The organism is Pseudooceanicola aquaeponti (assembly GCF_050897975.1).
GTDB lineage: Bacteria > Pseudomonadota > Alphaproteobacteria > Rhodobacterales > Rhodobacteraceae > Pseudooceanicola.
In genome coordinates this window covers 280730-392783 of record NZ_JBPAXY010000002.1, presented here as the reverse complement: position 1 = coordinate 392783, position 112054 = coordinate 280730, and the positions used below count along the sequence as shown (strand labels likewise).

Annotated in this window: 107 protein-coding genes (2 of these 107 cut by a window edge); 57 read left to right on the top strand and 50 right to left on the bottom strand. The window is 68.0% G+C overall.

The features are described from left to right. The 5 genes from ACRARE_RS05470 to ACRARE_RS05450 form a co-directional block, all read left to right on the top strand. A protein-coding gene (locus ACRARE_RS05470) for an ABC transporter substrate-binding protein (RefSeq protein ID WP_432655398.1) crosses the window boundary here: on the top strand, window positions 1-272 show its final stretch. The gene continues 712 nt to the left of window position 1, outside the view; 272 of the gene's 984 nt are visible here — the last part of the coding sequence; its start codon lies off the left edge, out of view; it ends in the stop codon at window positions 270-272. Window positions 273-337: 65 nt separating this feature from the next. Next, the gene (locus tag ACRARE_RS05465; RefSeq protein WP_432655397.1) at window positions 338-1159 is read left to right on the top strand and encodes an ABC transporter ATP-binding protein; all 822 of its coding nucleotides are present in this window, start codon (window positions 338-340) and stop codon (window positions 1157-1159) included. Beyond that, complete coding sequence (locus ACRARE_RS05460) at window positions 1156-1935, top strand: ABC transporter permease (protein ID WP_432655396.1); 780 nt, start codon at window positions 1156-1158, stop codon at window positions 1933-1935. The genes ACRARE_RS05465 and ACRARE_RS05460 overlap by 4 nt, the downstream gene beginning before the upstream one ends. A gap of 5 nt (window positions 1936-1940) precedes the next feature. Continuing rightward, window positions 1941-2999 (top strand): cyanuric acid amidohydrolase, encoded by a 1059-nt coding sequence (gene atzD, locus ACRARE_RS05455; protein WP_432655395.1) that lies wholly within the window; start codon window positions 1941-1943, stop codon window positions 2997-2999. 2 nt (window positions 3000-3001) lie between these two features. Continuing rightward, a complete protein-coding gene (locus ACRARE_RS05450) occupies window positions 3002-4342 on the top strand; it encodes an amidase (RefSeq protein ID WP_432655394.1) in 1341 nt (446 codons plus the stop codon). Between the two features lie 31 nt (window positions 4343-4373). On the opposite strand, the gene ACRARE_RS05445 is transcribed toward ACRARE_RS05450, so the two are convergent. From ACRARE_RS05445 to ACRARE_RS05430, 4 genes are all read right to left on the bottom strand, one after another. After that, window positions 4374-5438, bottom strand: a complete 1065-nt coding sequence (locus ACRARE_RS05445) for a bifunctional transcriptional activator/DNA repair enzyme AdaA (RefSeq protein WP_432655658.1) — start codon at window positions 5436-5438, stop codon at window positions 4374-4376. 53 nt (window positions 5439-5491) lie between these two features. Next, a complete protein-coding gene (locus ACRARE_RS05440; protein WP_432655393.1) occupies window positions 5492-5833 on the bottom strand; it encodes a MazG nucleotide pyrophosphohydrolase domain-containing protein in 342 nt (113 codons plus the stop codon). Between the two features lie 66 nt (window positions 5834-5899). Then, on the bottom strand, window positions 5900-6895 hold the full coding sequence (locus tag ACRARE_RS05435; protein WP_432655392.1) for a pirin family protein: 996 nt from the start codon (window positions 6893-6895) through the stop codon (window positions 5900-5902). A gap of 89 nt (window positions 6896-6984) precedes the next feature. Then, the gene (locus tag ACRARE_RS05430; protein WP_432655391.1) at window positions 6985-7917 is read right to left on the bottom strand and encodes a class I SAM-dependent methyltransferase; all 933 of its coding nucleotides are present in this window, start codon (window positions 7915-7917) and stop codon (window positions 6985-6987) included. Between the two features lie 193 nt (window positions 7918-8110). Here ACRARE_RS05430 and ACRARE_RS05425 point away from each other — a divergent pair, with 193 nt between their 5' ends. The 9 genes from ACRARE_RS05425 to ACRARE_RS05385 all read left to right on the top strand — a co-directional run bounded on the left by ACRARE_RS05425 (window position 8111) and on the right by ACRARE_RS05385 (window position 20939). Continuing rightward, window positions 8111-8695, top strand: coding sequence for an ANTAR domain-containing response regulator (locus ACRARE_RS05425; RefSeq protein WP_432655390.1), 585 nt, complete (start codon window positions 8111-8113; stop codon window positions 8693-8695). Further along, window positions 8692-9876, top strand: coding sequence for a CmpA/NrtA family ABC transporter substrate-binding protein (locus ACRARE_RS05420; RefSeq protein ID WP_432655389.1), 1185 nt, complete (start codon window positions 8692-8694; stop codon window positions 9874-9876). The genes ACRARE_RS05425 and ACRARE_RS05420 overlap by 4 nt, the downstream gene beginning before the upstream one ends. 288 nt (window positions 9877-10164) lie before the next feature. Continuing rightward, the gene (locus ACRARE_RS05415) at window positions 10165-11532 is read left to right on the top strand and encodes a CmpA/NrtA family ABC transporter substrate-binding protein (RefSeq protein WP_432655388.1); all 1368 of its coding nucleotides are present in this window, start codon (window positions 10165-10167) and stop codon (window positions 11530-11532) included. Between the two features lie 162 nt (window positions 11533-11694). Then, window positions 11695-12777, top strand: coding sequence for an ABC transporter permease (locus tag ACRARE_RS05410; protein WP_432655387.1), 1083 nt, complete (start codon window positions 11695-11697; stop codon window positions 12775-12777). A gap of 5 nt (window positions 12778-12782) precedes the next feature. Further along, entirely contained in the window at window positions 12783-14474 is a 1692-nt protein-coding gene (locus ACRARE_RS05405) for an ABC transporter ATP-binding protein (protein ID WP_432655657.1), read from the top strand. A 90-nt stretch (window positions 14475-14564) separates the two neighbouring features. Further along, a complete protein-coding gene (gene nirB, locus ACRARE_RS05400) occupies window positions 14565-17003 on the top strand; it encodes a nitrite reductase large subunit NirB (RefSeq protein ID WP_432655386.1) in 2439 nt (812 codons plus the stop codon). Then, on the top strand, window positions 17000-17332 hold the full coding sequence (gene nirD / locus ACRARE_RS05395; protein WP_432655385.1) for a nitrite reductase small subunit NirD: 333 nt from the start codon (window positions 17000-17002) through the stop codon (window positions 17330-17332). Before nirB ends, nirD begins: the two co-directional genes overlap by 4 nt. Further along, a complete protein-coding gene (locus ACRARE_RS05390) occupies window positions 17332-19965 on the top strand; it encodes a molybdopterin-dependent oxidoreductase (RefSeq protein ID WP_432655384.1) in 2634 nt (877 codons plus the stop codon). Before nirD ends, ACRARE_RS05390 begins: the two co-directional genes overlap by 1 nt. Continuing rightward, a complete protein-coding gene (locus tag ACRARE_RS05385; protein ID WP_432655383.1) occupies window positions 19962-20939 on the top strand; it encodes a glycosyl transferase family protein in 978 nt (325 codons plus the stop codon). Before ACRARE_RS05390 ends, ACRARE_RS05385 begins: the two co-directional genes overlap by 4 nt. 3 nt (window positions 20940-20942) lie before the next feature. On the opposite strand, the gene glmM is transcribed toward ACRARE_RS05385, so the two are convergent. Further along, window positions 20943-22283, bottom strand: coding sequence for a phosphoglucosamine mutase (gene glmM / locus ACRARE_RS05380; protein WP_432655382.1), 1341 nt, complete (start codon window positions 22281-22283; stop codon window positions 20943-20945). A gap of 298 nt (window positions 22284-22581) precedes the next feature. On the opposite strand from glmM, the gene ACRARE_RS05375 reads away from it, so the two are divergent. After that, on the top strand, window positions 22582-24078 hold the full coding sequence (locus tag ACRARE_RS05375) for a phosphomannomutase/phosphoglucomutase (protein WP_432655381.1): 1497 nt from the start codon (window positions 22582-22584) through the stop codon (window positions 24076-24078). Between the two features lie 226 nt (window positions 24079-24304). On the opposite strand, the gene ACRARE_RS05370 is transcribed toward ACRARE_RS05375, so the two are convergent. From ACRARE_RS05370 to ACRARE_RS05350, 5 genes are all read right to left on the bottom strand, one after another. Then, complete coding sequence (locus ACRARE_RS05370) at window positions 24305-25411, bottom strand: flagellar basal body P-ring protein FlgI (RefSeq protein WP_432655380.1); 1107 nt, start codon at window positions 25409-25411, stop codon at window positions 24305-24307. Beyond that, window positions 25408-26418 (bottom strand): flagellin, encoded by a 1011-nt coding sequence (locus tag ACRARE_RS05365; RefSeq protein ID WP_432655379.1) that lies wholly within the window; start codon window positions 26416-26418, stop codon window positions 25408-25410. The genes ACRARE_RS05370 and ACRARE_RS05365 overlap by 4 nt, the downstream gene beginning before the upstream one ends. Window positions 26419-26421: 3 nt before the next feature. Then, window positions 26422-27879 (bottom strand): flagellar hook-associated protein FlgK, encoded by a 1458-nt coding sequence (flgK, locus tag ACRARE_RS05360; RefSeq protein WP_432655378.1) that lies wholly within the window; start codon window positions 27877-27879, stop codon window positions 26422-26424. A gap of 63 nt (window positions 27880-27942) precedes the next feature. Beyond that, the gene (locus ACRARE_RS05355) at window positions 27943-29244 is read right to left on the bottom strand and encodes a flagellar hook protein FlgE (protein WP_432655377.1); all 1302 of its coding nucleotides are present in this window, start codon (window positions 29242-29244) and stop codon (window positions 27943-27945) included. Window positions 29245-29359: 115 nt separating this feature from the next. Next, window positions 29360-30319, bottom strand: coding sequence for a GlxA family transcriptional regulator (locus ACRARE_RS05350; RefSeq protein ID WP_432655376.1), 960 nt, complete (start codon window positions 30317-30319; stop codon window positions 29360-29362). A gap of 94 nt (window positions 30320-30413) precedes the next feature. Between ACRARE_RS05350 and ACRARE_RS05345 the strand changes: the two genes are divergently transcribed. From ACRARE_RS05345 to ACRARE_RS05325, 5 genes are all read left to right on the top strand, one after another. Continuing rightward, window positions 30414-31664: a sarcosine oxidase subunit beta family protein gene (locus ACRARE_RS05345; protein WP_432655375.1), complete on the top strand. Its 1251-nt coding sequence runs from the start codon at window positions 30414-30416 to the stop codon at window positions 31662-31664. A gap of 7 nt (window positions 31665-31671) precedes the next feature. Then, window positions 31672-31947, top strand: coding sequence for a sarcosine oxidase subunit delta (locus ACRARE_RS05340; protein ID WP_432655374.1), 276 nt, complete (start codon window positions 31672-31674; stop codon window positions 31945-31947). Beyond that, the gene (locus ACRARE_RS05335; protein ID WP_432655373.1) at window positions 31944-34907 is read left to right on the top strand and encodes a sarcosine oxidase subunit alpha family protein; all 2964 of its coding nucleotides are present in this window, start codon (window positions 31944-31946) and stop codon (window positions 34905-34907) included. The genes ACRARE_RS05340 and ACRARE_RS05335 overlap by 4 nt, the downstream gene beginning before the upstream one ends. Continuing rightward, a complete protein-coding gene (locus ACRARE_RS05330; protein WP_432655372.1) occupies window positions 34900-35472 on the top strand; it encodes a sarcosine oxidase subunit gamma in 573 nt (190 codons plus the stop codon). The genes ACRARE_RS05335 and ACRARE_RS05330 overlap by 8 nt, the downstream gene beginning before the upstream one ends. A gap of 72 nt (window positions 35473-35544) precedes the next feature. Further along, window positions 35545-36606, top strand: coding sequence for a dipeptidase (locus tag ACRARE_RS05325; RefSeq protein ID WP_432655371.1), 1062 nt, complete (start codon window positions 35545-35547; stop codon window positions 36604-36606). A 126-nt stretch (window positions 36607-36732) separates the two neighbouring features. Here the strand turns inward: ACRARE_RS05325 and ACRARE_RS05320 are convergent, their stop codons facing one another. Both ACRARE_RS05320 and ACRARE_RS05315 read right to left on the bottom strand, forming a co-directional pair. After that, entirely contained in the window at window positions 36733-39294 is a 2562-nt protein-coding gene (locus ACRARE_RS05320) for a polysaccharide biosynthesis protein (RefSeq protein WP_432655370.1), read from the bottom strand. A 26-nt stretch (window positions 39295-39320) separates the two neighbouring features. Beyond that, the gene (locus ACRARE_RS05315) at window positions 39321-40301 is read right to left on the bottom strand and encodes an NAD-dependent epimerase/dehydratase family protein (protein ID WP_432655369.1); all 981 of its coding nucleotides are present in this window, start codon (window positions 40299-40301) and stop codon (window positions 39321-39323) included. Window positions 40302-40452: 151 nt separating this feature from the next. Here ACRARE_RS05315 and ACRARE_RS05310 point away from each other — a divergent pair, with 151 nt between their 5' ends. Then, the gene (locus tag ACRARE_RS05310) at window positions 40453-41289 is read left to right on the top strand and encodes a flagellar motor protein MotB (RefSeq protein ID WP_432655368.1); all 837 of its coding nucleotides are present in this window, start codon (window positions 40453-40455) and stop codon (window positions 41287-41289) included. 179 nt (window positions 41290-41468) lie between these two features. Here the strand turns inward: ACRARE_RS05310 and glnT are convergent, their stop codons facing one another. The 8 genes from glnT to ACRARE_RS05270 all read right to left on the bottom strand — a co-directional run bounded on the left by glnT (window position 41469) and on the right by ACRARE_RS05270 (window position 50663). Next, window positions 41469-42785 carry a type III glutamate--ammonia ligase gene (glnT, locus tag ACRARE_RS05305; protein ID WP_432655367.1) on the bottom strand — a complete coding sequence of 439 codons (1317 nt, stop codon included), beginning with the start codon at window positions 42783-42785 and terminating at the stop codon, window positions 41469-41471. 190 nt (window positions 42786-42975) lie between these two features. Beyond that, on the bottom strand, window positions 42976-44301 hold the full coding sequence (locus tag ACRARE_RS05300) for an FMN-binding glutamate synthase family protein (protein ID WP_432655366.1): 1326 nt from the start codon (window positions 44299-44301) through the stop codon (window positions 42976-42978). 10 nt (window positions 44302-44311) lie between these two features. Further along, entirely contained in the window at window positions 44312-44995 is a 684-nt protein-coding gene (locus tag ACRARE_RS05295; RefSeq protein WP_432655365.1) for a GltB/FmdC/FwdC-like GXGXG domain-containing protein, read from the bottom strand. A gap of 3 nt (window positions 44996-44998) precedes the next feature. After that, a complete protein-coding gene (locus ACRARE_RS05290) occupies window positions 44999-45883 on the bottom strand; it encodes a class II glutamine amidotransferase (RefSeq protein WP_432655364.1) in 885 nt (294 codons plus the stop codon). A gap of 170 nt (window positions 45884-46053) precedes the next feature. Then, the gene (locus ACRARE_RS05285; RefSeq protein WP_432655363.1) at window positions 46054-46701 is read right to left on the bottom strand and encodes a helix-turn-helix domain-containing protein; all 648 of its coding nucleotides are present in this window, start codon (window positions 46699-46701) and stop codon (window positions 46054-46056) included. A gap of 502 nt (window positions 46702-47203) precedes the next feature. Further along, window positions 47204-48088 carry a formyltetrahydrofolate deformylase gene (gene purU / locus ACRARE_RS05280; protein ID WP_432655362.1) on the bottom strand — a complete coding sequence of 295 codons (885 nt, stop codon included), beginning with the start codon at window positions 48086-48088 and terminating at the stop codon, window positions 47204-47206. A 24-nt stretch (window positions 48089-48112) separates the two neighbouring features. Next, window positions 48113-49015, bottom strand: a complete 903-nt coding sequence (gene folD / locus ACRARE_RS05275) for a bifunctional methylenetetrahydrofolate dehydrogenase/methenyltetrahydrofolate cyclohydrolase FolD (protein ID WP_432655361.1) — start codon at window positions 49013-49015, stop codon at window positions 48113-48115. Window positions 49016-49517: 502 nt separating this feature from the next. Then, window positions 49518-50663, bottom strand: a complete 1146-nt coding sequence (locus tag ACRARE_RS05270) for a CaiB/BaiF CoA transferase family protein (protein WP_432655656.1) — start codon at window positions 50661-50663, stop codon at window positions 49518-49520. Between the two features lie 192 nt (window positions 50664-50855). Here ACRARE_RS05270 and lhgD point away from each other — a divergent pair, with 192 nt between their 5' ends. Further along, a complete protein-coding gene (gene lhgD, locus ACRARE_RS05265; RefSeq protein ID WP_432655360.1) occupies window positions 50856-52055 on the top strand; it encodes an L-2-hydroxyglutarate dehydrogenase in 1200 nt (399 codons plus the stop codon). A 382-nt stretch (window positions 52056-52437) separates the two neighbouring features. Further along, window positions 52438-53439, top strand: coding sequence for an Ldh family oxidoreductase (locus ACRARE_RS05260; RefSeq protein ID WP_432655359.1), 1002 nt, complete (start codon window positions 52438-52440; stop codon window positions 53437-53439). On the opposite strand, the gene ACRARE_RS05255 is transcribed toward ACRARE_RS05260, so the two are convergent. After that, window positions 53436-54197 carry a sulfite exporter TauE/SafE family protein gene (locus ACRARE_RS05255; protein ID WP_432655358.1) on the bottom strand — a complete coding sequence of 254 codons (762 nt, stop codon included), beginning with the start codon at window positions 54195-54197 and terminating at the stop codon, window positions 53436-53438. The two genes, ACRARE_RS05260 and ACRARE_RS05255, sit on opposite strands and share 4 nt — an antisense overlap. 31 nt (window positions 54198-54228) lie before the next feature. On the opposite strand from ACRARE_RS05255, the gene rraA reads away from it, so the two are divergent. Then, window positions 54229-54717, top strand: a complete 489-nt coding sequence (rraA, locus tag ACRARE_RS05250; RefSeq protein WP_432655357.1) for a ribonuclease E activity regulator RraA — start codon at window positions 54229-54231, stop codon at window positions 54715-54717. Here rraA and ACRARE_RS05245 read toward each other — a convergent pair. The 4 genes from ACRARE_RS05245 to ACRARE_RS05230 all read right to left on the bottom strand — a co-directional run bounded on the left by ACRARE_RS05245 (window position 54714) and on the right by ACRARE_RS05230 (window position 58270). Continuing rightward, the gene (locus ACRARE_RS05245) at window positions 54714-55784 is read right to left on the bottom strand and encodes a 4-oxalomesaconate tautomerase (protein WP_432655356.1); all 1071 of its coding nucleotides are present in this window, start codon (window positions 55782-55784) and stop codon (window positions 54714-54716) included. The two genes, rraA and ACRARE_RS05245, sit on opposite strands and share 4 nt — an antisense overlap. 83 nt (window positions 55785-55867) lie before the next feature. Continuing rightward, on the bottom strand, window positions 55868-56539 hold the full coding sequence (locus ACRARE_RS05240) for a 4-carboxy-4-hydroxy-2-oxoadipate aldolase/oxaloacetate decarboxylase (RefSeq protein ID WP_432655355.1): 672 nt from the start codon (window positions 56537-56539) through the stop codon (window positions 55868-55870). 3 nt (window positions 56540-56542) lie between these two features. Continuing rightward, window positions 56543-57517: a VOC family protein gene (locus ACRARE_RS05235; protein ID WP_432655354.1), complete on the bottom strand. Its 975-nt coding sequence runs from the start codon at window positions 57515-57517 to the stop codon at window positions 56543-56545. Window positions 57518-57538: 21 nt separating this feature from the next. Further along, window positions 57539-58270, bottom strand: coding sequence for a PIG-L deacetylase family protein (locus ACRARE_RS05230; protein WP_432655353.1), 732 nt, complete (start codon window positions 58268-58270; stop codon window positions 57539-57541). Between the two features lie 226 nt (window positions 58271-58496). Between ACRARE_RS05230 and ACRARE_RS05225 the strand changes: the two genes are divergently transcribed. Further along, the gene (locus ACRARE_RS05225; RefSeq protein ID WP_432655352.1) at window positions 58497-59666 is read left to right on the top strand and encodes a LysR substrate-binding domain-containing protein; all 1170 of its coding nucleotides are present in this window, start codon (window positions 58497-58499) and stop codon (window positions 59664-59666) included. A 141-nt stretch (window positions 59667-59807) separates the two neighbouring features. After that, on the top strand, window positions 59808-60290 hold the full coding sequence (locus tag ACRARE_RS05220) for a MarR family winged helix-turn-helix transcriptional regulator (RefSeq protein WP_432655351.1): 483 nt from the start codon (window positions 59808-59810) through the stop codon (window positions 60288-60290). Window positions 60291-60350: 60 nt separating this feature from the next. Here ACRARE_RS05220 and ACRARE_RS05215 read toward each other — a convergent pair whose 3' ends face one another. The 6 genes from ACRARE_RS05215 to ACRARE_RS05190 form a co-directional block, all read right to left on the bottom strand. After that, window positions 60351-61784, bottom strand: coding sequence for an NAD-dependent succinate-semialdehyde dehydrogenase (locus ACRARE_RS05215; protein ID WP_432655350.1), 1434 nt, complete (start codon window positions 61782-61784; stop codon window positions 60351-60353). 257 nt (window positions 61785-62041) lie between these two features. Further along, on the bottom strand, window positions 62042-62407 hold the full coding sequence (locus tag ACRARE_RS05210) for a dihydroneopterin aldolase (RefSeq protein ID WP_432655349.1): 366 nt from the start codon (window positions 62405-62407) through the stop codon (window positions 62042-62044). A gap of 7 nt (window positions 62408-62414) precedes the next feature. After that, on the bottom strand, window positions 62415-62747 hold the full coding sequence (locus tag ACRARE_RS05205) for a YciI family protein (RefSeq protein ID WP_432655348.1): 333 nt from the start codon (window positions 62745-62747) through the stop codon (window positions 62415-62417). After that, window positions 62747-63586 (bottom strand): class III extradiol dioxygenase family protein, encoded by an 840-nt coding sequence (locus tag ACRARE_RS05200; RefSeq protein ID WP_432655347.1) that lies wholly within the window; start codon window positions 63584-63586, stop codon window positions 62747-62749. Before ACRARE_RS05200 ends, ACRARE_RS05205 begins: the two co-directional genes overlap by 1 nt. Beyond that, window positions 63586-63924, bottom strand: coding sequence for an extradiol ring-cleavage dioxygenase (locus ACRARE_RS05195; protein WP_432655346.1), 339 nt, complete (start codon window positions 63922-63924; stop codon window positions 63586-63588). The genes ACRARE_RS05200 and ACRARE_RS05195 overlap by 1 nt, the downstream gene beginning before the upstream one ends. Beyond that, window positions 63924-64622: an alpha/beta fold hydrolase gene (locus tag ACRARE_RS05190; RefSeq protein ID WP_432655345.1), complete on the bottom strand. Its 699-nt coding sequence runs from the start codon at window positions 64620-64622 to the stop codon at window positions 63924-63926. Before ACRARE_RS05190 ends, ACRARE_RS05195 begins: the two co-directional genes overlap by 1 nt. A gap of 228 nt (window positions 64623-64850) precedes the next feature. On the opposite strand from ACRARE_RS05190, the gene ACRARE_RS05185 reads away from it, so the two are divergent. The 6 genes from ACRARE_RS05185 (at window position 64851) to ACRARE_RS05160 (ending at window position 71183) form a co-directional block, all read left to right on the top strand. Next, complete coding sequence (locus ACRARE_RS05185) at window positions 64851-65564, top strand: GntR family transcriptional regulator (protein WP_432655344.1); 714 nt, start codon at window positions 64851-64853, stop codon at window positions 65562-65564. Window positions 65565-65708: 144 nt separating this feature from the next. Then, window positions 65709-67115, top strand: coding sequence for a vanillate/3-O-methylgallate O-demethylase (ligM, locus tag ACRARE_RS05180; RefSeq protein WP_432655343.1), 1407 nt, complete (start codon window positions 65709-65711; stop codon window positions 67113-67115). Window positions 67116-67294: 179 nt separating this feature from the next. Beyond that, window positions 67295-68278, top strand: a complete 984-nt coding sequence (locus ACRARE_RS05175) for a TRAP transporter substrate-binding protein (RefSeq protein ID WP_432655342.1) — start codon at window positions 67295-67297, stop codon at window positions 68276-68278. A gap of 9 nt (window positions 68279-68287) precedes the next feature. After that, window positions 68288-68800 (top strand): TRAP transporter small permease, encoded by a 513-nt coding sequence (locus tag ACRARE_RS05170; protein WP_432655341.1) that lies wholly within the window; start codon window positions 68288-68290, stop codon window positions 68798-68800. Next, window positions 68797-70101: a TRAP transporter large permease gene (locus tag ACRARE_RS05165; protein WP_432655340.1), complete on the top strand. Its 1305-nt coding sequence runs from the start codon at window positions 68797-68799 to the stop codon at window positions 70099-70101. Before ACRARE_RS05170 ends, ACRARE_RS05165 begins: the two co-directional genes overlap by 4 nt. Window positions 70102-70268: 167 nt before the next feature. After that, a complete protein-coding gene (locus tag ACRARE_RS05160) occupies window positions 70269-71183 on the top strand; it encodes a methylenetetrahydrofolate reductase (protein WP_432655339.1) in 915 nt (304 codons plus the stop codon). A gap of 38 nt (window positions 71184-71221) precedes the next feature. On the opposite strand, the gene ACRARE_RS05155 is transcribed toward ACRARE_RS05160, so the two are convergent. From ACRARE_RS05155 to ACRARE_RS05140, 4 genes are read right to left on the bottom strand one after another with little or no spacing between them, the layout of a single operon-like run. Next, complete coding sequence (locus ACRARE_RS05155; protein ID WP_432655338.1) at window positions 71222-71713, bottom strand: hypothetical protein; 492 nt, start codon at window positions 71711-71713, stop codon at window positions 71222-71224. Continuing rightward, the gene (locus ACRARE_RS05150; protein WP_432655337.1) at window positions 71710-72291 is read right to left on the bottom strand and encodes a hypothetical protein; all 582 of its coding nucleotides are present in this window, start codon (window positions 72289-72291) and stop codon (window positions 71710-71712) included. The genes ACRARE_RS05155 and ACRARE_RS05150 overlap by 4 nt, the downstream gene beginning before the upstream one ends. Before the next feature lie 9 nt (window positions 72292-72300). Further along, window positions 72301-73119 (bottom strand): sugar phosphate isomerase/epimerase family protein, encoded by an 819-nt coding sequence (locus ACRARE_RS05145; protein ID WP_432655336.1) that lies wholly within the window; start codon window positions 73117-73119, stop codon window positions 72301-72303. After that, window positions 73116-74315, bottom strand: coding sequence for an alpha-D-ribose 1-methylphosphonate 5-triphosphate diphosphatase (locus ACRARE_RS05140; protein ID WP_432655335.1), 1200 nt, complete (start codon window positions 74313-74315; stop codon window positions 73116-73118). Before ACRARE_RS05140 ends, ACRARE_RS05145 begins: the two co-directional genes overlap by 4 nt. Before the next feature lie 415 nt (window positions 74316-74730). Between ACRARE_RS05140 and ACRARE_RS05135 the strand changes: the two genes are divergently transcribed. The 7 genes from ACRARE_RS05135 (at window position 74731) to ACRARE_RS05105 (ending at window position 81028) form a co-directional block, all read left to right on the top strand. Then, a complete protein-coding gene (locus ACRARE_RS05135; RefSeq protein ID WP_432655334.1) occupies window positions 74731-75366 on the top strand; it encodes a TetR/AcrR family transcriptional regulator in 636 nt (211 codons plus the stop codon). Window positions 75367-75462: 96 nt separating this feature from the next. Continuing rightward, entirely contained in the window at window positions 75463-76641 is a 1179-nt protein-coding gene (locus tag ACRARE_RS05130) for an ABC transporter substrate-binding protein (RefSeq protein WP_432655333.1), read from the top strand. Between the two features lie 75 nt (window positions 76642-76716). Further along, window positions 76717-77586 (top strand): branched-chain amino acid ABC transporter permease, encoded by an 870-nt coding sequence (locus tag ACRARE_RS05125; RefSeq protein WP_432655332.1) that lies wholly within the window; start codon window positions 76717-76719, stop codon window positions 77584-77586. 4 nt (window positions 77587-77590) lie between these two features. Continuing rightward, complete coding sequence (locus ACRARE_RS05120; RefSeq protein WP_432655331.1) at window positions 77591-78577, top strand: branched-chain amino acid ABC transporter permease; 987 nt, start codon at window positions 77591-77593, stop codon at window positions 78575-78577. Beyond that, window positions 78574-79335 (top strand): ABC transporter ATP-binding protein, encoded by a 762-nt coding sequence (locus ACRARE_RS05115; RefSeq protein WP_432655330.1) that lies wholly within the window; start codon window positions 78574-78576, stop codon window positions 79333-79335. Before ACRARE_RS05120 ends, ACRARE_RS05115 begins: the two co-directional genes overlap by 4 nt. Beyond that, complete coding sequence (locus ACRARE_RS05110; RefSeq protein ID WP_432655329.1) at window positions 79328-80044, top strand: ABC transporter ATP-binding protein; 717 nt, start codon at window positions 79328-79330, stop codon at window positions 80042-80044. The genes ACRARE_RS05115 and ACRARE_RS05110 overlap by 8 nt, the downstream gene beginning before the upstream one ends. A gap of 15 nt (window positions 80045-80059) precedes the next feature. Further along, window positions 80060-81028 (top strand): dipeptidase, encoded by a 969-nt coding sequence (locus ACRARE_RS05105; RefSeq protein WP_432655328.1) that lies wholly within the window; start codon window positions 80060-80062, stop codon window positions 81026-81028. A 107-nt stretch (window positions 81029-81135) separates the two neighbouring features. Here ACRARE_RS05105 and gyrB read toward each other — a convergent pair whose 3' ends face one another. The 6 genes from gyrB to dnaN form a co-directional block, all read right to left on the bottom strand. Next, window positions 81136-83553, bottom strand: a complete 2418-nt coding sequence (gyrB, locus tag ACRARE_RS05100) for a DNA topoisomerase (ATP-hydrolyzing) subunit B (RefSeq protein WP_432655327.1) — start codon at window positions 83551-83553, stop codon at window positions 81136-81138. 191 nt (window positions 83554-83744) lie between these two features. Continuing rightward, complete coding sequence (locus ACRARE_RS05095) at window positions 83745-84350, bottom strand: glutathione S-transferase family protein (RefSeq protein ID WP_432655326.1); 606 nt, start codon at window positions 84348-84350, stop codon at window positions 83745-83747. A 47-nt stretch (window positions 84351-84397) separates the two neighbouring features. Continuing rightward, window positions 84398-85018, bottom strand: a complete 621-nt coding sequence (locus ACRARE_RS05090) for a LysE family translocator (RefSeq protein WP_432655325.1) — start codon at window positions 85016-85018, stop codon at window positions 84398-84400. Beyond that, complete coding sequence (locus ACRARE_RS05085; RefSeq protein ID WP_432655324.1) at window positions 85015-85449, bottom strand: VOC family protein; 435 nt, start codon at window positions 85447-85449, stop codon at window positions 85015-85017. The genes ACRARE_RS05090 and ACRARE_RS05085 overlap by 4 nt, the downstream gene beginning before the upstream one ends. Continuing rightward, window positions 85446-86558 (bottom strand): DNA replication/repair protein RecF, encoded by a 1113-nt coding sequence (recF, locus tag ACRARE_RS05080; RefSeq protein ID WP_432655323.1) that lies wholly within the window; start codon window positions 86556-86558, stop codon window positions 85446-85448. Before recF ends, ACRARE_RS05085 begins: the two co-directional genes overlap by 4 nt. A 78-nt stretch (window positions 86559-86636) precedes the next feature. Continuing rightward, window positions 86637-87755 carry a DNA polymerase III subunit beta gene (gene dnaN / locus ACRARE_RS05075; RefSeq protein ID WP_432655322.1) on the bottom strand — a complete coding sequence of 373 codons (1119 nt, stop codon included), beginning with the start codon at window positions 87753-87755 and terminating at the stop codon, window positions 86637-86639. A 455-nt stretch (window positions 87756-88210) separates the two neighbouring features. On the opposite strand from dnaN, the gene ACRARE_RS05070 reads away from it, so the two are divergent. Continuing rightward, entirely contained in the window at window positions 88211-88918 is a 708-nt protein-coding gene (locus ACRARE_RS05070; protein WP_432655321.1) for a hypothetical protein, read from the top strand. 66 nt (window positions 88919-88984) lie between these two features. Here ACRARE_RS05070 and ACRARE_RS05065 read toward each other — a convergent pair whose 3' ends face one another. The 3 genes from ACRARE_RS05065 to rpsT form a co-directional block, all read right to left on the bottom strand. Then, the gene (locus ACRARE_RS05065) at window positions 88985-90085 is read right to left on the bottom strand and encodes an NAD(P)-dependent alcohol dehydrogenase (protein ID WP_432655320.1); all 1101 of its coding nucleotides are present in this window, start codon (window positions 90083-90085) and stop codon (window positions 88985-88987) included. 235 nt (window positions 90086-90320) lie between these two features. After that, a complete protein-coding gene (dnaA, locus tag ACRARE_RS05060) occupies window positions 90321-91751 on the bottom strand; it encodes a chromosomal replication initiator protein DnaA (RefSeq protein ID WP_432655319.1) in 1431 nt (476 codons plus the stop codon). A gap of 542 nt (window positions 91752-92293) precedes the next feature. Next, window positions 92294-92557, bottom strand: coding sequence for a 30S ribosomal protein S20 (gene rpsT, locus ACRARE_RS05055; protein WP_432655318.1), 264 nt, complete (start codon window positions 92555-92557; stop codon window positions 92294-92296). Window positions 92558-92993: 436 nt separating this feature from the next. On the opposite strand from rpsT, the gene ACRARE_RS05050 reads away from it, so the two are divergent. Continuing rightward, window positions 92994-94115 (top strand): NAD(P)/FAD-dependent oxidoreductase, encoded by a 1122-nt coding sequence (locus ACRARE_RS05050; RefSeq protein WP_432655317.1) that lies wholly within the window; start codon window positions 92994-92996, stop codon window positions 94113-94115. Between the two features lie 52 nt (window positions 94116-94167). Here the strand turns inward: ACRARE_RS05050 and ACRARE_RS05045 are convergent, their stop codons facing one another. After that, window positions 94168-94944 carry an enoyl-CoA hydratase gene (locus tag ACRARE_RS05045; RefSeq protein WP_432655316.1) on the bottom strand — a complete coding sequence of 259 codons (777 nt, stop codon included), beginning with the start codon at window positions 94942-94944 and terminating at the stop codon, window positions 94168-94170. A 66-nt stretch (window positions 94945-95010) separates the two neighbouring features. Continuing rightward, entirely contained in the window at window positions 95011-95862 is an 852-nt protein-coding gene (gene mutM / locus ACRARE_RS05040) for a bifunctional DNA-formamidopyrimidine glycosylase/DNA-(apurinic or apyrimidinic site) lyase (protein WP_432655315.1), read from the bottom strand. 170 nt (window positions 95863-96032) lie between these two features. Here mutM and ubiE point away from each other — a divergent pair, with 170 nt between their 5' ends. After that, a complete protein-coding gene (ubiE, locus tag ACRARE_RS05035; protein WP_432655314.1) occupies window positions 96033-96773 on the top strand; it encodes a bifunctional demethylmenaquinone methyltransferase/2-methoxy-6-polyprenyl-1,4-benzoquinol methylase UbiE in 741 nt (246 codons plus the stop codon). 3 nt (window positions 96774-96776) lie between these two features. Further along, a complete protein-coding gene (gene ubiB / locus ACRARE_RS05030; RefSeq protein ID WP_432655313.1) occupies window positions 96777-98309 on the top strand; it encodes a 2-polyprenylphenol 6-hydroxylase in 1533 nt (510 codons plus the stop codon). Between the two features lie 19 nt (window positions 98310-98328). Here ubiB and ACRARE_RS05025 read toward each other — a convergent pair whose 3' ends face one another. From ACRARE_RS05025 to ACRARE_RS05015, 3 genes are all read right to left on the bottom strand, one after another. After that, a complete protein-coding gene (locus tag ACRARE_RS05025; RefSeq protein WP_432655312.1) occupies window positions 98329-99261 on the bottom strand; it encodes a phosphotransferase family protein in 933 nt (310 codons plus the stop codon). Between the two features lie 94 nt (window positions 99262-99355). After that, a complete protein-coding gene (locus tag ACRARE_RS05020; RefSeq protein ID WP_432655311.1) occupies window positions 99356-100027 on the bottom strand; it encodes a flagellar hook capping FlgD N-terminal domain-containing protein in 672 nt (223 codons plus the stop codon). A 33-nt stretch (window positions 100028-100060) separates the two neighbouring features. Next, window positions 100061-100684, bottom strand: coding sequence for a flagellar hook-length control protein FliK (locus ACRARE_RS05015; RefSeq protein ID WP_432655310.1), 624 nt, complete (start codon window positions 100682-100684; stop codon window positions 100061-100063). A 2283-nt stretch (window positions 100685-102967) separates the two neighbouring features. Between ACRARE_RS05015 and ACRARE_RS05010 the strand changes: the two genes are divergently transcribed. The 6 genes from ACRARE_RS05010 (at window position 102968) to ACRARE_RS04985 (ending at window position 106852) form a co-directional block, all read left to right on the top strand. Further along, entirely contained in the window at window positions 102968-103165 is a 198-nt protein-coding gene (locus ACRARE_RS05010) for a rod-binding protein (protein ID WP_432655309.1), read from the top strand. Next, the gene (locus tag ACRARE_RS05005; RefSeq protein WP_432655308.1) at window positions 103162-103521 is read left to right on the top strand and encodes a flagellar biosynthesis protein FlgN; all 360 of its coding nucleotides are present in this window, start codon (window positions 103162-103164) and stop codon (window positions 103519-103521) included. Before ACRARE_RS05010 ends, ACRARE_RS05005 begins: the two co-directional genes overlap by 4 nt. 368 nt (window positions 103522-103889) lie before the next feature. Next, window positions 103890-105173 (top strand): flagellin N-terminal helical domain-containing protein, encoded by a 1284-nt coding sequence (locus ACRARE_RS05000; protein ID WP_432655307.1) that lies wholly within the window; start codon window positions 103890-103892, stop codon window positions 105171-105173. 82 nt (window positions 105174-105255) lie between these two features. After that, on the top strand, window positions 105256-105636 hold the full coding sequence (flaF, locus tag ACRARE_RS04995) for a flagellar biosynthesis regulator FlaF (protein WP_432655306.1): 381 nt from the start codon (window positions 105256-105258) through the stop codon (window positions 105634-105636). Next, window positions 105633-106037 carry a flagellar biosynthesis repressor FlbT gene (gene flbT, locus ACRARE_RS04990; protein WP_432655305.1) on the top strand — a complete coding sequence of 135 codons (405 nt, stop codon included), beginning with the start codon at window positions 105633-105635 and terminating at the stop codon, window positions 106035-106037. Before flaF ends, flbT begins: the two co-directional genes overlap by 4 nt. After that, entirely contained in the window at window positions 106037-106852 is an 816-nt protein-coding gene (locus ACRARE_RS04985) for a DUF1217 domain-containing protein (RefSeq protein ID WP_432655304.1), read from the top strand. Before flbT ends, ACRARE_RS04985 begins: the two co-directional genes overlap by 1 nt. A 78-nt stretch (window positions 106853-106930) precedes the next feature. On the opposite strand, the gene ACRARE_RS04980 is transcribed toward ACRARE_RS04985, so the two are convergent. Next, complete coding sequence (locus ACRARE_RS04980; RefSeq protein ID WP_432655303.1) at window positions 106931-108334, bottom strand: FliI/YscN family ATPase; 1404 nt, start codon at window positions 108332-108334, stop codon at window positions 106931-106933. Between the two features lie 85 nt (window positions 108335-108419). On the opposite strand from ACRARE_RS04980, the gene ACRARE_RS04975 reads away from it, so the two are divergent. The 8 genes in view from ACRARE_RS04975 to flgH are tightly spaced (at most 31 nt apart) and all read left to right on the top strand, a layout consistent with a single transcriptional unit that may run on beyond the window. Beyond that, window positions 108420-108809, top strand: a complete 390-nt coding sequence (locus ACRARE_RS04975) for a FlgB family protein (RefSeq protein ID WP_432655302.1) — start codon at window positions 108420-108422, stop codon at window positions 108807-108809. 2 nt (window positions 108810-108811) lie between these two features. Then, a complete protein-coding gene (flgC, locus tag ACRARE_RS04970; RefSeq protein WP_432655301.1) occupies window positions 108812-109201 on the top strand; it encodes a flagellar basal body rod protein FlgC in 390 nt (129 codons plus the stop codon). 23 nt (window positions 109202-109224) lie between these two features. Beyond that, window positions 109225-109530 carry a flagellar hook-basal body complex protein FliE gene (fliE, locus tag ACRARE_RS04965; protein ID WP_432655300.1) on the top strand — a complete coding sequence of 102 codons (306 nt, stop codon included), beginning with the start codon at window positions 109225-109227 and terminating at the stop codon, window positions 109528-109530. A gap of 18 nt (window positions 109531-109548) precedes the next feature. Then, on the top strand, window positions 109549-109815 hold the full coding sequence (locus tag ACRARE_RS04960; protein WP_432655299.1) for a flagellar biosynthetic protein FliQ: 267 nt from the start codon (window positions 109549-109551) through the stop codon (window positions 109813-109815). A gap of 2 nt (window positions 109816-109817) precedes the next feature. Next, a complete protein-coding gene (locus tag ACRARE_RS04955) occupies window positions 109818-110528 on the top strand; it encodes a flagellar hook-basal body complex protein (RefSeq protein ID WP_432655298.1) in 711 nt (236 codons plus the stop codon). A 31-nt stretch (window positions 110529-110559) separates the two neighbouring features. Then, window positions 110560-111345, top strand: a complete 786-nt coding sequence (flgG, locus tag ACRARE_RS04950; RefSeq protein ID WP_432655297.1) for a flagellar basal-body rod protein FlgG — start codon at window positions 110560-110562, stop codon at window positions 111343-111345. Continuing rightward, window positions 111345-111773, top strand: a complete 429-nt coding sequence (gene flgA, locus ACRARE_RS04945) for a flagellar basal body P-ring formation chaperone FlgA (RefSeq protein ID WP_432655296.1) — start codon at window positions 111345-111347, stop codon at window positions 111771-111773. Before flgG ends, flgA begins: the two co-directional genes overlap by 1 nt. Next, on the top strand, window positions 111773-112054 hold the start of the coding sequence (gene flgH, locus ACRARE_RS04940; protein WP_432655295.1) for a flagellar basal body L-ring protein FlgH. Its footprint extends 450 nt past the window's final position; only the first 282 of its 732 coding nucleotides appear in the window; its start codon is at window positions 111773-111775; its stop codon lies off the right edge, out of view. The genes flgA and flgH overlap by 1 nt, the downstream gene beginning before the upstream one ends.

The following is a 112054-nucleotide window of genomic DNA, read 5'->3' as shown; positions in this document are numbered from 1 at the left end:
TGGAAGAGCGCCCCGAGGTGGCCGCCCGTTTCGCCGCGGCCTGGGCCAAGGCGGTGGCGGATGCCAACGACGATCCCACGGCGCGCGACCTGCTGACCGACATGAAGGTGCCCGAGGCCCTGACCGCCACCGTGCCGCTGGCGCATTTCACCATGGTCTCTGACATGACCGAGGCGGAAATGGGCGAATTCCAGACCTTCCTCGACATCGGTGTCGACCTGGGCGTGGTGGCCAAGCCGGTGGTGGCCGGTGACATTGCGGGGGCGATGTGAATTTGACCCTGCCTGTTCCCCCCAAGGATGAGGGTGCAGACCTCTCCCCCCCCGCGGCGGCGACCGTGGGGGGGGGCGGCCCGGCCCAGGGCGGCGATCTGTCCGACCGCCTGCGCTGGTTCGCACCGGGCACCCACATCACCATTCGCGGCCTGACCAAGACCTTTCCGGACGGCACCGTCCTGTACAAGGATTTCGACCTGGACCTGCCGCGCGGCAAGGTGGTGTCGATCTTCGGGCCCAATGGCTGCGGCAAGTCCACCCTGATCAACATGATCTCGGGCATCCTGGACTATGACGCGGGCCAGATCCTGTTCGACGGCAAGACGGCGCGTGAAACCAAGATCGGCTATGTCTTCCAGAACTACCGCGAGGCCGGTTTCCCCTGGCTGCGCGCCATCGACAATATCCGCTATCCGCTGAAGTTCCTGAAGCTGTCGAAGGCGGAGAAGGACGCGCGGGTCGAGAAGCTGTTGGCCAGTTTCAACGTTTCGATCGACCTGAACCGCTATCCCTACGAGCTGTCGGGGGGGCAACAGCAGCTGGTGTCGATCATGCGCGCCCTGGTCACCGACCCCGAGGTGCTGTTCCTGGACGAGCCGTTTTCGGCGCTGGACTACGAGATGACCCTGTTCCTGCGCGACAAGCTGCAATCGGTGCTGACCGAGATGCAGATCACCTCGCTGCTGGTCTCGCACGACCTGGACGAGGCGGTCGAGCTGGCCGACGAGGTGCTTTTGCTGACCCGCAAGCCCACCACCGTGGCCGCCCGCATCCCCTTCACCGCCCCGCGTCCGCGGACCGTGGAAACCACGGTGACGCCCGAATTTATCGACGTGAAGGCCCGCTCGCTGGAGATCTTCCAAAGGGAAGTGCGCAAGACATGACCGCGAAACTGACCAAAATCCTGACCCGCATGGGATGGGTGCAGCCGGTGCTGGGCGCGCTGGCGCTGATTGGCCTCTGGGCCTTTGCCCATGCGGCGGAACTGGTGGATCCGGTGCTGCTGCCCTCGCCCGCGCAATCCTGGGCCGCCTTCGTCGAGGGCATGGCCGAGGGCAGCCTGGGCCATGATTTCTGGCGCACCATCGTGCGCACCATGCTGTCCTTCGCCATTGCCACGGTGATGGCCGTGCCCCTGGGCGTGGCGCTTGGCTCTTCCGACAAGCTCTATCGCTCGGTCGAGTTCCTGATCGACTTCTTCCGCTCGACCCCGGCCTCGGCCATGTTCCCGCTGTTCCTGGTCTTCTTCGGCATCGGTGAAGAGGCCAAGATCGCCGTGGCGGCCTTTGGCGCGGCGCTGATCATCCTGTTCAACACCGCCTATGGGGTGATGAACGCCCGCCAGCTGCGGCAGCTGGCGGCCCGGGTCATGGGGGCGTCGAAGATGCGCATCCTGTGGGACGTGACGATCTGGGAAAGCCTGCCGCAAACCTTCATCGGCCTGCGTTCGGGGGTCAGCATGGCGCTGGTCATCGTGATCGTGGCCGAGATGTTTATCGGTTCCTCCGATGGGCTGGGCAAGCGGATCATCGACGCGCAGATGATCTTCAACATGCCCGAGATGTACGCCTCGATCTTCGCGGCGGGGGCATTGGGCTATGTGATGAACATGCTCTTTACCCTGATCGAGGCGCGGTTTGTCCACTGGGGCGGAAAGTGATGAGCATGAAAGTCGGAGTGCACAAGATCGGCATGGCCTCGCCTGCCGACACGGGCGAATTGCGGGCGCTGATCGACAGCGGCGCCATCGACCCGGCCGCCGTGGCGGCGGTGATCGGCAAGACCGAGGGCAACGGCGGGGCGAATGACTTCACCCGCGCCCTGGCCACGATGTGTTTCGCCCAGACCCTGGCAGAGGCGCGCGGCCAGACGCCCGAGGCGGTGCAGGACCAGGTGGCCTTCGTCTGGTCCGGCGGCACCGAGGGGGTGCTGTCGCCCCATGCGACGGTCTTTACCCGCGCGCCGGGCGCGGGCGCCTCGCCCGAGGGGCGCCTGGCGCTTGGCCTGGCCATGTCCCCCGATCTGGCCCCCGAAGAGGTGGGCCGCATGGCCCATGTGGCGGCGGTGCGCGACGCCACCCTGCGCGCCCTGGAGGATGCGGGCATCAGCGATCCGGCGGATGTGCATTACGTGCAGGTAAAGGGCCCGCTGCTGACGCCCGCGCGCATATCGGAGGCCGCCGCGCGTGGGGTGGGGGTGGTGACCGAGGATCCCAACGGCTCGAAACCCTATGCCCGGGGCGCCATGGCTCTGGGCGTCGCGCTGGCGCTCGGAGAGGTCGACGCCGCGGAAGTGACCGAAGAGGCCATTGCCACGCGGCTGGATCTCTTCTCTGCCGTCGCCTCGACCTCGGCCGGGGGCGAGTTGACGAAATGCGAGGTGCTGCTGTTCGGCAATGCGCCGGGGGCGGCGGGGGATTTCCGCATCGGCCATGCCATCCTGCGCGATGCCATCGACGCCGAGGCGGTGCGCGCCGCCATTACCGAGGCGGGCGGCGCCCCCACGGCGGTCTTTGCCAAGGCCGAGGCCCAGGCGACCCTGCGCGGGCGCCGGACCACCATGCTGTCGGATGCCGACATCAACTATGAACGCCACGCCCGCGCGGCGGTCGGGGGCGTCATCGCCTCGGTCACCGGCGATCCGGCGATCTTCCTGTCTGGCGGGACAGAGCACCAATGCGCCCCCGGCGCCGCCCCGATCGCCGTCATCGCGAAGGTAGAGTGAGAATGGCCGAGCTTTGGACCCTCTCTGCCCATGAACTGGTCGCGGGCTATGGGGCAGGGGCCTTCACCCCCGCCCAGGCGCTGGACAGCGTGTTGGCGCGTTGCGACGCGATCAACCCGCAGATCAACGCGGTGATCGCCCGCGACGATGCCGCCTCGCGCGCCATGGCCGCCGCCAGCACCGCCCGCTGGGCGGCGGGCGCGCCGCTGTCGCCGCTGGATGGGGTGCCGATCAGCGTCAAGGACAACCTGTTGCAGGCCGGTCTGCCCGCCACTTGGGGCAATCCCGGGCTGGCCGAGCATATCCCCGATCAGGACGAGCTGCCGGTGGCGCGGCTGCGGGCGGGGGGCGCGGTGCTGTTTGCCAAGACCAACGTGCCCGAGCTGACGGTGCAGGGCTATACCGACAACCGGATCTTCGGCGCCACCGGCCTCCCCTTTGCCCCCGAGCTGACCCCCGGCGGGTCCAGCGGCGGGGCCGTGGCGGCACTGGCGGCGGGGATCGGGCCGCTGGCGCTTTGTACCGACGGCGGCGGCTCGATCCGGCGGCCTGCGGCCCATGGGGGGCTGTTCGGGCTGAAGCCCGGCACGGGAAGGATCCGGCGCGGCGCGGGCTTTCCGGCGATCCTGGGCGCCTTCGAGGTGGTGGGGCCCATCGGGCGCGACGCCCGGGACGTGGCCGCCATGTTCCACTGGCTGGCCGAGGCAGAGGCCCCCGTGCCCGAGGGCCCGCGCGCCCCGGCGCCGCAGCGCATCCTTTACGCCCGCCATTTCACCGATCAGCCCGTCGCGGCCGAGATCCTGCGCCGCAGCGACGGGGCGGCGGATCAGCTGCGCGCCCAGGGGCACGAGGTGGTCACCCTCGACAGTTTCGACGCCGTGGCCCGCACCGATGCCATCTGGCCGGTGATCAGCACCGCCGGGGTCGCCTGGCTCTGCGCGGCGGACCCGAGGATCGGCGCCACCGCAGGCCCGGCGGTGTCCGCCATGGCCGAGACGGGCCGGGGCCTGGACGCGCGCGCCTATGCCGGCGCCCTGGTCGCCATCGAAGAGATGCGGCTGAGCTATGAAACGGCCGTGGCGGGCTTCGACCTGCTGATGACCCCCGCTATTGCCGCCCTGTCCTGGCCCAAGGGCGACAGCCACCCCCAGACGATCGACGGCGCCCCGGTCGGCCCGCGCGGCCATGCGGTGTTCACCGCCTTCGCCAATGCCCTGGGCTTGCCCGCGATCACCCTGCCGCTCGCCGCGCCGCCGGGCGGCCTGCCCTGCGGGGTGCAGCTGGTGGGCGCCACGGGCGGCGAAGAGCGGCTGTTGCAGATCGCCGAAGCCTGGACCGCCTGACCGCCGGGTCAGGCCGGGCGGCGGGCCGGGGTCAGGCCGGGGCAGGGCGCCAGCGCGCCTCGATCTCCAGCAGGCGTTGCTTGCGCCACAGGCCCCCGCCATAGCCGGTCAGCGCCCCGTCGGCGCCGATCACCCGGTGGCAGGGGATCACCAGGGCAATCTGGTTGGCCCCATTGGCGCGGGCCACGGCCCGTTGCGATCCGGGGCGGCCCAGGCTGCGGGCCAGGGCGCCATAGCTGCGGGTTTCGCCCGGCGGGATCTGGCGCAGCGCCTGCCAGACCTCGCGGGTAAAGGCGCTCCCATGCAGGGCCAGGGGGGTGGTGAAATCGGCGGAGGTGCCGGCGAAATAGGCCGCCAGCTCGGCGCGGATCTGCTCGGTGGGGGGCATCGGCCCGATGCCCAGACCCCCGGGGGTATTCCGCGCCAGGCGCTGTACCTCCGCCGCCAGGGCGCGGCGGTCGGCAAACTCCAGCAGGTGCAGACGGTGGGTGCAGGAGACCGCGATCATGTCGCCAAGGGGCGTGGCGATCCAGTCGGCGCGCAGCGGTGCGTCGGCGCGCAGATGCCCCGGCGCCAGCCCCAGAAGCCGGGCGAAGGCGGCGCGAAAGGCAGACGGGCTTTCGAACCCCGCCTCCAGCTGTGCCGCGATCACCGTTTCGCCGCGCCCCAGGGCCAGAAAGCCGTCGCGCAGCCGCCGTTGCCGCGCCATGTCCAGAAAGGTCATGCCGAAGGCCCGTTTGAACACCCGCCGCACGGTCGAGGGATCCAGGCCCAGGGCGGTGACATCGGCCTCGGTCCAGCGGTGTTCGGGCCGGGCCTCCAGCGCCGCCAGAAGGGGCGGCACCACCGGGTCGTAGGCCCCCGCCGCCACGCCCAGGGGGTGGCAGCGCTTGCAGGGGCGGAACCCGGCGGCCAGGCAGGCGCCGGGGCTGTCGTGAAAGACGCAGTTCTCGCGCCGGGGTTTGCGCGCCGGGCAGGTCAGGCGGCAGAAGATCCCGGTCGAGGTGACACCGACCCAGGCGCGCCCGTCATAGGCGGGATCGCGGGCCAGCAGGGCGGCGTAAAGCGTATCGTCAGAGGGCAGGTCGAACATCATCATGGGCCAAGCCTAGCCCAGGCAGGGCGCGGCTGGCGCCGGAAAACGGGCAGCTATTCCGGCTTTTTCCCCTGCGCCGACGGGGCGGCGGGGGCTTCGGGGTCGAAATGCCACTTGCGGGCGATGGCGGCGTTCAGATCCACATCCTTCTGCCGCGCCACCAGCAGGACCATGCCCAGCAGATCGGCCAGTTCATCCGCCAGATCCTGGTCCAGGGCCTCGGGCGTGGCGTCGCGGCGGCGGCCCCGATGGGTCAGCTTGTTCCAGGCCTTGGCCACCTCGCCCGATTCCTCAAGCATCTTCAGAACGTACCAATCCGCGTCGCGGTCGATGCCGTAGTGGCGGGCGTAGCTGTCCGAGGCAGCCTGGAAGCGGGAGGCGAGGGCGCGCAGCATGGGATCTCCTGTCAGGTCTGCCCCGGTCCTAGCGCCCCGCTGCGGCGCCCGGCAAGGGGCGCGGCCCTAGCCCGCGCCGCCGCCGCCCGGACGGCGCGCACCTGCTCGCATCGGCAGCAGGCGGCCCGGCCCGTCCTCGGGGGCGGCGATGAACTCGTCGTGGTCGCCCCGGGGCAGATCGAACAGGCCCGCCCCCCATTGGCCGCGCCGCCAGTCCAGCTTGGCCGCCTCGATCCGGTCGGGGTCGGAGGCGACGAAGTTCCACCAGATATAGCGCGGCCCGGACAGCGTGGCGCCGCCCAGGGCGAGGAAGCGTGCCCCCTCGGGCCCGGCGCGCAGGGTGATCGCATCGCCGGGGCGAAAGACCATCATCCGGCCCGGATCGAAGGTCTGGCCCGCCACGGTGACCTGGCCATGGGTCACATGCACGCCGCGATCCTCGTGATCGTCGGGCAGGGGGAAGGGCGCGCCGGGGGCCAGGGTGACGTCCAGATAAAAGCTTTCCGAGAAAAGCCGCGCGGGGGCGGCCGCGCCAAAGGCGGTGCCCAGGATCAGCCGGGCGCGGATGCCGCCGGCCTCCAGCAGGGGCAGGGCGGTCTGGGGGAAATGCTCGAAGAGCGGCGCGCGCTCTTCCTCGGCCTCGGGCAGGGCGATCCAGGTCTGTACCCCGTAAAGGGGCCCGCCCGCCTCGGCCGAGGGCGAGCGTTCGGAATGGCTGATGCCGCGCCCGGCCACCATCCAGTTGACGTCGCCGGGGGTGATCAGCTGATCCGAGCCCAGGGAATCGCGGTGCCGGAAACTGCCGTCGAACAGATAGGTGACGGTGCCCAGGCCGATATGGGGGTGGGGGCGCACGTCGATCCGGTCGCCCGCCAGCAGTTCGACCGGGCCCATCTGGTCGAAAAAGATGAAGGGGCCGACCATCTGCCGACGGGGCGCGGGCAGGGCGCGGCGCACCTCGAAGCCGCCGATGTCGCGGGCGCGGGGGATGATCTGCGTCTCCAGCGCCGAGGCGGCGATGGCGTCGGGGTCGGTCAGCAGGGCGTCGGGGTTCCAGCTCATCTCGGTCTCCTTTGAGGCCAAGATAGACCGAAACGCCCGGCGCGCAGCCCCGCAAGCGCGCACAGGGGCTGCTCAGGGGGCGCCAGGGCTCAGGCGGCGTCTTCCTGGATGGCACGGCAGCGGCGCAGCCAGAAGAAATGTTCCTTCTCGTCGCCGGGGCCGAACTGTTCCAGCGCCTCATCGACCAGCGCCAGTGCCCCCGCCGCATCCCCCGCGTGCAGCAGCAGCCGGGCGCGGACCAGTTCGATATAGCGGGTGTCGTGGCGCCCGCCCCGGAACAGCGCGCGCAGCTTGTCGACCCGTGCCAGCGCCTCTTCCAGGCTCAGTTCTTCCCAGCGGCCGGCCTCGCGCAGGGTGGCGGCGGGGATCGTCTTGCGCAGGCGCAGCAGGATGGAATCGTCGGCGCGCGGTTCGACCAGGTCGAAATAGCCGATCAGATGACCCAGCGAGCAATGGATCCACGGGTTGTCGGCATTGTGGAAATCCTGGTTCACCAGCAGCCCCGGCCCGGGGCGCAGGGCGGGCAGGAACCGTTCCAGCACGACGCGGTTCAGCTCGGGCGTCTTGGCGATGTCGACGAAGATCAGATCGACCGGCCCGTCGTCCCAGCGGGCCTGGGTGAAATCGCCCTTGTGGATCTGAAGGGCGCGGGCCACCTCGGCGGTCTGGGCCTCGAACAGGTGCTGGAAATCCGCGCCGTCCCGGAAGGCGGGGTCGATGCGGGTGCGGATGAACTCGGCCATGTCGCCGAACCTGGCCTCGAAGATGTCAAAGCAGTGCAGCCGCGCGGCGCCGTCCCAGGCGGGATTGGCCATCAGCCCGGCCCCGGTCAGCGAGGCGCTGCCCCCCAGGAAAGAGCCCAGTTCCAGCAGCGGATGCCGCCCCGAGACCCAGTCGCGGGCGAGATAGTACAGCATCGCCCCCTCGGCGGGGCCAAGTTGCGCATGGCCGAGTTTCTTCATCGGCCAGGCGATGCGCTGATCCTCGCGCCAGGTCATCGGCGGGTGATCGAGAATTTCCATGGGAACCTCCTGTCACAGGTCTGCGCGACCTCGGGGCCGCGCCGCCATTTCGCCGCAGCTTCCCTAATCATTGATTAAGATCGCCGGACCCGCCGCGCCGTGCCGCCGGTTTTTTGGGCCAAGCGCCGGGGCCGGGGGCGGCGCGCGCAAAGCAGAGTTTACAAAGCCCGGCCCTTGGCCCCATGACGGGGGTATGTCGCACAGGCTTTCCATCATCATTGTCGAACCGGACCGCGACCGGGCCCTGTTGATCGTCGACAGCCTGGCCGAGGCGGGGGATTACGACATCCATGTCATTTCCGAGGTCACCGGCCTGGCGCGCAAGGTGACGGCGCTGAACCCCGATGTGGTGCTGGTCGATTTGGCCAACCCGTCGCGCGACATGCTGGAGGAACTGACCCTGGCCTCTGGCCCGCTGGACCGGCCCGTGGCCATGTTCGTGGATCAGTCCGACGATGGCCTGACCCGCGCCGCGATCGAGGCGGGGGTGTCGGCCTATGTCGTCGCCGGGCTGAAGCCCGAGCGGGTGAAGCCCGTGATGGATGCCGCCGTGGCTCGGTTTCACATGTTCCAGCGGATGCGCACCGAGCTGGAGACGACCAAGCGTGCCCTGGAAGAGCGGAAGGTCATCGACCGCGCCAAGGGTCTGCTGATGAAGGCCCGCGGGTTGGGCGAGGATGAGGCCTATGCCCTGCTGCGCAAGGCGGCGATGGATCAGGGCAAGCGGGTTGCGGATGTGGCCCAGGCGTTGGTCACCACGGCGGGGCTGCTGGGATGACGCCGCAGGTCCTGAACGTGGGGTTCATCCCGCTGGTGGATGCCGCGCCGCTGGTGGTGGCGCAGGAAATGGGCTTTGCCGCCGAGGAAGGGCTGGCGCTGGATCTGGTGCGCGCGCCCAGCTGGTCCTCCTTGCGCGACATGCTGGTCTTTGGCCGGGTCGATGCGGCCCATATGCTGGCGCCGGTGCCCGTGGCCTCGGCCCTGGGGCTGGGGGGCACGGGGGCGGCGCTGTCGGCGGTTTCGGTCCTGTCGGTGAACGGCAACGTGATCGGGGTCAGCAATGCCCTGGCCGAGCGGCTGCGCGCCGTGGGCCATGATTTCGCATTCGACGTTGCCCGCGCGGCGGGCGAGGCGCTGATCCGCGCGAAACCCGCCGACCGGCCCCTGCGCCTGGGCGTGCCCTTCCCCTTCTCGATGCACGCGGAACTTCTCTATTACTGGCTGTCGGCCCTGGGCCTGCCCGCGCCGCAGGGGGTGTCGATCCACACCGTGCCGCCCCCCCTGATGGCCGATGCCATGGCCGCCGGAGAGCTGGACGCCTTCTGCGTCGGCGAACCCTGGGGCAGTATCACGGTGGAAAACGGCGCGGGCGAGCTGTTGTTGCCGGGGCGCGCCATCTGGCAGATGGCGCCTGAAAAGGTGCTGGCCCTGCGCACCGACTGGGCCGAGCGTGAGGCGGCGCTGGTGGGCCGCCTGGTGCGCGCCTGCTGGCGGGCCGGGCGCTGGCTGGCGGAACCCGGCGCGCGGGGGCTGGCGGCCGAACTGCTGTCGCGGCCCGAATACCTGGACCTGCCGGTCGAGGTGCTGGAACGCTCGCTGTCGGGGCGGATGGTGATCAACGGGCGTGGCGATACGCGCGCGGTGCCGGGCTTTGTCGGCTTCCACCGCGGCTGTGCCAGTTTCCCCTGGCGCAGTCAGGCGGAATGGATCGCCCATCAACTGGCCGCGCGCACCGGGCTGGACCGCGACGCCGCCGCCCGCGCGGGCGTCCGCGCCTTCCGCAGCGATCTGCACCGCGCCGCCCTGTCGGGTACCGAGGCCGATCTGCCCGGCGCCTCGTCCAAGATCGAGGGGGCGGTGCGCCGCGAAACCGCCATCGCCTCGGCGGCGGGCCACCTGTCGCTGATCCCCGATTTCTTCTTCGATGGCCGCGTTTTTGAGCCTTTGTCGCCCGATTAAGCCCGAAAACGGCGCTTTTTGCGGCAAATCATGCTGCGCTGCAAAAAACTCGACGCAAATGCACATCCGGTTTTGCCTTTGTGCGACGAATCCCGCATCAAGGATCACAGGTAGGCAATGGCGCCCACCTAACGCATTTCTCCCACCGACTGGGTTTGACTGAGCAGAGCCGCTCGACACTTCGGATGCACCCGCATCCGGGATTGTCAGAGTGGCTTTTCGTGTTTGGCCCGGGTGAAGAAAACCATCCCCGGGTTTCTGAAAAAGAACAGATGACGGGGTATGAAGATGAAGAAACTGCTTCTTTCGCTGGCGGCCTCCACCGCCCTGGTCGCACCGGCAAGCGCCGAGATGCTGGACCTGGAAAAAGACGTGCTGACCTTCGGGTTCATCAAGCTGACCGACATGGCGCCGCTGGCGGTGGCCTATGAACAGGGCTTCTTCGACGACGAGGGCCTGTTCGTGACGCTGGAGGCCCAGGCCAACTGGAAGGTGCTGCTGGACGGCGTGATCTCGGGCACCCTGGACGGCGCCCACATGCTGGCCGGTCAGCCCCTGGCGGCCACCATTGGCTATGGCACCGAGGCGCATATCATCACCCCCTTCTCGATGGACCTGAACGGCAACGGCATTACCGTGTCGAACGAGGTCTGGGAGATGATGAAGCCCAACCTGGCCACCGATGCGGACGGCAAGATCGCCCACCCGATCGGCGCCGAGAACCTGAAGCCGGTGATCGAAAGCTTCAACGCCGAGGGCAAGCCCTTCAACATGGGCATGGTCTTCCCCGTCTCGACCCACAACTACGAGCTGCGCTACTGGCTGGCCGCCGGTGGGATCGAACCGGGCTACTACTCCCCCGAGAACGTCACCGGCCAGATCGGCGCCGAGGCCTTCCTGTCGGTCACCCCGCCGCCGCAGATGCCCGCCACCCTGGAGGCCGGCACGATCAGCGGCTACTGCGTGGGCGAGCCCTGGAACCAGCAGGCGGTGTTCAAGGGCATCGGCGTGCCGGTGATCACCGATTACGAGCTGTGGAAGAACAACCCCGAGAAGGTCTTCGGCCTGTCGGCGGAATTCCAGGAGGCCAATCCGAACACCACCCTGGCGATCACCAAGGCGCTGATCCGTGCGGCCATGTGGCTGGACGAGAACGACAACGCCAACCGTCCCGAGGCGGTCGAGATCCTGTCGCGCCCCGAATATGTCGGCGCGGACTACGAGGTGATCGCCAACTCGATGACCGGCACCTTCGAGTATGAGAAGGGCGACACCCGCGAGGTGCCCGATTTCAACGTCTTCTTCCGCTACAACGCCACCTATCCCTTCTACTCTGACGCGGTCTGGTATCTGACCCAGATGCGCCGCTGGGGTCAGATCGCCGAGGCCAAGCCCGACAGCTGGTACGACGAGGTGGCGAAATCGGTCTACAAGCCCGAGATCTACCTGGAGGCGGCGCGGATGCTGGTGGACGAGGGCCTGGCCAACGAGGCCGACTTCCCCTGGGACAGCGACGGCTACAAGGCGCCGACCCCCTCCGAGGATGTGATCGACGGCATCGCCTATGACGGCCGCACCCCGAACGCCTATCTCGACAGCCTGCCGATCGGCCTGAAGGGCGATCAGAAGGTCGTCGGGAACGAGGTTCAGGGCTGAGCGCCCCTTCGGGCCGCACAGGACCGAGGTCCCGGGGGAGGGCGATAGACCAGCCCCCGGGTCACCCCTGACGACAAAGATCCCAATCGGACTGGCGGGCCATCCCGCCAACCGGACCCCAAACCGAACGCGGGCCATCCCGCCGGATCCAGGAGAAGACCGATGACCACTGTCGATCCCGAATTTGCGCGCGCAGAGGCCCGCGAGGCCCGCCGTGCAAAGCTGTTCACCCGTATCAATTCCGCCGACAAATGGTTCCAGGTGCTGGGGCTGGCGTGGATCACCCCGATGCTGAAGGCCGCCGCCGGCGACAACCCCAAGACACAGGCGAAAGAGGTCTGGCGCCTGCTGGGTGTGCCGCTGCTGGCCATTGCCGTCTTCCTGGCGCTCTGGGGCGCTCTGGCGCCGAAGGTGCAAACCTCGCTGGGCGCCGTGCCGGGGCCCGCCCAGGTCTGGACCGAGGCCGTGGGCCTGCATGAGGCCGCGGTGCAGACCGCCGCCGACAAGGCCGAGTTCGAGGCCCGGGTCGATGCCCGCAACCAGCGTTTCATCGAAAACGGCCAGCCCGAGCGGGTGAAAGAGATCCCCTATACCGGCGCGCCCAGTTACTACGCGCAGATCTGGACCTCGATCAAAACGGTGTTCTTCGGTTTCCTGATCGCCAGCGCCGTGGCCATTCCGCTGGGCATCCTGGCGGGGCTGTCGCTGACCGCCAATGCGGCGCTGAACCCGATCATCCAGATCTTCAAACCCGTCTCGCCCCTGGCCTGGCTGCCCATCGTCACCATGGTCGTCTCGGCGGTCTACACCACCAATGACGGGCTTTTCGCCAAGTCCTTCCTGGTGTCGGCCATCACCGTGACGCTGTGCTCGCTCTGGCCCACGCTGATCAACACCGCCCTTGGCGTGGCTTCGATCGACAAGGATCTGATCAGCGTCTCCAAGGTGCTGAAGATGGGCACCTGGTCGAAGATCACCAAGCTGGTGTTGCCCTCGGCTCTGCCGCTGATCTTCACCGGGCTGCGCCTGTCGCTTGGCGTGGGTTGGATGGTGCTGATCGCCGCCGAAATGCTGGCGCAGAACCCGGGCCTGGGCAAATTCGTCTGGGACGAGTTCCAGAACGGCAGCTCCTCCTCGCTCGCGCGGATCATGGTCGCCGTCTTCACCATCGGGATCATCGGCTTCCTGCTGGATCGGGTGATGTACGCGCTGCAATCCCTCTTCACCTTCTCGAACCAGCGGTGAGCGATATGGGCGTGATCAACTTCACCAACGTTTCCAAAAGTTACGGCGAGGGTACCCGCGCGACCCATGTCCTGAAGGACATCGACCTGAGCGTCGAAGAGGGCGAGTTCCTGGTTCTGCTGGGGTTCTCGGGCACCGGCAAGACCACCCTGATCAACCTGATGGCGGGGCTGGAGATGCCCAGCCGGGGCGCGGTCACCTTCAAGGGCCAGCCGGTCACCGGGCCGGGGCCGGAACGCGGGGTGATCTTTCAGAACTACTCGCTGATGCCCTGGCTGACGGTGCAGGGGAACGTGATGCTGGCGGTCGATACGATCTTCCCGGGTCTGTCGAAGAAAGAGAAGGAAGCCAAGGCCGCCAAGTATATCCAGATGGTCGGCCTGAGCCATGCCACCACGCGGCGCCCGGCGGAACTGTCGGGGGGGATGCGCCAGCGGGTCAACGTGGCGCGCGCCCTGGCGATGAACCCCGAAGTGCTGCTGCTGGACGAGCCGCTGTCGGCGCTGGACGCCCTGACCCGTGCCAACCTGGGCGACGAGATCGAGGCGATCTGGAACGAAGAGAAACAGACCTGCGTGCTGATCACCAATGACGTGGACGAGGCCATCCTTCTGGCCGACCGCATCATCGCCCTGACGCCCGAGGGCACCCTGGGCGAGGAGTTCCGCGTCGACATGCCCCGCCCGCGCGACCGTGGCGCGATGAACAGCGACGAGGCCTTCAAGGCGCTGCGCGCCCGGGTCACCGGCTATCTGATGGATCTGGGGATCGAGGCCAAGGCCGAGGGCACCCGCACCTTGCCCAATGTCGAGGCGATCCATAATGTGCCCAAGGCCGTCAGCGACGCCCAGAAGGGGCTGATCGACAACCGTTTCCTTAGCTTCGAGGGGCTGCACAAGGTCTATCCCACCCCCAAGGGCCCGCTGACCGTGGTCGAGGATTTCAACCTGAAGATGGACCGGGGCGAGTTCATTTCGCTGATCGGCCACTCGGGCTGCGGCAAGTCCACCGTGCTGACCATGACGGCGGGGCTGAACGCGATCTCCAAGGGGGTGATCAAGCTGGACGGCTTCGACGTGCAGGGTGCCGACCCGGAACGCGCCGTGGTTTTCCAGTCGCCCAACCTCTTCCCCTGGCTCTCGGCCAAAGAGAACGTGGCCATCGGGGTCGACAAGGTCTATCCCCGCGCCAGCCAGGCCGAGAAACAGGACGTGATCGAATACTACCTGGAACGGGTCGGCCTGGGCGATGCGATGGACCGCCCGGCGCATTCCATGTCCAACGGCATGAAACAGCGCGTCGGCATCGCCCGCGCCTTCGCCCTGTCGCCCAAGCTGCTGCTGCTGGATGAACCCTTCGGGATGCTGGACAGCCTGACCCGCTGGGAACTTCAGGAAGTTCTGATGGAAGTGTGGTCGCGCACCAAGGTCACCGCGATCTGCGTCACCCATGACGTGGACGAGGCCATCCTTCTGGCCGACCGCGTGGTGATGATGACCAACGGCCCCCAGGCCACCATCGGCAAGATCACCAAGGTCGACCTGCCGCGCCCGCGTACCCGCAAGGCGCTGCTGGAACACCCCGATTACTACCGCTACCGGCAAGACGTGCTTGATTTCCTTGAGGAATACGAGCACGGCGCCCGGCCCAAGCCAAAGCCGCAGGCGTTACAGGCGGCCCCGATCGCGGCCGAATAGGCGCCGCGACCCTCTTTCGAACTGCTTCGCAAACGGGGCGCCCATGTGGGCGCCACGCGACCCCCAACACCCTTCTGACGGAGGAACGACATGGCACAGAAACTGATCGTGATCGGTGCCGGCATGGCCTCGGGCCGGATGCTGGAGCATCTGTTCGACCGCGGCGGCGACTGGGACGTGACCCTGTTCAACGCCGAACCGCGCGGCAACTACAACCGGCTGATGCTGTCGCCGGTGCTGTCCGGTGAAAAGACCTATGAAGAGATCGTGACCCATGACGCCGACTGGTACGAGGGCCACGGCGTCACCTGCCGCTTCGGCGAAAAGGTGGCCGAGATCGACCGCGCGGCCAAGACCGTGACCTCGGAAACCGGCGAGGTTCTGGCCTATGACAAGCTGGTCGTGGCCACCGGCTCGAACCCCTTCATCATCCCCCTGCCGGGCCATGACCTGGAAGGGGTGATCGCCTACCGCGATCTGGAAGACACCAACCGCATGATTGCGCTGGGAGAGCAAGAGGGTGCCCGTGCGGTGGTGATCGGTGGCGGCCTGCTGGGGCTGGAGGCCGCCGCCGGGCTTCATGCGCGGGGCGTGGACGTGACCGTGGTGCATCTGATGGGCCACCTGATGGAACGTCAGCTGGACGAGGCGGCGGGCTATCTGCTGCGCAAGGAGTTGGTGGGGCGCGGGATCAAGGTGCTGTGTTCCACCAACTCGAAAGAGATCCTGGGCGAGAACGGCCATGTCACCGGCCTGGCGCTGGACAATGGAACCGTGCTGCCCTGCGATCTGCTGGTCATGGCCGTGGGCATCCGCCCCAACGTGGCCCTGGCGCAGCAGGCGGGGCTGGCCGTGGGCCGTGGGGTGCATGTGGACGACCAGATGATCACCTCCGACGCCGACATCCTGGCGCTGGGCGAATGCGTGGAACACAATGGCGCCCTCTTCGGCCTTGTCGCCCCGCTGTACGATCAGGCCAAGGTGCTGGCGGCGACCTTGTCGGGCGAAGAGGCGGCTTTCGTGCCGCGCAACGTCTCGACCAAGCTGAAGGTGACGGGCTGCGACCTGTTCAGCGCGGGCGACTTCGCGGAAGGAGAAGACCGCGAGGACATCGTCTTCCGCGACCCGGCGCGCGGCGTCTACAAGCGGCTGGTCTTGCAGGACAACCGCATTATCGGCGCGGTGATGTATGGCGACACCGCCGATGGCAACTGGTTCTTCGGCCTGATGAAGGACGGCGACTGCATCGAAGAGATGCGCGACACCCTGATCTTTGGCCCGGCCTTCCAGGGGGGCGCCTCGGCGGACCCTTTGGCAGCCGTTGCAGCCTTGGCGGATGACGCCGAGATTTGCGGCTGCAACGGCATTTGCAAGGGCACCATCGTCAAGGCGGTGCAGGACGGCGCCCATACCCTGGGCGAGGTGAAGGCGATCACAAAGGCCTCCAACTCCTGCGGGACCTGCACCGGGTTGGTGGAACAGGTGATGGCCGTCACACTGGGCGATGATTTCGTCCTGCCCGGGGCGCAGGGCATCTGCGGCTGTACCGATCTGACCCACGAGGACGTGCGGCGGCTGATCAAGTCGCAAGAGCTGAAAAGCCAACCGGCGGTCTGGCAGGAACTGGGCTGGTCCACGCCGAACGGCTGCCACGTCTGCCGCCCGGCGGTGAACTATTACCTGCTGGCCGACTGGCCGCTGGACTATGCCGACGATCTTCAGTCGCGTTTCGTCAACGAACGGAACCACGCCAACATCCAGAAGGACGGGACCTATTCGGTGATGCCGCGCATGTGGGGCGGGATCACCACCCCGGACGAGCTGCGCGCCATTGCGGACGCCGCCGACAAGTACAAGGTGCCCACGGTCAAGGTGACCGGCGGCCAACGTATCGACCTTCTGGGTGTGCGGAAGGAAGACCTGCCCGCGATCTGGTACGATCTGAATCAGGCGGGCATGGTCTCTGGCCACGCCTATTCCAAGGGGCTGCGCACGGTGAAGACCTGCGTCGGCACCGACCATTGCCGCTTCGGCACCCAGGACAGCACCGGCCTTGGCATCAAGCTTGAGAAGAAGCTGTGGGGGTCCTGGACCCCGCACAAGGTGAAGCTGGGCGTGTCGGGCTGCCCCCGCAACTGCGCCGAGGCGACCTGCAAGGACGTGGGCATCATCTGCGTCGACAGCGGGTATCAGGTGTCGGTGGCGGGTGCCGCGGGGATGGAGGTGAAGGAAACCGAACGCCTGGTCGACGTGCCGACCGAGGCCCTGGCCATCGAATGGACCACCGCCTTTGTGCAGCTTTACCGCGAACAGGCGCGCTATCTGGATCGGCCCTACAAATGGGTCGCCAAGGTGGGCCTGGACTGGGTGAAAGAGGTGCTGGCCGATGCGGCCGAACGCGCCGCCCTGAACGAACGTTTCGAAATCTCGCAATCCGTCTATCGCAAGGATCCCTGGGCCGATCACGCCGAACACCGCGCCGATCTGTACCAGCCCCTGGCAGACATCACCCTGGAGGCCGCGGAATGAGCTGGATCGACATCGGACATATCGACGACGTGCCCCTGCGCGGCGCGCGCCTGGTGAAAACCCCCGTGGGCTGCATCGCCGTCTTCCGCACCGCCGAAGCGGAGGTCTTTGCCGCCTCCAACAGCTGCCCGCACAAGGGCGGCCCCCTGTCCGAGGGCATCGTGCATGGGCGCCATGTCACCTGCCCGCTGCACAACTGGGTGTTCTCGCTGGAAACCGGCGCGGCCCAGGGGGCGGATGAGGGGCAGATCGCCACCTATCCCATCCGCCTGGAAGAGGGGCGGTTGCTGCTGGACGCGGTCGCCGTCGGCAAGCGGAGCGCGGCCTGATGGGCGCCCCGGTCACCCGCTCGACCTGCGCCTATTGCGGCGTGGGCTGCGGCGTGTTGCTGTCGCCCGACGGGCAGGGCGGGCTGTCGGTGAAGGGCGACCCGGACCATCCTGCGAACCTCGGGCGGCTCTGTTCCAAGGGGACGCAACTGGGCGAGACCGTGGGGATGGAAGACCGCCTGTTGCACCCGATGCTGCACGGCGCGCCTGTCGGTTGGGATGCGGCGATGGGCCTGATGGCGGAGAAATTCCGCGCCGCCATCCGCGATCATGGGCCCGACAGCGTCGCCCTTTACGTCTCCGGCCAGCTGCTGACCGAAGACTACTACGTTGCCAACAAGCTGATGAAGGGCTTCATCGGATCGGCGAATATCGACACAAATTCAAGGCTTTGCATGGCCAGTTCGGTGGCGGGGCACAAACGCGCCTTCGGCACCGACACCGTGCCCGGCACCTATGAGGATCTGGAACAGGCCGATCTGGTGGTGCTGACCGGGTCGAACCTGGCCTGGTGCCATCCGGTGCTGTACCAGCGGCTGATCGCGGCGAAAAAGGCCCGGCCCCAGATGCGCGTGGTGGTCATCGACCCGCGCCGCACCGCCACCTGCGACATCGCCGATCTGCACCTGGCGGTGAAACCCGGCGGCGACGTGGCGCTGTTCAACGGTCTGCTGGCGCAGATCCACGACCAGGGCGCGGCGGATGCCGCCTATCTGACCCGGATCGAAGGTTATGACGCCGCCGTCTGCGCCGCCTCGACCACGGATCTGTCCGCCACCGGGCTGGACGCCGCCGATCTGCGCGCCTTCTACGACCTCTGGGTGCGGACCGAGAAGGTCGTCACCGTCTATTCCCAGGGCGTGAACCAATCCAGCAGTGGCAGCGACAAGGTGAACGCGATCCTCAACTGCCACCTGGCCACGGGGCGCATCGGGCGGCCAGGCATGGGGCCCTTTTCCGTCACCGGACAGCCCAATGCCATGGGCGGGCGCGAAGTGGGCGGGCTGGCCAATATGCTGGCCTGCCACATGGATCTGGAAAACGCCGATCACCGCAACGCCGTCCGCAGCTTCTGGGACGCGCCCACCATGGCCGACCGTGCCGGGCTGAAGGCCGTCGATCTGTTCCGCGCCGTGGGCGAGGGGCGGATCAAGGCGCTGTGGATCCTGCACACCAACCCGGCGGTCTCGATGCCCGATGCCGACGCGGTGCGCGACGCCATCGCGGGGTGCGATTTCGTCGCCGTCTCGGACATCACCGGGGCCACGGATACCGCGCGGCTGGCCGACCTGCTGTTGCCCGCCACCGGCTGGGCCGAGAAATCCGGCACCGTCACCAATTCCGACCGCACCATCAGCCGCCAGCGCGCCCTGTTGCCCGCCCCGGGCGAGGCGCGCCCCGACTGGTGGCAGCTCTGCGAGCTGGGCCGCCGCCTGGGTTGGCCCCGCGCCTTCGATTTCGACGGCCCCGCCGAGATCTTCCGCGAATATGCGGCCCTGTCGGGGATCGCCGGGGGCTTTGGCCTCGACTTCGACATCTCGGGCCTGGCGGGGCTGACCGACGCCGCCTATGACGCGCTGGAGCCGACCCGCTGGCCGGTGGCCGGCGACCGCCAGGGCGGGCGCTTTTTCGGTGACGGGCGGTTCTTCACCCCCTCGGGCAAGGGCCGGATGCTGGCGCTGCACCAGCGCGGCCCGGCGGTTGAGGTCAGCGAGGCCTTCCCCTTCCGCCTGAACACCGGGCGCATCCGCGACCAGTGGCACACGATGACCCGCACCGCGCGCTCGGCCCGGCTGTCGGCGCATCTGCCCGAACCCTTTCTGGAGATCCACCCCGAGGACGCCGCCGCCCGCGGCATCGCGCCTGCCGATCTGGTCGAGGTCACCAGCCCCACGGGCCGCGCCATCCTGCGCGCCCTGCTGACCGACCGCGTGCAGCGGGGCGAGGTCTTCGCCCCCATGCACTGGACCGGCGAAACCGCCCCCTCGGCGCGGATCGACACGCTGGTGGCCGCCGTGGTCGACCCGGTCTCGGGCCAGCCCGAAAGCAAGGCGGCGGTGGCCCAGGTGGCGCGCTGGCAGGGGGGCTTCTACGCCTTTGCCGTGGCCGCTGACCGCTTTACCCCCTCTGCCGCCTACTGGGCCCAGGCGAAGACCGGCCAGGGCTGGCGGGCCGAGATTGCGGATGCCCATTGCCCCGAGGACTGGGGGCGTTACCTTTGCGCCATGTTCGATTGTACCGAGGACGAAATGCAGGTGGTCACCGATCCCGCGCGCGGCAGCTACCGCGCCGCCGTGATCCGCGACGGGCGGTTGCAGGCGGCCTTTTTCGCCGCGCCAAAGCCGGTGGCGGTGATGCGCGACTATCTGGCGACCCTGCCGGGAACCGAGGCGCCCATGGCCCTGTCGGGCCGCGCGGGTGCCGACCGGCCCGACCCGGGGCCGGTGCTGTGTTCGTGCTTTGGCATTGGGGTCAACACCATCCTGACGGCGATAGAGACCGACGGGCTGATCTCGGTCGAGGCGATCGGCGCGGCCCTGGGGGCGGGCAGCAACTGCGGTTCCTGCCGACCGGAACTGGCCGATCTGCTGGCCCGCGTGGCGCCCCCCGCCCGGGCCGAGGCGGCAGAGTGAGCGCGCAAAGCCTGGCCCCCTATTGCCGCATCCTGGCCCGGGGCCCGGGCCGGTCGCGGTCCTTCACCCAGGGTGAGGCGGCAGAGGTCATGCGCCTGATGCTGTCGGGCCAGGCCGAGCCCGAGGCCCTGGGCGCCATCCTGATGCTGCTGCGGATGAAGGGCGAGACGGCCGAGGAAATCGCCGGGTTCGCCGAGGCCGCCCGCGAGGCCCTGCCGCAGATCCCCCGGCCCGCGCTTGACTGGCCCAGCTATGCCGCCGGGCGCACCCGAGGGCTGCCCTTCTTCCTGCTGGCCGCCCGGCTGGTGGCCCAGGGGGGCCATCCGGTGTTGCTGCACGGCTGGAATTCCGAACACCACATGGCCGAGGGCGCCTCGGTCCGCGCGGCGCTGCCCCATGCGGGGATCCCGGTGGCGGGGTCCGTGCCCGAGGCGGGGGCGCTGCTGGCCGGGTCCGGCATCGCCTATCTGCCGCTAGAGCGGTTTCAACCCGGCCTGCTGGATCTTCTGCGCCTGCGCGACCGGCTGGGGGTGCGTAGCTGCATCAACACGGTGCTGCGGGTGCTGAACCCGGCCCGCGCCGCGGCCTCGGTTCAGGGGGTGTTTCACCCGCCTTATCGCGAGTTGCAGGCCGACGCGGGCCGCCTGCTGGGCCAGCAGGCCCTGACGGTGATCAAGGGCGGCGGCGGTGAGTTCGAGCGGAACCCCTTGAAGGAAATATCCCTTTTCGGTCTGCGCGAGGGCGCCCCCCTGGACCGGCTGGCGCCTGCCCGCATGGCCGAGACGGGCCGGTTGAACCGGGGCTGGAGCGATCCGGCGCTGCTGGCGCGGCTGTGGTCGGGCGACTGGGCCGATGATTTCTCGCTCCAGATCGTTCTGGGCACCGCCGAACTGGCGCTGGACACCCTGGGTTTGGCCGATCCGGGCGCCGAGGCGCGGCGCCTGTGGGGCGCCCGCGCCGGGGTCGCGGCCTGAGGCCTAGCTGGCCGCGCGCACCTGGTCGACGATGCTTTTCAGCACCTGGTCCAGCAGGGCCATATCCTCGGCCTCGCCCATGACCCGGATCAGCGGCTCGGTCCCCGATTTGCGGATCAGCAGCCGCCCGCCCTTGCCCAGGGTCTTTTCGCCCGCCGCGATGGCCTCTTGCACCGGCTCGGCGTCCAGCGGCGCCTTGCCCTCGGCGTAGCGCACATTGATCAGCTTTTGCGGCACCGGCTCGAACACGCTGGCCAGCTGGCTGGCGGGCTGGCCGGTCTCGACCATGGCCGAAAGGAATTGCAGCGCCGCCAGCAACCCGTCGCCGGTGGTGGAATGGTCGGTCATCACGATATGGCCCGACTGTTCGCCGCCCAGGTTGAAGCCGCCGGCCTGCATCCGTTCCACCACGTAGCGGTCGCCGACATTGGTCCGCTCCAGCCCGATCCCGCGCCCTTCGAGGAAACGTTCCAGGCCAAGGTTCGACATCACCGTCGCCACCAGGCTGCCGCCCGCCAGCTTGCCCTCTTCGGCCCAGCGGGCGGCGATCAGCCCCATGATCTGGTCGCCATCGGCCACCCGGCCGGTCTCGTCGATCAGGATCACCCGGTCGGCGTCGCCATCCAGGCAGATCCCCAGGTCGGCGCGGGTTTCACGTACCCGGCGCGCGGCCTGTTCGGGGTGGGTCGAGCCGCAGTCCTCGTTGATGTTGAACCCGTTGGGTTCGACACCCAGGGGGATCACCTCGGCGCCCAGCTCCCACAGCACGGCGGGGGCGGTGCGATAGGCGGCGCCATTGGCGCAATCCAGCACCACGCGGAGCCCGTCCAGCCGGGTGCGGCGCGGCAGGGTCGCCTTGGCATATTCCACATAGCGCCCGCGCGCGTCCTCATAGCGCTTGGCGCGGCCGATGTTCTGCGGCTGCGCCGGGGGCACGCCCGCCTCCATCAGAGCCTCGATCGCCTCTTCCGCCTCATCCGACAGTTTGAACCCGTCGGGGCCGAAGAACTTGATCCCGTTGTCCTGGGCCGGGTTGTGGCTGGCCGAGATCATGACGCCCACATCGGCGCGCAGGCTACGGGTCAGATAGCCGATGGCCGGGGTGGGCACCGGACCCAGCAGGAAGACGTTCATGCCGGTCGAGGTGAAGCCCGCGGTCAGCGCGTTTTCCAGCATGTAACCCGACAGCCGCGTGTCCTTGCCGATCACCACCCGGTGGTCCTGCTTGTCGGTGCGGAAATAGCGCCCCGCCGCCGCCGCCAGTTTCAGCGCCACATCGGCCGTCATCGGCCATTTGTTTGCCTGCCCGCGCACCCCGTCGGTGCCGAAGAGTTTGCCTGCCATCTGCTGCCGTCCCGTTCCGCCGTCTCGTGCCTGTGTCCCCGGGGGGGGCAGGGCGCGCGATTGCGCCCGGGCCCGCCCGATCTTGCGCAGCAGCTATAGGGGGCGGTGGCGCGCCTGCGCAACCGGCGCGGCGCGGAAAGCCGCCCGGGCTGCCGCCTTTCCCGGCGGTCCTCCGCCGTAGATTTTACGATTTGGTAACAAACCCCTGGCGCCATGGGATCTGCGTTGATCCCCCGGTCTGCCCCGGTTACCACTTTCAGGCGACCTCTTTCGTTCCTTTTCAAACGGATGTCTTGGCATGACCAAACCGCTTTCCACCGTCACCCCGAATACCTGGGAATTCCTGCGCGATCCGATGATCAAGCCGACGGGGTTCCGGGAATACGATGCCCGCTGGAAATACCCCGAAGAGATCAACCTGCCCGGCATGACCGCCCTGGGCCTGGGGCTGGGCACCCAGATGCTGCAACGCGGCCTGCCGCCGGTCATCGCCGTGGGCAACGATTACCGCGACTATTCGCTGACCATCAAGAACGCGCTGATCCTGGGCCTGGTGCAGGCCGGGATCACCGTCAAGGACATCGGCCCCTGCATCACCCCCATGGCCTATTTCAGCAGTTTCCACCTGGGCGGTTGCGCCGTGGCCATGGTCACCGCCTCGCACAATCCCAACGGCTGGACCGGGGTCAAGATGGGCTTCGACATGCCCCTGACCCACGGCCCCGACGAGATGGCAGAGCTGAAGGACATCGTGCTGAACGGCAAGGGCCAGGCCCGCGACGGCGGCAAGGTGGAATTCGTGGATGGCGTCTGGGACGCCTACATGGATGACCTGCTGGGCGGGTTCAAAATGACCCGCAAGCTGAAGGTGGTCTGCGCCACCGGCAACGGCACCGCCTGCGCCTATGCGCCGGAACTGTTCCGCCGCATGGGGGTCGAGGTGGTCGAAAGCCACAACACCCTAGATTACACCTTTCCCAACTACAACCCGAACCCCGAAGCCATGGAAATGCTGCATGACATGGCCGACAGCGTGAAGGCCTCGGGCGCCGATTTCGCCCTGGGCTTCGACGGTGACGGCGACCGTTGCGGTGTGGTGGATGACGAGGGCGAAGAGATCTTTGCCGACAAGGTGGGGGTGATCATGGCGCGCGACCTGATCAAGCTCTACCCCGGGTCCACCTTCGTGGCCGACGTGAAATCCACCGGCCTCTTTGCCAGCGATCCCGAGCTGATCGCCGGCGGCGCCAAGGCGGATTACTGGAAGACCGGGCACAGCCACATGAAGCGCCGGGTGCATGAGCTGGGCGCGCTGGCGGGCTTCGAGAAATCGGGCCATTACTTCATGGCCGAGCCTGTGGGCCGGGGCTATGACGACGGGATGCGCGTGGCGGTCGAGATCTGCAAGCTGATGGATCGTAACCCGGACATGAAGATGTCGGACCTGCGCAAGGCCCTTCCGGTGACCTATTCCACCCCGACCATGTCGCCCTATGCGGCGGATGAAGAGAAATACGACATCCTTGAGCGCATCGTGCAAAAGCTGGTGGCCAAGGCCGAGGCGGGCGACAGTTTCGCCGGGCGGGCGATCAAGGAGGTGGTGACGGTGAACGGCGCCCGGGTGATCCTGGACAATGGCTCTTGGGGTCTGGTGCGCGCCTCGTCGAACACGCCCAACCTGGTGGTGGTCTGCGAAAGTTCCGACAGCGAGGAAGAGCTGCGCGCGATCTTCAAGGAGGTCGACGATGTGATCCGCACCGAACCGGCCGTGGGAGACTACGACCAGACCTTCTGATCGGGTTTGTCTGATCCTGTCGCGCGGACCTTGCTGGTCCTGTTGCGCGGATCCTGTTGGGGTGCGCGGCGCGCCTCGCGCCCTGACGGTTGCGCATCGCGGGGCCGGGCTCTTTTCTTTGGGAAGGGGCCGGCCCCTTTTTTTGCTGCGTTTCGGCGATGGGTGGCAAAGGGCGCAGGCGTCGTAGGGTGGATGCCAATCCACCCTGCGCCCGCCCGCGCAGCAGTCAGCGGACGATGAATTCCGCGTGCAGCGCCCCCGCCGCCTTGATGCTTTTCAGGATGTCGATCATGTCGCGCGGCGCTACCCCCAGGGCGTTCAGCCCGGCGACCACTTCCGACAGCGAGGTGCCCTCGTCGATTTCCGCCAGGCCGATCCCGGGTTCCTCGATGATGTCGGCATTGGTGCGCGGTACCACCACCGTGTCCCCTTCGGCGAAGGGGTTGGGCTGGGCCACCAGCGGCGCCTCTTCGATGCGCAGGGTCAGGTTGCCCTGGCTGACCGCGACCCGGCTGATGCGCACATCGTCGCCCATGACGATGGTGCCAGAGCGCTGGTCGACCACCACCCGCGCCTTGCGTTCCGGTTCCACCAGGATGTTTTCCACCTGCCCCAGGGCATGGGCCGGAGAGGGCTGGCCGGTGGCGGTGATGTCCAGCCGCACGGTGCCGGAATCCAGCATCCGTGCCGCGCCGGTGCCGAAGGCGGCGTTGATGGCGGTTTCGATCCGGGCGGCGGTGGTGAAATCGGGCTCGCGCAGGGCCAGGCGCAGCGATGACAGGGCGGAAAGCTCGAACTCGACCTCGCGTTCCACCCGCGCCCCGGCGGGGATCACCCCGGCGGTCGGCACCCCCTGCACCACCTGGGCCGCCTCGCCCTGGGCGGCGGCGCCCCCGGCGATGATCGTGCCCTGGGCCACCGCATAGATCTGCCCGTCGGCGGCGTTCAGCGGCGTCATGATCAGCGTGCCGCCCAGCAGGGAAGAGGCATCGCCGATGGCCGATACCGTCACGTCGATCTGCGATCCGGCGCGCGAAAAGGGGGGCAGTTCGGCGGTGGCGAAGACGGCGGCGACATTCTTTGGCCGGAACTGTTCGCCGGTGACGTTGACCCCCAGCCGTTCCAGGATGTTCGACATGATCTCTTCGGTGAAGGGAGCGTTGCGGATCCCGTCGCCGGTGCCGTTCAGCCCTACCACCAGACCATAGCCCACCAGGTCGTCGCCGCGCACCCCGTCGAATTCGACCAGATCCTTGATGCGGATCGGCCCGGCGGCCAGCGGCGCAGCCAGCAGCGTGAGGCCCAGCAGAAGGGCAGAAAAGAGGCGGATCATCGCAGGTAATCCGTCAGCGACAGGCGCGACAGTTTCACCGTCAGCGCGTAAAGGGCTTCGAGCTGGAATTGCACATCCTCCAGCTGGGTGGCGGTTTCATAGGGGTCGACCGCCAGCAGTTCGGATTGCGCGATCAGATATCCCGCGCGTTCCGACACCACCCGGGCCGAGGCCTCTTCGGCGCGGGTCTGGGCATAGCCCAGGTCGGCGCGCAGCTGCACGATGCCTTCCTGCTGGAAGGACAGCCCCTCGCCCGCGGCCTTCATCATCTCGATCTGCACGCTGGCATCGAAGCCCAGGGTCGGGTCCGAGGCCAGGGCGGCCAGGGCGGTGTGTTTCATCAGTTCGCGCAGGCCCGGGTCGTCGGCGCGCAGGTCCAGGTCGACGGTTTCCCCCTCGCCCAGCAGGAAGGGGCGCAGCGAGGTGGCGCTGCCCTGATAGGCCACCGTCTCGAAGTCCCCCCCGGCGCCGAACCATGTGTCCAGCACCCCCTGCACCCCGGCCAGGTCGGTCTGGCCGGCCAGGGCGGTGCGCAATTCGGTCAGGATCTGCTCGGAGGAGATTAGGGGCGAGGTATCGCTGTCGACACCGGAAAAGATGGCGCGCCCCGCCACGGTGGTGTTCAGCGCGTTGACCATGCTTTCCAGGTCTTCCGCCGCCCGGGTCGAGGCGCCGATCACCGCCTCGTCCAGGAAAGAGCCCGCGGCGGTCAGCGCGGCCGAACCCAGGTCGGTGGCCAGGCTTTGGTAGCGTTCCAGCACGTCCTGCATGGTGCCGGTGAACAGGATCGCCTCGCTGGCGGCGGAATCGTACCCCTCCAGCAGGGTGAGGTTGCGTTCCACATCGGCCAGGTAGGAATAGCTGCCAGACAGGTGGCGGGCCACATCGGCGGTGCGCCCCGAGGCCAGTTCCTGGCTCAGCAGGTTGATCCGGCTTTTCAGGTCGGTGTTCTGCTGGCGCAGCATGAAGCTCTGCGCGAGGTCGCCTATGGTGATCGGGCTTGGCATGGCTCAGATACTCATCAGTCGGTCGAGGAGATCCTCGATGGTTTGCACCAGGCGGGCATTGGCGCCGTAGGTCTGTTCGATCAGCAACAGGCGCTGCATCTCTTCGTCGGTATCGACCCCGTCGGACAGCAGCCGCGCCTTCAGTTCGGCCTCGCGGGTGGTGGCGAAGGTCAGGCTTTGTTCCGACAGGTGCCGTTCGGTGCCCGCCATCGAGATCAGCGACGAGGCCAGATCGGGGGCCGACATGGCCGAGGTGGCGAAGGGGCCCGAGGCGGGGGTGCGTTTCACCGTCAGCGCCGACAGCATGTCCTGCAACAGCGCCGCATCAGAGACCGGGCCCGTGGTCACGGCGTTGATCCCGTCGCGCAGGCGCCAGGTCTCGCCGCCCTGGGCGGGGTCGACCGCCGCGTTGATCCGCAGCCGCCCGGCCAGGCCTGTCTCGTCGGCGGGCAGGAAGGCGCCGCCGCCATCGGTGAAAAGCCCCGCATCGCCGGGCAGCAGGGTCGGATCCGGGGCCGGATCCTGGAACCGTTCCACCAGGTCGCGGGCCACGGAATCGACCCGGGCCTGGGCCTCTTCCGCCAGGCTGTCGCGGGCCCGGAACAAGGCGGCCAGGCGCCCGCCCTGGATCGGGCTGCGGGCCGCCTCGGGATCCACCGCCACGCCGTTGATCGTCAGCCCCGACAGCAGGCCCGCGCCCAGGGTCTGGTTGGCGGTGATCAGGTTGGTCCGGGTAAAGCCGAATTCGACCGCGGACGAGCCATCCAGCAGGATTGCCCCCCCGGCGGAATAAAGCGCCACGGTGTCATTGGCCCGGGCCACCTCGATCACGGGGACATAGTCGGACAGCTCGTCGATCAGGGCCTGGCGGTGGTCGATCAGCGAGTTGGGATCGCCGCCGGTCATCCGCGCCTTGTTGATGCCGGTGTTCAGCTCGGCCACCTGGTCGAGCAGGGTGTTGATCCTTGTGACGCCGTCATTGATCTCGGCGTCGGCCTCCATCCGGATGTCCTGGATGCCGTCGGTGATGCGCCCGAAGACCTCGACCACCTCTTGCGCGGCGTAAAGGGTGGTGGTCAGCCGTTCCGACAGGTCGGGGCGCGAGGCGGCGGCGATCAGCGCGCTTTCGAAGCCGGTCAGCCGCCCCGACAGCGAGGCGCCATCCTCGGGCGTGCCCAGCAGATCCTCGACCCGGCTGTAAAAGCGGCTGATCGTGTCGCTGTCTTGCAGCGCGGAATTGGCCTCTCGCCGGTCGGCGACCAGCCCGTGATCCACGTGACGCACCACCCCGTCCACCTGCACCCCGCCGTAGGATCCGGTGGACCGGGCAGAGATTTCCAGCGTGCGGCGGGCGTAGCCCTCGGTCATCGCGTTCGAGATGTTCGAGGCCACGACCGAGGAATTGCGCGCCGTGGCGGTCAGGCCCGACAGGGCGTTGGACAGGGCACCGGAAAGGGACATGGCTCAGACCTCGGGGGTTGCGAAACGGGCGCGCCGCCGGGGCGGCACACCCGGGGTCAGGGGTTAGCGTTTGATATTCGTGGTTTCCTGAAGCATCTCGTCGACGGTCTGGAAGACCTTGGCGTTGGAGGAATAGGCCCGCTGGGTGCGGATCATGTCGGTCAGTTCGCCCGCCACATCGGTGCCGGATTCCTCGCGCGCGTAGGACACGATGTCGCCGGTCGGCCCGTCGCCCGCATCCCACAGGTAGAATCCGCCGCTGTCGGGGGTCGGTTTGTAGGTCTGATAGTCCAGCGATTTCATGCCGTTGACATTGGTCACATCGGCCAGGGGCACCTGGTACAGCACCAGGGCCTCGCCGCTTTCGAAGAAGGCGCGCACATAGCCGTTCGCGTCGACCTCGACCCCGGTCATGTTGGACACGGCCGAGCCGTCCTTGTTGATGCCCGTGGGCGCGAAATCATCGCCCAGCTGGCTGAGGCCGCCGCCCGCGCCGTAAAGGCCGAGGTCGATCTCGATCGGGCCGCTGTCGACGGTGATGACGATGGTGCCGGTGGCCGGGTCATAGGCGGTGCCGACGCCGGTCAGCGTGGCATCGGCCAGGGTGCCCCCGTCGGTGCGGCTGTCGTTGAAGGTCAGGTCATATTCGCCCACCACCGCGGCCGAGGCGCTGTCGGTGATCTCCATCGACCAGATGTTACTGGCCCCGGGCCCGGCGACGTTGGGGGTAAAGACCACCGTCAGCGTCTCGGCCTTGCCCAGGTTGTCGAAATACTCGATCGTCACCTCCAGCGGGTCGCCGCTGGCGGTATCCTCGGTCTCAGTCGCGGGCAGGTTGATGCCCAGGTTGATCGCCGTGGTCGGGTTGCCGGCATAGGTCGAGGGGTCGATCTGCACCGGCATCAGCGCGCTGGAGGTTTCGCGCGGCACATTGGGGAAAGAGCCGTCGCCATTGGCCGGCCAGCCCAGCAGGATCAGCCCCGTCTGGGTCTTCAGGTAGCCATCGGCATCCATGCGGAACGAGCCGGTCGAGGTCAGCAGCATCTCGTCGTAGGTGCCCGTCGCGGCGATTTCCGAGGCCAGGGCGACGGGCAGCATCCCGCGTTCGCGCACGGCCAGGTCGGTGGGGTTGTCGGTGGGCACGATGGACCGCCGCTGATCCACCAGCCGCATGGTCGAAGCGCGCACGCCGCCTGCGGTGTAGCGGCCGCCGGTATCGCCCAGCACCAGCGAGCTGAAGTCGGTCTGAACCCGCTTGTACCCGTAGGTGGAAGAGTTGGCGATATTGTCGGCAATGGCCGCCAGGCGGGTGGCATTCGTCTGAAGACCCGCGACGCCCGCATTGAGGGACGAGGAAATAGTCATGAATACGCCTTTCTGCTGCATCGACCTTTTGTCGTGCCTCCGGGCTAAGGGCGCGGCCTTAACACCGGGCTAACAGAGGGGCGTTCGGTTAAAATGCGCCGCACTTCCCTGGCCGCTATCCGCCTGCGTCCTGCGCCGCCCGGCGGGTGTCGCGCGGCGCTTCGCCATAGCGGGCGCGATAGCTGTCCGAGAAGAGGGCGGGGGTGGAAAACCCCGTCATTGCCGCCACCTCGCCCAGGGGCAGGCGCGAGGCGGTCAGCAGATCGCGCGCCGTGGCCAGGCGCATGTCGCGGTAGGCGCGGATCACCGAGCGCCCCATGGCGGCGGCGAACTGGCGCTGCAACTGGCGCGGCGACAGGCCGACCAGGGCGGCGATCTGGCCCAGGTCCAGGGGGTCGGCCTGGTGGGTCTCCATCAGCTCCAGCGCCTCCAGCACGGGGCGGGGCAGGGCGCCGTAGCGGGCGCTGATTCCGGCCTGTTGCGGCGCCTCGGCCGGGCGGATCTGGGTCTGGATGAACCAGTCGGCGATGCGCCGGGCAAAGGCGGTGCCGTGATCGCGCGCCAGGATCGCCTGCATCATGTCCAGCGGCGCGGTGCCCCCGGCACAGCTGTAGCGGTCGCGGTCGATCACGAAGAGGCGCCGTTCCAGCAGGAAATCCGGCGACAGGGCGCGCAGCTGGTCCAGGTGGTGCCAGTGGACGGTAAAGCGGCGCGCCTCCATCAGCCCGGCCTGGGCCAGGATCGCCGCCCCGCCCGAGATGCCGCCCAGGGGCACCCCCGCCGCATCCAGCCGCCGCAGCCAGCCTGCCAGGGTCGGATCGCGCAGCGCCAGCGGGTCCCCCCCGGCCACCACGAAGACCAGGTCAAAGGGCCCTTCGGCCCGGGCCAGCGCCGTGGTGTCGATGGTGAAGGGCAGCGACGAGGCCACCGGCCCGCCCCGCCGCGACAGGGGCACGATATCGTACAGGGGCACGTCCGAGAACAGGTTCGCCGCCCGCAGCGGTTCCATCGCGGCGGCGGTGCTCATCATCGCGTAGCCGTCGATCAGGACAAAGCCGATCCGCTTTGGTGCCATGTCTGTCCCTTTTTCGAAAATGGATGACCCTTTGGCGAAATACCCTGCGCCGCCCGCGCGGCTAGATCAAGGGCGCAGCAGCAAGGAGCGGCAGATGGGATTCTCCGGGTTTCGCGTCATCAAGGAGGCCCTGACCGGGCATCGGGGCTGGGCCCCGCTGTGGCGCGATCCGGCGCCGCGGGCGCAATATGACATCGTCATCGTGGGTGGCGGCGGCCATGGGCTGGCCACGGCCTATTTCCTGGCGAAACTCTATGGCCAGCATCGCGTGGCGGTGCTGGAAAAGGGCTGGCTGGGGGGCGGCAACATCGGCCGCAACACCACCATCATCCGCTCGAACTACCTGCTGCCCGGCAACCAGCCTTTCTATGAGCTGTCGATGCAGCACTGGGAACGGCAAGAGCAGGATCTGAACTTCAATTCGATGGTCAGCCAGCGCGGCATCATCAACCTGATCCACAGCGACGCGCAGCGCGACAGCTACCGTCGGCGGGGCAACTCGATGATGCTGACCGGGGCGGGCGCCCGCCTGCTGGACCGCGACGAGCTGCGCCAGATGGTGCCCTTCCTGAACTACGACAACGCGCGCTTTCCCATCAAGGGCGGGCTGATGCAGACCCGCGCGGGCACGGCGCGGCACGACGGCGTCGCCTGGGGCTATGCCCGGGCCGCCGACCAGATGGGCGTCGACATCATCCAGAACTGCGAGGTGACCGGGTTCCGCATCGAGGGCGGCAAGGTGCGGGGTGTCGAGACCACGCGCGGCTATATCGGTGCGGGCAAGGTGGGCGTGGCGGTGGCCGGGTCGTCGGGGCGCGTCATGGCCATGGCCGGGATGCGCCTGCCGATCGAAAGCCACGTCTTGCAGGCCTTCGTCAGCGAGGGGCTGAAGCCGGTGATCCCCGGGGTCATCACCTTTGGCGCCGGGCATTTCTACATCAGCCAGTCGGACAAGGGCGGGCTGGTCTTCGGCGGCGACATCGACGGCTACAACAGCTATGCGCAGCGCGGCAACCTGCCGGTGATCGAGGATGTGGCCGAGGGTGGCATGGCCCTGATGCCGATGATCGGCCGCGCCCGGTTGCTGCGCAACTGGGGCGGGGTCATGGACATGTCCATGGACGGCTCGCCGATCATCGACCGCACGCCGGTCGAGGGGCTCTATTTCAACGGCGGCTGGTGTTACGGCGGCTTCAAGGCCACGCCCGCCTCGGGCCATGTCTTTGCCCATCTGCTGGCCACCGACATCCCCCATGACACCGCCACCGCCTTCCGCCTGGACCGCTTCGCCCGCGGCCACCTGATCGACGAACGCGGCGCTGGCGCGCAGCCCAACCTGCACTGAGGTCCCGATGCTGATCCCCCATCCCCTTCTGGGCCTGCGAGACGCGCAGGAGTTTACCTATCTCGGCGATGCCGCCCTTCTGAACCGCCCCGACCCGGCGGCGGGCGAGGCGGCCTTCGCCGATTACGTCTACCTGCGCGACAACCCGGCCGGTGTGCACCGCGAGCTGTGGTTCCACGAACAGGGCGACCGGTCCTGGCTGGTGGTCACCCGCAACACCCTGACCCATGAGATCCTGGGCGCCGAACTGGCCCGCGACGTGAAGCTGGGGGATACCGCATGAGCCGCCTGGACCTCTCGCACAGCCGCGACGCGCTGATCGACCGCAACCGCCCGCTGTCCTTCACCTTCGATGGCCGCCGCTACACTGGCTTTGCCGGTGACACGCTCGCCTCCGCCCTGATGGCCAATGGGGTGCAGCTGGTCGGGCGCAGCTTCAAGTACCATCGCCCGCGCGGCATCTTTTCCGCCGGGTCGGAGGAGCCGAACGCCTTGGTCACCCTGCGCAGTGGCGCCCGGGCCGAGCCCAACACCCGCGCCACGATGGTAGAGCTGTTCGACGGGCTGGAGGCCAGCAGCCAGAGCCATGTCGGCGGGTTGAAACACGACCTGATGGCGGTCAACGACCTGGCGGCGCCCTTCCTGTCGGCGGGGTTCTATTACAAGACCTTCATGTGGCCGCGCGCCTTCTGGGAAAAGCTGTACGAGCCTGCGATCCGCCGCGCCGCCGGGCTGGGCAAACTGTCGATGCAGGCCGATCCCGATGCCTACGACCGGGGGTTCCTGCACCCGGACCTCTTGGTGATCGGCGCGGGGGCGGCGGGGCTGATGGCCGCGCTGACCGCCGCACGGGCCGGGGCCGAGGTGGTTCTGGCCGACGAGGATGCGCGCATGGGCGGGCGCCTGCTGGCCGAAGGCGGGCTGTTGGACGGGGCGCCCGCGCCCCAATGGGTCGCCCAGGTGCTGGCCGAGCTGGCCTCGTTGCCCAATGTCCGGCTGATGCCGCGCACCACGGTCTTCGGCGTCTATGATCACGGGATCTATGGCGCGGTGGAACGGGTCTCGGACCATCTGGCCACCCCCGGCGATCAGGTGCGCCAGACCCTGTGGCGCATCACCGCCAAGCGCGCGATCCTGGCCACAGGGGCGACCGAGCGGCATATCCCCTTCGCCGACAATGACCGCCCCGGCGTTCTGCTGTCCGGCGCCCTGCGCGCCTATGCCAACCGCTGGGGGGTGACGCCGCAGGCGCGGGCCGCCGATCCGGTGCTGATCTTCACCAACAACGATGACGGCCACCGCACCGCTCAGGCCCTGCTGGCGCGGGGCGTGGCGCTGGCCGGTGTGATCGACAGCCGCAGCGGCGCGCGCAGCCTGGGCGGCTATGTGACCCACGCAGGCGCGGTGGTGACCGGCACCAGGGGCCGTCACGGGCTGCGCCGGGCGCAGATCCGCACCGCCGATGGCCGCGAAAGCTGGATCCCCTGTGGGGTGCTGGGCGTCGCGGGGGGCTGGAACCCCAATGTGCAGCTGGCCTCGCACCACCGGGGCCGCCCGGTCTGGGACGGTGAGCGGCTGACCTTCCTGCCCGGCGCCGATGGCCCCGCCGGGCTGCTCCCCGCAGGGGCCGCGCGCGGCGAGGGCAGCACCGCCGCCGCCCTGGCCGATGGTCTGCGCGCCGCCCGCGAGGCGCTGGCGCAGCTGGACCTGGTGGCCCCCAGCCCCGCCCTGCCGCAGGCCGAGGAGGAGCCCGGCGCCATTGCCGCGCTCTGGCATGTGCCGGGCAAGCGCCGCGCCTGGGTCGATCTGCAAAACGACGTGACGGTCAAGGACATCAAGCTGTCGCACCAGGAGAACATGCGCTCGGTCGAGCACATGAAACGCTGGACGACCCTGGGCATGGCCACCGATCAGGGCAAGACCTCGAACGTCACGGCCCTGGCGGTGATGGCCGAGCTGACGGGCAATGGCATTGCCCGCACCGGGACCACCGTCTTCCGCCCGCCCTATACCCCCGTCGCCCTGTCGGTGCTGGGCGGTGGCGACACTGGCGCCAACTTCCGCCCGCGGCGCCTGACGCCCACGCACCACTGGGCCGAAGCCAACGGCGCGACCTTCGTCGAGGTGGGCCCATGGATGCGCGCCCAATGGTACGCGCAGCCCGGCGAGACCCACTGGCGCCAAAGCGTGGATCGTGAGGCGCTGGCGGTGCGCGCCGCCGTGGGTCTGTGCGACGTCACCACCCTGGGCAAGATCGACGTGCAGGGCCCCGATGCGGCCACCTTCCTGGACCGGATCTATGCCAACACCATGTCGACCCTGAAACCGGGCCGCGTGCGCTATGGGCTGATGCTGCGCGAGGATGGGTTCCTCTATGACGACGGCACCTGTGCCTGCCTGGCCGAGGGGCATTACGTGGTCACCACCACCACCGGCAACGCGGGCCTGGTCTTCCAGCGGATGGAATTTGCCCGCCAGTGTCTCTGGCCCGAGCTGGACGTCACCCTGATTTCCACGACCGACGCCTGGGCTCAGATCGCCGTGGCCGGGCCGAGGTCGCGCGCCCTGCTGGAGCGGGTGGTGGACGATTTCGACCTGTCGAACGCCGCCTTCCCCTTCATGGCCTGCGCCGAGCTGACGGTCTGCGGCGGATTGCCCGCGCGACTCTTCCGTATCTCCTTCTCGGGCGAACTGGCCTATGAGCTGGCGGTGCCCGCCCGCTATGGCCACGCCCTGATGGAGCGGCTGATGGAACGCGGCGCCGATCTGGGCGTGACCCCCTACGGGACCGAGGCGCTGGCGGTGCTGCGGATCGAGAAGGGCCATGCCGCAGGGGCCGAGCTGAACGGCCAGACCACCGCCGCCATGCTGGGGCTGGGGCGGATGGTATCCGCCAAGAAGGACGCGATCGGCGCGGTGATGTCGCGGCGCGAGGGGCTGGCGGACGACGCCCGCCGCCTGGTCGGGCTGCAACCGCTGGACCCGGCCGAGAAGCTGCCCGCGGGCGCCCATCTTTTCGCGGCGGAGGCGGTGCAAAGCCTGGCCAGTGATCAGGGCTGGATCACCTCGGCCTGCTATTCGCCGCATCTGCAAAGCTACATCGCGCTTGGCCTCCTGGAAAAGGGCGATCAGCGCCTGGGCGAGGTGATCCGCTGTGCCAACCCGCTGGAAGGGCAGGACATTTTGGCCCGCGTCGTTCCGGCCCATTTCGTCGATCCCGAAGGAGGGCGACTGCGTGACTGACCTGATCCCCATGGGCGCCCTGGGCACCCCCGAGCCCGCCCGCGCGCAATTCGGCGCCCTGAGCCTAGGCGAGAATGCCGCACTGATGCTGATCGCCGTGGCCACCCGCCCCGGCACCCCCGCGCCGCATCCCCTGGGCCTGCGCCTGCCGGGGCCGGGGCTGTGGTCGCAGGGGCAGGGGGCGGCGGCCTTCTGGACCGGGCCGGGGCAATGGATGATCGAGACCGATGTGCCCGACCATGCCGAACGCCTGCGCGACGCGATCCGTAGCGCGCCGGGCGCCCGGCTGACCGACCAGTCCGATGGCTGGGTCTGTGTCGAGGTCACCTCGGACGCGGGCGCCGCGCCGATCCGGGCGCTGCTGGAGCGGCTGGTGAACCTGGCCCCCGATCAGATCGCCCCGGGCCATGCCACCCGCACCCTGCTGCATCACCTGGGCTGCGTGCTGATCCGTCGCGCCGAGGACCGGCTGGCGGTTCTGGCGCCGCGGTCGAGCGCCGCCAGCCTGTGGCACGCGCTTTGCGAGACCGCAGAGCGCCAGGCCGGGGCCTGCGACGCCGCGTGAGGGTGTGATGGGCTCTGGACAGGGGCGCGCGCAGCAGGTTCACTCCGGCCCGGAACGGCAAGGGGAATTGCGATGCACGCCAGCGACCGCCAGCCCGGCATCTTCGACGGCCATAACGACCTGATTCTGCGGCTGATCACCGGCAAGGTGACCGCCGCCCAGGTGCGCGACGGGCTGGGCAGCGGCCATATCGACCTGCCGCGCGCCCGGGCGGGCGGGCTGGCCGGGGGCTTTTTCGCCATCTTCGTGCCCAGCCCGCCGGAACACGGCATGTCGATGGCCGATCTGGCCAAGCCGCAATATGACATTCCCCTGCCGCCGCCCCTGCACCAGGCCTATGCGCGCGAGATGACCGAACAGGGCTTCGCCGCCGCCCGCGCCCTGGAAGAGGTGGGGGTGATCCGCATCTGCACCGATGCGGACACGCTAGAGGCGGCCCTGGCCGGGCCGGAGATGGCCGCCGTGCTGCATATCGAAGGGGCCGAGGCGATCGGGCCGGGGATCGAGGAACTGGAGGGGTTCCATGCCCGGGGCCTGCGCTCGCTCGGGCCGGTGTGGTCGCGGCCCACGATCTTTGCCGAGGGGGTGCCCTTCCGCTATCCCGCGGATCCCGACATCGGCGGCGGTCTGACCCAGGCGGGGCGGCGTCTGGTGGCGGAATGCAACCGGCTGGGGATCCTGATCGACCTGTCGCATCTGAACGCCGCCGGGGTGGCGGATGTGGCGGCGCTGAGCGATGCGCCCCTGGTGGCCACCCATTCCAACGCCTGGGCCATCTGCCCCCATGCGCGCAACCTGACCGACGATCAGCTGCGCAGGATCGCCGAAAGCGACGGCATGGTGGGGATCAACCTGGCGACCGGGTTCCTGCGGCCCGACGGGCAGATGACGGCGGATACCCCGCTGGAGATGCTGTTGCGCCACCTGGATCATCTGATCGGGATCCTGGGCGAGGATCGTGTCGGCTTCGGCTCGGACTTCGACGGGGCGATCATTCCCCAGGCCCTCGGCGATTGCGCCGGTCTGCCCGTGCTGCGGGCGGCGATGCGCGCCCATGGGATCGACGATGCGCTGATGGACAAGCTGTGCCATGGCAATTGGCTGGCGGTGCTGCGCCGGACCTGGAAGGGCTGATCTTGCTTCGGCGGGGGGATCGGCCTGCGGCCGATGCCTGCCTCCGGCGGGGATATTTTTGGCAATGAGAAAGGGTGGGGTCCGGCGCGTGGCCCCGGGCGCGGCGCGCGGGCGTCCTTTGGTGGCTCAGCCGCTGTCCTCGCTCAGTTCGGCGGGGCGCGGGGCCTGGCCCCGGGCGACCCAGCGGTGCAGGGCGGCCACGGCGCCGGGGGGGTCGCGGGCGTCGAGGCAGCGGCGCAGCTCTGCCAGGGCGGCGGCGACCTCGATCTGCGACAGGTGATCCTCGCGGGCGCGCAGGATCCTGGGGTGGGGCGTGCCGTCCAGCGCCGGGGCGATCAGCAGGTCTTCGGTCAGTTTCTCGCCCGGGCGCAGGCCGGTGAAGCGGATCTCGATTTCGTCTTCCGGGGCCGGGCTGGGTGCCTCTGGTGGGGGCGCCTCTGGCCCGTCGGGGGGCAGGCGCGGCACCTTGCCCGCGCCGCGGATCATCCGGCAGGCCAGATCCAGGATCCGCTGCGGCGCGCCCATATCCAGCACGAAGACCTCGCCCCCCCGGGCGCGGGCGCCCGCCAGCAGGGTCAGCCGCACCGCCTCGGCGCAGGTCATGAAATAGCGGGTCATCTGGGGATGGGTCACCGTCACCGGCCCGCCCGCCGCGATCTGGGCGGCAAAGCGCGGGATGACCGAGCCCGAGGAGCCAAGCACATTGCCGAAGCGCACCATGGCAAAGCGGGTGTCGGGGCTGCGGGTGGCCAGGTCCTGCACCACCTCTTCGGCCAGGCGTTTGGCCGCCCCCATGACCGAGCCGGGGCGCACCGCCTTGTCGGTCGAGATCAGGAGGAAGCGGGCCACCCCGGCACGGCGCGCCGCCTCGGCCAGGGTCTGGGTGCCCAGGACGTTGGTGCGGATCCCCTCCAGCGGGTGGGCCTCGACCAGGGGGACGTGTTTCAGGGCGGCGGCGTGAAAGATCGTGTCGATGCCTTCCGTCGCCAACAGCTCGTCCAGCAGGGGGGCGTCGGTGACCGAGCCCAGGACCGGGCGCAGGCGGGTGGCGGCGTGGGGCGTGGTGGCCTCCAGTTCCGTGGTGATCGTGTAGAGGGCCAGTTCGCCCTGGTCGAGCAGCACCAGCCGGGCCGGGCCGAGGCGCAGCAGCTGGCGACAAAGCTCGGACCCGATCGAGCCACCGGCGCCGGTGACCAGGATGCGCCGCCCGGCGTAGCTGTCGCGCACCTCGGGCAGCTGGCGTTCCAGATCGGCGCGGCCCAGCAGGCGGGGCAGGTCGGGGGGCGCGCCCTCTTCGCCGCCCCAGAGGCGGGCGGCAAAGCCCGGCAGGCTGAGCACCTCGCAGGGCAGGTCGGCGAGGGTGGCGCGGGCGTGGGGCCAGGCGGCGCGGGGCAGGGCCAGGACGATCTGATCGGGGGGCTGGCGGGCCACCAGCGCCCTGGCCCGGGTGGGGGAATGCACCGGCAGGCCGCCCAGGCGCTGGCCCTGCTTGCGCGGGTCTTCATCCAGGAAGCCAAGGCAGCGGTGGTGGCGGTCGCCCGCCAGGGCGGCGGCCAGTTGCAGCCCGCGCTGGCCCGCGCCCCAGATCAGGATCCGCGTCGGCGCCCGGGCCGCCGCATGGGCGCGCAGGGCCAGGGCCAGCAGGGCCTGGCGCCCGGCGATGGCCGCCAGCGCCCAAAGCGGCGGCAGCAGCAGGGCCGGGGCCAGGGTGGGCGCGCCGCGCAGGCCCTGCCAAAGCGCCAGCGCTGCCGCCAGTGCCGCTGCCAGACCCAGGCAGCGGGGCAGGCCGCGCAGGGCGAAGGCGCGCAGCCGCAGCCGGTCGAGGCCCAGAAGCGGGCCACCCGCCGCCACGAGGCCCAGCCCCGGCAGCAGCAGGTCGGGCGAGGCCAGACCGGGCAGGCCCAGGGCCAGCAGGCCCCAGGCCAGGAGCACGGCGCCCAGATCCAGGCCGCGCAGGATCCGCGCCTTGGCGCGCGGGCCGAGGCGGGTCAGGGTCCGGGCCAGCCGAGGCCCGGGGGGGAGGGCGTTGCGGTGCGCTTGATCAGGGCGGCGGCGCCGGGCGGGCCAGATAGTGCGGGCCAGGATCCACAGGTCCAGGCCCAGGCTACGGCGGCGGGCGTACCACAGATCCAGCCGCGCTTTGGCGGGCAGGCAGCGGGCCAGGTAGATCCTTTCGGTTTCCACGGCATCGCGGCAGGGGGCCAGCAGCGCCGCCTCGCGGGCGTGGAAACGCAGGGTGGCCAGGCCGGTCAGCCCGGGGCGGCTGCGCAGCACCTGGGCGAAAAGCGCCGGGCGGGCGGCCACATGGGCGCGCAGGGGCGGGCGCGGGCCTATCAGGGTGATCTCGCCGCGCAGGAGGTTCCACAGCTGCGGCAGCTCGTCCAGGCGCCAGCGGCGCAGGTGGCGGCCCAGGGGGGTGATCCGCCGCGCCTTGTCGCCGCCGGTGACGCCCCGGTCGCGCGGGTCGGGGGCCATGGTGCGAAACTTCCACAGGATGAAGGGGCGGTCGGGGCAAAGCATCCGTTCCGCCGGGTAGAGGACCGGGGCTCCGTCGCAAAGCCAGACCAGCGCCGCCAGCAGCAGAAGCAGGGGCCAGAGGCAGGCCAGCAGGGTCAGGGTGACCGCCAGGTCCAGCGCCCGCCGTCCGGGGGGCAGCGGCGCGGGGCGCGGGGTGTCCTGTGGGGACACGGGGGGGCGGGTCCGGTCGGAGGCGGTCATCGGCCCCCCTCGGCGCGGTGCCACTGGGCCAGCAGGGCGGCGGCATCGGCGCTGTCGGGCAGCGGGCCGGTCAGGCGGTCCAGCCGGGTGGTGTCCAGTGACAGAAGCGGCAGAGCCCGGGTCGGGGCCGGGCGCCAGAGCACCTCGCGCCCGGCGGCGCGGGCGATCTCGGCCATGGCCACCGGGGTGGGCCCGGCGAGGTTCAGCACCGGCGGCAGGGCGGCGGCGGGCAGGCGCAGGAGGGCGGCGAGGCAGCGGGCCAGATCCTCGATCCCCAGGTAGGACCGGCGGGGGCCCTCGCCCTCGGCCCCGCCCGGGTCCTCGCCGAAACGGTCGAGGGTGACTGGCCCGGGCTGGGCCAGGGCGCGGGCCAGGCTGTCGGCCCCCGCCACATTGCCCAGGCGCAGGATCAGGCTGCGCGGCTCGGACGGGGGGGCGGTATCCGCTCTGGCGGGCCCCTCCTCGGGGCCGGGGGCGCAAGTGCCCTGACGGGCGTGCCAGTCGCGTATCGCCTGTTCCATCTCGACCTTGGCGGCTCCATAGGGGCCAAGGGGGGCCAGGGGGGCGTCTTCGCGCGCCGGGGCGCCGGTCAGCCCGGCCTGCACCGCGCCGCTGGAGAGGTGGATGACCCGCTCTGCCCCGACCCGCCGCGCCAGATGCAGCGCCGCGCGGGCCAGCGCGGCATTCTGCGCCAGCGCCACCTGCGGCCCCGAGGTGACCCCCCAAAGCGCCAGCACCGCCCGCGCCCGCAACCCCTCTGGCAGGGGGCGCCCGGGGTGCCATTTCAGGCTGTCCGGTCCGTCCGCCCCGCGGCGGCATTGCCACAGCAGGCGCGGCGCGCGCGGCCCTGCGTCCGGCGGCAGCAGCCCGGCGCTCAATGCCTCGGACCCGGCCAGGGCACCGCGCAGCAGACGCCCGACCCGGCCCGTGCTTCCCAGGACCAGCACATCGACCGTCTCCATCGCTTTCCATGTCATGGGCGCAGCATGGGCAGGGCGGGGTTAAGGATCCGTTCCCGCGCGCGCGAGGCGGCGGCGGCGCCCGGGCGAATGGCGACAATTGGAGGTGTTAGGGCGCCGGTAAGGGGCAGGGGGTAGCCTGGGGATGGGTGAGTACAGAGGTGGTAGGATGAGTGGGCCAAGCAATGCCCAGCCGATCATCATCAAGAAGGTGAAGAAGGGCGGCGGTGATGGACACCACGGCGGCGCCTGGAAAGTGGCCTATGCCGATTTCGTCACGGCCATGATGGCCTTCTTCCTGTTGATGTGGCTGTTGAACGCGACGACGGAAAAGCAACGCAAGGGGATCGCGGATTACTTCAGTCCGACGATCCCGCTGAACCGGGTCTCTGGCGGGGGTGATGGCGCCTTTGGCGGCGAAAGCACCTTTTCCGAGATGGCCCTGCCGCAGGTCGGCACCGGGGCCACCTCTCTGAACCCCACCCCCGAGGACAAGGCCTCGGGGCGCGAGGCGCAGGAAGAGGCCGAGGCCGAGCAGCAGCGCCAGCTGGACGAGATCGAGAAGATCCTGCGCGGCCAGACCGGGGAAAGCGATGTGCACCCCGAAATGCTGCGCCATATCGTGACCCGCGTCACCGACGAGGGGCTGGTGATCGAGCTGTTCGAGACCGAGGATGTGCCGCTGTTCGAAGACGAGACGGCGGAACCCACGGCCCTGCTGGAAGAGATGGCGGCGATGCTGGTGCGGGTGACCTCGCTGGTGACCAACGAAATGGCGATCGAGGGCCATGTCCACGCCCGCCCCGTGGTCCTGAGCGAGAACCCGGTGTGGGAGCTGTCGACCCTGCGCGCCCAGGAGATGCGCAAGCTGATGTTGCAACAGGGCCTGTCGGGCCGCCGCGTGGCCCGGGTGACCGGCCATGCGGACCGCGAGCTGGCCGACCGTAACCCGATGGCGGCGCGCAACGACCGGCTGGAAATCATCCTGCTGCGCGACGGCAAGTGAGGCCCTGCGCCTGGCGGCGGCCCGGAGGGCGGCCCGGCGGGCCACCGCATCGGGGCGCGACCGCCCGCCGGGCCAAGGGCGCGCCACGAAAAAAGGCCCGGGCGATCACCCGGGCCAGGCGCTGGCCGGATCTTGCGACCGATGGCCAACGGGGAGAGGTTCCTTGGATATCCGGTCCCTTAGATATCCAGCGTGTTGTCCTTCTCCCAGCGGGAGAAGTGGGACACAAAGCTGTTCCATTCCTGGTGCTTCATCTTGGCATAGGATTTCGAGAACCCTTCGCCCAGCATGGCCTGCAATTCCTCGTCCGCCTCGAAGGCGCGGATGGCATCCAGCAGGTTCAGCGGCAGCTTCGGCGCCCCGGTGATCGTGTGGCCCTCGGCGTACATGTCGATGTCATAGCGTGGCCCCGGATCCGCCTTGGAGCGGATGCCCGACAGGCCTGCGGCAATGATTACCGATTGCAGCAGATAGGGGTTGGCGGCGCCATCGGGCAGGCGCAGTTCGAACCGGCCGGGGCCGGGGACGCGCACCATGTGGGTGCGGTTGTTGCCGGTCCAGGTGACGGTATTGGGCGCCCAGGTGGCGCCCGACATGGTGCGCGGCGCATTGATCCGCTTGTAGCTGTTCACCGTGGGATTGGTCAGCGCCGCCAGCGCCTCGGCGTGTTTCATGATGCCGCCGAGGAAGTGGCCGCCGCGTTCGGACAGCCCCACTTCGCCGATCTGGCCGCCCGCATCCCCGGCGAAGGCATTGACCTTGCCCTCCAGATCCCAGACCGAGATATGGGCGTGGCAGCCATTGCCGGTCAGCCCTTCGATGGGTTTCGGCATGAAGGTGGCGCGGAAGCCGTGCTTTTCGGCCACGGATTTCACCATGAACTTGAAGAAGCTGTGGCGGTCGGCGGTGACCAGGGCGTCGTCAAATTCCCAGTTCATCTCGAACTGGCCATTGGCGTCTTCGTGGTCGTTCTGGTAGGGGCCCCAGCCCAGATCCAGCATGTAATCGCAGATCTCGCTGATCACGTCATAGCGGCGCATCACGGCCTGCTGGTCGTAACAGGGCTTCTCGGCGGTATCGAAGGGGTCGGAGATCACATCGCCCTCGGGGGTCAGCAGAAAGAACTCGGCCTCGATGCCGGTCTTGACGCGCAGACCCTCCTTGGCGGCCTCGGCCACCAGGCCCCGCAGCACGTTGCGCGGCGCCTGGGCCACGTCCTGGCCTTCCATCACGCAGTTGGCGGCGACCCAGGCGACCTCGGGCTTCCAGGGCAGCTGGATCACCGTGGTGGGATCGGGCACCGCCAGCATGTCGGGGTGGGCCGGGGTCATGTCCAGCCAGGTGGCGAAACCAGCGAAGCCCGCGCCATCCTCGACCATGTCGGCAATGGCGGCGGCGGGGACCAGTTTGGCCCGCTGCCCGCCGAACAGGTCGGTGTAAGAGATCATGAAATACTTGACGCCCTTCTCTTTCGCGAAGGCGGTGAGGTCGGTCATAGCGTGTCCTTTCCCTGTCGTGTCGCGGGGGTCTGGCGCCCCGTCTGTCGATCCATTCGTCTTGGTCGTCTGCCGCTGGCGGAAGGTGGATTTCATCCACCCTACGGGTGCGTCCGGCGTAGGGTGGATGAAATCCACCGTCCCGGCCTGGCCCGAGGGCGAACGGCGGGGATCTCTCCCCGCCGCCCGTTCAGAACCCGGGCTTGCCCGGCCACCAGTTTGTCCCGGCCAGGGGCACCTGCGCCATGGCCGCGGCCTCCATCGTCAGGGCGCAGAGGTCTTCCGGCTCAAGATTGTGCAGATGGCTCTTGCCGCAGGCGCGGGCCAAGGTCTGGGCCTCCAGCGTCATGACGTTCAGGTAGTTGCGCAGCCGCCGCCCGGCGGCCTCGGGGTCCAGCCGGGCCATCAGCTCGGGATCCTGGGTGGTGATCCCCGCCGGGTCGCGGCCCTCGTGCCAGTCGTCATAGGCCCCGGCGGTGGTGCCCAGCTTCTGATACTCGGCCTCCCACTTGGGATCGTTGTCGCCAAGCGCAATCAGCGCCGCCGTGCCGATCGAGACCGCGTCGGCGCCAAGCGCCAGCGCCTTGGCCACATCGGCCCCGGTGCGGATGCCGCCCGAAACCACCAGCTGTACCTCGCGGTGAAGCCCGAGATCCTGCAACGCCTGCACGGCGGGGCGGATACAGGCCAGCGTCGGCTGGCCCACGTGTTCGATGAAGACATCCTGCGTGGCCGCCGTGCCGCCCTGCATCCCGTCCAGCACGATCACGTCGGCGCCTGCCTTCACCGCCAGGGCGGTGTCGTAATAGGGGCGCGCGCCACCGACCTTGATGTAGATCGGCTTTTCCCAGTTGGTGATCTCGCGCAGCTCCAGGATCTTGATCTCCAGGTCATCCGGCCCGGTCCAGTCGGGGTGGCGACAGGCGGACCGCTGGTCGATCCCCACGGGCAGGTCGCGCATCCCCGCGACCCGTTCGGTGATCTTCTGACCCAGCAACATGCCGCCGCCGCCGGGCTTGGCGCCCTGGCCCACCACCACCTCGATGGCATCGGCACGGCGCAGGTCGTCGGGGTTCATCCCGTAGCGCGAGGGCAGATACTGATAGACGAGCTTTTCGCTATGGCCGCGCTCTTCCTCGGTCATGCCGCCGTCGCCGGTGGTGGTCGATGTGCCCGCCATGCTGGCGCCCCGGCCCAGGGCCTCTTTCGCCGGGCCGGAGAGCGAACCGAAGGACATGCCGGCGATGGTCACCGGGATCTTCAGCTCGATGGGTTTCTTGGCAAAGCGCGTGCCCAACACAACGTCGGTGCCGCATTTCTCGCGGTAGCCTTCCAGCGGATAGCGGGAAATTGAGGCACCGAGGAACAGCAGGTCGTCGAAATGCGGCACCCGCCGCTTCGCGCCACCGCCGCGGATGTCGTAGATGCCGGTGGCTGCTGCGCGGCGGATCTCGGAATTGGTCTCTTTCGAGAAGGTCCAGGATTGGCGCGGTTCGGTCTGTGGGGTCTTGTCCATGTCGCGCTCCTCAATACTCGTCGGCGTGGTCGATGTTGAAATTGTAGAGCTTGCGGGCCGAGCCATAGCGCTTGAACTCTTCCGGCTTGGCGTCGGCACCGGCCTTGGCCAGCAGGTCGGCCAGGATCTCCAGGTGCTCGGGGCGCATCTCTTTCTCGATGCAGTCGGCGCCCAGGGATTTGACCGCGCCGCGCACGAAAAGGCGCGCCTCGTACAGGCTGTCGCCCAGGGCCTCGCCCGCGTCGCCCAGCACCACCAGGTTGCCCTTCTGCGCCATGAAGGCGGACATATGGCCGATGTTGCCATGCACCACGATGTCGATCCCCTTCATGGAAATCCCGCAGCGCGAAGAGGCATTGCCCTTGATCACCAGAAGCCCGCCATGGCCGGTGGCGCCCGCGTATTGGCTGGCGTCGCCCTCGATGATGACGGTGCCCGACATCATGTTCTCGGCCACGCCCGGCCCGGCCGAGCCTTCCACATGCACGGTGGCTTCCTTGTTCATGCCCGCGCAGTAGTACCCGGTCGAGCCTTTCACCGTGACCTCCAGCGGGCCATCAAGGCCACAGGCCACCGCATGGCTGCCGCGCGGATTGGTGATCTCGTAGGGTTCGTTGGCCTGGGCCTTGGCGGCGCCTTGCAGGGTCTGGTTGACCTCGCGCAGCTCGACTTGCGACATATCGAGGGTGGGCATGGCTCAGCGCTCCCAGAAATAGACGGTGGCGGGTTCGGGTTCCCAGACGCGGGCGGTGTCGATGCCCGGCAGGTCGGCGAAGGCGCGGTATTCGCTGGCGAAGGCGACGTAATCGTCGGTTTCGGCCATGACGGCCGGCTTGCAGGCGATGGGATCACGCACCACGCCGAAACCGTTCTTGGTGCCGGTGACGAAGGTGAAGAATCCGTCGAGGTCTTTCAGGGTGCCTTCCAGGGCCTCGCCCAGGGTCGCGCCCTCGGCAATGCGCGAGGAGATATAGGCCGCGCCCACCTCGGTATCGTTCTCGGTCTTGGTGAAGACGCCCTTCTTGGCCAGACGGCGGCGCATGTCGTTATGGTTCGACAGGGATCCGTTGTGGACCAGGCACTGATCCTCGGCGGTCGAGAAGGGGTGCGCGCCGAGCGTCGTCACGGCCGACTCGGTCGCCATGCGGGTGTGGCCGATGCCATGGCTGCCGCCCATCTCGCGCAGACCGAAGCGGGCCGCCACATCCTTGGGCAGGCCGACCTCCTTGAAGATCTCCATGCTTTCGCCGATGCCCATGATGCGCAGGCCCCGGGCCTCGATCACCGCGATGGCCTCGGCCTCTTTCTCTGCGGGCACCAGCAGCACCGCATGGGTGTCTTTCAGCGTCATTTGCACCGGCACGCCCAGGGCGTCGTCCAGCGCTCCGTCGAGGCCCGCGAAGGCGGCGGGGTCATCGGATTGCACGGTGAATTTCAGACCGTCCACTGCATCCCCATAGATCGCGATCCCGGCGCTGTCGGGGCCGCGGTCGGTCATGGTGATCAGCATATCGGTCAGCATGTCGCCCAGGCGCGGGCGCAGCTCATCCTTCTTCAGGAAGAGGCCAACGATGCCACACATCTTCTTTCTCCATCACTGGGGGCCCGTCGCAGGCGGGGCCCCGTCATGACTTTCCTAGGAAGAGAGATGGTTTCCTGTAAAGAAAATAAATCGCCTGAGGGGAAAATGCGGCGGCAGGTCGCGGGGCGCCCGGGGGCTGGGCCCTGCGGCTGCCTGAAAATCGGGCAGATCTACTCGCGCTGCTGCGGATAGGTGATGATCGACAGATAGCGGATGGGGAATTGCAGCATCCCTTCCGGCCCATGGGGCGCATCCGAGTCGAAAAGCAGCGTATCGCCGGGCTCCAGCCGGTAGAGGCGGTCGCCGTGGCGATAGTCCAGCAGCCCGTCGAGCATGTAGAGCATCTCGATCCCCTCGTGCTGGAAGACGGGGAAACGGTCGCTCTCGCTGCTGAGCGTGATCAGGTAGGGTTCGACCACCACCCCGGACTTGTTCGAGCCGATATGGCCCAGCAGGTTGTACTGATGGCCCGCGCGGGTGCCCTCACGGTCGACCTCGGCGCCTTCGCCCGCCTTGGTATGGACGCAGCCGCGCGCCTCTTCATAGCCGGTGAACAGCTGCACCAGGGGCACGCGCAGGGCATGGGCCAGGGTCTGGATCGTGGCCAGCGAGGGCGAGATCACCCCGTTCTCGATCTTCGACAGCATCCCCACCGACAGGCCCGCCGCCTGGGCCAGATCGCCGCCGGTCATCCGCTGCCGCTTGCGCAGCTCGCGCACCTGGCGGCCGATGGCGGCCTCCAGCGTCTTCTCGCTGCGCTCGCGCAGGGCGTGCGGGTTCTGCCGCAGCTGCGCCGGGGTCTCGGGGGTGTCGGTCACGTGGGTCTCTCCGTTGGTGAAGGGTAAAAGAGCATGACGCGGGGCCGGTGAAAAGGTGGGCTGCGATGCGGCGCCCTTGGCACGGGCTGAAAGCCCGGGCCGCGCCCGACCCTCCCCCCCGGGAGGGCGCATTGGCGATGTCATGGAAAGCCGCGCTGACGAGGGGGCTTTGAGGTGCGCCCTTAGTGGCGGGGAACCGAGGCGCCCACCCAGGGTCGGGCGCGTCCCTCTTCGCCAAGGCGCCCCCATGGCACCGTCCGAGCAAGCTTCAAAGATTCCTCCCGAAGACTTTCCGGGGGGAGGGGTAAGGCGCGGTCCATGCGAAGCATGGCAAACCGTCCGGGGGACGGTTTGAGCGCCGAACGCGCGAAGCGCAGGCGGGCGCGGCCCGGGCCAGGGTTGCTTTTGTGCGCGGGTGGCACGTTTCGATAGAAAAAGGGCGGGGAATTTCCCCGCCCTCTGCTTTCGGAGCCAAAGGCGCCCGCCTGATCGCCGCAGGCGATCAGCCCATGCGCTCAGACGCGTAGCTGCCCGGCGACGCCGGGAAGACCACCGTCTTGTTGCCGTTCAGGAACACCCGGTGGTGGATATGGGCGTGGATGGCGCGGGCCAGAACCTGGCTTTCCACGTCACGGCCCAGAGACACGTAATCCGAGGGCGACTGTGCATGGGTGATGCGCACGATGTCCTGTTCGATGATCGGACCTTCGTCCAGGTCGGCGGTGACGTAGTGAGAGGTTGCCCCGATCAGCTTTACCCCACGCTCATAGGCCTGCTTGTAGGGGTTGGCGCCCTTGAAGCTGGGCAGGAACGAGTGGTGGATGTTGATGATCCGCCCCGACATCTTCTGGCACATTTCGTCCGACAGGATCTGCATGTAGCGCGCCAGGACGATCAGCTCGGCCCCGGTTTCGCGCACCACGTCCATGATGGCGGCCTCGGCCTGGGGCTTGTTCTCTTTCGTCACCTTGATGCAGTGGAAGGGGATGTCCTGGTTCACCACCACCTTCTGGTAATCCATGTGGTTGGAGATCACCGCCACGATGTCGATCGGCAGGGCGCCGATGCGCACCCGGTACAGCAGGTCGTTCAGGCAGTGCCCGAAACGCGAGACCATGATGATGACCTTCATGCGCTCGGCCGGATCGTGGAATTTCCACACCATGTCGAAGGCCTCGCCGATGGCGCCGAAGCCCTCGCGCAGCTCTTCGATGCCCACGCCCTCTTCGCTGACGAAGGTGACGCGGCTGAAGAACTTGCCGGTCAGCGTGTCGTCGAACTGCGCCAGGTCGGTGATGTTGCAGCCCTTCTCGGCCAGGTAGCCCGAGATCTTGGCGACGATGCCGCGCTGCGTCGTGCAGGTCACGGTGAGGGTATATTCGCTCATGGTATGGTCCTTGGGGTCAGAAGGTCAGGCGGTCAGGCCCTCGGGTTCGGGCAGGCCCGCTGCACGGCAGCAGGCGGTCAGGGTATTGGCCAGAAGGCAGGCGATGGTCATCGGGCCGACGCCGCCGGGCACGGGGGTAATGGCACCGGCCACCTGGGCCGCGCTGTCGAAGGCGACGTCGCCCACCAGGCGGGTCTTGCCCTCGCCCTTTTCCGGGGCGGGAATGCGGTTGATGCCCACGTCAATCACCGTGGCGCCGGGTTTCACCCAGTCGCCGGGGATCATCTCGGGGCGGCCCACGGCGGCGACCAGGATGTCGGCGCGGCGGCAGACATCGGCCAGATCCTTGGTGCGGCTATGGGCGATGGTCACCGTGCAGCTGTCGCGCAGCAGCAGCTGCGCCATCGGCTTGCCCACGATGTTCGAACGGCCCACGACCACGGCGTTCAGCCCCGACAGGCTGCCGTGGTGGTCGCGCAGCATCATCAGGCAGCCCAGCGGGGTGCAGGGCACCAGCGCCTTCTGGCCCGTGGCCAGCAGGCCCACGTTGGAAATGTGGAAGCCGTCCACATCCTTGGCCGGGTCGATGGTGGCCAGCACCTTGGCCTCGTCGATGTGATCGGGCAGCGGCAGCTGCACCAGGATCCCATGCACCGCCGGATCGGCGTTCAGTTTCTCGACCAGGGCCAGCAGATCGGCCTCGGGCGTGGTCTCGTCCAGCTTGTGCTCGTAAGAGTTCATCCCGGCCTCGACGGTCTGCTTGCCCTTGTTGCGGACATAGACCTGGGAGGCGGGATCCTCGCCCACCAGAACCACGGCCAGGCCGGGGGTGATACCGTGATCGGCCTTCAGCGTGGCGACTTGTTCGGCCACGCGGGCGCGCACATCGGCGGCGAAGGCCTTGCCATCAATCAGTTTCGCAGACATCCGTTCGGGCTCCTTGGGTTCCGCGGCGCGTCGGGCGGGCGGTTTGGGTCGGTCCTCGCCGTACCGGAACTTCTGCCGGGAAAACAGCCGCGCGCAGGGCCGGTCGCGACACTTCCGTGCAAAAAGGCGGCGAAATGCGGCCTGCGGTTTCCTTTCCGACCCGCGCCGTTCCGAAAGCGGACGGCGCCGCGCCGGGGGCGCTGCGGGGCGTCAGGTCGCAAGACACCGCGCCGCGAACGCCAGGCGTCGCGGTTTGCCGTCGCTGGATCGACATTTGGTCCTCCATCCCGCCGCGCCGGGGCGCAGCGGTCATCTCCTCTGATGCGGTGTATACATGGCATCGAGGGCAGAGGTCACGCCTTTTGTTGCGCCCCGCCCGGGGAGGGGTGAGGTTTCAGGCGCTTATAGGGAATTTTCTCCACCATAGGCTTCTTTCGGCCTGGGGCGGCACCCGGTCAGGCGGCGGGCCGGGCGGCGTGATCGCGAAGAATTGTATACACCGTTAGCGGTCAGAGAATCGCCACGCGCCGTCGCCCAGGGCCGGGGCGGCCTTGTCGACCGCCAGGTCAGAGCGCGAGAACCGCACCGGCGAGCGCAGCCCGGACAGGCCCTCGGGGGCGATCTGCATTCCGCGCGCGACGATCTGGGGATCGGCCAGGGCCTCTTCGACGGTGTTGATCGGCCCGCCGGGCACGCCGCCCGCCTCCATCGCCGCGATCAGCTCGGCCTTGGGCCGGGCGCCGGTCTTGTCGGAAATCAGCGCCGCCAGCCGGTCGCGGTTGCCGACCCGGGCGGCATTGGTGGCAAAGTCGGGATCATCCGCCAGATCGAGGCCGAGGATCCCGCACAGCGCGCGGAACTGCCGGTCGTTGCCACAGGCGACGATGAAATGGCCGTCGGCGGCGGGAAAGACCTGATAGGGCACGATCGAGGGGTGGGCATTGCCCAGCCGGTGCGGCACCTGGCCGCCCAGAAGGAAGTTCATCGCCTGATTGGCCAGCACTCCCACGCCCGCGTCCAGCAGGCTGAGGTCCACATGCTGGCCCTTGCCGGATCGCGCCCGCTCGGCCAGGGCCGCCTGCACGCCGATCACCCCGTAAAGCCCGGTGAAGATGTCGATCCAGGCCACGCCGATCTTCTGCGGCTCCCCCGTCGGATCGCCGGTCAGGTCCATGATGCCGCACATCCCCTGGATCAGGAAGTCATAGCCCGGCTGCTTGGCGCGCGGCCCGTCCTGGCCAAAGCCGGTGACAGAGGCATAGACCAGCCCCGGGTTGGCCTCCTTCAGGCTGTCGTAATCCAGCCCGAACTTGGCCAGCCCGCCGACCTTGAAGTTCTCCAGCACCACATCGGCCTGGGCGATCAGCGCCTTCAGCTTTTCCAGCTGCGCCGCGTCGCCGAAATCGCAGGTGATCGAGGTCTTGCCCCGGTTGGCGGCGTGGAAATAGGCGGCCACGGTTTCCTCGCCGCCCTTGCCGTCGGGGCGGGTGATGAAGGGCGGGCCCCAGCGTCGGGTGTCGTCGCCCTCGGGCGCCTCGACCTTGATCACCTCGGCGCCGAGATCGGCCAGGGTCTGGCCGATCCAGGGCCCGGCGAGGATCCGCGCCAGTTCGACAACTTTCAATCCCTTCAGCGGCGCCTCTGCCATGTCATTCCCTCTCGTCATGCCTGCCCCCTACCTAGCGGGCGAAGCCCCAGAGATGAAACGAGTTCTGGTCATGGCCTGATGCGCCGGGCGCATAGGCGGCCCCTCTGGCGCTTTGCCGGAGCAGCTGGCATCCTCGCCCGGCACCGTCCGGAGGAGGGACGGCCCCCGCCACGCACAGGGACAGGCCGAACCATGATCTACGACTATTGCATTATCGGCGGCGGCATCGTCGGGCTGGCCACCGCCCGTGCGCTGTTGGCGCGGACCCCCGGCGCCTCGCTGTTGCTGCTGGAAAAAGAGGCCGATCTGGGCCGCCACCAGACCGGGCGCAACTCAGGCGTGATCCATTCCGGAATCTATTATGCGCCGGGATCCTTCAAGGCGCGGCTGTGCCGCGAGGGGGCGGCGCGCACCAAGGCCTTCTGTCAGGCACATGGGATTCCCTACGAAGAGCGCGGCAAGCTGATCGTTGCCACCCGCCCCGAAGAACTGCCGCGCCTGGACGCGCTTTTCACCCGGGCGGGCGAGAACGGCATCCGGGCCGAGCGGATCGACGGGCCCGAGATCGCGGCGCGCGAACCCAATGTCACCGGCCTGGGGGCGATCCATGTCCCCGAGGCGGCGATTGTCGATTACACCAGGGTCATGCAGGCGATCCTGGCCGAGATCACCGCCCAGGGCGCCGAGATCCGGTTCCAGACTGCGCCGCGCGCCATCACCGAGACCGGCGACCGGGTGAGCATCGACACCGGGTGCGACAGGATCGCGGCGCGCCGCCTGGTGGCCTGCGCCGGGCTGCAATCGGACCGGGTGGCGCGAATGGCGGGGATCGACCCGGGGCTGCAAATCGTGCCCTTCCGCGGCGAATACTACCGCCTGGCGCCGCGCCGCAACGATGTGGTCCATGCGATGATCTACCCGGTGCCGGAACCGGGCCTGCCCTTCCTGGGCACCCATCTGACCCCGATGATCGACGGCTATGTCACCATCGGCCCGAACGCCATGCTGGGCTTCGCGCGCGAGGGCTATCCGAAAGGATCGGTGAACCTTCGCGACGCCGCCCAGATGCTGAGTTTCCCGGGCTTCTGGAAGTCCATCCTGCAATATGTCGGCCCGGGCCTGACCGAGATCGGCAATTCCCTGTTCCGCCGCCGCTATCTGGAGACCTGCCGCCGCTACTGCCCGGCGCTGGAGCTGTCGGATCTGACGCCGGAACCCTGCGGCATCCGCGCCCAGGCGATCCTGAAGGACGGCAGGATGAGCCAGGATTTCGTCTTTCTCGACACCGACCGGATGCTGCATGTCTGCAACGCCCCAAGCCCGGCGGCGACCTCGGCCCTGCCGATCGGCGACCTGATCGCGGAGAAGCTGCTTGGGTCCCGCGAGGCTTAGAGGAAGGAAGGGGGCTCTGCCCCCCTTGAGCCCTCGCGGGCTCCTTCGCGGCTGAAATCGTCCCCCGGACGATTTCCGAGACGCCGCTCAGCCCCCGGGATATTTCCGGCAATGAGAAGAGAGGGGCGGGGCACGGCAAAGCAGCGGCGGCGCCCCGGCTGCAAAGTCCGCCAACATCTGCGCGCCGCGTCCTGTTGGCCTACATTCCAGCCGGGGGCGCTCGGGGCTTTGAGGCGCCACCCCCTTGCTCTTCTCATTGCCAAAAATATCCCCGCTAGGGAGGCATCGCCCGGCAGGGCGATAAAATGGCGCGGGACATCGGCTTGACTGTCCGGTGTCCAGGCGGTCCATTGGCGCCACGTTGCCAGATCGGACCTCTCCCATGACCAGCCGCACCATGACCCCCGCCGAGGCCCATGCCCTCGTCGTCGATACCCTTGTCCGCTGTGGCACCGATCCCGCCAATGCCACCCCGGTGGCCGAGGCCCTGGTGGGGGCCGAGCTGACCGGGCAATACGGCCACGGGCTGCGCCGTCTGCCGATCTATGCCCGCCATGTGCTGTCGGGCAAGGTGAAGGGCCGCGTCCAGCCGACCAGCCAACGGATGCGGCCCGGCGCCCTGCTGGTCGATGCCCATGACGGTTTCGCCTACCCGGCCCTCGACATGGCGCTGGAGCAACTGCCCGAGATGGCACGCGACAATGGGATCGCCCTGGCCGGGTTGCACAATTCACACCACTGCGGTGTCGCGGGCCTGCCGGTCGAGCGGCTGGCCCGGCAGGGCTTTCTGGCCATCTTCATGGCCAATGCCCCCGCTGCCATGGCCCCCTGGGGCGGGCGCAAGGCGCTCTTCGGCACCGATCCCATCGCCTTTGCCGCCCCTGTCGCGGGGGGCGACCCGGTGGTCGTCGACGTGTCGCTGTCGAAGGTGGCCAAGGGCAAGATCATGGCCGCCACCCAGAGGGGTGAGGACATTCCCGAAGGCTGGGCCCTGGATGCGGCGGGCGACCCCACCACCGATGCCCAGGCCGCCATGGCGGGCACCATGCTGCCCATGGGCCAGGCCAAGGGCACCGCGCTGGCGATCATGGTCGAGATGCTGGCTGCCGGGCTGACCGGCGCCCTTTACGGGCACGAGGCCAATTCCTTCTTTGCCACCGAGGGTGCCCCCATGGGCGTGGGGCAGGTGATCCTGGCCATCGACGCCACGGTCTTCGGCCCCGGGGCCACGGCGCGTTTCGCCGACCTGGCGGGCGAGATCGAGGGGATGGAGGGCGCCCGCCTGCCCGGCCGTCGCCGCCAGCAGCTGCGCGCCCAGCTGTCGCAAAGCGGGATCGCCGTGGATCGTCCGCTGTTGGAGGAGATCGAGGCCCTGGGCCGTTAACCGGCCAGCAGGGCGCGGGTGCCCAGCCAGATCAGCCGGGCCGAGATCAGCACCAGCGCCAGGGTCAACGCCCGGCGGAACTGCCGGTCATCGAGGCGCAGCAGCACCCGCTTGCCCGCCATCGTCCCCAGGAACCCCATGGCGATCATCAGGGCGATGAACCCGGCCCAGGGCCCGAAGGCAAAGCCGAGAAAGCCGAAGGTCAGGCTTTTCAGGCTGTGCTGGATCGTCATCAGCACCGCATGGGTGCCCACATGGGCCTGGCGCGGCAGGGCCAGCGACTTGACGTAGTTGGCCACGAAGGGCCCGGTGGCGCCAAAGAACATGGTCAGCACCGAGGACACCAGCCCGCTGAGTGCCCCCGCCCGGGCCAGCCAGGCGGGCGGCTGGCGCAGCACCGACCACAGCACGAAGGCGCCGATGCCGATCTGCACCAGCGCCGGATCCAGCCGCACCGCCACCGATCCGCCCAGCACCACCCCCAGGGCGGCGCCCGCGGCAAAGGCGGCCACCACGCGCCACTCGACATGGGCCCGCAGTAGCACGGCGCGAAAGAAGTTCGACCCCAGCTGGATCACCCCATGCACCGGGATCAGCGCCAGCGGCGGCACCAGGCTGGCCATCACCGCCAAGAGCAGCACCCCGCCACCAATCCCCATGGCGGCGGTGATGAAGCTAGACGCAAAGCTCATACCCGCCATGAGAAGCCCGGATTCCACCGGCAATCCATTGAACATCAGCGCGTAGAGGCGTTCCATGCGGCCAGCTCTCCCTTTGGAATTGGTGCAGATGAAGACGACGTGCGACCTGCATGAAGATTACGGCAATGCGATAGAGATCCTGCCCTATGGGCTGACCTCTTACGGGGCCAGGACCTGTTTTCAGGGTCCGATCGAAACCCTCAAATGCTACGAAGACAACACCAAACTGCGGGAAATGTCGCGCAGCGAGGGCGACGGGCGCGTCCTGGTGGTGGATGGCGGGGCGTCGCTGCACGCGGCCCTGCTGGGCGGGCGCCTGACCCGGCGCTTTGCCGAGAACGGCTGGGCCGGGCTGGTGATCTGGGGCGCGGTGAAGGACGTGACCGAGCTCCGCCAGATCGACATCGGGGTGCTGGCCCTGGGCCATATCCCGCGCCACGGCATGGCACGCGGCGACGGGCAGGTGGATGTGCGCCTGCACCTGGGCGGCGCCCGGGTCGACCCCTACGGCTATCTCTTCCATGACGCGGACGGCACGGTGATCTTCCCGCCCGAGATCGCACACCCCTTCGGCTAGGCCTGGGAAAAGACCCGCCCGTCAAACAGCTTGCGTGCCGTGCGCAGGGTGCCCGCGCCGGTGATGGCGCCCTCCGCGTCGGTTTCGATCAGCACCTCGGCGGCGCCCGAGGGGTGCTCGATCCGGAACCGGCCGTCGGCGGGCAGGTGGGCCAGGGCGGCGGCGGGGCTGCCCTCGACCAGGCAGGCCGAGGCCACGGTGACGGCGGCGAAAACCCCGATCGAGGCATGGCAACGATGCGGGATGAAGCTGCGGGTGCTGATCGCGCCACCATCGCTGGGGGCCGAGACCAGGGTCATCTTCGGCACCGATTTCTCGGTGACATCGCCCAGGTTCATCAGCGGCCCGGCACTCCGGCGGATCGCCTCCAGCCGCTCTTTCAACGCGCTGTTCGCCTCCAGCTCGTCGCGGGTCTCGGCACCGGTCAGCCCCAGATCGCTGGCCGCCAGGATCACGCAGGGCATTCCGTTGTCGATCAGGGTGCAGGCCACACCCTCGATCACGTCCACGCCCCGCCCGGTGGGCAGCATGACGCCGCCCCCGGTCATCGACCCGGCCGTGCCGGTGAACATCAGCGGCACCGGGGCATGACGGCCGGGCACCCCGTCGATGCTGGCCTCCCCCGCGTAGGTCACCCGCCCACCCGGCGTCTGCACCTTCGCCACGGCCACCTCGCCGGTGTTGCGCATATGGATCCGTACCGGGGTCACATCGCCTGCCACGGGCACCAGCCCGCGTTCGATGGCCGCAGGCCCTACGCCCGCCAGGATATTCCCGCAGCCCTGGGCGTCGGTGACGATGGCCTGATCGACGAAGACCTGAAGAAAGAGGTAATCCACATCCGCATCCGCCTGCGTCGGCGGGCCCAGCACGGCCACTTTCGAGGTCAGCGGATCCGCCCCCCCGATCCCGTCGATCTGCCGCGGATCGGGCGATCCCATGATCCCAAGCAACAGCGCATCCCGCGCCGCCACGTCTTCGGGCAGATCCGAGGCCAGGAAATAGGCCCCCTTCGAGGTCCCGCCCCGCATCCACAGGCAGGGAATGCCATCAGTCTCATTGTGCATCGCGCCTCTCCCATCACCGGGCCTGCAATACTCCGGGGGTGAATTGAGCCGCAGGCTCAAGAGGGGGCAGCGCCCCCTCCCCCTCAGATGTACTTCAGCCCCTTGGCCTCCAGCCGGGGCCGCATGTCGTAGATGTCGAGGCCCAGCTCGCCCGCCGCCAGGCGCACCCGCTTGGCCTCTTCCGCCGCCAGACGCTTGCGCGTCGCGGCCAGCACGGTCTCGGCCTCCTCGCGGCGCACCACGCAGACACCGTCGTCGTCGGCCACCACGATATCGCCCGCGCGGATCGCCTGACCGGCGCAGACGATATCCACGTTCACCGACCCAAGCGTTTCCTTTACCGTCCCCTGGCAGGACACGGCCTTGGACCAGACGGGAAAGTTCATCTCGCGCAGGTCGGCGGTGTCGCGCACGCCCGCGTCGATGATCAGGCCGCGACAGCCCCGGGCCTGGGCCGAGGTCGCCAGCAGGTCGCCGAAATAGCCGTTGTCGCAGGGCGAGGTCGGCGCCAGCACCAGCAGATCGCCCGGCTGAAGCTGTTCGATCGCCACATGCAGCATCCAGTTGTCCCCCGGCGGGGCCGAGATGGTCACGGCGCTGCCTGCCACCTTCACCCCCTGCTGGATGGGCCGCATGTAGGCGGCCAGACAGCCGGTGCGGCCCGCGGCCTCGTGCACCGTGGCCACGCCCGCGGCGGCCAGTTCGTCGATGATCGCCGGGTCGGCGCGTTGGATGTTCTGAACGACAACGCCCATGGGTCAGTCCTTCTTTTCTACCGGCGGGGTGCCGTGGGTGTGGAATGTCTCGATGGTCTTCAGGCCCCAGGCCTGGCCCTTCTTGCGGTCGGCCTCGGTCCAGACCACGGGCTCCCAGCTGGGATCCAGGATCAGCCGGGCGCCGGCATTGGCCAGCTCGATCCGGTTGCCCGCCGGCTCCCAGGCATAGAGGAAGAACGACCCCTGGATCGCGTGCTTGTGCGGCCCGGTCTCGATATGCACGCCGTTCTCCAGATAGATATCGGCGGCGCGCAGGATGTCCTCGCGGGTGTCGGTGGCGAAGGTGACATGGTGCAGACGGCCCTGGCCGCCGCCGCGTTCCTCGGAACAGACCAGGTCATAGGTCTTGTTGTTGCACGAGAACCAGCAGCCCCCCATGCGCCCGTTGTCCAGCTGGATATACTCGGTCACGCGCGAGCCGAGGCAGGTATCCACCCAGTCCTTGAAGGCGCGCACGTCCTCGCCCAGCAGGTTGACGTGGTCGATGCGGCGCGGGCTGATGCCCTGGGCATGATAGCGCGAGGCGAGGTTCTTCAGCGCCGAGGCATCCTCGGGCGGGGCCTGGTATTTCACCGTATCCCAGTACAGCTCGAAAACATGGCCGAAGGGATCTTCGAAGCGGTAGGCGCGCCCGTGGCTCTGGTCGCCTTCGACCCAGCCGTGCTTCACGTAATCGCTGGCCTCGATGGCCGCCACCCGCCGCTCCAGCGCCTCGGGCGAGGCGACGCGATAGCCGATATGGCCAATGCCCGTGGTATCGGCCCGCGTCAGCTTCAACGAGCAGAACTCGTAATCCTCCCAGGCGCGCAGATAGGCGCTGGTCTCATCCTCGGCGGAGAGTTTCAGCCCGAAAACCCGGGTGAAGAAGTCGAGGCTTTCGTCATACTTGTCGGTCAGCACTTCGACATGGCCCAGATGGGCCAGGTCGGGTTGCGGCATGGTGGGTGTGTCAGACATGGTTTCCTCCCTCAAACCGCGTCACAGCTCGTCGACGGTGCGCGGGAAGATCGACTGGAACCCTTCCGCGTACTTGCAGTCGCGCCCGCCGGACATGCCGCCCGAATTGCGCTTGAAGTGGTTCGCCCGTTGCTGGGCGACGCGGGTGTAATAGTCCCACAGGTGGACCTGGCCGTTCATGCATTCCATCGCCGCGCGCTTCTTGTCCCAGACCGGCGTGATGTCGAGGAAGGTGTCGGGCTTCCATCCCATCTGCTCGGTCTGATGCGGCTCGAACAGGTAAAGCTGCGGCGCGCCCAGCACCTTTTCGCCCGGGTTGTGGCCCCAGGCCTGGGCGATCATCCGGCATTCCAGGGCGATCTGGGTCATGTACATATGGTCGGTGTTGTAGGGGTCGTACTGGCTGTGGCTCAGCATGAACTTGGGCTGCACCTTGCGGATCAGGTCGACCAGGGCGAACTTGTCTTCCTTCTCCATGTGCAGCGGGTAGTCGCCCAGGTCGAAGCATTCCAGATGCGCGGCGCCCAGGGCCTCGGCGGCGGCCTCGGCCTCGCCCCGGCGGATCGCCTTCACTTCGTCCAGGGTCTTGCCCTCTTTCCACAGGCGGGCGCTTTCGCCGCGCTCGCCGAAGCTGAGGCAGGCGATGGTCACGTCATAACCCTTCTCGGCATGAAGCGCGATGGCCCCGCCGCAGCGCCAGACGAAATCGGCGGCATGGGCGGAGATGACCAGAACGGTGGGCTTGTCGGACATGGGATCCTCCTTCGGACGGGCGGCGCCGGGGTGGCGGGCCGGGCTGTGTTTCGCGCGGACAATCCGCGATCGGGGCGGAAAACCCAAATTTGAAGAAAGTGACCTGTTATAAGTTCATGCTATAGTTATATTCAGATCCTGAGAGGGGTATTCGCATGTTTGCGAATGAATTGCGCCGGGCATTGCAGTCGGGCCGGGGCCTGCGGCGTGCGAAATGGGGGCGGCGATGAAATGGAACCTGCGGCACCTTCGGGTGTTCCTGGCGGTCTGCGGCAGCTGTTCGGTGTCGCGCGCGGCGCAAGAGTGCAACCTGTCGCAACCCGCCGCGACCCAGGCCATCGCCAAGCTGGAGCGTGACCTGGCGCAGCCGCTGTTCCGGCACCTGTCCCAGGGCCTGTTCCCGACCGCGGCGGGCGAGGCCTTGGCGGCGCGGGTGGCGCGGGCGTTGCGGCGGTTGGATGCGGCGGCGGCCCCGATCTCGGCCCGGTTGGCCACGACCGCCAGCTATGCCCAGCTGGAGGCGCTGATCGCGCTGCGCGAGACCGGCAATTTCACCCTGGCGGCGCGCCAGCTGGGGCTGGCCCAGCCCACGGTGCACCGCGCCATCGCCTATCTGGAATCAGAGGCGCGGCGGCCCCTGTTCGACCGGTCCGCCCAGGGCATCCGCGCCACCCGTGCCGCGCTGCAACTGGCCGATGCCGCGCGCCTGGCCTTTGCCGAACTGGAGCAGGGAGAGATGGAACTGGCCGAAATGGCGGGCCGCGCGGCGGGCCGGATCGTCATCGGGGCCATGCCGCTGGCGCGTTCGTCCCTGCTGCCGCGTGCCATCGTGGCCTTTCGCGCCGACCGTCCCGACATCCCCATCCGGGTGGATGAAGGCCCCTACGACGACCTGCTGGCCGGGCTGCGCCGGGGCGAGATCGACTTTCTGATCGGCGCGCTGCGCGATCCGCTGCCGATCGGTGACGTGGTGCAGAAACCCCTGTTCGAGGATGACCTGATCGCCGTGGTCGGCCCCGACCATCCGCTGCGCGATCGGCCCGATTTGACGCCCCGGGACGTGGCGCCGGGGCCCTGGGTGCTGGCCCGCCAGGGCACCCCCTCGCGGCAGATTTTCGACGCGCTGTTTCGCGGCTCCCGGCCTGACAGCATCGTCGAGACCGGCTCTATGATCCTGATGCGGGAACTGCTGCGCGCCTCGGGCCATATCGGGTTCATCTCGCGCCTTCAGGCCGCCGCCGAGATCGAGCTGGGCCTGATGGTGCCGCTGCCGCTGGCGCTGCCCGGCACCGGGCGGCCGATTGGCCTGACCACCCGCCGGGATTGGATACCGACCGCCGCGCAAGAGGCTTTGCTGAAAGAACTCTCAATCTCGATAAGACAAAAGTCGTATTAGTTTTAGATAATATCACAGTTGAATATTTGCTCACGACACTGTGTAATTGAACAAGTAAACAATATCGTTGTGTACATATCCCGGTTTGAATGGGGGCCGGGATCTTGGTTGGGACAAAAATTTATGAGTATGATTGGGCACGTGAGCAACGGACCGGAATTTGACCTGGAAGTCTCCAGCGTCGCAAGCAAACACGTCCTGCTGGACATCCTGGTACATCTTTTGCGGCGGGCGCATTTCCGCTGTGAATCGCTGTTCCCGGGGGTTTTCGCGGAATATGACATCACCTCGCGGCAATTGTCCCTGCTGGTGGCCATTGGCCAACAGCCCAATTCCTCGCAAAAGACCATTGGCGAAGCCGTGGCGCTGGACGTGAACACGGTCAGCGATACCTTGCGCCGGATGGAGCGGAAGGGCCTGGTGCGGCGTGAGGCCTCGCTGACCGACGCGCGTTCGATCTGCGTCAGCCTGACCCGCAAGGGGTTCCTGCTGCTGGAAAGCGCGGATGAGGACATGGCGCGGCTGGAAAAGCGCGTGGCCACCAATCTGAGCGGCGACGAGGAAGAGCAGCTGAAATACCTGCTGCGCAAGATGCTGAACGTTGAGCTGCCGAAAAGCCACTGACGGGCCGCGCCCGGGCGCGCGGGGGATGCGCGCCCAGACAGAGTTTCGTGCCGCCGGGCCTTAGCCCAGGCGGGTGACGAAACGGGTTTCCAGATAGCTTTCGATCGCTTCTGAGCCGCCCTCGGTGCCCATGCCGCTGTCGCCGATGCCGCCGAAGGGCACTTCGGGCATCGACAGGCCCAGGTGGTTGATCGTCAGCATCCCGGCGCGGACCTCGTCCTGAAGGCGCTGCGCGCGGCGCGACGAGGTCGTCCAGGCGTAGGAGGCCAGGCCGAAGGGCAGGCGGTTGGCCTCGGCAAAGATCTCATCCTCGGTGGTGTAGCGGTTGACGATGGCCAGGGGCCCGAAGGGTTCGTCGTTCATCATCAGCGCATCGGTGGGCACGTCGCAGATCACCGTGGGCTCGAAGAAGTTGCCCGCATTGCCGATCCGCTTGCCGCCGGTTTTCACCGTGGCGCCCTTGGCCACGGCATCGTCGATCATGGCGGTGATCGCGGGGATGCGGCGGTCGTTGGCCAGCGGGCCCATCTCGGTCCCCTCGGCGGTGCCGTCACCGACCTTCAGCGCCCCATAGGCCGCGGCGAAGCCCTCGGTGAAGGCATCGGCCACCCCCTCCTGCACCAGGAAACGGGTGGGCGAGACGCAGACCTGGCCCGCGTTGCGCTGCTTGGCACCCAGCATTCCGGCGATGGCGGCCTCGACATCGGCGTCATCGAAGATCAGCACCGGGGCATGGCCGCCCAGCTCCATCGTGGCGCGTTTCATGTGCTGGCCTGCCAGACCCATCAGCATCTTGCCCACCGGGGTGGATCCGGTGAAGGACACCTTCTTGATCACCGGATGGGGGATCAGATAGCCCGAGATTTCCGCCGGATCGCCGTAGACCAGGTTCAGCACGCCCGCGGGCACACCGGCCTCGACGAAGGCGCGGATCAGCTCGGCGGGCGAGGCCGGGGTTTCCTCGGGCGCCTTGACGATGATCGTACAGCCGGTGGCCAGCGCCGCCGAGACCTTGCGCACCACCTGGTTGATCGGGAAGTTCCAGGGGGTGAAGGCGGCGACGGGGCCGACGGCCTCCTTGATGGTCAGCTGGGTGACGCCGGGCTTGCGCGCCGGGATCACCTGGCCATAGGCGCGGCGCGCTTCTTCGGCGAACCAGTCGATGGTGTCGCAGGCGCCCAGGATCTCGACCTTGGCCTCGGCCAGGGGCTTGCCCTGTTCGGCGGTCATGATCGCGGCGACCTCATCGGCGCGGCCGCGCAGGATATCGGCGGCGCGGCGCATGATCTTCGACCGTTCGAAGGCGGCGGTGCGTTTCCATTCGGGGAAGGTGCGGTCGACGGCGGCCAGGGCGCGGTCCAGATCCTCGATGCCCGCATGGGCGCAGCGGCCGATTTCCTCGCCGGTGGCGGGGTTCACGACGCCAAGGGTCTTGCCAGAGGCCGACGGCACCCAGGCGCCGTCGATCAGAAGAAGCGTGTCGGGATAGCTCATGGCCCTGTCCTTTCCTGCGCGCCCCGGGGCGGGCGCCTGCGGGCCGCGCGGGCGGCCAAATCGGGTTCGGGCATATCTGTCAAATATTTTGAGCGCTCTTGCAAGGCTTCAGGCGGCCCGGGAAAGGTGAAAACCTTGTGAAAGGGCGCCCATAGCGAGGCGGGCGCGCCGCAAGGGCGCGCCCGTCAGGCAATGGAATCGCTGAATACTGAGCGGAGAGGGCGCCTAAACCGTTGGAAAGCGGGCCGGGTCCGGCCTCAGGCCGGGACGCGGGTCAGGGTGACCTCGGTTCCTGCCGTGCCATTGTCCAGCGCCTGCGGTTTGCGCAGATGCACCCGGGCCGAGCGCACGGGCGCGCAGTCCAGCAGGCGCCGGGCCAGGCGTTCGGCGAAGATCTCGACCAGGCCCACCTGGGTGGCGGCGATCTCTTCGGCCAGCTGGCCCACCAGGCGATAGTCCAGCGCCAGGGTCAGGTCGTCGGCGTCGGGGGGCGTGACTTCCATCTCGACGTCCAGGATCAGGGGCTGGCGCAGCCCCTGTTCATGGCCCAGCACGCCGATCAGCGCCTCGATGCGCAGATCGCGCACGAAGACCTTGGTGCGGACCGTCGCGCGCCCCGGCATCGCCCCGTCAGCCATCGGCCAGGCGCGGCGACATCGGGTCGGTGATCCGCTGCGCCTGAAAGGTGTCGGGCAGGGGGGTCAGGTCGATCTTTGCCACGATGCCCGCGGCGTTGAACGGGTCGCCCTCGGCGAAGGCGCGGGCGTCGGCCAGCGACTTGGCCTCCAGGATCCCGAAGTTGCCGATCCCCACACCGGCCTCGTCCTGAAGGGCAGAGCCGATCAGGACCGAGGCCAGGCCATTGCCGCCCGAGCCGACCCAGGCGCGGTGTGCGGGGCGATGTTCGTCCCGGGCCGCGTCCTGGCCCGGGTGGTGCAGACAGCGCATCAGGAAGAAGGCCATCAGAGGTTCTCCAGCACGACCATGCCGGCGCCGGTCATCGAGGCGGGGGCGTGGTAATGCTTCATCTTCAGCTCGACCTTGTCATCCATGGCGGCGCGCATCACCAGCCACATGATCAGCTCTGCCCCTTCCGAGCCGAACTGCTCGACATAGTCCTCGCGGCTCATGTCGCGGAACTTCTCGTAGTTGTTGGCGATGTTGTTCAGCCAGTCCTGATCGGCCTCGCGGTTGATGAAGCCCGCGCGGCTGCCTTGCAGCTGGTGGCTCAGCCCGCCGGTGCCCATGATCACCACGCGCTCGTCGCCGGGGAAGCTTTCGATCGCCTCTCGCAGGACCTTGCCCATTTCCCAGCAGCGTTGCGGGGTGGGGATCGGGTACTGGATGGTGTTCACCCAGATCGGCAGCACCTTCACCGGCCAGTTCTCGGGGCGGCCGAAGAACAGCTCCATCGGCACTTGCAGACCGTGGTCCACTTCGATCTCGCGGCAGACCAGCGGGTCGAAGTGGTTCTCGACCAGCTTGTCGACGAAATGCCACGACAGGTCCGTGGCGCCCTCGAAGGACGGGATTGAGCGGCGGCCATAGCCCTCGTCCACGGGGTCGTAATGGTCGGCCACGCCCACGGCGAAGGTGGGCACGCGGTCCAGGAAGAAGGTGTTGCCGTGGTCGTTGAAGATGACCACCGCGATGTCGGGTTTCTTCTCGGCCATCCATTCCTTGCCGGGAATGTAGCCGTCGAAGAAGGGTTTCCAGTCGGGGCTGTCGGCAATGCCCTTGTCAAGCGCCGCGCCGATGGAGGGTACGTGGCTGGTGCCCACGCCGCCGATGATCTTGGCCATTATTCTTTCCCCAGTCGCTGTTTCAGGAAGTCCGCGTGGTCGAGGCCCGCCTGGGCCGCGCCAATGGCGGTGATCGGGGTCGGGTCGACCGCGGCGATCTTCAGGATGAAGAACAGGTTGCCGCCCATGGCCACCATCCGGTTCCAGTCGCGGGACATCACCGCGTCCTTCTGCTCGGGCGTCAGCTTGTAACGGTCAAGGAAGGCTTCCTCGTCCGCCTTGAAGGCCTCGCGGTTGGCCGGGTCGCCCAGCGACATGGCCATCTTGTTGATCCGATAGCCGTTGATCGAGCCCTGACGGTCGAACAGCGGGGTTTCGGGGATCTGTGCGTCGGACATCAGAACTCCTCCTCATGGGTTTTCAGCCAGGCGGCGATGCAGGCCACCGTCTCTTCGGGCCGTTCAACGGGCAGGAAATGGCCCGCCTGGTCGATCACCTGCACCTCTGCCCGGGGCAGAAGGGCTGCGATTTCATGGTGTTGCTGGGCCGGAGACCAGCCATCCTGCGCACCGGTGATCAGCAGCACGGGGCAGGGAATATCTGCAAGGTAGGTCTTGGCGTCGGGCCGGTCCAGCAGAGCGCGGATCTGGCGCTCGTGCACCTCGGCGCCCATCTTCAGGACCATCTCGGTCAGGTCTGCGACCAGGGCGCTGTCCGTCACGCGGTCGGGCGCCAGCATCGGCGGCAGCCATTCGGCGGCCAGGCGCGTCATGTCCTCATGCGCCAGGGCGACCTTGGCCAGCCGCTTGGGCTCTTCGCCGGGCTTCACGCCGTCATGGCCGGTGTTGGCCAGGATCATGCCGCAGATACGCTCGGGGGCCTGGTGAGCCATCTCCATGGCGACGCGGCCGCCCATGGAATGGCCGGCCAGCACCAGCGGGCCGGGGTGGTCGCGTAGCAGGCGGGCGGCCATGGCGGGAATGCTGGCCTCTTGCGAGACATCGGCATCGGCCACGGGCAGCGGCGCAGCCTCGGCCACGGCACGCCAGACGCGGGCATCGGAAACCAGTCCGGGGATGAGCAGCAATGTCGACATGGCGGTCCTCCTTCCTCCACGGCGCATACATGAGGCAGGGGAATAGCTTGATTTTGACGATTCAACAAGAGTGAATTGCGCCAAATGTATACATGGCGCAGAGATGACCCGGTCAACTGGTGCGGGTTCTCGGCAATTGGTTTGCGATATTTCGCGCTCATGTATACAAATCGGGGGAGGAGCCAGGAGACCAGAATGCCACGGGAATCGACAGCCAAGACACATGCCATGCGCGCACTGGTAGAGCTGCGCAAGCGGATCACCAAGGGTGAGTTGCCCGGTGGCACACGGCTGTTCGAGGTGGCTCTGGCCGAAGATCTGCAAGTGTCGCGCACCCCGGTGCGCGAGGCCATGTCGCGCCTGGCCGAAGAGGGCCTGCTGGAGCGCGCGCCCTCGGGCGGGTTCATGGTGCGCAGCTTTGCCTATTCCGACGTGCTGGACACGCTGGAGCTGCGCGGCGTGCTGGAGGGCACCGCGGCGCGGCTGGCCGCCGAACGTGGCGTGCCCGAGGCCAAGCTGCGCGAGATCACCGAGATTGTGCGCAAGCTGGACGAGGTTTTCGGCGACGAGCCGGGCGAGGTGGATTTCGAGGCCTATTCCGACCTCAATGGCCAGTTCCACGAGGCCCTGGCGGCCCTGCCCGGCTCGCCCACCTTCGAGCGCGAGCTGGCGCGGGTGAAATCCCTGCCCTTCGCCTCGCCCTCGGCCTTTCTGCCCAACGAGGGACGCCTGTCGGCCTTCCGCCGGTCGCTGGCCATCGGGCAGGAGCAGCACCGCGAGCTCGTGGCGGCCATCGCCGCCCGCGAAGGCACCCGGGCCGAGGCCCTGGCGCGGGAACATGCCCTGGCCGCGCGCCGCAACCTTGAATACATTTTCTCGGGCGAGCACAGCCTGGTGACCACGGTCCCCGGTCTGGAACTTGTTGCGCCTGCGGAAAAATAACGGCGCCGCACCTTAGTAAAAACAGGCAAAAACCTGCTTTCCTGCGCATTTTTTCGCCCGGGATCGCGCAATTTTCTCTTGCTTTTTGCCGCGCGAGTCGCGATCCCATGTATACATCATCATGTGAATGGGAGGAGCCTCCACATGGCAATCCAAAGTCTTTCCTCGGTCATCGCAGCCGCAGGTAACCCCGTCGACCTGCTGCGCAACTCGCAAAGCGGTATCTATGTGTACCCGGTGGTCGCGCCCGAATACTCGAACTGGCGCAGCGAACAGCAGGCCTGGCGCGACACCGCCGTCCTGTTCGACCAGACGCACCACATGGACGAGCTGATCGTCGAAGGCCCCGACGCCGAAGCCTTCCTGGCCTATGTCGGCATCAACGGTTTCAAGAACTTCGACCTGAACAAGGCGAAGCACTTCGTCCCCGTCACCCCCGCGGGTCACGTCATCGGCGACATGATCATCTTCCGCGAGCGTGAAGACAAATTCGTCCTGGTGGGCCGTCAGCCGACCGCCAACTGGACCAAGTTCCAGGCCGCCATCGGCAAATGGAACGTCCGTCTGTTCCACGACCCCCGCTCTGATTCGCGCCCCGATGGCGAGCGCGTGCTGCGCACCCACTACCGCTTCCAGATCCAGGGCCCCGACGCCAACAAGATCTTCGACGAGATCAACGGCGGTCCGGTTCCGGACATCAAGTTCTTCTGCGTCGACTGGATCAACATCGGCTCGAAGAGGGTGCAGGCGCTGCGTCACGGCATGGCCGGCGCGCCGGGTCTGGAAATCTGGGGCCCCTACAAGGACCGCGACTACGTCCTGTCCACCATCCTGGAAGCCGCCAAGAAAGTGGGCGTCGACCTGCGCCGCGTGGGTTCGCGCGCCTATTCCACCAACACCGTGGAATCCGGCTGGATCCCCTCGCCGCTGCCCGGCATCTACACCGGCGACGGCATGATGGCCGAATACCGCGACTGGCTGGGCGCCGACGCCTATGAAGCCGTGGGTTCGGTGGGTGGCTCCTACGTCACCGACAACATCGAAGACTATTACACCAACCCGTTCGAGCTGGGTTACGGCTTCTACATCGGCTGGAAGAAGGACGACTTCATCGGCAAGGACGCCCTGACCAAGCTGAAGGACGCGCCCAGCAACCGCAAGAAGGTCACCTTCGAGTGGAACCCCGAGGACGTGCTGAAGGTCATCGCCTCGAACTTCGAGGAAGGCACCCCCTGCAAGTGGATCGACTTCCCGCAGCCCAACTACGCCTCCTCCTCCACCGACATGGTGATGCAGGGCGACAAGATGGTCGGCATGTCGATGTTCAACGGCTACTCGTTCAACGAGCGCCGCTGCCTGTCGCTGGGCGTCGTGTCCCAGGACGTGCAGGTCGGCGACGTGCTGACCCTGAAATGGGGCGAGCCGGACGACACCCAGAAGACCTCGACCGAGAAGCACCGCCAGGCGGACATCCGCGTGCGCGTCTCGGACACGCCTTACGCCAAGGAAGCGCGTGAGAACTACGCCGACAGCTGGCGCACCAAAGGCTGATACAGCCCTCCTTGTGTATCCCCGGGGTTGTTTTCTGCCCCGGGGGTCACGAGATTTTTGATGCCAACGCCGCGGAATCCGGGTGAAGTCTCGGAAATGTCGCGTATTCTGTGTATGCATCACGGGAAGACGGCGCGTGGAGGAGCCCGCGCCGGGATCCATCATACGGGAGGAATATCATGAACAAACTTGCAACCGGCCTGGCCCTTGCGGGCGCGCTGGCCTTTGGCGCCGCAGCGCAGGCCGAAGAACTGTCCTTCGCCCACTTCGCCGCCCCCACCCACACCCTGACCGGGTCGGTCATCGAGCCGCTGAACGACAGCCTGTCGGCCGCCACCGGTGGCGAGCTGACCGTGCGCGCCTATCCGGGCGGTGAGCTGGGCAAGGGCCCGCTGGAGCAATACGTCCGCGTCGTGCAGGGCGTGGCCGATATCGTCTGGGGCCTGCCGGGCTATACCTCGTCGCAGTTCCTGAAGACCATGATCGCCGAAATGCCCGGCGTTATTCCTGATGGTGAGCCGGGTTACCCGGGCATCTGGGCCGCGATGGACGAGATCAGCCAGGAATTCCCGGCGACCAAGCCGCTGGCCGTCTGGACCTCTGAGCCGAACATCTTCATCATGAAGGACAAGGACATCCGCACCCCGGCCGACCTGGAAGGCCTGAAGATGCGCGTGGCCGGCTCGACCTCTGCCGCGATGATCGAAGCCCTGGGCGCGACCCCGGTGCAGATGCCCGCAGGCGAGATCTACAACGCCCTGCAAACCGGCCTGATCGACGGTGTGGTCACCGGCGCCTCGGCCGTGACCGACTTCAAACTGTCGGAAGTGGCCAACAGCTACACCGTCGGCGCACCCCTGGGCCGCCTGACCTTCTATGTCGTCATGAACCAGGGCCGCTATGACGGTCTGTCGGACGAGATGAAGGCCGCGATCGACGCCGCCGCCGGTCCCGAGCTGTCGAAATCGGCCGAGGATGCCTGGAACCGCGTCGCCGCCGAGACCATCGCCGGTCTTGAGGCCGACAGCTCGAAAACCGTCATCACCCTGTCCGACGACGAAGCCGCCGCCTTTGGCGCGCTGACCTCGCCGGTGACCCAGGCGACGGTCGACGAGATCGGTGGCCAGGCCGCGCTGGAGGCCATGCAGGCCGCATACGAGTAAGGACCCGCAATGCTGGGAACCCTCAGAAAGATCGCGGACGGGCTTATCGGCCTGTCCGCATTCATTGGCACCCTGGGTCTGATCTTCGTGACCCTGGTGGTGCTTGTCGACGTGATCGGGCGCACCGCCGGGTCGCCGCTGACCGGGGCGCAGGATTACACCCAGATGGGGATGGTGATCATCGTCTTCGGTGGCATGGCCCTGTGCGACAAGCTGGGCGGGCACGTCTCCGTCGACATCTTCGAACGCAGCTTCTCGCCGCGTTTCAACCATGTGCTGGACATCCTGGCCGCCATCCTGGGCGCGGTGATCTTCGTCGGCATCGCCTATACCGTCTATGACAGCTCGAAACTGTCGCAGATGCTGAAGCTGGCCACGAACATTGTCCGCCTGCCGAAATGGTATTTCCAGTGGGGCCTGTCGGCACTGGCCCTTGTCACCGCCCTGGGCATGATCCTGCGCGCGGTGGAACTGACGCTGGGTGGCTGGGCCGCCCGGGCCGAGAAGGAGATCCGTGAATGAGCGGGGAAATGATCGGCCTCGTCGGCATGTTGATCCTGCTGGCGCTTCTTATCCTGCGGGTGCCCGTGGCCCTGTCGATGTTCGCCGTGGGCTTCGTCGGCATCTGGGTGCTGCGCGACCTGAACTCGGCCATGTCGCTGATGGCCTCTGAGAGCTTTACCCTCGCCTCGTCCGCCGAACTGGTGGTGGTGCCGCTGTTCATCCTGATGGGCAACGTCGCCTCTGTCACGGGGATGAGCGCGAGCCTTTATGACGCCGCCTATGCGATCATCGGCCGTCTGCGCGGCGGCCTGGCCTCGGCCACGGTGCTGGGCTGCGCGGGCTTTGCGGCGCTGTCGGGCTCGTCGGTGGCCTCGGCGCTGACCATGGGCAAGGTGTCCATGTCGCAGATGGACCGCTTCAACTACGACAACCGCCTGTCCACCGGCGTGGTGGCCGCAGGCGGCACCCTGGGGATCCTGATCCCGCCCTCGACCGGCTTCGTGATCTACGCGATCCTGACCCAGCAAAGTATCGGCCGCCTGTTCCTGGCGGGGGTCCTGCCGGGCCTTCTGATGCTGGCGATGTTCATCGCCGCGATCACCATCATGTGCTGGATCTGGCCGCACTTCGGCCCCAAGGGGCCGAAAACCACCCTGGGTGAAAAGGCCCAGAAGATGATCGGCGCGCTGCCGGTGCTGCTGGTGGTGATCCTGACCATCGGCGGGATCTACACCGGGTTCTTCTCGCCGACCGAGGCCTCGGCCGTGGGCGCGGGCCTTGTGATCATCATCGCCACCCTTCAGGGGCGCCTGACCTTCCGCCGCTTCTGGGAGGCCGCGAAGGACAGCGTGGTGACCACAGCCACGGTGATGCTGATCCTGATTGCCGCCCATATGATCAACCCCTTCCTGGCCCTGACCCATATCCCGGCGCTGGTCGGTGACTTCCTGGCCGGGCTCGAGGTGGGGCCGATTGCCATCCTGGCGCTGATCCTGCTGAGCTACCTGATCCTGGGCTGCTTCCTGGAAGGCTTTGCCATGTTGGTGCTGACCATGCCGATCTATTTCCCGGTGATCATGCAACTGGGCCTGGATCCGATCTGGTTCGGCGTGCTGGTGGTGCTGACGCTGGAAATGGGGCTGATCTCGCCGCCCGTGGGGGTGAACGTCTTCATCGTCAAATCGGTGGCGCGCGACGTGCCGCTGGCGCGGATCTTCGCCGGGGTCACGCCCTTCTGGTTCGCCATGCTGGCGACGCTGATCCTGCTGGTGGCCTTCCCGCAGATCGTGCTGATCCTGCCCAATACCATGATGCAGTAACGGTGGCGGGGGCCTGGCCCCCGCGGCCTGCCCTCTGCGTGTGAATACATTCTTCGGCGGGTATGCTCGGGCATCCGCCGAAAACTTGCGTTTGTGCCCGTAGCTCTTGTGGGAATCGTCACGTCATGTATACATTCGGTCAGGGATTACGGAGGAGACTGCAAGAAATGATCTCGTTCATCGGACGACGCGACAAAGGGGGCTCTGCCACCGGGGCCGGGCTGCACCAGCTTGTGCAGGGCTATTCCATCGAGGTGATGCCGCGCACGGCCGCCAAGATCGAGGATTTCCGCACCCTTCTGCCCGCAGGCACCCGCGTATACATCGCCCATATCGAAGGCACGCCCATCGAGGACATGGTGGCCACCGCGAAACGCATCGCGGACGAGGGCTTCCCGGTGATGCCGCACTTCCCCGCGCGCATCATCCAGGACAAGGCGACGCTGGAAGACTGGATCAAGCGCTATCAGGGCGAGGCCGGTGTGGATCAGGCCCTGCTGCTCGCGGGCGGCGTGGCAAAGCCCCATGGCGATTTCCACTCTTCCATGCAGCTGATGGAAACCGGTCTGTTCGATCAGCACGGGTTCAAGCGGCTGCATGTGGGCGGCCACCCCGAGGGCAACAAGGATATCGACCCCGACGGGTCTACCCGCCTGGTGGATGAGGCGATGCAGTGGAAGCAGGCCTTCTCGGAACGCACCGATGCCGAAATGGCCATCGCCACCCAGTTTGCCTTCGAGGCCCAGCCGGTGCTGGACTGGATCGCGCGCCTGCGCGCCGAAGGGGTCGATCTGCCGGTGCATGTGGGCATCGCGGGCCCCGCGAAGCTGCAAACGCTGATCAAGTTCGCCATCGCCTGCGGTGTCGGCCCCTCGCTGAAGGTGCTGCAAAAGCGCGCCATGGATGTGACCAAGCTGATGCTGCCCTACGAGCCGACCGAGGTTCTGACCGACTTCGCCGAGGCCCAGGCCACGGTCGAACACACGCCTGCACAGCTGCACTTCTTCCCGCTGGGCGGGATCAAGGCCACCGCCAACTGGGCGATGCAGCATGGCGCCGAGCCGGTGAAGGCCGCCAGCTAAGCCTCCTTGCGCGGGCCGTCCCGGGGGCGGCCCGCCTGCTACATGACCAGCTGCGCCAGCAGCCCCAGGCCTAGGGGCACCGGCAGCGAATAGAGCAGCCGCACCCGGGCGAAACGTCCCCCCAACATCGGCACCTCGTAGCTCATGATCCTGAGGATCGAGTAGATGCACCAGGCCGTCACATAGGCGGTCAGGGCGCCGAAGGTGGCGCCCGCCTTCAGCGCCGAGGCACCGATGGCGAAGGCCACGAAGGGCCCGCCCGGGGTCAGCGCCCCGAAGACCGAGGCGATCAGCAGCCCGGTGATCCCGGCGCTGTCGCCCAGGAAGCGCTGCACGAAGGCCTCGGGCAGCAGCAGGGCCAGGAACCCGGCCGAGATCATCCCCAGCACCAGACGCGGCAGCATGAAAAGGAAGGTGTCGAGGCTGACCGTCCAGAGGCTGCGCAGCTCGGAGGCATGGTCGCGCCGCACCCGCGCCAGGGCCCAGAGGGCGGCGGCCCAGATGATCACGCTGCCGATCAGGATATTCATTCCGCCGCCTCCCGCGTCTGTGCGTCGCGCCGCCGCCGCGCCACATGGCGCACCGCCAGCCCCAGCAGGATCGGCACCGGCAGGGTCATCAGCACCCGCAGCCCGACGAAATGGGCGGGCAGGAAGGACAGCTCCCAGATCAGGGTGCGGTTGGCCGACAAAAGCACCCAGCCCGACACCATGGCCACCCCCGCCGCCATGTCGGCGCCCGAGGTCATCAGCCCCGCCGTCAGGGCAAAGGTCACCGCGGGCCCGCCCGGGAACAGCGCCCCGGCGGCGGTGGCCACGGCCAGGCCCAGCACACCGCTGTCGGGGCCGGCCAGCGACAGGATCCGGTCGCGCGGCAGCACATAGCCCAGGGCCACGGCCAGCAGGATCCCCCCCACCACCTTGGGCAGCAGCAGCGCGGCAAAGCCCAGCTCGGCCAGCAGCGCCTCGGTAAAGACGGCGGGCCCGTGCAGGGCCCAGACCGCCGCGCCGCTGGCCGCGCAGATCAGCGCCAGAACGATCAGGCCGGCGTCGACCTTCTTGCGCCTTTTCAGCGGCGGGGCGGAGGTGGGGGTGTCGGGGGCAGACATGCCCTTTGCTTACTGCCCCAGCCCGTGGGATTCCAGCCAGGCCATCGAGGCGGGGATGTCGTCGCGGTTGCGCAACTCCAGGATCAGGCGCGGCGCGGCCCCGGTGGCGGCAATGGCGCGGAACACCTCGTGCCAGCGGATCGTGCCCTCGCCGATGGACCAATGGCGGTCGGCATAGCCGCAGGCGTCTTGCAGATGCACATGGCCCAGCATCGCCCCGGCAGAGCGGATGAAGTAATCCACCGGCTGCGCCCCGGTCGAGGTGGCGGCGTAATGGGCGTGGCCGGTATCCACCGACAGTTTCAGCGCCTCCGAGCCGAAGCTGGCCGCCAGGGTCTTGCGGGCCTCGGGGTCGATATCCTCGATATTCTCCATCACCAGGGTGATCCCGGCGTCTTCGGCCTGGGTCACGGCGGCGTCGAGGCATTCGTGCACCCAGCCCGTCACCATATCCAGCCCGCCGGGGTAGGTGGAAAGGTTGTGGTGATCCCAGGTGGTGAAGGGCGAGTGGATGACCATATGGCTGCCGCCGATGGCCTCGCAGATCTCCAGCCCCTGGGCCATGCGGCGGGTGACGATGGCGCGGATCTCGGGGTCGGGCGAGGCGAAGTTCAGGCCCCAGAAGGGCCCGTGAATGCCATAGCGGCCGCCGAAGCCGTCCAGCTGGCGGCGCGTTTCGTCCACCAGAGGTTGCCAGTCGCCCGAGGCCAGCAGGCGGGGGTCGCAGAAGCTCTGGATCTCCAGGTCGCGGTCCTTTTCGAACAGCCAGTCGCGCCAGGTGGCAAGTTCGGGCACCATCAGGGCGGCGCCGATCACGGGCAGGGTCATTGCATCTCTCCTTGCGGCAGGGGGGTAGGAACGGCCTGGCCCAGGGGCAGCGAGCCGTCGCTGTAGATCGGCTGGCCCGCGCGCAGGGTGGCGCGCACATGGCCCACGCCCTGGTCGTCGGCGATCACCAGATCGGCCAGCTTGCCGGGGGCGATCTCGCCCCAGTCGGTCAGGTGCAGGGCGCGGGCCGGGGTCCGGGTGGCCAGGCGGGTGGCCTCGGCCAGGCCGCCGGGGCGCAGCGGCGCCAGGGCCAGCAGGGCGGGCAGGATGGCCGAGGGGTGGTAATCGGCGGCCAGCATGTCCAGCAGCCCCGCCGCATAGGCCGCCCGTGCCGACAGGTTGCCGGAATAGCTTTCGCCGCGCAGCGCGTTTGGCGCCCCCATGGCGGTCAGCAGGCCACGGGCCCGCGCCGCCTCGGCCGCCTCCAGCGTCACCGGAAATTCCGAGATCCGCGCGCCCAGCGACTGCATCAGCGCCACCTTCTCGATCGTGTCGTCGTCATGCGAGGCCAGGGCGATGTCCTGCGCCGCGCAGCTGGCCGAGATCGCGGCCAGGGTCGCGCCCACATCCCCCGCCGAGGCCCGCCGCGCTTCGATCTTCTCGGCGATGGCGGCCTGGGCCTCGGCCTCGGTCAGACCTTTGGTCTTCATTTGCTGCGCCGCCAGCCGCTCCAGGTCGCGGTACTGGCCCTGGCCGGGGGTGTGATCGGTCAGCGAGACCAGATCCACCGTGCCCTCGGCGATCAGCTCGTTCACCACGTCCAGCGCCTCGGGGAAGCCGATCTCGAACCGGGCATGGACCCGGTGATCGACCTTCAGCGCGCCGCGCATCGCCTTCAGCCCGCGCAGGATGCGCTTGGAATTCTCGTGCGAGCGCAGGTGCCCATAGGCCGAGCGTGGGTTGAAGGACACCGCCGCATAGCCGGTGGTGACGCCCGCCACCTTCAGCCGCCGGTCCAGGTCGCGCAGGCCCAGTTCCAGGGGCATGGGCACATTCGGGCGCGGTTCCAGCTCGCGTTCGATCATGTCGCCGTGCATGTCGATAAAGCCCGGCATCAGCAGCAGGCCGCGCCCGTCGATCGCGGCCCCGGGCACCGGGCGGTCGGTCACCTCGGCGATGCGCGCGCCCTCTAGCCGGACAGAGCCCTGCGGCAGCACGGTTTCGGGAAGGACGACGCGAAAATCACTTAGCCACATGGGCGGGCTCCTGAAGGGGCGCAGGGGGCAGCGCGGGCGGGGGTGCCGCGCGGGACCTGGCTTGGGTCTTTGAAAGAGGGGGGAGGAGGGTCAGGGGCGGTGCAGCTCGTCCTGCGGGCGGACCTCTCCCAATCGGTCTTTCGGGTCTTGATTTGGATGCCCCGGACCTACGGCGGCGGCGTCTCGTTTCCATGACGGTTTGGTAACGGAAATACGACGGCGGCGAAAGCGGACCGGACGGAGGCGTTCGGGCCGGGGGTCGCGCCCGCTGCGGCCATTCCCCGCTGTGACTGCCCGCTTTTCGGGCATAGAACGGGGGTTCCGCCCGCCTGTGCCCCGGCTTTGCCCGGTTCCGGCAACAGGGGGCTTGACCGAATCGACAAAACAAACTGGTCTGTTTGTAAATGGAGGCCCCATGACCGCCGCGACCACATCCACGACGACCCGCAGAACCCAGGATCAGCGCAGCGCCAAGACCCGGCGGATGCTGCTGGATGCGACCGTGCAGTCGCTGATGGAAGTGGGCTATGCCAACACCAGCACCGCCGGCATCGCCAAGCGGGCGGGGGTGTCGCGCGGCGCGCAGACCCATCATTACCCGGGCAAGATGGACCTGATCGTCGCCGCCACCGAAGAGATGTTCGCCAATTTCGCCCAGGGGCTGGAGGCCCTGGCCGCCGAGTTGCGCGCCGGGCGGCTAAGCTATGATCAGTTCTTCGATGCCAGCTGGGACGGGGTTTTGAACGGCGATTGGTTCTATTCCTCGCTGGAAATCATCGTTGCCGCCCGCGGTGACGAAGAGCTGCGCCGCCACCTGGCGCCGCTGATCCTGGACCTGCACGAAAAGTTCGAGGCCACCTGGTCGCGGACCTTCGTGGCGGTCGACCCCGACGTGATCTCGTCCCGCGTGGCGCTGAACCTGGCGATGAACGTTTTCCGGGGCATGGCCGTCCAGGCGGTGCTGCGCCGGGACGAAGCCTATTTCCACGAAATGCTGGCCGCACTGAAGGCGATCATCGCCATACATGTGCGTCCGGTGAAGGCCGGCTGATTCAAAAACAAACAAGCCAGTCGGTTTATAACAGGGGGTCTCCCCCAATACCAAGCGGTCAACCCGCAGCGACACTGACCCCAACAGGAGTGAACCATGAAATTCTTGACGACCCTGATGACCGCGCTTGCGGTCACCGCGACCCCGGTCCTGGCCCAGGATGATGCCTGGGAAACCCAGGGCCTGACCGACGATGCCATCACCATTGGCGTGATGGGGCCCTTCTCGGGCAATGCCTCGTCCTACAGCAAGGCGCTGATCGGGATGATGGCCTATTATGACAAGGTGAACGCCGAGGGCGGCGTGCACGGGCGCAAGCTGATCGCGGTGCAGGAAGACACCGCCTGCGACAGCGCCAAGGGCCTGGCGGCGGCGAAAAAGCTGATCTCGCAGGACGAGGTCTTCATGTTGCAGGGCAACTCTTGCTCTGGCGTGGCCGTGGCCCTGCGCCCGACCATCGAAGAGGCGGGCCTGCCCTGGATCGTCGCCCATGCGGTCAGCGATTCCATCTCTGATCCGCTGGCCCCCAACATCTTCCACGGGGTGCCCACGGGCCGCGCCAACGGCCGCGCCATGGCGCAGTTCGTCCTGTCCAAGCCCGATACGGCCAATGTTGCGATCATCGAGCATTCCAACGACTGGGCGCACAGCTATTCCAACCCGGCGCGCGAGTACCTGGAAGAGCAGGGCGTTACCCCCACCCTGGAACTGACGATGGAACGCGGCCAGACCGACGCCACCGCTCAGGTGCTGAAGCTGCGCCAGGAGAAGCCCGATTTCATCATTGCCGCGCTTTATGAGGCGGAAACCGCCATCTTCCTGCGCGACCTGAAGAAATACGGCATGGGCGACATCCCCGTCATGGGCACCGCCGGGACCGACCTGGAAAACACGCTGAAGCGCACCGGCGATTTCGACACGGTGAAGAACTACTACGTGATCCACTCTTACGTCGACAATCTGGACGGCCCGCTGATGCAGCCCTGGGGCGAGATGATCCACGCGGCCTACCCCGATGAAGAACTGTCCACCTTCTCCTTCGTGTCGATCGGTTCGGCCGAGGCACTGGTCTCGGCGCTGGAAGCGGTCGGGCCCGAACTGACCCGGTCCAAGCTGATGGCGGCCCTGGAAGAGGTGCGCGATTTCGACACCGGCATCCTGTCCGACCCGATCACCTGGACGCCCGAAGATCACCAGGGCGTCAAGGGCTCGGCCGTGGCCGGCTTCGTCGATGGCGAGCCGACGGTGCTGAAGGCCTGGGGCCAACCCTACTGATCCCCTCCCCGACTGCCGGGCGCGGCGCCGTTCGCGCCCGGCCTTTTGCTCGACCCTTCTGAAGGAGCAGACAAGATGCTGATGCAGCTGACCCTGGGGGGCCTGTCCCAGGGGATGATCTACGCGCTGATCGGGCTGTCGCTGACGGTGGTCTACCGCTCAACGACAGTGGTGAATTTCGGCCACGGAGATTTCGTCATGGCCGGGGCCTTCCTGTCCTATGTGCTGGTGGTGCTGGCCGGTGTGGCCTTCCTGCCCGCCGCCGTGCTGGCGATGGTCGCCATGTTCGTGCTGGGGGTGCTGTTCAACCGCGGCCTGATCCGGCCGGTGCGCGGTGGCCCGCATATCGGCCTGGCCCTGATGTGCATCGCCGCCGGTTACGTGCTGCGCGGCATCGCCCGCATGGTCTGGGGGCGCGAGGTGCTGCCCATGCCCGCCGTCTTCGACATGCCGCCGATCTTCCTTGGCGATCTGGTGATCACCGGCGACGCGGTCTTCATCATCGGCACGGTGCTGGTGCTGCTGCTGGTCCTCTTCGGCCTGCTGGCGATGACCGACCTCGGCAAGATGATCCAGGCGGTCTATCAAAGCCCGCGCGGCGCGCGGCTGATCGGGCTGAACGTGGACCGGTTCAACGATTTCTCCTGGGGGATCGGCGCCGCCCTGGGCGCCCTTGGCGGGATCCTGGTGGCGCCGGTGTCGCTGCTGCATCCCGACCTGGGCGCGTCCTTCCTGATCAAGGGCTTCGCTGCCATGACCCTGGGCGGCTTCGGCTCTCTGGGGGGGGCGGTGCTGGGCGGTGTCCTGCTGGGCCTGGCCGAGCAATACGCGGGCGCCTACCTTGACAGCGCCCTGATCGAGATCACCGCCTATGTGGTCATCGTCGCCGTCCTGTTCATCCGCCCGCAGGGCCTGTTTGGCCGCAAGGCCGTGGTGAAGGTGTGACGCGATGAGCCAGACGAAAATGCCCTCTGCCCGTCAACGCCGCCTGCGGACCTGGCTGTTCTGGGCCGTGCCTCTGGCCCTGCTGCTGCTGCCGCTGGCCACCAATGCCTATACCCAGTTCATCGCCAACGGCATCCTGATCTCGGTGCTGGTCACGCTGGGCTTCACCCTGACCATCGGCAACCTGGGCCAGCTGGCCTTTGCCAATACCGCCTTCTTCGGCATCGGCGCCTATGCCTCGGCCATCCTGGCGGCCAAGCTGGGCCTGCCCTGGCTGCTGACCATCCCGCTGGCGGGCGCCTTCGGCGCGCTTGGCGGCTTCCTGGCCTCTTCCGCCGCGCTGCGCGGCATCCGCAGCTATTACCTGGCGATCATCACCCTGGCCTTCGGCGAGCTGATGAGATGGGCCTATCTGCACGCCAAACCCGTCACCGGGGGCACCGACGGGATGCCCATGCCGCGCGAGACCCTGCTGGGCACCTCGCTGAGCGATGACACGCTGAAGTTCTACATCTTCCTCGCCGTCACCGTGCTGCTGGTGAAGGCCACGCTGAACCTGATGCGCTCTCGCTTCGGGCGGGCGGTGATGGCGGTGCGCGAGAACGAGGTGGCCACCGCCTCGCTGGCCATTCCCACGGCGCGGGTGATCCTGGTCACCTTCATGTGGTCGGGCTTTGTCGTGGGCTGTGCGGGGGCGCTGTTTGCCCGCCATGTGGGCCATGTCTTCCCCGAAAGCTTCGGGATGCTGCACCTGATCGCCTCCTTCGCCATGGTCCTGGTGGGCGGGCTGGGCTCTGTCCTGGGGGCCGTGCTGGGCGCGGTCCTGCTGACCGCCCTGCCGGAATACCTGCGCGCCTTCCCGGGCATGGAAGAGCTGTTCTTCGGCCTGATCGTCGCCGGGGTGCTGGTCGCCATGCCCCTGGGCCTGGCCAGCCTGCTGCGCCGTGTCTCGCCCCTTTTCGTCGAACGTTTCTACCGGGAGGCCCCATGACCCTGCTTGACGTAAAGGGCCTGTCGGTCCGCTTTTCCGGTCTGACCGCGCTGGATGACGTGTCCTTCACCCTGGAAGAGGGCAACGTGCGTGCCGTCATCGGCCCCAATGGGGCGGGCAAGTCGACCCTGTTCAACGCCATCTCGGGCTATGTCACCCCGACCTCGGGCACGGTGTTCCTGAAGGGTCAAGAGCTGACCCAGCTGACCCCCCATGAGATCGCCGAACAGGGGGTGCGCCGCACCTTCCAGAACGGCGGGCTGTTCCCGGCGCTGACCGTGTTGGAGAACGTGATGACCGGGCTGCACGCCCAGACCGAGGGGTCGTTCCTGGACATCCTTCTGGGCCGGTCGAAGGCGCTGAAATCCGAGGCCGAGAACATCCACCGCGCCCGCGATCTGCTAAAGCTGATGTCGATGGACCATATGGCCGACACCCGGGCGGGCGATCTGTCGGGCGGGCAACAGCGCATCGTCGAGATCGTGCGCACCGTCGCCTCGGATCCGCCGGTCCTGCTGCTGGACGAACCCGCCGTGGGCCTGTCGCCCGTGGCCCGCGCCCAGATGATGGAGATCATTCACCGTCTGGCGGGGGAGAAGGGGGTGGGAATCCTGCTGATCGAACATGCGGTGGAACTGGTGATGGCCGCCGCCGACCGCATCCTGGTGATGGCGGCGGGCGCCCGGATCGCCGAGGGGACGCCGCAGGAAATCCGCGAAGACCGCGCCGTGCTGGAGGCCTACCTTGGACATGCCTGAACCGCTTCTGAAAATCCGCGACCTGCACGTGGGCTATGGCAAGAAACCCATCCTGCGCGGCGCCAGCTATGACGTGCTGCCGGGCGAATGCCTGACCCTACTGGGCGCCAATGGCTCGGGCAAGTCGACCTCGCTGAACGCGATCTGCGGCTTTGTGAAACCCACCTCGGGCTCTGTGCTGTTCGATGGGGTCGAGACGGCGGGCCTGCCGCCGCACAAGATCTTTGGCCATGGCATCGCCCAGGTCAGCCAGGCGCGCGATCTGTTCCCCGACCTGACGGTCGAGGACAACCTGCGCCTGGGCGCCATGCGGCGCGGCGGCAAAGAACTGTCGCGCTCGCTGGCCCATGTCTACGAACGCTTCCCCCGGCTGGCCGAACGGCGCCGCCAAGCGACCCGCACCCTGTCGGGGGGCGAACAGCAGATGGTGGCCATCGGCCGGGCCATGATGTCCCGGCCCCGGCTGCTGCTGCTGGATGAACCCTCGGGCGGGCTGTCGCCGCAATTCTGCGAAGAGATCGCCCAGATCATCGACGCGCTGAAGACCGAGGAAGGGGTGACCATGCTGATGGTCGAACAGAACCTCAACCTCGCTTTCCGCGCCGCCGACCGCTTCATCGTCCTGCGCGACGGCGAGGTGGTGGACGGCGGCGACGTGCGCGCCATGGAAGGCGATCACGACGCCATCGTGCGCAATATCTATCTTTGAACGAAGGACCACCACATGACCACGCTGCATGACGATCTGATCGTCTTTGACGGTCTCATCATTTCCGACTGGGGCCGCCCGGTGTTCGAGGCGATGCAGGCGGGCGGGCTGACCGCAGCCAACTGCACCTGTTCGGTCTGGGAGAACTTCCGCGACACGATGCTGGCCATCGGCGACTGGAACCGCCAGTTCGCCGCCCACGGCGACCTGATCGTCAAGGCCAAGACGGTCGAGGACATCCGCGCCGCCAAGGTCGCGGGCAAGACCGCCGTCGTGCTGGGCTTTCAGAACACCACCGCCTTCGAGGACCGGCTGGAGTTCATCGAGCTGTTCAAGGAACAGGGCGTGGGCATCGTGCAGATGACCTACAACACCCAGAACCTGGTCGGCTCTGGCTGCTATGAGGGCACCGACAGCGGGCTGTCGGACTTCGGCCACGAGGTGGTGGCCGAGATGAACCGTGTCGGCATCTTGTGCGACCTCAGCCACGTCGGCCCCAAGACCTCGGAAGAGGTGATCCTGGCCTCGAAGAAACCCGTGGCCTATTCCCACTGCCTGCCCGCCGGTCTGAAACCGCATCCGCGCAACAAGTCGGACGAACAGCTGCGTTTCATCGCCGACAAGGACGGCTTTGTCGGCGTCACCATGTTCCCGCCCTTCCTGGCGGCGGGCAACAATGCCACCGTCGACGACTACGTCGCCGCCATCGACTATATCGTCAATCTGGTGGGCGAAGAACGCGTGGGCTTCGGCACCGATTTCACCATGGGCTATGGCGCGAAGTTCTTTGAATATCTGAACCGCGACAAGGGCTATGCCCGCCAGCTGACCGAGATCTGGGAGGTCGAGTTCCCCGACGGGTTGGAATCCATCGCCGATTTCCCCAACCTCACCGCCGCGATGGAACGCGCGGGCTGGTCGGAAACCAAGATCCGCCGGGTGATGGGCGAGAACTGGCTGTCGCTGCTGGATCGCGTGTGGTGAGCCAGCCTGGCCAGGCCCAGCCTGCTTGAAAACGAAACCCCCGGCAGAGCGATCCGCCGGGGGTTTTGCTGTCTCGGGGCCGGTCAGGCGCGCGGCCCGGGCCGGGGTCAGAAGTCCAGGTTCTCGACCGACAGGGCGTTCTGCTGGATGAACTCGCGGCGCGGTTCCACCACGTCGCCCATCAGTTTGGTGAACAGATCGTCGGCCTCGGCCATGTCGTCGATGGTGACGCGCAGCAGGGTCCGGGCGTCGGGGTCCAGGGTGGTTTCCCACAGCTGGTCGGGGTTCATCTCGCCCAGACCCTTGTAGCGCTGGATGGTCAGGCCCTTCTCGCCCTCGGTCAGGATGGCGCGCAGCAGTTCCAGCGGGCCATAGATGACCTGGCTGCGGTCCTTGCGGACCAGGGTGCAGGGCACGTTGTAGATCTCTTGCAGCGACGCGGTGAAGGTGCCGGTCTTGCGCGCCTCGCCCGAGCGCAGCATCGGCCCGTCCAGGGTGCGCATCTCTTCCACGCCGCGCAGGATGCGCGACAGGCGGATGCCGTGGTCCTGGGTGATGCGGCCCTGCCAGCCCTTCTCGTATTCCAGTGCGATCAGGTCCAGCCGCGCGGCGACCTTGTCGGCCACCCCTTGCAGGTTCTGGTCTACCGCGCCGGGCACGAAGGCCCCCGCGACGGCGGCCTGTTCCAGGATGTGGCGGGGATAATGGGTCGGGAAGGCGTCCAGCACGCGTTTCAGCTGGCGCGCCTCGGTCACCACGCGTTTCAGGTCCTCACCGGCCAGTTCCGAGCCATTGCCCAGGCGCAGCAGCGTGCTGTCGGTGCCCTGTTCGATCAGGTAGTCGTCCATCGCCGCCTGGTCCTTCAGATAGACCTCGGACTTGCCGCGCGACGCTTTGTACAGCGGCGGCTGCGCGATGTAGAGATAGCCGCCCTCGATCAGCTCGGGCATCTGGCGATAGAAGAAGGTCAGCAGCAGGGTGCGGATGTGCGCGCCGTCGACGTCGGCATCGGTCATGATGACGATCTTGTGGTAGCGCAGCTTGTCAATGTTGAACTCGTCCCGGCCAATGCCGGTGCCAAGCGCCATCACCAGGTTGCCGATCTCCTGGCTGCCCAGCATCCGGTCGAAGCGGGCGCGTTCCACGTTCAGGATCTTGCCGCGCAGGGGCAGCACGGCCTGGGTGCGGCGGTCGCGGCCGGTCTGGGCCGAACCCCCGGCCGAGTCCCCCTCGACCAGAAAGACTTCGGTTTCCGACGGATCCTTCGAGGAGCAATCCTTCAGCTTGCCGGCGAGGAAGTTCACGTCCATCGCCGTCTTGCGCCGGGTCAGCTCGCGCGCCTTGCGCGCGGCCTCACGGGCCAGCGCCGCCTCGACGATCTTGCCGACGATCATCTTGGCCTCGTTCGGGTTCTCTTCGAACCATTCCGACAGCTTCTCGCCCACCAGGGTCTCGACCACCGGTCGCACCTCGGACGACACCAGCTTGTCCTTGGTCTGGCTAGAGAATTTCGGATCGGGCACTTTCACCGACAGCACGCAGGTCAGGCCCTCGCGGGCGTCGTCGCCGGTAAAGTTGACCTTCTCGCGCTTGGCGATCCCGCTTTCCTGGGCGTATTTCGTCAGGGTCCGGGTCAGCGCCCCACGGAAGCCCGCAAGGTGGGTGCCGCCGTCGCGCTGCGGGATGTTGTTGGTGAAGGGCAGCACCGTCTCGTGGTAGCTGTCGTTCCACCACATCGCCACCTCGACGCCGATGCCGTCCTTCTCGCCGGTGATGAAGATCGGGTCGGTCATCATCGACTGCTTCGAGCGGTCGAGGTATTTGACGAATTCCTTCACCCCGCCTTCGTAGAACAGCTCGGTCTTCAGCGGCTCGGCGGGGCGGTGATCCTCTAGGATGATCCGCACACCAGAGTTCAGGAAGGCCAGCTCGCGCAGACGCTTTTCCAGGGTGGCGTAGTTGTATTCCAGGTTCGAGAAGGTCTGGGTGGAGCTGAGGAAGCGGACCTCGGTGCCCTTCTGGCCCTCGGCCTCGCCCACCACTTTCAGGGGCGCCACCGTTTCGGAATGCTCGAAGCGGACGTAGTGTTCCTTGCCGTCACGCCAGATGCGCAGCTCCAGCCAGTCGGACAGGGCGTTCACCACCGAGATGCCCACCCCGTGCAGACCGCCCGAGACCTTGTAGGAGTTCTGGTCGAACTTACCGCCGGCGTGCAGCTGGGTCATGATGACCTCGGCCGCCGAGACGCCTTCCTCGGGGTGGATGTTGACCGGAATGCCGCGGCCGTTGTCGCGCACCGAGACCGAGTTGTCGGCATGGATGATCACCGCCACATGGTCGGCGTGGCCCGCTAAGGCCTCGTCGATGCCGTTGTCCACGGCCTCGTAGATCATGTGGTGCAGGCCGGACCCGTCGTCGGTGTCGCCGATATACATGCCGGGCCGCTTGCGGACAGCGTCCAAGCCCTTGAGAACCTTGATGGATCCTGCGTCGTATTCCGGCTGCTGCTGCTCGGCCTCGGCCATGCGTTTTCCCTTCGAATTTCTTGTCGCCAATTTACGGGTTCACAGGGGGAATGTCACGCGAATGACACGCTTTTTTGGCCGCATCGGCGGCAGAGCGAAGGGGGTGACCGGCCTCGCCCGACACGGTCCCGCAGGGGGCGGGGCCGGAGCGCCTGGCCCCCCGCCCGGGGGGCGGCGGGGCTTGCTCGGGTTCAGGCCGACAGGGCGGCCTCTCGGGCCTGGCCCGCGGCGCAGGCGGGGCGGGCAAAGCAGCGTTCCATCCAGGCGGCCTGACGCGCCGTGGGGGTCAGCATCCCGAAGATCTGCATGAACTGCAACGTCCCCGAAACCATCAGGTCGGCCATCGAGAAATCCTCTCCGACCAGCCAGTCGCGCCCCTCCAGCCGGGCCTCGACGGCGCCAAGGGCGCGGTCGAAATTGCCCCAGGCGTAGGACTGCGGGTGCGGCGGCAGGTCGGCCATCTTCTCGACCATGGCGGGTTCCAGCGCCGAAGGGGTGTAGAACATCCAGGTCAGGAAGGCGCCCCGGTCGGGATGATCCAGCGCGGGGGCCAGCCGCCCCGGCGCATAGCGGTCCGCCAAGTACAGGGCGATGGCCGCGCTGTCGGCCATCTCCAGCGCGCCGTCGCGCAGGGCGGGCACCTTTCGCAGGGGCGAGGCCTGGGCGAAGCCCTCGGGGTGGAGGGGCGGCTCGGCGCGGAAATCGACCCGGGCCACGTCATAGGTGGCGCCCACCTCTTCCAGCGCCCAGAACATCCGCCCGGCGCGGCTTTGCGGCGCCCAGTAGAGTGTCATCATGGCCAAGTCCTCCGGTAGGGGGTGAGGGGCATCGGCGCCCCGTAGGTTCAGGTGAAGGGCAGGATCAGCCCGACGCAGATCATCAGGCAGCCCGCCACGATATTGGTCCGCTTCATCCCCCGGTCCGAGGCGATCAGCCGGCGCACCCGGTCGACGAAGGCGGCGAAGATCAGGTTGCCGGTAAAGGGCACGGCCATGGACACCAGAAGGATGGCGCCGATGTCGGGGGTGGTCACCGCGCCGATGTCGACGAAGCTGGGCAGGATGCCGAGGTAAAAGAGGATCGCCTTGGGGTTGCCCGCGATGGCCGCCAGCCCGGCCAGAAAGCCCGCCAGCCGCCCGGGGCGGGTCAACCGGCTGTCCGCCGTGATGCGCGCATCGGCTCGGCGCAGGATGCCGATGCCGATCCAGACGAACATCGCCGCCCCCAGAAGGCGCACGACCCACAGCAGGTTGCCCGCCTGCCCCTCGATCCAGCCCAGGCCCAGGATGGCCACCAGCGGCCAGATCATGTCGCCCAGGGCCACGCCCACGGCCAGGGGCCAGACCGAGCGCGCCCCGCCCGACAGGGTGCGCGCCACGATGGCCAGCCAGACCGGCCCCGGCGTCAGGAACAGCACGAACAGCGCCCCGGCATAAAGCGCCAGGTCAGAGGCCGACATCGTCATGAGGCGACCGGCAGGGTAAAGCGCCCGGTGTCGGGATCCAGGGTGATGAAGGGGTTATGCGCCACTTCCCAGACATGCCCGTCAGGATCGGCATAATAGCCCGAATAGCCGCCCCAGAAGACCTCTTCGGGCGCCTTCAGCGCCGTGGCGCCTGCCGCCAGCGCCTGGGCAAAGGCCGCATCTACCGCAGCCCTGTCAGAAAAATTCTGCGCCAGGGTCATGGCCCCGGTGCCAAGCGGCGTGTCGGGCCGCCCCTGATCCTCGGCCAGGGCAGCGCGGCCAAACAGGCCCAGGGCCTGGCCGTCCAGCTGGTAGAAGACGATCCCCGGCGTCACCTGCGCCGGCGCCCATCCCAGGGCCTCGTAGAACGTGCGGGCACGATCAAGATCCTCGACCCCCAGGGTAATAAGGGAAACCCGTTGCGGCGTCATGGCGCGCTCCTCTCCTCGGCGTGGCTGCTGCCCGCCTCCTCCGTCACTTGCAGATACTGCGCCCGATCGCCCAGACCTTCAAACAGTTCCGGGCCGGTGCCGGTCATCCAGGCCTGGGCCCCCAGGGCGCAGATCTCGTCATAAAGCGCGGCGCGCCGGTCGGCGTCCAGATGCGCCGCCACCTCGTCCAACAGCAGGATCGGCGGGGCGCCGAAATCGCGCGCCAGGCCGCGGGCATTGGCCAGGATCAGGCTGACCAGTAGCGCCTTCTGCTCGCCGGTCGAGGCATCCCGCGCCGGGATCCCCTTCACCGCCCAGAAGGCCTCCATGTCCACCCGGTGCGGCCCCAGCAGGGTGCGCCCGGCAGCCATGTCGCGGCGGCGGCTGTCCTGGAACCCGGCCAGCAGGTCGGCGGCGGATTGCGCCATCTCGCCCTCAGGGTGGCTCAGCGCCAGCTGGGGGGCGGGAAAGGCGGTCTCGGCTTCCTCGGTGGCCTCGGCCACCAGGTGCAGGGCGCGCAGCCGGTTCGAGGTGATCTCTTCGCCCGCCTCGGCCATCTGCCGTTCCAGCGCGGCGTACCAATGGGCGTCGCGCACCATGTCCTTCAACAGGCGGTTCCGCTCGCGCATGGCCTTTTCGTAGGTCAGCGAGGCATCCGCATGGGTGGGAAAGAACGATAGCACCATCCGGTCCAGGAACCGCCGCCGCCCCTCGGCCGCCTCGATCCACAGCCGGTCCATCGCGGGCACCAGCCACAGCACCCGCGCGATGCGGCCAAGCGCCAGCTGGGCGGCGGCCTTGTCGTCGATGCGCAGGCTGCGGCCCTGGCCGGGCTCCAGCTGGATCTCGATCTCATGCATCTGGTGCAGGCTGCGCAGCACCCCCGACAGCTTCCAGCCGATGGCCTCGGGACGGCGCACCATCTCCTCGGCCGCGGCCCGGCGCAGCCCCCGCCCGGGCGAGAACATCGAGACCGCTTCCAGCACATTGGTCTTGCCCGCCCCGTTCGGCCCCCAAAGGGCAACGGGCCGCCCGTCGGCGCGGATCGACCCCCGCCGCCAGGACCGGAAATGCGACAGGTCCAGCCGGGTCAGACAGAGCCGTCCCATGGGCCAAACCCCTTTCATCCGAAAGCTGAAAGTACTCTCGCCGAAGGCAATCGCGCCGGGGCGCGATCCCCAGAGGCGTTACACACGCATCGGCATCACGACGTAGACGGCAGAGGTATCATTGCCCTCGCGCATCAGCGTCGGATCGCCGGACGAGTTGAACATGAAGACGGCGTTCTCGCGGTCCACCTGGCTGGCGATCTCCAGCAGGTACTTGGCGTTGAAGCCGATCTCCAGCCGCTCGTCGGCATAGGCCACGGCCAGTTCTTCCTCGGCGGCGCCGCTGTCGGGGGCGTTGACCGACAGCACCAGCCGGTCCTCGTCCAGCGACAGCTTCACCGCGCGCGAGCGTTCCGAGCTGACGGTGGCAACCCGGTCCACGGCCTTGGCGAACTCAGAGGCGTCGACCTCCAGCCGGCGGGTGTTGCCCATGGGAATCACCCGCGAATAGTCGGGGAAGGTGCCGTCGATGACCTTCGAGGTCAGGGTGATCTGCGGCGTGGCGAAACGCACCTTGGTCTCGCTGACCGAGACGGCGATTTCCATATCGTCATCGTCCAGAAGCTTGCGCAGCTCGCCCACGGTCTTGCGCGGCACGATCACGCCGGGCATCTCCTCGGCGCCCTCGGGCAGCTTGGCGTCGATACGGGCCAGGCGGTGGCCATCGGTGGCCACGCAGCGCAGCACCCGGCCCTCTTCGCCCTCGGCCACATGCATGTAGACGCCGTTCAGATAGTACCGGGTTTCCTCGGTCGAAATGGCGAACTTCGACTTGTCGAAGAGCCGCCGCAGCGTCGGCGCGGGGGCCGAGAAATTCGAGGTGTATTCCGACGAGGCCATCACCGGGAAGTCCTCTTTCGGCAGGGTGGCCAGGTTGAAGCTCGACCGGCCCGCCTCGACCGACAGGCGGCCGGCGGTGCCGTCATCGGACAGGGTTACCATGGCCCCATCGGGCAGCTTGCGGACGATCTCGTGCAGGGTCACGGCAGACACGGTGGTGGCGCCGCCGCGTTCGACCATGGCCGGGGCCTTGTCGACCACCTCGATATCCAGGTCGGTGGCGCGGAACATCACGTCGTTGCCGTCGGCCTCGATCAGCACGTTGGCCAGGATCGGGATGGTGTTGCGCCGCTCGACGACGGATTGCGCCTGGGCGACGGCCTTCAGAAGCGCGGCACGTTCGATGCTGAATTTCATGGCCTCTTTCCCTGTCCTGGCCCGGGCACGCCCCGGGACCGATAAGCTACCCGTTTCTGCTGGCAGTACAACGGTTTTTCCTCGTTTTCAGGCTTGTGGGGAAAGAGGTCAAGTGAATGCCCGGGGATAAGGCCGAGGATAAGCCCGGGAGAAGGCATACATGCAACGTTGGCCTCGGAAAATGCCCACGCCGACAACCGGGCGAGCCTTCTGCCAACCCTGTCGCCGGGGCATCTTCGCCCCGTTGGTCCGCGCCTGCGTGGCGCTGACTGGCCTGTGGCGCCGCGTCCCCGCAGCGGTGCGACACAGGATCGAATCATCGCGGGATGGGCGGGGAGTAGACCTGAAATGTTCCTGGCTATCGTCTGCGCGCCCAGGGGTGCGTCACGACGAGCTGACGCGGAAGGGCGTAACGTGCTAACGACTTCGCCGTATCGGGAGAAGGGGACAGAGCCGTGCAGGACAGATATGCCGGGGATATCGGGGACTATGTGAAGCTGGCGTTGCTGCGTCGGTTGGCCGAGGGGCGGACATTGGGGCTTGCCTGGTATCGCTACCCCGATGAGGGGCACAACGCGGATGGCAATCACACCGCCTATCTCGACCGGCCCGAGGTCTGGCGCGCTCTGGATCCGGCCCTTTTTGACGCGCTCGGGCAGGTGGTCTCGGTCGGTCGGTCGATTGCGGCGCTGGAACGAGAGGCGATCGCGGCAGAGGCCTCGCACCGGCATCCGCTGGACACCTCCGACATTGCGAGTGCGGACCGTCCCGGCTGGCGGTCGGGCTGGTTCCAGGGGGTGCTGGGCGACATGGCGGGGCAGGAGATCGTTTTCGCCGATCCCGACAATGGCCTGGTGGATGACGACCCGAACCGGCGGCGGGTGAAGACCTTCGGCAAGAGCATTCCGCTGGAAGAAGCCCGAAGCCTGGCCGAGGGGCGTGTGGCGGTGATCTATCACCACAATACGCGCCGCAAGGGCGGGCACACCGCCGAGGTCAGCCATTGGCTGGAACAGTTCGGGTCCGGCGCCTTGGCGGTGCGGGCAAATGCCTGGTCCTGTCGGACCTTCTTCATCCTGAACCCCGACGAGGAAATTCGACAGCGCGCCGCCGCCTTCGCCCGGGACTGGCGCAACCACCGCGTCAGCCTTCAGACAGAGTGATCCGACACTTCGCGCAACGCAAAAGGGCGGCCCGAAGGCCGCCCTTTCCCTCTTCGCCTGCACGGCTTACGCGAAGCGCAGGATCGGCTTGATCGCCTCGCCGCGGGCCGAGGCGGCGAAGGCTTCGTTGATCTCCTCGAAGGGGTAGAAGGTGATCAGCTTGTCGAAGGGGAACCGCCCCTGCTGCCACAGGGCAATCATCGTCGGGATGAAGATATCGGGGTTGGCCTCGCCCTCGACCACGCCCATCAGGCGGCGGCCGCCGGACATGAAATGGGTCTCGTTCAGCGCCAGCTCGGCCTCGGGGGAGGAGGCGCCGACGATGGCGCAGGTGCCCTTGGGCGCCAGCAGCTCGACCGCCTGGCGGATCACCTTGGCATTGCCGGTGGTGTCGAAGGCATAGTTCACGCCGTAGCCGGTCAGCTTCATGATCTCTTCGCTGACATCGTCGGTCTTGGCGTTGAAGGTATGGGTCGCGCCCAGCTCCTTCGCCAGTTCCAGGCGGCTGTCGACCATGTCGACCACGATGATGGTCGTCGCCCCCTGCACCACGGCGCCCATGACACCGGCCAGGCCCACGCCGCCCGCGCCGAAGATCACGATGGACTTGCCCGGCTTGACCGCCAGGGCGTTCATCACCGTGCCCGCGCCGGTCTGGATGCCGCAGCCCAGGGGCCCCAGCTTCTCCAGCTCGACGTCCTTCGGCACCTTCACGCAGTTCGCCTCGTGGCAGACCGAATGGGTCGCGTAAGAGCTTTGGCCGAAGAACATCGAGCCGATGCGCTCGCCGTCCTTCGAGATGCCGCGGGTGCCATCGGGGCGCTGCGCCATGAAGTTCATCGGGTAGGAGTTATGGCAATAGGTGATGTCGTGTTCCATGCAGGCCGGGCAGTGGCCGCAGCTGTCGACGGTCATCACCACGTGATCGCCCGGGGCGACCTTGGTCACGGCGCGGCCCACCTTCTCGACCACCCCGGCGCCCTCATGGCCCAGGACCACGGGCAGTTCGGTGCCCATCAGGCCCTCGATCACGGCGGCATCGGTGTGGCAGACGCCGGTGGCCACCAGGCGCACCAGGATCTCGTCATCGCGGATCTCGTCCAGCTCGACCTCCTCGATACTGAGGGGGGCGTTGAACGCGCGGGCGACGGCGGCTGAAATCTTCATGGAAATTCTCCTTCTGGCAGAGGCCAGGTCCATTGGGATCACAGGGGCTTTTCCAAGTCTATACATGATGCTGCGAAGGCCGCTGTGCGGCAATGCGCGGCCGATCGGGGCAGGGGGCGCCCTGGCCAAACAAAAAGGGACGCCCGAAGGCGCCCCTGCTTTTATCCGACAGCCGGAAATACTCTGGGGGGAATTGAGCGCGGCGCGCTCAAGGGGGGCAAAGCCCCTGCGCCCCCTAGGCCTCCAGCGCGCGGCGCAGCAGTTCCAGATCGTCGGCGATCTGCGCGTCCTGCTGCATCAGTTCCTCGATGCGCTTCACCCCGTGCATGACCGTGGTGTGGTCGCGCCCGCCAAAGCGGCGGCCGATTTCGGGCAGCGAGCGCGAGGTGAGCTTCTTGCACAGATACATGGCGATCTGCCGGGGCCGGGCGAAGCTGCGCACGCGTTTGGGGCCGATCATGTCCGACAGACGGATGTTGTAATGCTCGGCCACGCGGCGCTGGATCTCTTCGATGGTGATCTTGCGTTCCGAGGCGCGCAGCACGTCCGACAGACAGTCCTGGGTCAGCTCCAGGGTGATCTCGCGCCCGACCAGAGAGGCGAAGGCGAAGAGACGCGTCAGCGCCCCTTCCAGCACCCGCACGTTGGTCGAGATGCGATGCGCCAGGAACTCCAGCACGCCATCGGCCACCTCCAGTTCGGGGTGCTTCAGGCGGAAGCTGGCGACCTTGGATTGCAGGATGCCCAGGCGCAGCTCGTAATCGGTGGGGTGCAGGTCGACCACCAGGCCAGAGGCCAGGCGCGACGAGATGCGGGGCGGCAGGTTCTTGATCTCGTTGGGGGCGCAATCGCCCGAGATGATGATCTGCTTGTTGTGATCCACCAGGGCGTTGAAGGTGTGGAAGAACTCTTCCTGGGTCGAATCCTTGCCGGCGATGAACTGCACGTCATCGACCATCAGAACGTCGACGGTGCGGAACAGCGACTTGAAATCCATCATGCGCTTGTCGCGCAGGGCCTGGACAAAGCGGTACATGAACTGTTCCGCCGACAGGTAGACCACGTTCAGATGCGGCTGGCTGGCCTTCAGCTCATGGGCGATGGCGTGCATCAGGTGGGTCTTGCCTAGGCCGACGCCCCCATAAAGGAACAGCGGGTTGAATTCGACCTCACCGCCCTGGGCGACGCGGCGGGCGGCGGCATGGGCCAGTTCGTTGGGCTTGCCGACGACGAAGCTGTCGAAGGTGTAATGGGGATCCAGTGGCGCGGGTTGCAGCATCCGGTCCTGCATCGACAGCGCCTCGGAGCTGGGGGTGCGGGGCGCAGAGCGGGTGACGCCCGGGGTCAGGGTGTCGGCGCCGACCTCGGCATGGGGGGCCGCGGCGGCCGGGCTGGCCTCGGTGGGGGCCTCTTCGCGGGCGGCGCGGGGCGTGACGGTAAAGTCGATGCGGCGCACGGCGGGGTCGATGGCGGTCAGGGCGCGCAGGATGTCATCCTCGAAATGGCGCTGCACATAGGTACCCACATAGCCCGAGGGCGCGGCCATGGTCGCCACGCCTTCGCGCAGCGACAGCAGCTCGAGCGGTGCAATCCAGTTGGTATAGTTGTGTTCGTTCACGGATGCCCGCAGCGTTTGCTTCAGCTCGCCCCAGCTCGTCGTCACCATCTTGTCCTTTTACCCCACTTGTACCTCAATCCGCGCGTCTCCGGCCGGTCCGGAGCGCGGCGGCCATGCCGTGCCTGGGGGGAAAGGGTGCCTGTCCGTTTCGTGGCCTAAACGAAACGGTTGCCGATCCAGTCGGCTGGCAATGCTGGACGCATCCCGGGCTGCAAGAGAGGACCCTTGCAGCGTCAGGCGTGCCTGGCGTTATGACCTGGACATGACCGACAATCGGGACGTCGCGGGGCAGCATTGTCCCGGACCATTGTCAGTCAGCAGACCCTAGTTCGGGACCGCAATGTCCCCCCCAAGGCGATGTATGACTCGCAAGGCTGAAGCTATCAATTTCGTCGCGACAGCCGCAACAGCACAACGCGCTTGACTCACAGCCTGTGGAAAAGGAATCGGACCCCTGTTGCCGCAATGCCGACGCGGGTCCGTATTGACCCAATACCTGTTATTCCGGACGGGTCGCCAAAGAAAAAGGCGCAGCCGAAGCTGCGCCCTTTGTCGTCAGTCGCTTACCCCGAAAACGGGGTCTGCGGGCCTCAGCCCAGGGCCTTGACCCGCGAGGAGAGGCGCGAAATTTTGCGCGATGCGGTGTTCTTGTGGAACACGCCTTTGGTGACGCCACGCATCAGCTCGGGCTGAGCGGCGCGCAGGGCGGCAGCGGCGGCGTCCTTGTCGCCCGAGGCGATCGCCTCTTCGACTTTGCGCAGGTAGGTGCGGATACGCGAACGGCGCGCTTTGTTCACCTCGGTGCGGGATTCGATCTGGCGGGCGCGTTTTTTCGACTGGGGCGAGTTGGCCATGGGTCTGGATCTTTCTTTTCTGTTTCGGATCCGTCACGGGGGCCGCCCGTCTGGCTGGGTCTGTCCGGCGCCGGGCGCGGACATAAAAAACCTGCCAAACGACTACATTCCCGTGGCAGGCTGCGAAGGAAGCTCCTTCGCGTTCTCCGGCACAATGCGGCCTCACGACAATGCAGACGCGACCGCGCAACGGTGCGGTCTGTTCTGAGGTCCGGGCAATAAGGCCAGCGGCGGGCGGAGTCAACAGCCCCGTGACAGGCCCGCCTCCGGGCCGGGCCTTGTCCCGCGCAGCGCCGGGCGGGCGCGCGACTCCTGCCAGCCGGGCGGCGGGGCGAGATGCGTTAACCATTCGTTAACACTTTCTGGCCGTTCCTGTCGGCTTCACAGAGCTGGGCCGGGCAGCCGGGGTGGGACCGGCCGTCTGGGACGATGGGACATGACACAGGATTACGATGCACTTGTCATCGGGGCCGGCATCGCGGGGATGTCCGTGGCCTCTGCCCTGGCCTGCGCCGGGCAGCGCGTCGCCGTGCTGGAGCGTGAGCCCCGGCCCGGGCGCCAGGCGACGGCGCGCGCCGTTTCGCTGTTGCGGCCGCTGCACGCCGAGGCGCTGTTGCGGGACCTGACCGCGCGCTCGCAGCCCTTCTTCGAGGCCGATCACGCCGAGATTGACGCCCAGCCCCTGACTTGCCCGCGCGGGTTGCTGATGCTGGCCCGGCTCGATCAGGCCGACCATCTGCGCCACCTCAGGGGGCTTGCCCCGTCGGATGCCCCGCTGCGCTGTCTGGATGCGGACGAACTGCGGAGCCAGGTGCCGGTGCTGCGTCCGGGCTATGCCGAATGCGGCCTGTTCGACCCTCGGGTTCGGGATCTGGACGTGCCCCTGCTGATGGAGTTGCACCGCCGCCGCCTGGCCGCGGCGGGCGGGGCGCTGCTTTGTGCCGCGCCGGTCACCGGGCTGCGCCGCTCGGGCGGGCTGTGGCGGGTGGACAGCGGCGCGGGCCCCTTCGCAGCGCCGGTGCTGGTCAATGCCGCCGGGGCCTGGGCCGACAAGATGGCGCGGCTGGCCGGGATCGTGCCGATCGGGTTGCGCCCCTGGCGCCGCACCGTGCTGCAATTGCAGCTGGCCGGGGGGGTGACGCTGGCCGACCTGCCAATGGTGGTCGACGCGGATCTGCATTTCTACCTGAAGCCGGATCAGGGCCGCCTGCTGGCCTCGCCTGCCGACGAGATCCTGGTGCCCGATTGCCAGGCCGAACCCGAGGATCTGGACGTGGCCCTGTGCCTGGACCGGATCGCGGCCTGTTTCGACATCGAGGTGGCGCAGGTGACGCGGGTCTGGGCCGGGCTGCGCTGCTATGTGCCCGACCGCCTGCCGGTCTGTGGCTGGGCGCCCGACGCGCCGGGGTTTTTCTGGCTGGCGGGGCAGGGGGCGACGGGGATCCAGACCTCGCCCGCCCTGGCGGACCTGGCGGTGGCGCAGATCCTGGGCCGGACGGAGGAGGCCGAGGCCGATCTGGCCGCGCAGCTGTCGCCGGGCCGTCTGGGCGTGACCTAGGCTGGGTGCCTGGCCGGGTCAGGGGGCGGCGCCGGGCCGCCCGCCCTGGCGCTTAGCGGTCGCGGAACTGCGGTTCGCGCTTTTCCAGGAAGGCGGTCATGCCTTCCTTCTGGTCTTCGGTGGCGAACATCGAATGGAACAGCCGCTTTTCGAACAGCAGCCCCTCGGCCAGGGTGGTTTCCTCGGCGCGGTTCACCGCCTCTTTCACCGCCATGACCGAAATCATGCTTTTCTCGGCGATCTTGGCCGCGGCGGCCATGGCGGTTTCTTGCAACTTCTTGCAGGGCACCACGCGCGACACCAGGCCCGCGCGCTCTGCCTCTTCGGCATCCATGAAACGGCCCGTCAGGTTCATGTCCATCGCCTTGGCCTTGCCCACGGCGCGGGTCAGGCGCTGGCTGCCGCCGATGCCCGCCATGACGCCCAGGTTGATCTCGGGCTGGCCGAACTTGGCGTTGTCGCCCGCGATGATGAAATCGCACATCATCGCCAGTTCGCAGCCGCCGCCCAGGGCATAGCCCGACACCGCCGCGATGATCGGCTTGCGCACACGGGTAATCGTGGCCGTCGCCTCCGAGAACAGGTCTTCGGAAAAGACATCGACGAAGCTTTTCTCGGCCATCATCTTGATGTCGGCGCCTGCGGCAAAGAACTTTTCGCTGCCGGTCAGCACGATGCAGCGGACCTTCGGGTCCTTCTGCGCCGCCTTCAGCGCCGAGGCCAGCTCGCCCAGAAGCACGTCGTTCAGCGCGTTCATCGCATCCGGCCGGTTCAGTTTCACCAGCGCGATGTGGTCTTCGATCTCGACGATGATCGTCTCGTAAGCCATGGGGTGAGTGTCCCTGTTGCTGAGATGTAGGGTCGATTCCCTATCAGGTTGTCCCTGTGGATCAAGCTATCTTTGGCATTGCGGGCAGTAGAAGCTGGACCGCCCCGATTGCACCAGGCGACGAATCGAGGCCTCGCAGCCGGGGGTGCGACAGGGGGCGCCCTCGCGCCCGTAGACGTCGAAACTGTGCTGGAAATAGCCCAATTCGCCGTCGGCCTGGCGGAAATCGCGCAGGGAAGAGCCGCCCGCGGCGATGGCTTCGGTCAGAACGTCGCGGATGATCGGCACCAGGGCGGCCAGACGGTCCGTGGCAATCCGGTCACAGCGGCGCGCGGGCGACAGGCGGGCGCGATAGAGGGTTTCGCAGACATAGATATTGCCCAGCCCCGCCACCACCTTCTGGTCCAGCAGGGCGGTCTTGATCGGGCTGCGCCTGGGTTTCAGCCGGGCGGCCAGATAGGCGCCGTCGAACTGGTTGCCCAGGGGTTCTGGCCCCAGCCCGGCCAGCAGGGGGTGCGCCTCGGCCCCCTCCGTCGGCAGCAGGTCCATGGCGCCAAAGCGGCGCGGATCGTTGAAGGTGATGCGCGCGCCGTTCGACATGTCCAGCACCACATGATCATGTTTCTGCGCCGCCGGATGGTCATGCACGAAGCGGCCCAGCGGATCGCCCGAAACGGTCATCCGCCCCGACATCCCTAGATGGATCAGCAGACTTTCGCCCCCAGACAGATCCGCCAGGATGTATTTCGACCGCCGCCGCAGGCGCAGCACCCGCTGCCCGGTCAGCCGTGCCGCCATGCCTTCAGGGAAGGGCCAGCGCAGATCGGGCCGGTTCACCGCCGCGCGGGTGATCACCGCCCCCTCCATGGCAGGCGCCAGCCCCGCCCGGACCGTCTCTACCTCTGGCAATTCGGGCATGACCCCCTCCCATTTTCTGGCCGTCAAATATCCGCGGGGGCGAATTGAGCCCCCGGGGCTCAAGAGGGGGCAAGGCCCCCTTCCCCCGTTCTCACATGCGCGCGGGTCGCATTGCAGCGGCCCCCCTTCGCCCTATAAGGAGAGACAGACAGATAAGGCAGGACGCGACGATGGAAAAGACCACCCATTTTGGCTTTACCGAGATCCCGGAATCCGAGAAGGCCGGCCGTGTGCAGGGCGTCTTCGGCTCGGTGGCGTCGAAATACGACGTGATGAACGATGCCATGTCGCTGGGCATCCACCGCATCTGGAAGGATGCGATGATGGACTGGCTGGCGCCGCGCCCGGGCCAGCGCCTGCTGGATGTGGCCGGTGGCACCGGCGACATCTCCTTCCGTTTCCTCAAACGCGCCGGTTCGGGCCATGCCACGGTGCTGGACCTGACCGAACCGATGCTGATCGAGGGGCGCAAACGCGCCGAGGCGGCCTCGATGGCCGACAGCCTGGACTGGGTGGTGGGCGACGCCATGGCGCTGCCCTTCGAGGACAATACCTTTGACGTCTACACGATCAGCTTCGGCATCCGGAACGTCACCCGCCCGCAGGAGGCCCTGAATGAGGCCTACCGCGTGCTGCGCCCTGGCGGCCGCCTGATGGTGCTGGAGTTCAGCCAGATCCCCACTCCGGCGCTGCAATGGGCCTATGACCGCTACAGCTTCAACTGCATTCCCCCCATGGGCCAGATGATCGCGGGCGACCGCGACAGCTATCAGTACCTGGTGGAATCGATCCGCAAGTTCCCCGATCAGGAAACCTTCCTGGGGATGGTGCGCAAGGCCGGGTTCGACAACGCAAAATATCGCAACCTGTCGCTGGGCATCGCCTGCCTGCACTCCGGCTGGAAACTCTGACCCATGCGCGGACCCCATAACATCTGGCGGCTGGTGCGCACCGGCGCCACCTTCGAACGCTCGGGCGCGATGAAACTGCTGCTCGACGCCTACGATGCCCCGCCGCTGCTGCGCCTGGCCGCCCGGGTCATCGGCTGGCCCTTTCAGTTCCTCGGCCTGAAGGGCGACCCCAGCCAGCCGCCGCTGCCCGGCGCCCTGACTGCGCTTGGCCCGGCCTACATCAAGTTCGGCCAGATCTTGTCGACCCGCCCCGATGTGGTGGGCCCAGACCTGGCGCAGCAGCTGCGCGTCCTTCAGGACAAGTTGCCCCCCTTCAGCCGCACCGAGGCGATGCGCGCGGTCGAGGCCGAACTGGGCCACTCGGCGGAAGAGCTCTTCTCCGACTTCAGCGAACCGATCGCCGCCGCCTCCATCGCCCAGGTACACAAGGCGCGGCTGGCCGAGACCGGCCAGGAAGTGGCGGTGAAGATCCTGCGCCCGGGCATCGAGCGCGCTTTCCACAAGGATGTGGACGCCTTCTATTTCGCCGCCTGGATGATCGAGACCCTGGCGCCCTTTTCCCGCCGCCTGCGTCCCTCGGACGTGATCGAGCATTTCGACGGCGTGGTCCGGGCCGAGCTGGATCTGCGCCTGGAAGCCGCCGCCGCCAGCGAATACGCGGCCAATACCGAGGGTGACGCGGGCTTCAAACTGCCCGCCGTCGACTGGTTCCACTCGGGGCGCCGGGTCATGACCATGTCCTGGGTCGAGGGGATCCCCCTGGGCGATACCGAGGCCATGGATGCGGCGGGCATCGACCGCGCCGAGCTGGGCGAGCGGGTGCTGTCGCTGTTCCTGAAACATGCGCTGCGCGACGGCTATTTCCACGGCGACATGCATCACGGCAACCTGAAGGTGGCCGCCGATGGCACCCTGCTGGCCTATGATTTCGGCATCATGGGCCATATCGACGAATACACCCGCCGGGTCTATGCCGAGATCCTCTACGGTTTCATCAAGCGCGACTACCACCGCGTGGCGCGGGTGCATTTCGAAGCGGGCTATGTGCCCGCCGACCGTGATGTGGACGAGTTTGCCCGCGCCCTGCGCGCCGTGGGCGAGCCGATCTTCGGCATGGATGCCACCCGTATCTCCATGGGGCGACTGCTGAGCTATCTCTTTGAAGTCACCGAACGTTTCGGCATGGAGACGCGGACCGAGCTGATCTTGCTGCAACGCACCATGGTGGTGGTCGAAGGGGTGGCGCGCTCGCTGAACCCGCAGGTGAACATCTGGGATACGGCGAAACCCATCGTGCAGGAGTATATCGAGAAAAGCATCGGCCCGCGCGCCATGCTGACCGATCTTGGCCGCACGGTAAAGGTGCTGGGCCGCTACGGGCCGCGCCTGCCCGACCTGGTGGACGAGGTGCTGACCCGGCAATTGCAGGGTCCGCCGAAGCCACCGCGCCCGCCGCTTTGGCCGCGCCTGGCCTGGGGCGCCGGGGGTCTGGCCCTGGGGGCGGTGCTGGTGCTTCTGGGCGCCGGGCTGGGCTAGGCCCTTCGCCTTGGCGGCGTCAGCCTGATACTGGGTCGAACCCCGCCAGCTCGTCCCGGGCGGCGGCGATGTCCAGCGCGGCCTCCTGCGGCGCGGCGGTCCGAGCGCGGGCCAGGCAATAGGCCGCGATCCACAGGTGCCGCAGCGGAGCCAGGGCGGTCAGCCGGGCGCGGGTGTCCGGTGCGCCATAGGCCGCCAGAAACGCATTGCGCTCGGCCTCTGACAGGGGCTGGCCTCGGTAAATCCGCATCATCGCAGGCGACAGGAACAGCGCCAGGTCATGGCCGGGATCGCCCAGGGCCGGGCATTGCCAGTCGATCAGCCGCGCGCCCCCGGGGGTCATGACGATATTCCCGGGCACCGGATCGCCATGCAGCAGGACCGCCCGGGCGGGCGGCAGAGGGCCGGGGTCGGGCAGCCGGTGCAGCGTGGCGCGCAAGCTTGCCTGTTCGGCGCTGTCCTGGGCGGGCTGCGCTGGCAGCGCCGCCAGGATCGCCGCGCGCAGGGCCGCCGGGCCGTCGGGGACGCGGCGCAGGGCCTCGGGCGCGCGGCTCGGGGGCAGGTCATGCAGCCGTCGCAACAACCGCGCCACCGCCGCCGGATCCTGCCGCCAGGTCGGGCCGGGCAGGTGGCGATAGAGCAGGCAGGGGCCCAGCGGGTCTTGCCATTGATCCACCAGGTCCGGCGCCAGATCCTGGCCGCGCAGCGCCGCCAGCGTGGCCGCTTCGATGCCCGCATCATTGGGGAAAAGGGCGCTGCCCTGGTCGGGGCGGTAGAGTTTCAAAACCAGATCGTCCGCAGCGGCACCTTCGCCCCCGGGTCCGGGCAGGCGCCAGCACAGGTTGCTGCGCCCGCCGGTCAGCGGCTGCCAGGCCTCTGGCGGGGGCGCGGAGGGCAGGCGGGCGGCCAGCGTCGCGTGCAGGCGCCGGGGCAGGTCGGGCGGGTGGATCATCACGGTCCCTTAGGGTGGCTCGGACCTTCCTAGGCTGCCCGGCGCGGGCGGCGCAAGCGCGCGCCTCCCTCCCTTCGGTCGCGCCTCGTGGGGCTCAGGCCGGCGGCTGGCGCAGGCCCGAGACCAGATCGCTGGGCACCAGTTCGCCCGCGTCGGTGACCAGCACGGTTTCGCCGTCGATCATCCGCGCCTCGGTCACCAGGGCGTAGCTTTCCAGCCGGTCCACCGCCAGCAGCTCTTCTCCGGCGTAATTCTCCAGCTCGAAGGTGTAGTTGCCATGGGGCTGCGCCTGGCCACCGTTGCCGCGCCCGTCCCAGCTGATCGTGTCGGCGCTGGCGGCAACCTCGTTGCGATAGACCTCATCCCCCGCGGCGTTGCGTACCACCAGCACCGTGCGGTCGGCGGCCGCCAGCGGGTTGATCGAGATGTCGATTGGCGCCCCCGTCCAGGCCGCCGGGGCCGCCGACCGCGCCTCGAGACCGACCCAGGAGGCCAGGTCGGAGATCGAGGCGGCGGCCAGCCTCCCGCTCAGCTCTTCCAGCAGGGTATTGGTCAGCACCTGCTGTTCGACCCCGGAAAAGGTGGCCAGCTGCACCGCGAAATCCTCGGACTTCACGGGCTCCAGCGGGTCCTGATTGCGCAGTTGGGTCGAGAGCATCTTCAGGAAGGTCTCGAAATCCGAAGAGATGGCGGTGGCGGTTTCCGTCGTGCCGGTCGGGCTGGTCGTGGGGGCGGCGGCGGAGGGGACGCTGGTGATCGTATCCATGGGGATCCCTTTGCTGGGCGGTGAAGAAGGCGGTCAAAGCCGCAGGTCGACCCGGTCGGTGCCCGGTCTGGGCGCGGCAGGCTCCGGGCCACGGGCCTCGGGGGTGGTCCCCTCGGGCGGTGCCTCGGACAGGAGGGAGGCGTCGGGGCCCAAGCTGGTGCCCTGGCCACCGCCCTGGCCTGCGCCACCGCCCGCGTGGCGGCCATTCAGCATGATCTCGATCCGCTCGTAGCCCAGGGCGCGATAGCTGTCTTCCAGCAGGGCGATATGGCGGCGCAGCAGGTCGGAGGTTTCGGCCCGTTCGGCGGTCAGGTGCAGGGTGACGGCGGTCTCGTCGGTGCTGAGCCGCAGGGTCAGGCGGCCCAGTTCCTCGGGGTCGAGGTGCAGCTCTGTCGGGGCCTGGGCGGCGCGGCTGGTGGCCTGGGCGATCTGCTGGGCCACCTGATGGGCAAGGGGGCGCGTTGCGTCGGGGCGGGTCGCTGTGGCCGAAAGGCGCAGCGCCTCGCTGGCTGTTTGCGGCGCCTCGCCCGTAGGCAGGCCACCGTCGGCGGCGGGGGTACTGGCCTGGCTGTCGGGGTCGGCCCCCTGCAGCAGGGCGGGGTCGGGCGGGGTCGGGGAAAAGGCGGGCGGTTGGGCAACGCCGGCGGGCCGCGCCACGCCATTGCGCAGGGGTGGCAGGATCGGTGCCGCGGGTGCCTTGGCCGCCGTGCGGGGGGATGTGCGGGGCAGCGGGGCCGGGTCGGCCCGGGCGGGACGAAAGACCGGGCTGGCCTGTGCCGCAAGGGGCGGGGGCGCGATGGGCGGGGGCGCGATGGCAGCGGTGCCGCGCGTCTCGACGCTTGCGACGGGGGGCGGAACAGGGCTTGGGGCTGGTTGCGGGGCCGGGCCGGGGGGCGGGGTGGAACCGGTGCCCGCGGTTGCCCCGCCACCTTGGCCGGGGGCGGGCAGGCGTTGCGTGCGGAAAGGCATGGGGCCGGCGTCCTGCGTGGCGGGACCCGCGACAGCAGGCGCAGGGGGGGCGTCCGACGCGACCTTGGCGCGCGGGTTGGGGCTGGGCGACGCCACAGCGGGGAGGGGGATGCGCGATGTGCCGCCTTCAGGGCTGGCCTGCGTGAGGACTGGCGGTGCCGGGTTGGGGCCCGGCGATGGCGCGGGCGCGGCAGGTGTGGGGGCGTCCGCACGGCGGAAAAGGGGTGCCGGGGGTGTGGCGGGATCCGCGCGGGTCCGTTTTGCGGGGGCAATGGGCACGTCAGGCGCGGCCCGGCGCGGTGACTCGTCCTGGGGCGAAGAGGTCGGTGCAACAGTCGCAAGGGGCGCGCGTTTGGTCCCGGCCCCCCCAACCCTCTGGAACAGCGGGAGGACCTCGCGTGGCGCCGGGACGCCTTCGCGCGGGGTGGTCACGGCGGTTTGGGCAGGGTCTAGCCGGGGGCGGGGCGCCTCCGCGCGGCTCGGGGGGGGGGATTTGGCGACCATCGCAGCGGGAGCCCCCTCGCGGGCGACCGGGGCGGGCTCTGCCGGGGCCGAAGGTGCGGCTGGTTTCGGCGCGGCAACCGTGACGGCGGCGGGCAGGGGGCCTCCGGTGGTGCGGGAAGGCGCAGCTTGCCTCGGCGGGGCCGTGTCGTGGGGGCGGGTCTGGGCACGGTCGGGCGGGGTCGTTTCGACGGCCTGGACCCGGGGCCTCGGGGCTTCTGTGTAGCGTTGCGGTTGTGCCGGATCGTCCGCGCTGCGGGCGGGCGCGGGCTGAGGGGGCGCCGGGCGAGGCTCGGCGGGTGTCCGGGAGAGGGGGGCGACGGTCGCCGCCTTGGCGGGGACCTCAGGCGAGGCTTTGGCACCGGATGGGGATTTGCCCTGCGCGCGGGTCGGAAGATCGGGGCGGGTCGGGCGCGGGCGTTGATCGGTTGCGCCCTGGCCCGGTGTGACGGCGGGGGACGTGGGGACGCTGGAGCCTGGCACGGTGGCCGTGGCTTTGGTTTCGGGCGCGACGGGGGCGACGGGCGCGGGGGTCGGGCGGGGCGCCTCCTGTACCGCGGGCGATGCAGCCGGGGGTGTGACGCGCGGTTGCCTGGCCCTGCGGGGCAGGTCGGCACGGTGTTCTATGGGGGCCGAGGTCGGTTCGGGCGTCTTGGCTGTGCGGCGGGGCAAGGCGGAGGCCTCGGCAGCGGCAGAGCGGATCGTCGCGGGCTGTTCCGACCAAGAAGATGTGGCGGGCGCGGCAGGCGTGACGGCGCTGGCGACCGGGTTTGCTGCGCCCTCGGGGCGGCGGGCCGCTGCGGGCGCGGACCCCGGGGCGGCCCCGGGTGCGGCCTTCGCGCCTTGCGAATCGGCCCGTGGCAGGGGCCTGTCATCCCCCTTGCCGCCCGCCGGACGCGGCGCTGCGTCAGGTGTCGCCAGCCCCGTCTGGGGGGGCGTCGGGGCGCTGTGGGCAGCCTCGGTCGGCGGCGGTGCCTGATCCATGGTCTCGCCCTCGGCGGTCGGATCGGGCTGCTCCGGCGTTTCCGCTGCCGCATCCCTGGCCCGGGGATCCGGTCGTGCCTCCGCCTGCGGGTTGGACCGCGCGTCGGGGTGGGCGTCGTCGCCCTGCGGGCGGGTCAGGCGGGCGTAAACCTGATCGAACGGAGGCTCTGCCCCGGCGCCGGACCGGGTGGACGGCGCAACCGAGTCGGGGCCGCCGCGCGGCGGGGCGGCCAGTGTCAGGGCAGGGGGCAGGGGGGAAACGGGCATGACAACCTCCGGACTTCTTCCGTGGCCCCATCCTGGCGCGATGGCGGTTACCGCATCTTTACCGCTCGGGGGTCATTTTCACGGAAACTCGCTCAAATTGGAGGTTGTCCCATGCCCGATCCCTTGTTCGCCCCCCGCCCCGGCGCCCCGCCCGCGGGTGGTCCGGCACGCCCCCCTCTTCCGCCGCGCGATCCCGCCCTGTGGCAGGCCGCGCGCGAGATGGAGACGAGCTTTCTGACCGAAATGCTGAAATCCGCCGGGTTGGGTCGCACGCCCGAGGGGTTCGGCGGCGGCCCGGGGGAAGATCACTTCGCCTCGTTCCTGCGCGAGGAACAGGCGCGCGCCATGGTCGCTGCGGGGGGAATCGGCCTGGCGGAAACCCTTTACCAATCCCTGACGAAGGAGACGACGAAATGACCCAGGACCCCCATCAAGGCCTGATCGACGAGCTGGACGCGCTGCTGGACCAGGAGCGCGCGGTGCTGACCGAGGGCCGGCTGGAGGCGCTGCCCGCGCTGCTTGGCGCCAAGGAAGCGCTGATCGACCGGTTGAACGCGCTGGACGACATGGCGCCCGACCGGTTGCATCCGCTGCGCGGCAAGGCCGAGCGCAATCAGGCGCTGCTGGACGGCGCGCTGCGTGGCATCCGCACCGTTGCCAACCGCTTTTCGACCCTGCGCAAGATTCGCAGCACGCTGGAGACCTACGACAGCAGCGGACGCAAATCCGCGCTGCTGCAACAGCATGATAACAAACTGGAAAAACGCGCCTGAGCCCGGTGTGCCCGGCCCCCTTCGACGCCGCCCGAGGGGGGTGGCACAAGGCGCCGGGCGACAGCTCGCAAGACCGTGGCAAAACACCAGAAAAAAGAAGCGGTGATTTATCTCAAATCCCCGGCACGGCCCGGGTCCCGGTTAGGGTTCTGTTAGGACGTGGAGGCGATTGTGCCCCTCGCATCCTTCGGGATGGCACAGGCCGGGAAACCGCGACGAGGTCCCCGCACCGGACAGCCCGATCATCGGGTCCGGGATGGGGCCGACCTCGCAATGCGCCTGTACCCGTCAGAATGGCATTCGATCCGTCCCGTGGGGGGCGGGATGTTTAACGGGCGTAAAGCGCCCAAGGACCAAAGGAACACTGCATGTCCAGCATTCTGACGAACACCAGCGCCATGGTCGCGCTCCAGACCCTGAGCATGGTCAACAAGAACCTCAACGAGGTTCAGGGCAATATCTCCACCGGCAAGAAGGTGGCCAACGCCAAGGACAACTCGGCCGTCTGGGCGATCTCCAAGGTGATGGAATCCGACGTGGCGGGCTTCAAGGGGATCTCTGAATCCCTGGGCCTGGGGGAATCCACTGTCGCCGTTGCCCGCTCTGCCGCGGAAACCGTGAACGACCTTCTGACCCAGATGAAGGAAAAGATCGTCGCGGCCCAGGAAGAGAACGTCGACCGGGACAAGATCCAGGCCGATATCGACGCCCTGGCCGATTCGATCGGCGCCACCGTCTCGGCGGCGCAGTTCAACGGGTTGAACCTGCTGTCGAACAAGGAAACCGAGGCCGGTTCGGGCACCGTCAATGTGCTGGGCTCGCTCGACCGTTCGTCCTCGGGCGTGACCGTCGGCCAGATCGCCGTGACCAAGCAGGACCTCGGCACCGAGGCCTCCTCGGTCGGCGGCACGGCAATTGCCGCGGCCAGCAACAACCTGACGGGTGCGACCGATACGGTGGCCGCCGCGCTGACCGCCGCCGCCTCTCCGCCGACCACCTCGATCACCATCGACGCGGTCTCGGCCGGGGCGGGCTTCTCCATCGCGCTCAGCGCCGGTGCGGGCAACTTCGCCACGGGCGTGAACACCTCCTCGATCAACGACATCAAGTATGTCGCGCGGGATGGGGACACGATCACCGACGTGGGCGAGGGCCTGGTGAAGGCCTTCAACAAGTACGCCGCCGAAGCCATGGGCGATGACCGCTCGACCGTCGCGGCCACCTTCAACGCGACCACCGGCGTGATCACCTTCACCGGCTCCAGCGTGACCGGCGACAACATCTCGGTCACCGTGTCGGAATATGCGGCGGCCGGGAACACCATCGGTGGCGGCCTGGAAGACGTGGCCAACATCGACGTGACCTCCGACACCGGCGTCGAGAACGCCCTGGCCGATATCGAGGGTATGATCCAGACCTCGATCGACGCCGCGGCCTCCTTCGGTTCCGTGCAGGGCCGGATCGAGACCCAGTCGGACTTCATCTCGACCCTGGTCGACAGCCTGAAATCGGGCATCGGCACCCTGGTGGATGCCAACATGGAAGAGGCCTCGGCCCGCCTGCAAGCGCTGCAAGTGCAGCAGCAGCTGGCAGTTCAGGCGATGTCGATCGCCAACCAGGCGCCGCAGACCTTGCTGTCGCTCTTCCAGTAACCGGCGGATCGCGATGATCGGGGGCGCCCAGGCGCCCCCGGTTCCCCCCGTGACATCCCCCCTTTGACTGGAAGGTTCCGCCGTGACCGCACATTCCCAAGCTTTGCGCGCCTACGGGCAGGCCTCGACCCCCACGCGGACCCCGCGCGGCGTCGAATACGAGGTGTTCGCCCGTATCACCCGCCGCCTGGTCGCCGCCGCGCGCCGCGACCGCCACGAAGGTTTTCCCGAAATCGCCCGCGCCGTGCAGGACAATCGCCAGCTGTGGACGATCCTGGCCGCCGACGTGGCCGGAGAGGGCAACAGCCTGCCGCGCGAGTTGCGCGCGCAGATCTTCTATCTGGCCGAATTCACCTTTGCCCATAGCCGCAAGGTGCTGAACAACAAGGCGGATCTGAAACCGCTGATCGAGGTCAACACCGCCATCATGCGCGGCCTGCGCGCCGGAGGGACGGCGAAATGAGCGGTCTGGTTCTGAAACTGTCCCCCAAGGAACGGGTGCTGATCAACGGCGCGGTGATCGAAAATGGCGACCGCCGCTCGCGGCTGAACATCGTCACCCCCAACGTCAATATCCTGCGCCTGCGTGACGCCATCCATCCCGAAGAGGCCAATACCCCTGTGCGCCGCGTTTGCTATGCCGCGCAGCTGGTGCTGACCGGCGATGCCAGTGCCGAGGAAACCCGCCTGCCGCTGCTGCGCCGGATCGAGGAGTTGAGCCAGATCCTGACCGATCCCGACAGCCGCGCCCTGCTGGGCAATGCCACCGATGCGGTGCTGGAGGGGCAGTATTACCAATGCCTGAAGGCCCTGCGCGGCTTGCTGCCCCGGGAAGAGCGGCTGCTGAACGCGAGGGCGAACTGATGTTCTCTCCGGTTGTCCCCTTCACCGGCTATGCGGGGTTCGCCTTCCTGGAACGGACCTATGACAACCAGCGCCGCACCTTTGACAAATCGCCGCTGATCACCCGGGATACCGAGTATTTCGAGGCCAATATCGGCAAGATCACCACCGCCGAAGAGCTGGTGAAGGATCGCCGGTTGTTGCGCGTGGCCCTGGGTGCCTTCGGGTTGCAGGACGATATCGACAACCGCTTCTTCATCCGCAAGGTGCTGGAAGAGGGGACGCTGGACGAGAAATCCCTGGCCAACAAGCTGTCCGATGACCGCTACAAAGAGCTGGCGGATGCCTTCCTTTTTGACCGGGGCACGCCGCAGACGCGGATCTCGACCTTTGGGGCCGAGATCGCCGAGAAGTTCCGGCGGCAAGAATTCGAGATCGCCGTGGGCGCGCAGGACGAGAACATGCGCCTGGCGCTGAACGCCGATCGGGTGCTGGAAGAGATGGCGGACAGCACCGCCTCGGTCGAGACAAAGTGGTTCCGCATCATGGGCAACCAGCCGCTGCGCAAGGTGTTCGAGACCGCCTTTGGCCTGCCCAGCAGTTTTGGCCAGATCGACCTGGATCAGCAGGCCGAGGTGTTCCGTGACCGCGCCGAAAAGCTGATCGGCAGCGAGGATCCCGCCGCCTTCGCCGAGGAAGAGAACCGCGACAAGCTGGTGCGCACCTTCCTGCTGCGCGCCCAGGTGGCCGAAATGCAGACGACCACCCCCGGGATGATCGCCCAGACCCTGCTGGCGGGCAGTCTTTCCTTCATGAAGTCCCTGCGCCAGCGGTGAGCGGACCGGGGGGGCGCCGCGCCCTGCGGTACCGCCGCCTGGGCGGCCCTCGGCCGTTGGCAAAGGCGCGGCGGCGGATCAGGCCGATCGGGCCACCCGCCGCGCGCCCTCTTCTCCGGCACGGGCCGTGCCGCGTGGGGCCGGACCCCGCGCCGGTCCGGCGGCCGACCGCCGCAGGATCAGTTGCAAGCGGTTGAAGGAATTCGAAATTCCATTCTCTTCTTCCTCGGCCAGGAATGCGTCGAGGTCGGGCCAGGCGCGGATCGACTGATCCAGCACCGGATCGCCCCCCGCCACATACAACCCGGCCTGGATCATCATCTCGGACCGGGCATAGGCCGACAGCAGGTGGCGCGCCTGGGCGATCAGGGCGTTTTCCTCCTCGGTGGCCGCCTCGGGCAGTGAGCGAGAGACCGAGCGCAGCAGGTCGATCGCCGGATAGCGCCCGCGTTCGGCGATCTGGCGGTCCATCACGATATGCCCGTCCAGCACGCCGCGCAGGATGTCGGCCACCGGCTCTTCCATGTCCGACCCCGCGACCAGCACCGACAGGACGGCGGTGATCGTGCCACTGTCGCGGATCCCCGGCCCGGCGCGTTCGCAGAGCTGCATGATCTGGTAGGCGGTCGAGGGCGGATAGCCGCGTAAGGCGGGCAATTCGCCCCCCGCCACGGCCACCTCGCGGTGCGCCTCGGCGAAGCGGGTGATGGAATCTGCCAGCAAAAGTACATGCTTACCCTGGTCGCGGAAGTGTTCGGCCACTGCCATGGCGGTCCAGGCGCAGCGCCGACGCACCAGGGCGGACCGGTCCGAGGTGGCGGCGACCACCACGGCGCGGGCCATCCCCTCGGGGCCCAGGACGGTATCGGTGAACTCGCGCAGCTCGCGGCCCCGTTCGCCCACCAGGGCGATCACCGCCACGTCCGCCTGCATCCGCGTCGCCAGGTGGCCCATCAGCCGCGATTTGCCGACGCCAGAGCCGGCGAAAAGGCCGATCCGCTGGCCCTCGACCACGGGCAGCAGGGTGTTGAGGATGGTGGTGCCGGTGTCCAGCCGCGGCCCCAGCCCGCGCCGGTCGGCGGGGGGCGGCGGGTCGCCCTGCAACCCGCGCGGATGGCGGCCGGGCAGGATCGGGCGCCCATCCAGCGGTTGACCGTGAGGGTCGATCACCCGGCCGATCCAGCTGTCATCCGGGGCGATTCGCAGCGGTCCGCGCAGCACCACACGGTCGCCCAGCGACACCCCCTCGGTGCGGGCATCGGGCATCATCGTCAGCGCCTCGCGGTCCAGGCGCACGACCTCGCCATGCAGGACGCCGCCATCGGCGCGATGCACCTTCAAAATATCGCCCAGACGGGCGAACCGGCCCAGGCCGGTGACGCGCAAAACCTCAGGCTCGACCGCCTCGATCCGGCCCACGTGGCGGATGGCGGACAGCGCGCCGATTTCTGCGCGGACCCCGTGCAGCCCCTTCTGTGACATCGTCCGATCCCTTCATTTGCTGCGAACTATTTCTAAAGGAATCGGGGTTAAGCCTTGATTGAAGCCAATCGAGGGAGAAGCCCCGATGTTCGAGACCATAGAGCTGTTTCGCATGGCCGATGCCATGACCCGCCACGCCGCTGTGCGGCAGGCGGTGGTGGCCGAGAATACGGCCAATGCCGATACGCCCGGGTTCAAGGCCCGTGATGTGGTGCCCTTTGCCGACCTGGTCGCGGGCGGCGTGCCCGGCGTGCCGATGCGCGCCACCCGCGCGCGACATCTGGATGCTGGGGACGGGCTGGCCACGGCCATCACCCGGACCGACAGGCTGGGCTATGCCGAACCCAACGGCAACAACGTCTCTCTTGAAACCGAAATGCTGAAGGCGGTCGCGGTGAAGTCGCAGCACGACCGCGCCCTGGCGATCTATCGTTCGGGGCTTAGCCTGATGCGCATGTCCATCGGGCGGAGGTAACGATGACCGAGTTGATCACCTCGATGACGGTCTCGGCCAGCGGGCTGCGCGCCCAGGCGCAACGCCTGCGCCACACCTCCGAGAATATCGCCAATGCCGATACCCCCGGCTATCGCCGAAAGACCGTGCCGTTCGAGGCCGCGGCCCAGGGCGCGGGGGTGTCCGAGGTGCGCACCGGACGGGTGCAACTGGACCGGACAGAGGTCATGCGGATCTACGATCCCGCGCATCCTCTGGCCGATGGAACCGGCCACTACGATGGATCGAATGTCGATCTGGTGGTCGAGATCGCCGACGCGCGCGAAGCACAGCGCAGTTACGAGGCGAACCTGAAGGTGTTCGATCAGGCGCGGCAAATGTCCGCGGGTCTGCTCGAACTTTTACGTCGATAAAAGGTCGATAAAGGAGGTTCAGAATGGACATTCGTGCTCTGAACGCCGCGCAAAGATACGCGGCCGCACGTCCCGCGACGCTGCCCGCGCCGGGAGAGGAGCAGGGGCCCGGAAAGGGTCTCGGCGCCACGCTCGGCGAAGTCACAAGCGACTTCGCCGAGACTTTTCGCGAAGGCGAGGAGATGGCCCAGGCCGCCATGGCGGGCAAGGCCGATGCCACCTCGCTGGTCCAGGCCCTGGCGCAGACGGAACTGGCGGTCGAGGCCGCGGTGACTGTGCGCGACAAGGTGGTCGAGGCCTATCAAGAGATTCTGCGGATGCCCGTCTGACGGGCAGCGCGGTTGGCCATGGATCAGGCGGTCTTCTTTGACGCCCTGCGCCAGGGGCTCTGGGTCGCGGTGATCACCTCGACCCCGATCCTGGCGGTGGCGCTGGTCACCGGGCTGGTGATCGGCCTCTTCCAGGCGCTGACCTCGGTGCAGGAAATGACCCTGACCTTCGTGCCGAAACTGGGGGCGATCGTGGTCATCTTCTGGCTGTCGATGGGCTTCATGTCGCAGACCCTGGTGGGTTTCTTCCAGGACCATTTGATCCCGCTGATTGCCGGAGGTTGAGCATGGAAAACGCCGGATATACCACCCTGACCCGCCTGTCGGGCCTCTCGCGCGAGATGGACATGATCGCGAATAACATCGCCAATGCGGCCACTACCGGGTTCCGCGCCGAAGAGATGGTGTTTTCCGAATATGTCCAGGGGATCGAGGCCGGCCCGTCGCTGTCCATGGCCCAGGGCAATATCCGCTGGGTCGAGTTCACCCAGGGCACGCTGACGCCGACCGGCGGGCGGCTGGATTTCGCCATCGAGGGCGAGGGCTTCTTCCTGGTGCAGACCCCCCAGGGCGAGCGGCTGACCCGGGCGGGCAGTTTCGCCACCTCCAACGCGGGCGATCTGGTCACCCATGACGGCTATCCGGTGCTGGACGCGGGGGGTGCGCCGCTTTTCATCCCGCCCGCCGCCGAGATCGGCCTGGGCCGCGACGGCACGATCACCGCCGATGGCCAGCCGATGGGACAGCTGGGCGTGGTGCAACCCGTGGCGCCGGACCGGATGCAGCGCGAGAGCGGCACGATGTTCCGCGCCGATGAGGGGTTCGACCCGGTCGAGGCGCCGCGCGTGATGCAGGGCTTCCTGGAGGCGTCGAACGTCAATCCGGTCTCCGAAGTGGCCCGGATGATCACCGTGCAGCGCGCCTATGAGCTGGGGCAAAGCTTTCTGGACCGCGAAGATGACCGAATCCGCAACCTGTTGAAAACCCTGGCCCGCTAGGCTGTCGCCCTGACACGGAAAGGATCCTGACATGAGAGCGCTGAAAATCGCCGCCACCGGCATGGCCGCCCAGCAGATGCGGGTCGAGACCATCTCGCAGAACCTCGCGAATATGTCGACCACGGGCTACAACGCCCGCCGGGCCGAATTCGCCGATCTGCATTACCAGCAGTTCGCCCGCGCGGGTACGGTCAATGCCTCGGACGGGACGGTGCTGCCCACGGGGATCCAGCTGGGCCTGGGCGTGCGCCCGACCTCGGTCAGCATGTTGCTGGCCCAGGGGCCTTCGGGGGCCACCGGCGGCGACCTGGATCTGGCGATCGAGGGGCGCGGCTATTTCGAGGTGACCCTGCCCTCGGGCCTGACCGCCTATACCCGCGATGGCGGGCTGAAACGCACCGGCGACGGGCTGATCGTCACCTCCGACGGCTATCCCGTCTCGCCCGAGATCACCATCCCCGAGGATGCGCGTTCGATCTCGATCAATGCCGATGGCGAGGTCTACGCCTTCTTCAACGACACCACCCAGCCGCAGCTTCTGGGCCAGTTCTCGCTTGCCGGGTTCACCAATCCCAAGGGGTTGGAGGCGATCGGCTCGAACCTCTTCGTCGAGACCGAGGCCTCGGGCGCGGCGGTGGTCACCACCCCGGGGCTCGACGGCCTGGGCACCCTGCGCCAGGGCTATCTGGAGGAAAGCACCGTCGATCCGGTGCGCGAGATCACCGAGCTGATCGAGGCGCAGCGCGGTTACGAGCTGAACTCCAAGGTCATTTCCGCCGCCGACCAGATGCTGGGCGCCACGGCCGCGGTGCGCTGATGCGGCATTCGGGGGCGATAGGGGCGCTGTTGGCGCTGTGGCTGACCGGCGGTGCGGCCTGGGCCGAGACCCTGGTGGCGGCGCGCAACCTGCGGCCGCAGACCGTGCTGACCCCGCTCGACATCTCCCTGCGTGACATCGAGGTGCCCGGCGCGCTTGGCAGTGCCGAAGGGGTGCTGGGCATGGAAACCCGCGTCACGATCTATGCCGGGCGCCCGATCCTGCCCGGCGATCTGGGCCCGCCCGCCCTGGTTGAACGCAACGGCATCGTCGGGCTGATCTACGACCGGGCCGGTCTGGTGATCACCGCCGAAGGTCGCGCCCTGGGCCGAGGCGGCGTGGGTGAGACGATCCGGGTGATGAACCTGTCCTCGCGCCAGACGATCAGCGGCACGATCCAACCCGATGGCACTGTGAGGATCCCATGATGCGCCTGCTGCTTCCCTTCGCTCTGCTGCTGGCGGGCTGCATAGACCGCTCTCATCTGGGCAAGGCGCCGGAGTTTACGCCGGATATACATACGCCAGAGTATCGTGCGATGATGGATCCGGCCCGCAAGGGGGCGGATCTGGCCTATGGACCATACTCTGCCGAACGTCCCGAGGCCTCGCTGTGGCGCCGAGATCGCGGCTCGCTTCTGGGGGACCGGCGGGCGATGCAGGCGGGCGACATCCTGACCGTGGTGATCGAGATCGACGAAAGCGCGGCG

Coding starts and splice junctions, on each gene's coding strand:
- ACRARE_RS04975 (WP_432655302.1), top strand. CDS start 108,420: ATGTTCGAGACCATAGAGCTGTTTCGCATGGCCGATGCCATGACCCGC.
- ACRARE_RS04960 (WP_432655299.1), top strand. CDS start 109,549: ATGGATCAGGCGGTCTTCTTTGACGCCCTGCGCCAGGGGCTCTGGGTC.
- ACRARE_RS05115 (WP_432655330.1), top strand. CDS start 78,574: ATGACCCTGCTTGACGTAAAGGGCCTGTCGGTCCGCTTTTCCGGTCTG.
- ACRARE_RS05010 (WP_432655309.1), top strand. CDS start 102,968: ATGGAGACGAGCTTTCTGACCGAAATGCTGAAATCCGCCGGGTTGGGT.
- recF (WP_432655323.1), bottom strand. CDS start 86,558: ATGGGACGGCTCTGTCTGACCCGGCTGGACCTGTCGCATTTCCGGTCC.
- ACRARE_RS05295 (WP_432655365.1), bottom strand. CDS start 44,995: ATGCCCACCCTCGATATGTCGCAAGTCGAGCTGCGCGAGGTCAACCAG.
- ACRARE_RS05335 (WP_432655373.1), top strand. CDS start 31,944: ATGAGCCGCCTGGACCTCTCGCACAGCCGCGACGCGCTGATCGACCGC.
- ACRARE_RS05110 (WP_432655329.1), top strand. CDS start 79,328: ATGCCTGAACCGCTTCTGAAAATCCGCGACCTGCACGTGGGCTATGGC.
- ACRARE_RS05225 (WP_432655352.1), top strand. CDS start 58,497: ATGAAATGGAACCTGCGGCACCTTCGGGTGTTCCTGGCGGTCTGCGGC.
- ACRARE_RS05345 (WP_432655375.1), top strand. CDS start 30,414: ATGGGATTCTCCGGGTTTCGCGTCATCAAGGAGGCCCTGACCGGGCAT.
- ACRARE_RS05135 (WP_432655334.1), top strand. CDS start 74,731: ATGACCGCCGCGACCACATCCACGACGACCCGCAGAACCCAGGATCAG.
- ACRARE_RS04955 (WP_432655298.1), top strand. CDS start 109,818: ATGGAAAACGCCGGATATACCACCCTGACCCGCCTGTCGGGCCTCTCG.
- ACRARE_RS05195 (WP_432655346.1), bottom strand. CDS start 63,924: ATGTCCGACGCACAGATCCCCGAAACCCCGCTGTTCGACCGTCAGGGC.
- ubiB (WP_432655313.1), top strand. CDS start 96,777: ATGCGCGGACCCCATAACATCTGGCGGCTGGTGCGCACCGGCGCCACC.
- ACRARE_RS05170 (WP_432655341.1), top strand. CDS start 68,288: ATGCTGGGAACCCTCAGAAAGATCGCGGACGGGCTTATCGGCCTGTCC.
- ACRARE_RS05210 (WP_432655349.1), bottom strand. CDS start 62,407: ATGCCGGGGCGCGCGACGGTCCGCACCAAGGTCTTCGTGCGCGATCTG.
- ACRARE_RS05355 (WP_432655377.1), bottom strand. CDS start 29,244: ATGACTATTTCCTCGTCCCTCAATGCGGGCGTCGCGGGTCTTCAGACG.
- ACRARE_RS05045 (WP_432655316.1), bottom strand. CDS start 94,944: ATGGCTTACGAGACGATCATCGTCGAGATCGAAGACCACATCGCGCTG.
- ACRARE_RS05090 (WP_432655325.1), bottom strand. CDS start 85,018: ATGACGATGTCGGCCTCTGACCTGGCGCTTTATGCCGGGGCGCTGTTC.
- ACRARE_RS05460 (WP_432655396.1), top strand. CDS start 1,156: ATGACCGCGAAACTGACCAAAATCCTGACCCGCATGGGATGGGTGCAG.
- ACRARE_RS04980 (WP_432655303.1), bottom strand. CDS start 108,334: ATGTCACAGAAGGGGCTGCACGGGGTCCGCGCAGAAATCGGCGCGCTG.
- ACRARE_RS05365 (WP_432655379.1), bottom strand. CDS start 26,418: ATGCCAAGCCCGATCACCATAGGCGACCTCGCGCAGAGCTTCATGCTG.
- rraA (WP_432655357.1), top strand. CDS start 54,229: ATGAAGACGACGTGCGACCTGCATGAAGATTACGGCAATGCGATAGAG.
- ACRARE_RS05300 (WP_432655366.1), bottom strand. CDS start 44,301: ATGGACAAGACCCCACAGACCGAACCGCGCCAATCCTGGACCTTCTCG.
- ACRARE_RS05065 (WP_432655320.1), bottom strand. CDS start 90,085: ATGAAGATTTCAGCCGCCGTCGCCCGCGCGTTCAACGCCCCCCTCAGT.
- ubiE (WP_432655314.1), top strand. CDS start 96,033: ATGGAAAAGACCACCCATTTTGGCTTTACCGAGATCCCGGAATCCGAG.
- dnaA (WP_432655319.1), bottom strand. CDS start 91,751: ATGGTGACGACGAGCTGGGGCGAGCTGAAGCAAACGCTGCGGGCATCC.
- ACRARE_RS05390 (WP_432655384.1), top strand. CDS start 17,332: ATGGGCGCCCCGGTCACCCGCTCGACCTGCGCCTATTGCGGCGTGGGC.
- ACRARE_RS05185 (WP_432655344.1), top strand. CDS start 64,851: ATGCGCGCACTGGTAGAGCTGCGCAAGCGGATCACCAAGGGTGAGTTG.
- ACRARE_RS05370 (WP_432655380.1), bottom strand. CDS start 25,411: ATGATCCGCCTCTTTTCTGCCCTTCTGCTGGGCCTCACGCTGCTGGCT.
- lhgD (WP_432655360.1), top strand. CDS start 50,856: ATGATCTACGACTATTGCATTATCGGCGGCGGCATCGTCGGGCTGGCC.
- ACRARE_RS05105 (WP_432655328.1), top strand. CDS start 80,060: ATGACCACGCTGCATGACGATCTGATCGTCTTTGACGGTCTCATCATT.
- ACRARE_RS05450 (WP_432655394.1), top strand. CDS start 3,002: ATGGCCGAGCTTTGGACCCTCTCTGCCCATGAACTGGTCGCGGGCTAT.
- ACRARE_RS05200 (WP_432655347.1), bottom strand. CDS start 63,586: ATGGCCAAGATCATCGGCGGCGTGGGCACCAGCCACGTACCCTCCATC.
- nirB (WP_432655386.1), top strand. CDS start 14,565: ATGGCACAGAAACTGATCGTGATCGGTGCCGGCATGGCCTCGGGCCGG.
- ACRARE_RS05095 (WP_432655326.1), bottom strand. CDS start 84,350: ATGATGACACTCTACTGGGCGCCGCAAAGCCGCGCCGGGCGGATGTTC.
- ACRARE_RS05050 (WP_432655317.1), top strand. CDS start 92,994: ATGACACAGGATTACGATGCACTTGTCATCGGGGCCGGCATCGCGGGG.
- ACRARE_RS05120 (WP_432655331.1), top strand. CDS start 77,591: ATGAGCCAGACGAAAATGCCCTCTGCCCGTCAACGCCGCCTGCGGACC.
- ACRARE_RS05020 (WP_432655311.1), bottom strand. CDS start 100,027: ATGGATACGATCACCAGCGTCCCCTCCGCCGCCGCCCCCACGACCAGC.
- ACRARE_RS05150 (WP_432655337.1), bottom strand. CDS start 72,291: ATGTCTGCCCCCGACACCCCCACCTCCGCCCCGCCGCTGAAAAGGCGC.
- ACRARE_RS05245 (WP_432655356.1), bottom strand. CDS start 55,784: ATGCACAATGAGACTGATGGCATTCCCTGCCTGTGGATGCGGGGCGGG.
- mutM (WP_432655315.1), bottom strand. CDS start 95,862: ATGCCCGAATTGCCAGAGGTAGAGACGGTCCGGGCGGGGCTGGCGCCT.
- ACRARE_RS05290 (WP_432655364.1), bottom strand. CDS start 45,883: ATGTGTGGCATCGTTGGCCTCTTCCTGAAGAAGGATGAGCTGCGCCCG.
- ACRARE_RS05000 (WP_432655307.1), top strand. CDS start 103,890: ATGTCCAGCATTCTGACGAACACCAGCGCCATGGTCGCGCTCCAGACC.
- ACRARE_RS05430 (WP_432655391.1), bottom strand. CDS start 7,917: ATGGAAATTCTCGATCACCCGCCGATGACCTGGCGCGAGGATCAGCGC.
- ACRARE_RS05445 (WP_432655658.1), bottom strand. CDS start 5,438: ATGATGTTCGACCTGCCCTCTGACGATACGCTTTACGCCGCCCTGCTG.
- ACRARE_RS05235 (WP_432655354.1), bottom strand. CDS start 57,517: ATGTCTGACACACCCACCATGCCGCAACCCGACCTGGCCCATCTGGGC.
- ACRARE_RS05140 (WP_432655335.1), bottom strand. CDS start 74,315: ATGTGGCTAAGTGATTTTCGCGTCGTCCTTCCCGAAACCGTGCTGCCG.
- ACRARE_RS05420 (WP_432655389.1), top strand. CDS start 8,692: ATGACGCCGCAGGTCCTGAACGTGGGGTTCATCCCGCTGGTGGATGCC.
- ACRARE_RS05325 (WP_432655371.1), top strand. CDS start 35,545: ATGCACGCCAGCGACCGCCAGCCCGGCATCTTCGACGGCCATAACGAC.
- ACRARE_RS05130 (WP_432655333.1), top strand. CDS start 75,463: ATGAAATTCTTGACGACCCTGATGACCGCGCTTGCGGTCACCGCGACC.
- ACRARE_RS05350 (WP_432655376.1), bottom strand. CDS start 30,319: ATGGCACCAAAGCGGATCGGCTTTGTCCTGATCGACGGCTACGCGATG.
- glmM (WP_432655382.1), bottom strand. CDS start 22,283: ATGGCAGGCAAACTCTTCGGCACCGACGGGGTGCGCGGGCAGGCAAAC.
- ACRARE_RS05215 (WP_432655350.1), bottom strand. CDS start 61,784: ATGAGCTATCCCGACACGCTTCTTCTGATCGACGGCGCCTGGGTGCCG.
- ACRARE_RS05205 (WP_432655348.1), bottom strand. CDS start 62,747: ATGGCCTTCTTCCTGATGCGCTGTCTGCACCACCCGGGCCAGGACGCG.
- nirD (WP_432655385.1), top strand. CDS start 17,000: ATGAGCTGGATCGACATCGGACATATCGACGACGTGCCCCTGCGCGGC.
- ACRARE_RS05405 (WP_432655657.1), top strand. CDS start 12,783: ATGGGCGTGATCAACTTCACCAACGTTTCCAAAAGTTACGGCGAGGGT.
- purU (WP_432655362.1), bottom strand. CDS start 48,088: ATGAGCGAATATACCCTCACCGTGACCTGCACGACGCAGCGCGGCATC.
- ACRARE_RS05315 (WP_432655369.1), bottom strand. CDS start 40,301: ATGACATGGAAAGCGATGGAGACGGTCGATGTGCTGGTCCTGGGAAGC.
- gyrB (WP_432655327.1), bottom strand. CDS start 83,553: ATGGCCGAGGCCGAGCAGCAGCAGCCGGAATACGACGCAGGATCCATC.
- ACRARE_RS05085 (WP_432655324.1), bottom strand. CDS start 85,449: ATGACGCCGCAACGGGTTTCCCTTATTACCCTGGGGGTCGAGGATCTT.
- ACRARE_RS05025 (WP_432655312.1), bottom strand. CDS start 99,261: ATGATCCACCCGCCCGACCTGCCCCGGCGCCTGCACGCGACGCTGGCC.
- ACRARE_RS05375 (WP_432655381.1), top strand. CDS start 22,582: ATGACCAAACCGCTTTCCACCGTCACCCCGAATACCTGGGAATTCCTG.
- dnaN (WP_432655322.1), bottom strand. CDS start 87,755: ATGAAATTCAGCATCGAACGTGCCGCGCTTCTGAAGGCCGTCGCCCAG.
- ACRARE_RS05230 (WP_432655353.1), bottom strand. CDS start 58,270: ATGTCCGACAAGCCCACCGTTCTGGTCATCTCCGCCCATGCCGCCGAT.
- ACRARE_RS05260 (WP_432655359.1), top strand. CDS start 52,438: ATGACCAGCCGCACCATGACCCCCGCCGAGGCCCATGCCCTCGTCGTC.
- flgK (WP_432655378.1), bottom strand. CDS start 27,879: ATGTCCCTTTCCGGTGCCCTGTCCAACGCCCTGTCGGGCCTGACCGCC.
- ACRARE_RS05240 (WP_432655355.1), bottom strand. CDS start 56,539: ATGGGCGTTGTCGTTCAGAACATCCAACGCGCCGACCCGGCGATCATC.
- ACRARE_RS05270 (WP_432655656.1), bottom strand. CDS start 50,663: ATGGCAGAGGCGCCGCTGAAGGGATTGAAAGTTGTCGAACTGGCGCGG.
- fliE (WP_432655300.1), top strand. CDS start 109,225: ATGGACATTCGTGCTCTGAACGCCGCGCAAAGATACGCGGCCGCACGT.
- ACRARE_RS05415 (WP_432655388.1), top strand. CDS start 10,165: ATGAAGAAACTGCTTCTTTCGCTGGCGGCCTCCACCGCCCTGGTCGCA.
- glnT (WP_432655367.1), bottom strand. CDS start 42,785: ATGACCGACCTCACCGCCTTCGCGAAAGAGAAGGGCGTCAAGTATTTC.
- ligM (WP_432655343.1), top strand. CDS start 65,709: ATGGCAATCCAAAGTCTTTCCTCGGTCATCGCAGCCGCAGGTAACCCC.
- ACRARE_RS05125 (WP_432655332.1), top strand. CDS start 76,717: ATGCTGATGCAGCTGACCCTGGGGGGCCTGTCCCAGGGGATGATCTAC.
- ACRARE_RS05155 (WP_432655338.1), bottom strand. CDS start 71,713: ATGAATATCCTGATCGGCAGCGTGATCATCTGGGCCGCCGCCCTCTGG.
- ACRARE_RS05435 (WP_432655392.1), bottom strand. CDS start 6,895: ATGAGCTGGAACCCCGACGCCCTGCTGACCGACCCCGACGCCATCGCC.
- ACRARE_RS05340 (WP_432655374.1), top strand. CDS start 31,672: ATGCTGATCCCCCATCCCCTTCTGGGCCTGCGAGACGCGCAGGAGTTT.
- ACRARE_RS05160 (WP_432655339.1), top strand. CDS start 70,269: ATGATCTCGTTCATCGGACGACGCGACAAAGGGGGCTCTGCCACCGGG.
- flgC (WP_432655301.1), top strand. CDS start 108,812: ATGACCGAGTTGATCACCTCGATGACGGTCTCGGCCAGCGGGCTGCGC.
- ACRARE_RS05145 (WP_432655336.1), bottom strand. CDS start 73,119: ATGACCCTGCCCGTGATCGGCGCCGCCCTGATGGTGCCCGAACTTGCC.
- ACRARE_RS05410 (WP_432655387.1), top strand. CDS start 11,695: ATGACCACTGTCGATCCCGAATTTGCGCGCGCAGAGGCCCGCGAGGCC.
- folD (WP_432655361.1), bottom strand. CDS start 49,015: ATGTCTGCGAAACTGATTGATGGCAAGGCCTTCGCCGCCGATGTGCGC.
- ACRARE_RS05255 (WP_432655358.1), bottom strand. CDS start 54,197: ATGGAACGCCTCTACGCGCTGATGTTCAATGGATTGCCGGTGGAATCC.
- ACRARE_RS05310 (WP_432655368.1), top strand. CDS start 40,453: ATGAGTGGGCCAAGCAATGCCCAGCCGATCATCATCAAGAAGGTGAAG.
- ACRARE_RS05190 (WP_432655345.1), bottom strand. CDS start 64,622: ATGTCGACATTGCTGCTCATCCCCGGACTGGTTTCCGATGCCCGCGTC.
- ACRARE_RS05425 (WP_432655390.1), top strand. CDS start 8,111: ATGTCGCACAGGCTTTCCATCATCATTGTCGAACCGGACCGCGACCGG.
- flgA (WP_432655296.1), top strand. CDS start 111,345: ATGCGGCATTCGGGGGCGATAGGGGCGCTGTTGGCGCTGTGGCTGACC.
- rpsT (WP_432655318.1), bottom strand. CDS start 92,557: ATGGCCAACTCGCCCCAGTCGAAAAAACGCGCCCGCCAGATCGAATCC.
- ACRARE_RS04985 (WP_432655304.1), top strand. CDS start 106,037: ATGTTCTCTCCGGTTGTCCCCTTCACCGGCTATGCGGGGTTCGCCTTC.
- ACRARE_RS05005 (WP_432655308.1), top strand. CDS start 103,162: ATGACCCAGGACCCCCATCAAGGCCTGATCGACGAGCTGGACGCGCTG.
- flbT (WP_432655305.1), top strand. CDS start 105,633: ATGAGCGGTCTGGTTCTGAAACTGTCCCCCAAGGAACGGGTGCTGATC.
- flgG (WP_432655297.1), top strand. CDS start 110,560: ATGAGAGCGCTGAAAATCGCCGCCACCGGCATGGCCGCCCAGCAGATG.
- ACRARE_RS05440 (WP_432655393.1), bottom strand. CDS start 5,833: ATGCTGCGCGCCCTCGCCTCCCGCTTCCAGGCTGCCTCGGACAGCTAC.
- ACRARE_RS05175 (WP_432655342.1), top strand. CDS start 67,295: ATGAACAAACTTGCAACCGGCCTGGCCCTTGCGGGCGCGCTGGCCTTT.
- atzD (WP_432655395.1), top strand. CDS start 1,941: ATGAAAGTCGGAGTGCACAAGATCGGCATGGCCTCGCCTGCCGACACG.
- ACRARE_RS05165 (WP_432655340.1), top strand. CDS start 68,797: ATGAGCGGGGAAATGATCGGCCTCGTCGGCATGTTGATCCTGCTGGCG.